The sequence below is a fragment of the Mesorhizobium comanense genome (genome assembly GCF_005503535.1).
Classification (GTDB): Bacteria; Pseudomonadota; Alphaproteobacteria; order Rhizobiales; family Rhizobiaceae; genus Mesorhizobium; species Mesorhizobium comanense.
In genome coordinates this window covers 334,821-437,195 of sequence record NZ_SCNN01000002.1, presented here as the reverse complement: position 1 = coordinate 437,195, position 102,375 = coordinate 334,821, and the positions used below count along the sequence as shown (strand labels likewise).

The 102,375-nt window shown below is 63.0% G+C and carries 108 protein-coding genes and 2 tRNA genes (1 of these 110 cut by a window edge); 49 read left to right on the top strand and 61 right to left on the bottom strand.

Going from position 1 to position 102,375, the window contains the following annotated elements:
- Window positions 1-2 precede the first annotated feature (2 nt).
- Complete coding sequence (locus FFS37_RS06555) at window positions 3-530, bottom strand: gamma carbonic anhydrase family protein (protein WP_137930117.1); 528 nt, start codon at window positions 528-530, stop codon at window positions 3-5.
- A gap of 19 nt (window positions 531-549) precedes the next feature.
- Window positions 550-891, bottom strand: a complete 342-nt coding sequence (locus tag FFS37_RS06550) for a DUF6949 family protein (protein ID WP_137930116.1) — start codon at window positions 889-891, stop codon at window positions 550-552.
- Between the two features lie 120 nt (window positions 892-1,011).
- On the opposite strand from FFS37_RS06550, the gene FFS37_RS06545 reads away from it, so the two are divergent.
- Window positions 1,012-1,743 carry a hypothetical protein gene (locus tag FFS37_RS06545; RefSeq protein ID WP_137930115.1) on the top strand — a complete coding sequence of 244 codons (732 nt, stop codon included), beginning with the start codon at window positions 1,012-1,014 and terminating at the stop codon, window positions 1,741-1,743.
- Window positions 1,744-1,787: 44 nt separating this feature from the next.
- On the opposite strand, the gene FFS37_RS06540 is transcribed toward FFS37_RS06545, so the two are convergent.
- Window positions 1,788-1,991 (bottom strand): DUF3126 family protein, encoded by a 204-nt coding sequence (locus FFS37_RS06540; RefSeq protein WP_137930114.1) that lies wholly within the window; start codon window positions 1,989-1,991, stop codon window positions 1,788-1,790.
- A 143-nt stretch (window positions 1,992-2,134) separates the two neighbouring features.
- Window positions 2,135-2,983: a serine O-acetyltransferase gene (cysE, locus tag FFS37_RS06535; protein ID WP_137930113.1), complete on the bottom strand. Its 849-nt coding sequence runs from the start codon at window positions 2,981-2,983 to the stop codon at window positions 2,135-2,137.
- Window positions 2,984-3,116: 133 nt separating this feature from the next.
- Here cysE and FFS37_RS06530 point away from each other — a divergent pair, with 133 nt between their 5' ends.
- Window positions 3,117-3,722, top strand: coding sequence for an HD domain-containing protein (locus FFS37_RS06530; RefSeq protein ID WP_137930112.1), 606 nt, complete (start codon window positions 3,117-3,119; stop codon window positions 3,720-3,722).
- A 16-nt stretch (window positions 3,723-3,738) separates the two neighbouring features.
- On the opposite strand, the gene FFS37_RS06525 is transcribed toward FFS37_RS06530, so the two are convergent.
- Window positions 3,739-4,650, bottom strand: a complete 912-nt coding sequence (locus FFS37_RS06525; protein ID WP_137930111.1) for a LysR family transcriptional regulator — start codon at window positions 4,648-4,650, stop codon at window positions 3,739-3,741.
- 110 nt (window positions 4,651-4,760) lie between these two features.
- On the opposite strand from FFS37_RS06525, the gene FFS37_RS06520 reads away from it, so the two are divergent.
- The 7 genes from FFS37_RS06520 (at window position 4,761) to speB (ending at window position 10,636) form a co-directional block, all read left to right on the top strand.
- Window positions 4,761-5,753 carry an ABC transporter substrate-binding protein gene (locus FFS37_RS06520; RefSeq protein ID WP_137930110.1) on the top strand — a complete coding sequence of 331 codons (993 nt, stop codon included), beginning with the start codon at window positions 4,761-4,763 and terminating at the stop codon, window positions 5,751-5,753.
- A 104-nt stretch (window positions 5,754-5,857) separates the two neighbouring features.
- Window positions 5,858-6,640 carry an ABC transporter permease gene (locus tag FFS37_RS06515; RefSeq protein ID WP_232375588.1) on the top strand — a complete coding sequence of 261 codons (783 nt, stop codon included), beginning with the start codon at window positions 5,858-5,860 and terminating at the stop codon, window positions 6,638-6,640.
- Window positions 6,641-6,651: 11 nt separating this feature from the next.
- Window positions 6,652-7,422: an ABC transporter ATP-binding protein gene (locus FFS37_RS06510; RefSeq protein WP_232375587.1), complete on the top strand. Its 771-nt coding sequence runs from the start codon at window positions 6,652-6,654 to the stop codon at window positions 7,420-7,422.
- A complete protein-coding gene (locus FFS37_RS06505; protein ID WP_137930108.1) occupies window positions 7,419-8,174 on the top strand; it encodes an SDR family NAD(P)-dependent oxidoreductase in 756 nt (251 codons plus the stop codon). The genes FFS37_RS06510 and FFS37_RS06505 overlap by 4 nt, the downstream gene beginning before the upstream one ends.
- Window positions 8,168-8,875, top strand: coding sequence for an SDR family NAD(P)-dependent oxidoreductase (locus FFS37_RS06500; RefSeq protein WP_137930107.1), 708 nt, complete (start codon window positions 8,168-8,170; stop codon window positions 8,873-8,875). The genes FFS37_RS06505 and FFS37_RS06500 overlap by 7 nt, the downstream gene beginning before the upstream one ends.
- A 12-nt stretch (window positions 8,876-8,887) precedes the next feature.
- Complete coding sequence (locus tag FFS37_RS06495; RefSeq protein WP_137930106.1) at window positions 8,888-9,658, top strand: creatininase; 771 nt, start codon at window positions 8,888-8,890, stop codon at window positions 9,656-9,658.
- A 12-nt stretch (window positions 9,659-9,670) separates the two neighbouring features.
- Window positions 9,671-10,636 carry an agmatinase gene (speB, locus tag FFS37_RS06490; protein WP_137930105.1) on the top strand — a complete coding sequence of 322 codons (966 nt, stop codon included), beginning with the start codon at window positions 9,671-9,673 and terminating at the stop codon, window positions 10,634-10,636.
- An 18-nt stretch (window positions 10,637-10,654) separates the two neighbouring features.
- On the opposite strand, the gene FFS37_RS06485 is transcribed toward speB, so the two are convergent.
- Genes FFS37_RS06485 through FFS37_RS06475 form a run of 3 tightly spaced genes read right to left on the bottom strand, consistent with a single transcriptional unit; the run spans window position 10,655 to window position 12,626 of the window.
- Window positions 10,655-11,422: an alpha/beta fold hydrolase gene (locus FFS37_RS06485; protein ID WP_171026188.1), complete on the bottom strand. Its 768-nt coding sequence runs from the start codon at window positions 11,420-11,422 to the stop codon at window positions 10,655-10,657.
- A gap of 20 nt (window positions 11,423-11,442) precedes the next feature.
- A complete protein-coding gene (locus FFS37_RS06480; protein ID WP_137930103.1) occupies window positions 11,443-12,006 on the bottom strand; it encodes a DUF192 domain-containing protein in 564 nt (187 codons plus the stop codon).
- A gap of 23 nt (window positions 12,007-12,029) precedes the next feature.
- On the bottom strand, window positions 12,030-12,626 hold the full coding sequence (locus tag FFS37_RS06475; RefSeq protein ID WP_137930140.1) for a cold-shock protein: 597 nt from the start codon (window positions 12,624-12,626) through the stop codon (window positions 12,030-12,032).
- Between the two features lie 218 nt (window positions 12,627-12,844).
- Here FFS37_RS06475 and FFS37_RS06470 point away from each other — a divergent pair, with 218 nt between their 5' ends.
- Together FFS37_RS06470 and FFS37_RS06465 are read left to right on the top strand one after the other, a co-directional pair.
- Window positions 12,845-13,285 carry a VOC family protein gene (locus tag FFS37_RS06470; protein WP_137930102.1) on the top strand — a complete coding sequence of 147 codons (441 nt, stop codon included), beginning with the start codon at window positions 12,845-12,847 and terminating at the stop codon, window positions 13,283-13,285.
- 134 nt (window positions 13,286-13,419) lie between these two features.
- On the top strand, window positions 13,420-13,713 hold the full coding sequence (locus tag FFS37_RS06465; protein WP_137930101.1) for a DUF2218 domain-containing protein: 294 nt from the start codon (window positions 13,420-13,422) through the stop codon (window positions 13,711-13,713).
- Between the two features lie 4 nt (window positions 13,714-13,717).
- On the opposite strand, the gene FFS37_RS06460 is transcribed toward FFS37_RS06465, so the two are convergent.
- Entirely contained in the window at window positions 13,718-14,272 is a 555-nt protein-coding gene (locus FFS37_RS06460; protein WP_137930100.1) for a DUF1697 domain-containing protein, read from the bottom strand.
- Window positions 14,269-15,525 (bottom strand): threonine ammonia-lyase IlvA, encoded by a 1,257-nt coding sequence (gene ilvA, locus FFS37_RS06455; RefSeq protein ID WP_137930099.1) that lies wholly within the window; start codon window positions 15,523-15,525, stop codon window positions 14,269-14,271. The genes FFS37_RS06460 and ilvA overlap by 4 nt, the downstream gene beginning before the upstream one ends.
- Before the next feature lie 396 nt (window positions 15,526-15,921).
- Between ilvA and FFS37_RS06450 the strand changes: the two genes are divergently transcribed.
- The 4 genes from FFS37_RS06450 (at window position 15,922) to FFS37_RS06435 (ending at window position 20,370) form a co-directional block, all read left to right on the top strand.
- Complete coding sequence (locus FFS37_RS06450) at window positions 15,922-16,995, top strand: alpha/beta hydrolase (protein ID WP_137930098.1); 1,074 nt, start codon at window positions 15,922-15,924, stop codon at window positions 16,993-16,995.
- Between the two features lie 140 nt (window positions 16,996-17,135).
- Window positions 17,136-18,296 (top strand): alpha/beta hydrolase, encoded by a 1,161-nt coding sequence (locus FFS37_RS06445; protein ID WP_137930097.1) that lies wholly within the window; start codon window positions 17,136-17,138, stop codon window positions 18,294-18,296.
- Between the two features lie 392 nt (window positions 18,297-18,688).
- Window positions 18,689-19,522, top strand: a complete 834-nt coding sequence (locus FFS37_RS06440; RefSeq protein WP_137930096.1) for an SGNH/GDSL hydrolase family protein — start codon at window positions 18,689-18,691, stop codon at window positions 19,520-19,522.
- Window positions 19,519-20,370, top strand: coding sequence for an SDR family oxidoreductase (locus FFS37_RS06435; RefSeq protein ID WP_137930095.1), 852 nt, complete (start codon window positions 19,519-19,521; stop codon window positions 20,368-20,370). The genes FFS37_RS06440 and FFS37_RS06435 overlap by 4 nt, the downstream gene beginning before the upstream one ends.
- Here FFS37_RS06435 and FFS37_RS06430 read toward each other — a convergent pair.
- From FFS37_RS06430 to FFS37_RS06415, 4 genes are all read right to left on the bottom strand, one after another.
- Window positions 20,364-20,993 (bottom strand): TetR/AcrR family transcriptional regulator, encoded by a 630-nt coding sequence (locus tag FFS37_RS06430; RefSeq protein WP_232375586.1) that lies wholly within the window; start codon window positions 20,991-20,993, stop codon window positions 20,364-20,366. The genes FFS37_RS06435 and FFS37_RS06430 overlap by 7 nt on opposite strands.
- Window positions 20,994-21,043: 50 nt before the next feature.
- The gene (ade, locus tag FFS37_RS06425) at window positions 21,044-22,861 is read right to left on the bottom strand and encodes an adenine deaminase (protein WP_137930093.1); all 1,818 of its coding nucleotides are present in this window, start codon (window positions 22,859-22,861) and stop codon (window positions 21,044-21,046) included.
- Between the two features lie 128 nt (window positions 22,862-22,989).
- Window positions 22,990-23,574 (bottom strand): GDYXXLXY domain-containing protein, encoded by a 585-nt coding sequence (locus FFS37_RS06420; RefSeq protein WP_137930092.1) that lies wholly within the window; start codon window positions 23,572-23,574, stop codon window positions 22,990-22,992.
- On the bottom strand, window positions 23,571-24,689 hold the full coding sequence (locus FFS37_RS06415) for a DUF2157 domain-containing protein (RefSeq protein WP_137930091.1): 1,119 nt from the start codon (window positions 24,687-24,689) through the stop codon (window positions 23,571-23,573). Before FFS37_RS06415 ends, FFS37_RS06420 begins: the two co-directional genes overlap by 4 nt.
- 235 nt (window positions 24,690-24,924) lie before the next feature.
- Here FFS37_RS06415 and FFS37_RS06410 point away from each other — a divergent pair, with 235 nt between their 5' ends.
- The 3 genes from FFS37_RS06410 to trmFO all read left to right on the top strand — a co-directional run bounded on the left by FFS37_RS06410 (window position 24,925) and on the right by trmFO (window position 27,239).
- Window positions 24,925-25,065: a DUF1127 domain-containing protein gene (locus FFS37_RS06410; RefSeq protein WP_013531315.1), complete on the top strand. Its 141-nt coding sequence runs from the start codon at window positions 24,925-24,927 to the stop codon at window positions 25,063-25,065.
- 49 nt (window positions 25,066-25,114) lie between these two features.
- Window positions 25,115-25,255, top strand: a complete 141-nt coding sequence (locus FFS37_RS06405) for a DUF1127 domain-containing protein (protein WP_019858543.1) — start codon at window positions 25,115-25,117, stop codon at window positions 25,253-25,255.
- A gap of 574 nt (window positions 25,256-25,829) precedes the next feature.
- On the top strand, window positions 25,830-27,239 hold the full coding sequence (gene trmFO / locus FFS37_RS06400) for a methylenetetrahydrofolate--tRNA-(uracil(54)-C(5))-methyltransferase (FADH(2)-oxidizing) TrmFO (protein WP_137930090.1): 1,410 nt from the start codon (window positions 25,830-25,832) through the stop codon (window positions 27,237-27,239).
- An 83-nt stretch (window positions 27,240-27,322) separates the two neighbouring features.
- On the opposite strand, the gene FFS37_RS06395 is transcribed toward trmFO, so the two are convergent.
- The 6 genes from FFS37_RS06395 to yajC all read right to left on the bottom strand — a co-directional run bounded on the left by FFS37_RS06395 (window position 27,323) and on the right by yajC (window position 32,997).
- Window positions 27,323-28,273 (bottom strand): sterol desaturase family protein, encoded by a 951-nt coding sequence (locus FFS37_RS06395; protein WP_171026187.1) that lies wholly within the window; start codon window positions 28,271-28,273, stop codon window positions 27,323-27,325.
- On the bottom strand, window positions 28,273-28,707 hold the full coding sequence (locus FFS37_RS06390) for a hypothetical protein (protein ID WP_137930088.1): 435 nt from the start codon (window positions 28,705-28,707) through the stop codon (window positions 28,273-28,275). The genes FFS37_RS06395 and FFS37_RS06390 overlap by 1 nt, the downstream gene beginning before the upstream one ends.
- Before the next feature lie 79 nt (window positions 28,708-28,786).
- Entirely contained in the window at window positions 28,787-29,635 is an 849-nt protein-coding gene (locus tag FFS37_RS06385; protein ID WP_137930087.1) for a phytoene/squalene synthase family protein, read from the bottom strand.
- 1 nt (window position 29,636) lies between these two features.
- Window positions 29,637-30,029, bottom strand: coding sequence for an Mth938-like domain-containing protein (locus tag FFS37_RS06380; protein WP_137930139.1), 393 nt, complete (start codon window positions 30,027-30,029; stop codon window positions 29,637-29,639).
- 28 nt (window positions 30,030-30,057) lie between these two features.
- Window positions 30,058-32,607 (bottom strand): protein translocase subunit SecDF, encoded by a 2,550-nt coding sequence (gene secDF, locus FFS37_RS06375; protein ID WP_137930086.1) that lies wholly within the window; start codon window positions 32,605-32,607, stop codon window positions 30,058-30,060.
- A gap of 51 nt (window positions 32,608-32,658) precedes the next feature.
- Window positions 32,659-32,997, bottom strand: coding sequence for a preprotein translocase subunit YajC (gene yajC, locus FFS37_RS06370; RefSeq protein ID WP_008876289.1), 339 nt, complete (start codon window positions 32,995-32,997; stop codon window positions 32,659-32,661).
- Between the two features lie 286 nt (window positions 32,998-33,283).
- Between yajC and FFS37_RS06365 the strand changes: the two genes are divergently transcribed.
- On the top strand, window positions 33,284-34,189 hold the full coding sequence (locus FFS37_RS06365) for an ATP-binding protein (protein ID WP_137930085.1): 906 nt from the start codon (window positions 33,284-33,286) through the stop codon (window positions 34,187-34,189).
- A 129-nt stretch (window positions 34,190-34,318) separates the two neighbouring features.
- On the opposite strand, the gene FFS37_RS06360 is transcribed toward FFS37_RS06365, so the two are convergent.
- A complete protein-coding gene (locus tag FFS37_RS06360) occupies window positions 34,319-35,830 on the bottom strand; it encodes a peptidoglycan DD-metalloendopeptidase family protein (RefSeq protein WP_137930084.1) in 1,512 nt (503 codons plus the stop codon).
- Window positions 35,831-36,132: 302 nt separating this feature from the next.
- On the opposite strand from FFS37_RS06360, the gene FFS37_RS06355 reads away from it, so the two are divergent.
- The gene (locus tag FFS37_RS06355) at window positions 36,133-36,849 is read left to right on the top strand and encodes an outer membrane protein (protein WP_137930083.1); all 717 of its coding nucleotides are present in this window, start codon (window positions 36,133-36,135) and stop codon (window positions 36,847-36,849) included.
- A gap of 38 nt (window positions 36,850-36,887) precedes the next feature.
- On the opposite strand, the gene FFS37_RS06350 is transcribed toward FFS37_RS06355, so the two are convergent.
- From FFS37_RS06350 to FFS37_RS06295, 12 genes are all read right to left on the bottom strand, one after another.
- The gene (locus tag FFS37_RS06350) at window positions 36,888-37,547 is read right to left on the bottom strand and encodes a protein-L-isoaspartate(D-aspartate) O-methyltransferase (protein WP_137930082.1); all 660 of its coding nucleotides are present in this window, start codon (window positions 37,545-37,547) and stop codon (window positions 36,888-36,890) included.
- Between the two features lie 13 nt (window positions 37,548-37,560).
- Entirely contained in the window at window positions 37,561-38,319 is a 759-nt protein-coding gene (gene surE, locus FFS37_RS06345; protein ID WP_137930081.1) for a 5'/3'-nucleotidase SurE, read from the bottom strand.
- Window positions 38,319-39,623, bottom strand: coding sequence for a serine--tRNA ligase (serS, locus tag FFS37_RS06340; RefSeq protein WP_137930080.1), 1,305 nt, complete (start codon window positions 39,621-39,623; stop codon window positions 38,319-38,321). Before serS ends, surE begins: the two co-directional genes overlap by 1 nt.
- Before the next feature lie 105 nt (window positions 39,624-39,728).
- Window positions 39,729-40,604, bottom strand: coding sequence for a twin-arginine translocase subunit TatC (gene tatC / locus FFS37_RS06335; protein ID WP_137930079.1), 876 nt, complete (start codon window positions 40,602-40,604; stop codon window positions 39,729-39,731).
- Window positions 40,601-41,335, bottom strand: a complete 735-nt coding sequence (tatB, locus tag FFS37_RS06330) for a Sec-independent protein translocase protein TatB (RefSeq protein ID WP_137930078.1) — start codon at window positions 41,333-41,335, stop codon at window positions 40,601-40,603. The genes tatC and tatB overlap by 4 nt, the downstream gene beginning before the upstream one ends.
- An 83-nt stretch (window positions 41,336-41,418) precedes the next feature.
- On the bottom strand, window positions 41,419-41,640 hold the full coding sequence (locus tag FFS37_RS06325) for a twin-arginine translocase TatA/TatE family subunit (RefSeq protein ID WP_010909892.1): 222 nt from the start codon (window positions 41,638-41,640) through the stop codon (window positions 41,419-41,421).
- A gap of 179 nt (window positions 41,641-41,819) precedes the next feature.
- A complete protein-coding gene (gene scpB, locus FFS37_RS06320) occupies window positions 41,820-42,587 on the bottom strand; it encodes an SMC-Scp complex subunit ScpB (protein WP_137930077.1) in 768 nt (255 codons plus the stop codon).
- A complete protein-coding gene (locus FFS37_RS06315) occupies window positions 42,587-43,387 on the bottom strand; it encodes a segregation and condensation protein A (protein ID WP_137930076.1) in 801 nt (266 codons plus the stop codon). Before FFS37_RS06315 ends, scpB begins: the two co-directional genes overlap by 1 nt.
- Before the next feature lie 62 nt (window positions 43,388-43,449).
- Window positions 43,450-44,469 (bottom strand): beta-N-acetylhexosaminidase, encoded by a 1,020-nt coding sequence (gene nagZ, locus FFS37_RS06310; protein ID WP_137930075.1) that lies wholly within the window; start codon window positions 44,467-44,469, stop codon window positions 43,450-43,452.
- A 177-nt stretch (window positions 44,470-44,646) separates the two neighbouring features.
- On the bottom strand, window positions 44,647-48,036 hold the full coding sequence (locus FFS37_RS06305) for an SPOR domain-containing protein (RefSeq protein WP_137930074.1): 3,390 nt from the start codon (window positions 48,034-48,036) through the stop codon (window positions 44,647-44,649).
- A gap of 103 nt (window positions 48,037-48,139) precedes the next feature.
- Window positions 48,140-49,897: an arginine--tRNA ligase gene (gene argS / locus FFS37_RS06300; protein WP_137930073.1), complete on the bottom strand. Its 1,758-nt coding sequence runs from the start codon at window positions 49,895-49,897 to the stop codon at window positions 48,140-48,142.
- Window positions 49,898-49,959: 62 nt separating this feature from the next.
- Complete coding sequence (locus FFS37_RS06295; RefSeq protein ID WP_137930072.1) at window positions 49,960-51,174, bottom strand: deoxyguanosinetriphosphate triphosphohydrolase; 1,215 nt, start codon at window positions 51,172-51,174, stop codon at window positions 49,960-49,962.
- A gap of 90 nt (window positions 51,175-51,264) precedes the next feature.
- Between FFS37_RS06295 and erpA the strand changes: the two genes are divergently transcribed.
- Genes erpA through xth form a run of 3 tightly spaced genes read left to right on the top strand, consistent with a single transcriptional unit; the run spans window position 51,265 to window position 52,815 of the window.
- Window positions 51,265-51,612, top strand: coding sequence for an iron-sulfur cluster insertion protein ErpA (erpA, locus tag FFS37_RS06290; RefSeq protein WP_137930071.1), 348 nt, complete (start codon window positions 51,265-51,267; stop codon window positions 51,610-51,612).
- Between the two features lie 8 nt (window positions 51,613-51,620).
- The gene (locus tag FFS37_RS06285; RefSeq protein ID WP_137930070.1) at window positions 51,621-52,013 is read left to right on the top strand and encodes a VOC family protein; all 393 of its coding nucleotides are present in this window, start codon (window positions 51,621-51,623) and stop codon (window positions 52,011-52,013) included.
- A gap of 7 nt (window positions 52,014-52,020) precedes the next feature.
- Window positions 52,021-52,815, top strand: a complete 795-nt coding sequence (gene xth / locus FFS37_RS06280) for an exodeoxyribonuclease III (RefSeq protein WP_137930069.1) — start codon at window positions 52,021-52,023, stop codon at window positions 52,813-52,815.
- A gap of 97 nt (window positions 52,816-52,912) precedes the next feature.
- Here the strand turns inward: xth and FFS37_RS06275 are convergent, their stop codons facing one another.
- The gene (locus tag FFS37_RS06275) at window positions 52,913-53,629 is read right to left on the bottom strand and encodes a hypothetical protein (RefSeq protein ID WP_171026170.1); all 717 of its coding nucleotides are present in this window, start codon (window positions 53,627-53,629) and stop codon (window positions 52,913-52,915) included.
- On the opposite strand from FFS37_RS06275, the gene FFS37_RS06270 reads away from it, so the two are divergent.
- On the top strand, window positions 53,565-53,882 hold the full coding sequence (locus tag FFS37_RS06270; RefSeq protein ID WP_171026186.1) for a hypothetical protein: 318 nt from the start codon (window positions 53,565-53,567) through the stop codon (window positions 53,880-53,882). The two genes, FFS37_RS06275 and FFS37_RS06270, sit on opposite strands and share 65 nt — an antisense overlap.
- Before the next feature lie 150 nt (window positions 53,883-54,032).
- Here FFS37_RS06270 and FFS37_RS06265 read toward each other — a convergent pair whose 3' ends face one another.
- From FFS37_RS06265 to FFS37_RS06225, 9 genes are all read right to left on the bottom strand, one after another.
- Window positions 54,033-54,866 carry a tetratricopeptide repeat protein gene (locus tag FFS37_RS06265; protein WP_137930066.1) on the bottom strand — a complete coding sequence of 278 codons (834 nt, stop codon included), beginning with the start codon at window positions 54,864-54,866 and terminating at the stop codon, window positions 54,033-54,035.
- Complete coding sequence (gene ilvD / locus FFS37_RS06260) at window positions 54,853-56,577, bottom strand: dihydroxy-acid dehydratase (protein ID WP_137930065.1); 1,725 nt, start codon at window positions 56,575-56,577, stop codon at window positions 54,853-54,855. The genes FFS37_RS06265 and ilvD overlap by 14 nt, the downstream gene beginning before the upstream one ends.
- Before the next feature lie 289 nt (window positions 56,578-56,866).
- Complete coding sequence (locus FFS37_RS06255; protein ID WP_137930064.1) at window positions 56,867-58,087, bottom strand: OmpP1/FadL family transporter; 1,221 nt, start codon at window positions 58,085-58,087, stop codon at window positions 56,867-56,869.
- A gap of 471 nt (window positions 58,088-58,558) precedes the next feature.
- Window positions 58,559-59,848 (bottom strand): outer membrane protein transport protein, encoded by a 1,290-nt coding sequence (locus FFS37_RS06250; RefSeq protein WP_137930063.1) that lies wholly within the window; start codon window positions 59,846-59,848, stop codon window positions 58,559-58,561.
- 359 nt (window positions 59,849-60,207) lie between these two features.
- Window positions 60,208-62,991: a valine--tRNA ligase gene (locus FFS37_RS06245; protein WP_137930062.1), complete on the bottom strand. Its 2,784-nt coding sequence runs from the start codon at window positions 62,989-62,991 to the stop codon at window positions 60,208-60,210.
- A 288-nt stretch (window positions 62,992-63,279) separates the two neighbouring features.
- Complete coding sequence (locus tag FFS37_RS06240; RefSeq protein ID WP_137930061.1) at window positions 63,280-64,116, bottom strand: PopZ family protein; 837 nt, start codon at window positions 64,114-64,116, stop codon at window positions 63,280-63,282.
- Window positions 64,117-64,320: 204 nt separating this feature from the next.
- Complete coding sequence (locus FFS37_RS06235; protein ID WP_137930060.1) at window positions 64,321-65,706, bottom strand: TolC family outer membrane protein; 1,386 nt, start codon at window positions 65,704-65,706, stop codon at window positions 64,321-64,323.
- 182 nt (window positions 65,707-65,888) lie between these two features.
- Complete coding sequence (locus FFS37_RS06230) at window positions 65,889-66,557, bottom strand: protein-L-isoaspartate O-methyltransferase family protein (RefSeq protein ID WP_137930059.1); 669 nt, start codon at window positions 66,555-66,557, stop codon at window positions 65,889-65,891.
- 85 nt (window positions 66,558-66,642) lie between these two features.
- A tRNA-Cys gene (locus tag FFS37_RS06225) sits at window positions 66,643-66,716 on the bottom strand.
- Window positions 66,717-66,939: 223 nt separating this feature from the next.
- Between FFS37_RS06225 and FFS37_RS35700 the strand changes: the two genes are divergently transcribed.
- Window positions 66,940-67,176 (top strand): hypothetical protein, encoded by a 237-nt coding sequence (locus FFS37_RS35700; protein WP_171026185.1) that lies wholly within the window; start codon window positions 66,940-66,942, stop codon window positions 67,174-67,176.
- 34 nt (window positions 67,177-67,210) lie between these two features.
- On the opposite strand, the gene FFS37_RS06220 is transcribed toward FFS37_RS35700, so the two are convergent.
- The gene (locus tag FFS37_RS06220) at window positions 67,211-67,471 is read right to left on the bottom strand and encodes a hypothetical protein (protein ID WP_137930058.1); all 261 of its coding nucleotides are present in this window, start codon (window positions 67,469-67,471) and stop codon (window positions 67,211-67,213) included.
- A gap of 221 nt (window positions 67,472-67,692) precedes the next feature.
- On the opposite strand from FFS37_RS06220, the gene FFS37_RS06215 reads away from it, so the two are divergent.
- The 4 genes from FFS37_RS06215 (at window position 67,693) to FFS37_RS06200 (ending at window position 69,503) form a co-directional block, all read left to right on the top strand.
- A tRNA-Asn gene (locus tag FFS37_RS06215) sits at window positions 67,693-67,767 on the top strand.
- A 111-nt stretch (window positions 67,768-67,878) separates the two neighbouring features.
- Window positions 67,879-68,490, top strand: a complete 612-nt coding sequence (locus FFS37_RS06210; RefSeq protein ID WP_232375584.1) for a manganese efflux pump — start codon at window positions 67,879-67,881, stop codon at window positions 68,488-68,490.
- 93 nt (window positions 68,491-68,583) lie between these two features.
- Window positions 68,584-68,949 (top strand): hypothetical protein, encoded by a 366-nt coding sequence (locus FFS37_RS06205; protein WP_137930056.1) that lies wholly within the window; start codon window positions 68,584-68,586, stop codon window positions 68,947-68,949.
- Window positions 68,950-69,071: 122 nt separating this feature from the next.
- Window positions 69,072-69,503 (top strand): cupin domain-containing protein, encoded by a 432-nt coding sequence (locus tag FFS37_RS06200; protein ID WP_137930055.1) that lies wholly within the window; start codon window positions 69,072-69,074, stop codon window positions 69,501-69,503.
- Window positions 69,504-69,559: 56 nt separating this feature from the next.
- On the opposite strand, the gene FFS37_RS06195 is transcribed toward FFS37_RS06200, so the two are convergent.
- The gene (locus FFS37_RS06195) at window positions 69,560-70,015 is read right to left on the bottom strand and encodes a carboxymuconolactone decarboxylase family protein (RefSeq protein ID WP_137930054.1); all 456 of its coding nucleotides are present in this window, start codon (window positions 70,013-70,015) and stop codon (window positions 69,560-69,562) included.
- A gap of 225 nt (window positions 70,016-70,240) precedes the next feature.
- On the opposite strand from FFS37_RS06195, the gene FFS37_RS06190 reads away from it, so the two are divergent.
- The gene (locus tag FFS37_RS06190) at window positions 70,241-71,038 is read left to right on the top strand and encodes a copper homeostasis protein CutC (protein ID WP_137930053.1); all 798 of its coding nucleotides are present in this window, start codon (window positions 70,241-70,243) and stop codon (window positions 71,036-71,038) included.
- Window positions 71,035-71,532, top strand: coding sequence for a GNAT family N-acetyltransferase (locus FFS37_RS06185; protein WP_137930052.1), 498 nt, complete (start codon window positions 71,035-71,037; stop codon window positions 71,530-71,532). Before FFS37_RS06190 ends, FFS37_RS06185 begins: the two co-directional genes overlap by 4 nt.
- 6 nt (window positions 71,533-71,538) lie before the next feature.
- Here FFS37_RS06185 and FFS37_RS36705 read toward each other — a convergent pair whose 3' ends face one another.
- The 6 genes from FFS37_RS36705 to FFS37_RS06155 all read right to left on the bottom strand — a co-directional run bounded on the left by FFS37_RS36705 (window position 71,539) and on the right by FFS37_RS06155 (window position 78,410).
- Complete coding sequence (locus tag FFS37_RS36705; protein WP_137930051.1) at window positions 71,539-71,655, bottom strand: MFS transporter small subunit; 117 nt, start codon at window positions 71,653-71,655, stop codon at window positions 71,539-71,541.
- An 11-nt stretch (window positions 71,656-71,666) separates the two neighbouring features.
- Entirely contained in the window at window positions 71,667-73,046 is a 1,380-nt protein-coding gene (locus FFS37_RS06175; protein WP_137930050.1) for an L-lactate MFS transporter, read from the bottom strand.
- A gap of 225 nt (window positions 73,047-73,271) precedes the next feature.
- Window positions 73,272-74,294: an acyltransferase family protein gene (locus FFS37_RS06170; protein WP_137930049.1), complete on the bottom strand. Its 1,023-nt coding sequence runs from the start codon at window positions 74,292-74,294 to the stop codon at window positions 73,272-73,274.
- 274 nt (window positions 74,295-74,568) lie between these two features.
- The gene (locus tag FFS37_RS06165; RefSeq protein ID WP_137930048.1) at window positions 74,569-75,366 is read right to left on the bottom strand and encodes an FAD binding domain-containing protein; all 798 of its coding nucleotides are present in this window, start codon (window positions 75,364-75,366) and stop codon (window positions 74,569-74,571) included.
- A gap of 101 nt (window positions 75,367-75,467) precedes the next feature.
- Window positions 75,468-77,816 (bottom strand): xanthine dehydrogenase family protein molybdopterin-binding subunit, encoded by a 2,349-nt coding sequence (locus FFS37_RS06160; protein WP_137930047.1) that lies wholly within the window; start codon window positions 77,814-77,816, stop codon window positions 75,468-75,470.
- 90 nt (window positions 77,817-77,906) lie between these two features.
- A complete protein-coding gene (locus FFS37_RS06155) occupies window positions 77,907-78,410 on the bottom strand; it encodes a (2Fe-2S)-binding protein (RefSeq protein WP_137930046.1) in 504 nt (167 codons plus the stop codon).
- A gap of 297 nt (window positions 78,411-78,707) precedes the next feature.
- On the opposite strand from FFS37_RS06155, the gene FFS37_RS06150 reads away from it, so the two are divergent.
- Genes FFS37_RS06150 through FFS37_RS06140 form a run of 3 tightly spaced genes read left to right on the top strand, consistent with a single transcriptional unit; the run spans window position 78,708 to window position 81,631 of the window.
- Window positions 78,708-79,844, top strand: coding sequence for an FIST signal transduction protein (locus tag FFS37_RS06150; protein WP_137930045.1), 1,137 nt, complete (start codon window positions 78,708-78,710; stop codon window positions 79,842-79,844).
- Between the two features lie 13 nt (window positions 79,845-79,857).
- On the top strand, window positions 79,858-81,198 hold the full coding sequence (locus tag FFS37_RS06145) for a hybrid sensor histidine kinase/response regulator (protein ID WP_137930044.1): 1,341 nt from the start codon (window positions 79,858-79,860) through the stop codon (window positions 81,196-81,198).
- Window positions 81,199-81,205: 7 nt separating this feature from the next.
- A complete protein-coding gene (locus FFS37_RS06140) occupies window positions 81,206-81,631 on the top strand; it encodes a hypothetical protein (protein ID WP_137930043.1) in 426 nt (141 codons plus the stop codon).
- Window positions 81,632-81,652: 21 nt separating this feature from the next.
- On the opposite strand, the gene FFS37_RS06135 is transcribed toward FFS37_RS06140, so the two are convergent.
- Window positions 81,653-82,336, bottom strand: coding sequence for a response regulator (locus FFS37_RS06135; protein WP_137930042.1), 684 nt, complete (start codon window positions 82,334-82,336; stop codon window positions 81,653-81,655).
- A gap of 207 nt (window positions 82,337-82,543) precedes the next feature.
- On the opposite strand from FFS37_RS06135, the gene FFS37_RS06130 reads away from it, so the two are divergent.
- A complete protein-coding gene (locus FFS37_RS06130; protein WP_137930041.1) occupies window positions 82,544-83,242 on the top strand; it encodes a fumarylacetoacetate hydrolase family protein in 699 nt (232 codons plus the stop codon).
- Between the two features lie 11 nt (window positions 83,243-83,253).
- On the top strand, window positions 83,254-83,904 hold the full coding sequence (gene maiA, locus FFS37_RS06125) for a maleylacetoacetate isomerase (protein WP_137930040.1): 651 nt from the start codon (window positions 83,254-83,256) through the stop codon (window positions 83,902-83,904).
- An 84-nt stretch (window positions 83,905-83,988) separates the two neighbouring features.
- On the opposite strand, the gene FFS37_RS06120 is transcribed toward maiA, so the two are convergent.
- Window positions 83,989-84,474, bottom strand: a complete 486-nt coding sequence (locus tag FFS37_RS06120; protein WP_137930039.1) for an SRPBCC family protein — start codon at window positions 84,472-84,474, stop codon at window positions 83,989-83,991.
- Window positions 84,475-84,595: 121 nt separating this feature from the next.
- Complete coding sequence (locus FFS37_RS06115) at window positions 84,596-84,844, bottom strand: ParB N-terminal domain-containing protein (RefSeq protein WP_137930038.1); 249 nt, start codon at window positions 84,842-84,844, stop codon at window positions 84,596-84,598.
- 190 nt (window positions 84,845-85,034) lie between these two features.
- Between FFS37_RS06115 and FFS37_RS06110 the strand changes: the two genes are divergently transcribed.
- The gene (locus FFS37_RS06110) at window positions 85,035-85,451 is read left to right on the top strand and encodes an acyl-CoA thioesterase (protein WP_137930037.1); all 417 of its coding nucleotides are present in this window, start codon (window positions 85,035-85,037) and stop codon (window positions 85,449-85,451) included.
- 15 nt (window positions 85,452-85,466) lie between these two features.
- Here the strand turns inward: FFS37_RS06110 and FFS37_RS06105 are convergent, their stop codons facing one another.
- Entirely contained in the window at window positions 85,467-86,426 is a 960-nt protein-coding gene (locus FFS37_RS06105) for a LysR family transcriptional regulator (RefSeq protein ID WP_137930036.1), read from the bottom strand.
- Between the two features lie 135 nt (window positions 86,427-86,561).
- Between FFS37_RS06105 and FFS37_RS06100 the strand changes: the two genes are divergently transcribed.
- The 9 genes from FFS37_RS06100 to FFS37_RS06055 all read left to right on the top strand — a co-directional run bounded on the left by FFS37_RS06100 (window position 86,562) and on the right by FFS37_RS06055 (window position 95,217).
- Window positions 86,562-87,344: an ABC transporter substrate-binding protein gene (locus tag FFS37_RS06100; protein WP_137930035.1), complete on the top strand. Its 783-nt coding sequence runs from the start codon at window positions 86,562-86,564 to the stop codon at window positions 87,342-87,344.
- Window positions 87,345-87,409: 65 nt separating this feature from the next.
- Entirely contained in the window at window positions 87,410-88,057 is a 648-nt protein-coding gene (locus tag FFS37_RS06095) for an amino acid ABC transporter permease (protein ID WP_137930034.1), read from the top strand.
- A 12-nt stretch (window positions 88,058-88,069) separates the two neighbouring features.
- A complete protein-coding gene (locus FFS37_RS06090) occupies window positions 88,070-88,729 on the top strand; it encodes an amino acid ABC transporter permease (protein WP_137930033.1) in 660 nt (219 codons plus the stop codon).
- Window positions 88,726-89,490: an amino acid ABC transporter ATP-binding protein gene (locus FFS37_RS06085; protein ID WP_137930032.1), complete on the top strand. Its 765-nt coding sequence runs from the start codon at window positions 88,726-88,728 to the stop codon at window positions 89,488-89,490. Before FFS37_RS06090 ends, FFS37_RS06085 begins: the two co-directional genes overlap by 4 nt.
- A gap of 8 nt (window positions 89,491-89,498) precedes the next feature.
- Window positions 89,499-91,139: a N,N-dimethylformamidase beta subunit family domain-containing protein gene (locus FFS37_RS06080; protein ID WP_137930031.1), complete on the top strand. Its 1,641-nt coding sequence runs from the start codon at window positions 89,499-89,501 to the stop codon at window positions 91,137-91,139.
- A gap of 1 nt (window position 91,140) precedes the next feature.
- Window positions 91,141-92,517 (top strand): aminotransferase family protein, encoded by a 1,377-nt coding sequence (locus FFS37_RS06075; protein ID WP_137930030.1) that lies wholly within the window; start codon window positions 91,141-91,143, stop codon window positions 92,515-92,517.
- Window positions 92,518-92,521: 4 nt separating this feature from the next.
- Window positions 92,522-93,451: a BKACE family enzyme gene (locus tag FFS37_RS06070; protein ID WP_137930029.1), complete on the top strand. Its 930-nt coding sequence runs from the start codon at window positions 92,522-92,524 to the stop codon at window positions 93,449-93,451.
- 228 nt (window positions 93,452-93,679) lie between these two features.
- On the top strand, window positions 93,680-94,192 hold the full coding sequence (locus tag FFS37_RS06060; RefSeq protein WP_137930027.1) for a GNAT family N-acetyltransferase: 513 nt from the start codon (window positions 93,680-93,682) through the stop codon (window positions 94,190-94,192).
- Window positions 94,189-95,217, top strand: coding sequence for a histone deacetylase family protein (locus tag FFS37_RS06055; RefSeq protein ID WP_137930026.1), 1,029 nt, complete (start codon window positions 94,189-94,191; stop codon window positions 95,215-95,217). Before FFS37_RS06060 ends, FFS37_RS06055 begins: the two co-directional genes overlap by 4 nt.
- 15 nt (window positions 95,218-95,232) lie before the next feature.
- Here FFS37_RS06055 and FFS37_RS06050 read toward each other — a convergent pair whose 3' ends face one another.
- The 3 genes from FFS37_RS06050 to FFS37_RS06040 all read right to left on the bottom strand — a co-directional run bounded on the left by FFS37_RS06050 (window position 95,233) and on the right by FFS37_RS06040 (window position 98,197).
- Window positions 95,233-96,501, bottom strand: a complete 1,269-nt coding sequence (locus FFS37_RS06050; RefSeq protein WP_171026195.1) for a cysteine desulfurase-like protein — start codon at window positions 96,499-96,501, stop codon at window positions 95,233-95,235.
- A 46-nt stretch (window positions 96,502-96,547) separates the two neighbouring features.
- A complete protein-coding gene (locus FFS37_RS06045; protein WP_137930025.1) occupies window positions 96,548-97,615 on the bottom strand; it encodes an aldo/keto reductase in 1,068 nt (355 codons plus the stop codon).
- A gap of 120 nt (window positions 97,616-97,735) precedes the next feature.
- On the bottom strand, window positions 97,736-98,197 hold the full coding sequence (locus tag FFS37_RS06040; protein ID WP_137930024.1) for a hypothetical protein: 462 nt from the start codon (window positions 98,195-98,197) through the stop codon (window positions 97,736-97,738).
- A 92-nt stretch (window positions 98,198-98,289) separates the two neighbouring features.
- Between FFS37_RS06040 and FFS37_RS06035 the strand changes: the two genes are divergently transcribed.
- Window positions 98,290-98,577 (top strand): hypothetical protein, encoded by a 288-nt coding sequence (locus FFS37_RS06035; protein WP_137930023.1) that lies wholly within the window; start codon window positions 98,290-98,292, stop codon window positions 98,575-98,577.
- Between the two features lie 2 nt (window positions 98,578-98,579).
- Window positions 98,580-98,744 carry a hypothetical protein gene (locus tag FFS37_RS06030; protein ID WP_081294723.1) on the top strand — a complete coding sequence of 55 codons (165 nt, stop codon included), beginning with the start codon at window positions 98,580-98,582 and terminating at the stop codon, window positions 98,742-98,744.
- Window positions 98,745-98,796: 52 nt separating this feature from the next.
- On the opposite strand, the gene FFS37_RS06025 is transcribed toward FFS37_RS06030, so the two are convergent.
- Window positions 98,797-99,303 carry a DUF1993 domain-containing protein gene (locus FFS37_RS06025; RefSeq protein WP_137930022.1) on the bottom strand — a complete coding sequence of 169 codons (507 nt, stop codon included), beginning with the start codon at window positions 99,301-99,303 and terminating at the stop codon, window positions 98,797-98,799.
- A 141-nt stretch (window positions 99,304-99,444) separates the two neighbouring features.
- Between FFS37_RS06025 and FFS37_RS06020 the strand changes: the two genes are divergently transcribed.
- A complete protein-coding gene (locus tag FFS37_RS06020) occupies window positions 99,445-100,494 on the top strand; it encodes a DUF1176 domain-containing protein (RefSeq protein WP_137930021.1) in 1,050 nt (349 codons plus the stop codon).
- A 16-nt stretch (window positions 100,495-100,510) separates the two neighbouring features.
- Here the strand turns inward: FFS37_RS06020 and FFS37_RS06015 are convergent, their stop codons facing one another.
- Both FFS37_RS06015 and FFS37_RS06010 read right to left on the bottom strand, forming a co-directional pair.
- Window positions 100,511-101,404: an alpha/beta hydrolase family protein gene (locus tag FFS37_RS06015; protein ID WP_171026183.1), complete on the bottom strand. Its 894-nt coding sequence runs from the start codon at window positions 101,402-101,404 to the stop codon at window positions 100,511-100,513.
- Window positions 101,405-101,436: 32 nt separating this feature from the next.
- Window positions 101,437-102,375 carry the 3' portion of an NTP transferase domain-containing protein gene (locus tag FFS37_RS06010; RefSeq protein WP_137930019.1) on the bottom strand. It continues 672 nt past the right edge of the window, so the window shows 939 of its 1,611 coding nt (coding positions 673-1,611); its start codon lies off the right edge, out of view; the stop codon is at window positions 101,437-101,439.

Sequence of the window (102,375 nt, the reverse complement as noted above, 5' to 3'; positions counted from 1 at the left end):
CCTCAAATCTTCTTCAGCGCCGCCTTGAAGCGCTTGCCGTTGGCGACATAGTGCGCGGCCGAGGCGCGCAGCCTTGCGGCCGCGGCCTCGTCCAGCGTCCTGATCACTTTCGCCGGCGAGCCGACGATCAGCGAATTGTCGGGGAATTCCTTGCCTTCGGTGACCAGCGCACCAGCGCCGACCAGAGAATTCCTGCCGATCCTGGCGCCATTGAGCACGATGGCGCCCATGCCGATGAGGCTGTTGTCACCGATGGTGCAGCCATGCAGCAAGGCGCGATGGCCGATCGTGCAGCCTTCACCGATGGTCAGCGGAAAGCCGGGGTCGGTGTGCATGACGGTATGTTCCTGCACATTGGTATCGGCGCCGATGACGACGGGCTCGTTGTCGCCGCGAATGACGACGCCGAACCAGAAGCCGGCATCGCGGCCGATCCTGACGTCGCCGATCAGCGTCGCGTCGGGCGCGATCCAGTTTGAACCCGCATCCTCGAAGCTGGGCTCCGTTCCATCGATCGCATAAAGCGGCATTGTCGGTCTCCGAATCGTCTCAGGCTGGAATGCCGGACCCTAGGAGACCGATCGACCATGAAGCAATGGCAAGCACGACAATGCCGAGCGCCAGCGCCCAGGCCATCGCCGTGCAGCCGCATGACAGCAGCGCCACTGTCGAAATACGGCGCTCATGCCGGGCATCGAGCGCATCGTTGACCAGCATGAAAAGTCCGGCACAGGCGGTGGCCGCCAGCGACCGCAGCACATGCGAGGCCGAAACATAAGGCTCGGCAAAGGCGACCTTGCGGCCCGACATCAGCTCCATCGTCGAGCCGGTCACACCGCAAACCGTCAGCCCGACGACAAAAGCAAACAGAAAGAGCTCCACACCGGCCACATTAACCCTCCATTTACCATGAAATCGCACAGTCGTTTCAGGAAGGCTGCAAGAGCCATGCCGGGTGATGTGTGCCGTAGAGGGACATCATCGCGATGACTGGCTGGGATGGGGACGGAGATGAAGCAGGCAGCGATTGCCGACGGCCCTGAACTCACCGTGGTCGATTCCATGCTGATGCGGCGGGTTTTCTATGCCTTCGCGGCGCTGGCCCTGCTGTCGATCGCAATCAGCCTCGGCGGCAAATGGTTCGGCCGCTCCATTGCAATGGCCGGATATTCCGACGACACAACGCTGCGCCAGGTGGTGATCGGCAAGAATGTCATTGCAGTGCCGGCCAATTTCATCCGTTTCCAACAGGCCCGGCGCGACGGCATTGCCTCTCGCCTCGATCTTTATCTGCGCTATCCCCAGATGGACGGCTACAGCGAAGCCGCGCGCGACGATTTCAACCATTCCGGATCGAACAGAAACATCATCTTCCTGTCCTTTGAACAGCAGATGATGTCGCGCGACATGAGCGGCCGCTTCGCGCCGATCTACAGCGCGCTGATCGTCCAGCCCGGCATTCCCGGACCGGGCGGCACGACGGTCTATGGTTTCGATGAGAAATCAGGCTATCTGAACGAGGTGCTGGTTGTCGGCAAGCGTCCCGGCAAGGACCCCTTCGTGGCCCGCTGCCTGAGCGGACAGAGCGCGGGTGAATCGCTGGCGCCCTGCGAGCGGGACATCCAGGTCGGCGACGACCTCAGCCTTACCTATCGCTTCCCGAAAGAATTCCTGGACAATTGGCCGGCGCTTGACGCGGCAATCACCGCCGAGGCGGGGCGAATCCTGAAGACCATGCATTGACTGAGGCCGGCCGCGTGGACGCAGCCTGACCCCGGATCGCGGGCTCAGCCCAGATCGATGTCGAGGATCGCCATCGAGAAATTGTAATCGCCGTCGTCCTCGTCCTTGAAGACGATGCCGAGGAATTCCTCGCCGACATAGACTTCGGCCGAATCTTCCTTGCGCGGCCGTGCCTTGACCACAAGCTTGGGGTTCTGGAAGACGCGCTTGAAATAGGCGTCCAGCTTTCTGATTTCGTCCGGCTTCAACGGTCTTCTCCGATTATCGGCTTGCTGATTTGAACGGCGCTTCTGGCACGTCGACAATGGCGATGTAAAGGCAAGCCGGCCGTATTGCACCGGAAGTGGCCGCACGAGCGGGCAATCCCCGCCGGGCCAGCCGGTGCGAAAAATCAGATATCGAAGCTGACCACGTGGTCCATCTTCTGCGATGGCAGAAGCTGGTCCATCTGGCGCGAAGGCTGGTCGCAGCCTGTCTCGCCGACGACACGGGCCGGTACGCCGGCAACCGTCTTGTTGTGCGGCACGGGTGACAGCACCACCGAGCCGGCAGCGATCTTGGAGCAATGACCGATCTCGATGTTGCCCAGGATCTTGGCGCCGGCGCCGATCAGCACGCCATGGCGAATCTTGGGATGACGGTCGCCGCCGGCCTTGCCGGTACCGCCCAGCGTGACACCGTGCAGGATCGACACGTCATCTTCGATGACCGCGGTCTCGCCGACGACGAGGCCGGTCGCGTGGTCGATGAAGATACCCTTGCCGATGCGCGCGGCCGGATTGATGTCGGTCTGGAAGACCGAGGACGAGCGGCTTTGCAGATAGAGTGCGAAGTCCTTGCGGCCCTGGTCCCACAGCCAATGCGCCAGCCGATGGGTCTGGATGGCATGAAAACCCTTGAAATAGAGAACCGGCATGATGAACCGGTCGCAGGCCGGATCGCGGTCATAATAGGCCTGGATGTCGACGCGCACGGTGGTCGGCCAATCCTTGTCGTCGGCCAGCATCGACTTGAAAGTCTGGCGGATCAGATCGGAACCGATATCCTGATGCGCAAGCCGTTCGGCGATCCGGTGGATGACGGCCTCTTCCAGGCTCTCCTGGTTGAGGATCGTCGAATAGAGGAACGCGGCCAGCAACGGGTCGCGATTGACCGCTTCCATCGCTTCGTCACGGATCGAACGCCAGATCGGATCGACCGGCTGCAACGCGCTGTGGCGGGAAATGCTGATGCTGTTCATCGACGTCTTGTCCTGCGTCCTGCCGGCTTGCCAGCTGTCTGGCCGCACATATAAGCCAGATCATAGCACGATTGAACTCAATTTTCCTTAGTGCTTTGTCAAATGGATTTGGTTCGCGGGAATTCAAGCAGCGATGGCAAACGAACCCTTGATCGACCAGCCCCTCATGACCGAGCTTTCAGCGCTCTACCGCGCCGAGGACCGCCATTACCACAACCTAGCGCATATCGAGGCAATGCTGGCGTTGGCTGGCGATTATCGCGCGTTGCTGCAGGATCCCGAAGCCGTGGAAGCCGCGATCTGGTTCCACGACGCCATCTATGACAGCAAGGCCAAGGACAATGAGCGGCAAAGCGCCGCCCTTGCCGAGAGACTGTTGGCCGGGCGAGCCGCAACCGATCGCCTGAGCCGCATCGGCATGATGATCCTGGCGACCGCCACGCACCAACTGCCGCAGCTCGACGGCGAAGCCGCCATGCGGGACGCCGGCCTGTTTCTCGACATGGATTTGTCGATCCTCGGAGCCGCACCGGATGCGTTCGATGCTTACGAGCGCGCGGTCCGCCGCGAGTATGGCTGGGTGGAGGAGCCGATGTGGCGCGCGGGCCGTGGCGCGGTTCTGAAGAGTTTCCTCGAGCGCCCCCGCATCTTCCACACGGAGGAATTCCGCCGGCGCTTCGAGCCGCAAGCCAGGCTCAACATCGCGCGCTCACTGGCCGCCTTGCAAGGGCCGGAGTAATCGATAGCTGCCTAGCCTAAGCGAAAGCCGTGGCGGGTTCCTGATCGAACAGCGCCGCGAGAAACGCCTGGACAAGCGAGCGCTGTGCGTCGGTCTTGCGATAGGCGACCCGATGGATCGAACTGAAGGCGTAGGCCCTCGGCTTGATCGCCCGCATATCGCCCGCCGCCACCCACGGATCGGCGAAATGACATGGCAGGAAGCCGATGAAATTGCCGGACAGGATCAGCATCAACTGCGCTTCCATATGCACGACCGACGCGCTCGCCCTGGGATGGCCGACCAGATAGAGATCGTCGAAATGCCGGTAGCTGCGTACCGAGAAGCGCGCCGCGTCGATCGCGCCCTGGTCAATCCTGGCGTCGGGGACCGAAAACAGCGGGTGCCGGCGTCCGCAATAGAGAAGATGCGGTTCGCCGCAATAATCCCGGTAGACGACGCCGGGCGCCTTCTGCGACAGCGGCCCGATGACGATGTCGCGGCCGCCATCGGCGACCTGCTGTTCCAGTTCGGACGGCGTACCGACCGAAAGGTCGATGAAAACTTCTGAATCCGGCCCCATGAAGCGGCCGAGCGCATGCTGGATGCCCAACTCGCTGCTGGTGAACACCCCATCCGATGTGCCGACCCGCAAGCGGCCGGACAGGCTACCGCTGGCCGCGTTGATACGGTGTCCGAAATCGTCGAGGTCGCGAAACAGTCTCTGCGCCGCATCGTAGGTCGCCTGCCCGACCTCGGTCAGCCGGAACTGCTTTCGTCCGCGGTGGCAGAGTTGGGCGCCGATGCGCTTTTCCAGTTCCGCCAGATGCGTGCTGAGCGTCGGCTGCGAAAGGTTCAGCGTCATCTGCGCGGCGGCGAAGCCGCCTGAATCGGCCAGCGCCACGAAAACGCGCAGCAGGCGGATATCGATATTGTCCAGCCGGCGCATGCCGTCCCCTCGCCGACACATCGATATTATTCGATGTATCGTTCTAAATAAACTCATTTACATCAATGTCTGAAATGGCGAGCCTGTGCAAAACAAATTGGGGAACAATCATGAAATCGTTACTCGCCTCCGCGCTGTCCGCGGCCCTCGTGCTTGCCAGTTCGCAGCTTGCCCTCAGCGCCGACCAGATCCGCATCCTTGCGCCGACATGGCTGGGTTTCGCACCGGTCCACATCGCCAGCGATCTCGGCTGCTTCACCGCCAAGGGGCTCGACGTCAGCATCAAGTTCGAGGACGACCTCACCAATGTGATGGCGGCCATGGCGCGCGGCGACATCGAGATGCAGATGCGCTCCGTCGGCGAATATCAGGGCCGCCCGCGCGACGCCTCCACGCCCGGCATCATCATCGGCACGATCGATGAATCCGTCGGCGGCGACGGCGTCATCACCGACGACAACATCAAGTCGGTCGCCGATCTCAAGGGCAAGGTCGTCGCGGCCGAGCCGAACATTCCCTCACGGCTGCTGCTGCAGATGGAACTCAAGCAGGCCGGCCTGTCGCTGAAGGACCTGCAGATCAAGGACATCGCCACAGCCGACACGGGCGCGGTTTTCGTCGATCCCTCCATTGCCGCGATCGCGACCTACGAGCCGTTCATGTCGCAGGCGCTGAAAGCTTCGACCCGTCCCGGCGCCCGCATGCTGATCTCGTCCAAGGACCATCGTGGCATCATCATCGATGCCATCATTGCCCGCAATGACGACTTCAAGGCCAACCCCGACAAATACGCCCGGTTCCTCGGCTGCATCTATGAGGCCGTGGACTTCATCAAGGCCGAGCCGGCGAAGTTCGCCGACATGGCCTCCAAGCATTTCGGCCTGACGCCGGCGGAAGTGACCGACATCGTCAACTCCAGCCTGTCCTACACGACGCTCGCCGAATCGCAGGCCTATATGGGCAAGCCGGGTGAAAAAGGCACGCTGCACGGCATCTTCGATACCGTGATGGAGCTCAACCTGGAGAATGGCGCCGCCGACAACAAGCTGGTGGCGGCCGACCAGATCGACAATTCGGCGATCAACAAGATCCCCGCGAAATAGCGCAGATGCTAGAGGGGCATGGCATGGCAACCCCGGCTGCCGTGCCATGCCAGTAACGTCAGCCGTCGGTCACCGAGCCTCCTTAGATCGTCAGGGATAGTCATTTGTTCAGCAGCCTGTTTGTTTTTCGCGGCCGTGCGTCGCCGATGGTGGAGTTCGCCGTCAGCGTCGCCGCGGCCGTGCTGGTCGTCGCCCTTTGGGAACTGGCGGCACGCGCGGGCATCATCGCGCCGCAATTCCTGCCCTCGCCGAGCCGCGTCGTCGTTGCCTTGTGGACCATGCTGACCGAGCAGAACCTGATCTGGCACGTCGCCGTCTCGACCGCCCGCGTCTGGATTGCCTTCCTGCTCGCCGCCATCATGGCGATCCCGATAGGCATCATGATGAGCAGCTACCGCATCGTCGGCGCAGCCCTGGAGCCGATAATCGACTTCATCCGCTACTTGCCGGTTCCCGCGCTCGTGCCGCTGTCCATCATCTGGTTCGGCGTCGGCGAGGAGACCAAGATCTTCCTGCTCTGGCTGGGTACGTTCTTCCAGCTTGTCCTGCTGGTTGCCGACGACATGCGGCGCGTGCCGCAGGAGTTCGTCGAGGTCGCCCGCACCGTCGGCGCCAATTCCAGACAGGTGATGACCGATGTCGCCCTTCGCTGGATGGGACCGACGCTGCTCGACAATCTCAGGATCACACTCGGCTGGTGCTGGACCTACCTGATCATCGCCGAGATCGTCGCCGCCGATTCCGGCATCGGCTACGTCATCTGGACGGCGCGACGCTTCGTCAAGACGCCGGAGGTCATGGCCGGCGTCGTCGTCATCGGGCTGATCGGCCTCGTCACCGACCAATTGCTTCGCCTGCTTCACCGCCGGCTGTTCCGGTATCTGTGAGGAGCATGGCAATGACCAATTACGTCCAATTCGTCGACACGGCGAAATCCTTCGGCCCCGTCAATGTCGTGCGCAAGACCAGCCTTGGCCTCGACCGCAATTCGCTGGTCGTCTTCCTCGGTCCATCGGGCTGCGGCAAGACCACCCTGATGCGCATGGTCGGCGGCCTCGACGAACCAAGTTCCGGCTCGATCCTGCTTGGCGGCGAGAAGGTCGTCAGGCCGGATCGCCGGCGCGGTATGGTTTTCCAGTCCTATTCGTCCTTTCCCTGGCTGACGGTGGAGAAGAACATCGCCTTCGGCATGCGCTACAGGAAGGACCTCGACGCCGCGCAGAAAGCGGAACGCATCGGCCACTATCTCGATCTCTTTGGCCTCGCCGACTTCGCCGGCTCCTATCCGAACCGCATTTCCGGCGGCATGCGCCAGCGCGTGGCCATCGCGCGCACACTGGCCGCCGGCTCGGATGTGCTGTTGATGGACGAGCCTTTCGGCGCGCTCGACGCGCTGACCCGCGAGCGCCTGCAGGTCGAACTCCGGCAGATCCAGATCCGCGAGGAGAAGACGGTCATCTTCGTCACCCATGACGTCGAGGAGGCTGTGTTCCTGGCCGACCGGATCATCCTGTTCTCACGCCGGCCGGCATCGGTCGTCGCCGATATCGACGTGGCGGCCGAGCTTGGTCCCGACCGGCCGCTGGAAATCCGCGAAACGCAGAAGTTCTTCGAACTGCGCAACAAGGTGCTGCACCTCATCCGCAATGAGACCGGAGTGGTCGTATGAACCTCTCCTTCTCCGGAAAGACCGTCGTGATCACCGGTGCCAGCCGCGGCATAGGGCTCGGCATTGCACGCGGTTTCGCTGAAGCCGGCGCCAGCCTTCACCTCATCGCCAACGACGCCGCCGTCCACGAACGGGCGCGGGAACTGGGCGCCACCGGCGCGCAGGCCGACATCGCGGATCGTGCGGGGGTCTCGGCGGCTCTCGATCCGGTCGCCCGCATCGACGTGCTCATCAACAATGCCGGCCTCGAACTGATGACGCCGATCACCGACGATGGCGACGAGAATGAAGCTGCTTTCAGGCGCATCGTCGAGATCAACGTCATCGGCACGGCACTCGTTACCGCGCGCGCCCTGCCGCGCATGCAGGCTGGCGCTTCGATCATCAACACCGCATCGATCTGGGGGCGCGTGGCGGAAGCCCGGTTCGGCGCCTATGTCGCCTCCAAGCACGCCATTATCGGCCTGACCAAGACCTGGGCCAAGGAACTCGGGCCAAGAGGCATCCGCGTCAACGCGGTCTGTCCCGGATGGGTCCGCACCGAGGCATCGATGCGCTCGCTCAGCCGAATGGCGCAAATGGATGAGATCAGCGAGGCGGTGCTGCTGGAAAACATCGTCGGCGCACAGGCCCTGCCCGGCCTGATGGAGCCAGCCGATATGGCCGGCACCTACCTGTTCCTGGCATCGGAGCTTGCCGCCAACATCACCGGGCAATCGCTCGGCACCGACAGGGGAGAAGTGCCTTGGTAGTCCCGCTGCATGGAAAACGCGCTCTTGTCACCGGCGCGGCGAGCGGCATCGGCCGCGCGACGGCGCTCGCCCTGCGCGAGGCCGGCGCCACGGTTCTCGGCCTCGACCTGAAGGCTTCCGAGGGTGACATCCCGATCCTTGCCTGCGACCTCGCCAAGGAGGCCGATATCGTTGCGGCTGTCAGGCAAGGGGTCGAGCGCATCGGCGGCTATGACATCCTCGTCAACAATGCCGGCATCCTGCAGGAAGCATCGCTCGAAGCCGTCTCGCTCGACCATGTCGACCGCATGTTCGCAGTCAATGTGCGCGGCGCGATCCTGGTGGCGCGCGAAGTCCTGCCGCATCTTCCCGATGGCGGCCGCATCATCAACATCGCCTCCGAGCTCGCCTATCTCGGCCGAGCCAACGCCTCGGTCTATTGCGCGACCAAGGCGGCGCTGCTCGGGCTGACCCGCTCCTGGGCGCGCGAGCTTGCGCCACGAATACTGGTCAACGCCGTGGCGCCAGGCCCGACCGATACACCGCTTCTCGGCTTCGAGGCCTTGAGCGACAGCCAGCGCGCGCTGGAAACCACCCATCCGTTGGGGCGGATCGGCCGGCCGGAAGAAATCGCCTCGGCGGTGGTCTTCCTGGCCGGCCGAGGCGCCACCTTCTTCACCGGACAATGCCTGGGCGCCAATGGTGGCGCGGCCATGGCTTGAGAAGAGATGATCATGAAAGACAGCGTTTTCCTCGCAGAACTGCCGTGGCCGGAAGCAGAGAGACGGATCGCCGCTGGCGCTCCGGTCTTCCTGCCGCTGGGCTCGACGGAACAGCATGGTCACCACATGGCCATGAACGTCGATGTGGTCATCCCGACCGCCATTGCCGAGACGGTGGCGCGCCAGGTCGGCGGCCTCGTTGCGCCAACCGTCGCCTATGGCAACCGTTCACAACCCCGCACAGGCGGCGGCCCGGCTTTTCCAGGCACGATCAACATCACGGCGCATACATTCTCGCTGATCGTGAAGGATGTGATCTGCGACCTCTACCGCCAGAAAGTTCGGCGCATCGTCGTCCTCAACGGCCACTACGAGAACATCGGCCCGGCAATCGAGGGCATCGAACTGGCGCTCGACGCCATTGGCCGCGACCGGGCGACCGACCTGACCATCCTGCGCATCGACCATTGGGAGACGGTGCGCGCCGAGACGCTGGCAAGAGTGTTTCCCGACGGCTATCCGGGCATCGAACTCGAGCATGCCAGCGTGATCGAGACTTCCATGATGCTGGCGCTGCGCCCGGAACTGGTCGACCTCGGCAAGGCGCTGCATGACGGCCCCGCGCAGTTCAAGCCCTATGACCGCTATCCCAGGCCAGCCGAGGAGGTGCCGCCTTCCGGGGTGCTGTCGCTGACCGAGGGCTCGTCGGCCGAGAAGGGCCGATGGCTGCTCGACGACTGCGAAACGCGGATAGCCGAAATCGTCAAACGCGAATTCCTCTGAGGTTCAGACATCATGAGCAGCAATTTCTTCCAGCCGATCGACGCCTCGGCCGTTCCCCGCTTTGCCGGGTTGTCGACCTTCATGCGGCTGCCGGCGGTGACGAGCGCCGAGGGGCTCGACATCGCGCTGGTCGGCATTCCCTGGGATGGCGGCACGACCAACCGCGCCGGCGCCCGGCACGGCCCACGCGAGATACGCAACCAGTCGAGCCTGATGCGCCGCGCCCACCACGTCTCGGGGATCGAACCGTTCAGCATCGCCAACGTCGCCGACGTCGGGGATCTCTCCGTCAACCCGATCAACCTGCTGGACGGGTTGAAGCGCATCGAGGACGGCATCGCTGCGATCGTGGCGGCGGGCGCCATTCCGCTCGCCGCCGGCGGCGATCATCTGACCACGCTGCCGGTGTTGCGCGCCGTGGCCAGGAACCGCCCGGTCGGCATGATCCATTTCGATGCCCATTCCGACACCAATGACAGCTATTTCGGCGACAACCCCTATACGCATGGCACGCCATTCCGCCGCGCCATCGAAGAGGGTCTGCTCGATCCCAGGCGGGTCGTCCAGATCGGCATCCGCGGCTCGATCTATGAGCCCGGCGAGCACGATTGGGCGGTCGCCCAGGGCATCCGCATCATCTACATGGAAGAGTTCGTCAGGCGCGGCGCGGGAAGCGTCATGGAGGAGGCGCGCGCCATTGCCGGGACGGGGCCGACCTACATCACCTTCGACATCGACTGCATCGACCCGTCAATGGCGCCGGGAACAGGCACGCCCGAGCTTGGCGGCTTCACGACCCGGGAGGCCCAGGAAATGGTGCGGCTGCTCGAGGGCGTGAATATTGTCGGCGCCGATGTCGTCGAAGTGGCGCCGCCCTTCGATCTCGGCGGCATGACGGCACTGGCGGGCGCAACGATTATGTTCGAGCTGCTCTGCGTGCTGGCGAGGTCGGTGCAAGAGGCGAGAGTAAGGAAATAAGCTCCAACCGGGGCGGAATCAGAGCGGATATTCGGCGTAAAATTCCAGCACGCGCTGCTTGAAGGTCTTGTCGCCGACCGCCAGCATATGGTCGCGGCCCTCGATATGAAACGCCCGGGCGTTGGGCATCAGGGCCGCTAGTTCGTCCGGCGAACCGCCAATGTCGTCGGTGGTGCCGACCGCGATCAGTGTCGGCTGGGCGATGCGGGCGATGTCTTCTTCGCTCAACAGTTCGCGCGAAGTCGCGATGCAGGCAGCAAGCGCGCGCCGGTCGCTGCGGGTCTGGTCGGCGAAGGCGCGGAACGAGCGGCCGCGCGGATGCGTGGTCGCGGCCGGATCCTCCGCGAGCAGGGCCGCCGCGATCGGGTCCCAATCGCCGACACCGTCGATCATGCCGATGCCGAGACCGCCGAAGACCAGCGTCGCCACCTTGTCGGGGTTGGACAGGGCCATAAACGCCGCGACGCGGGCACCCATCGAATAGCCCATGACATGGGCGCGCTCTATACCGAGATGATCGAGCAAGGCTGCTGCATCCGAAGCCATCTTGGCAGGCGTGTAGTCGGCCTCGTCGTAGCTCTTGGACGACGAGCCATGGCCGCGATTGTCGAAGGCGATGGCGCGATAGCCGGCCTCGTTGAGCGTCTTGAACCAGCCCGGCGACACCCAGTTGACGTAATGGCTCGAAGCGAAGCCGTGGATCATGAGCACGGGATCGCCCACACCCGACGATGGCTGGCGATCGAGGAAGGCAAGGTCGAACCCGTCATGGGAGAAAAATTGCATTGGCGGACGATCCCTGGCGCTCAGTCGGAATCGACGTTCGGGGAATCACCCTTGTCCGCTGGCGGCATGCCTGGCCCGGACGCGGTGCCGATCACGGGATGGCGCAGCAGGTCGCCGTCGGCGATGCCATCCCTGGCGGCCGTGCCGGCCTTGAGCTCGAGCACGAAGCGCACCGGCTCGCCAGGCGACAGGATCGCCTCGGACTGCGGCTCGCCTTGCTTGATCGCGCGAATCCTGCCGTCCTGGCCGACAAAGATGAGGTCCAGCGGCATTGGCGTGTTCTTCATCCAGAAATTGACGTCGCGCGTCTCTTCGAAGACGAACAGCATGCCATGATTGGCGGCCATGTCGTCGCGAAACATCAGGCCTGCCTCGCGCTCCGGTTCGGTGTCCGCGACTTCGATGGAAAAGGAGCGTTCGCCCTTTTTTGTCACCGCGACCAGCGGCGCGGGATCGACGGGCAGGATCATCGCCCGGCTGTCAGCCTCGCTTGGCACCTGGAAATAGAAGAAGGCGCTTGCGGCGACCATGACAGCGGCAACGGCGCACATCACGCCTGCCGTCAGCCAGTTTTTGTGAACCATGAGAAATCCTCGGCCGGGTCGCCCTAGTGCGAAACCGGCAAGGTGCCCATATCGGGGTGAATTTCGGCGGCCATAAGGCCTTTGTCACCGCGTCCGAAACGGACGAGCACGACCTGCCCCGGCCGGAGCTCGGTTATGCCGTAGCGGCGCAAGGTCTCCATGTGGACGAAAATGTCCTCGGTCCCCTCGCCGCGCGTCAGGAAACCGAAACCCTTGGTGCGATTGAACCACTTGACCAAAGCGCGCTCGAGCCCGCTCTCCGCGGTCACCGCGACATGGGTGCGCTGCTCCTGCATTTCAGCGGGATGGACCGCCGTGGTGACATCCATCGAGAGCACACGGAAGGCCTGCAGGCCGCGATCTCCGTGCTTGACGAGGCAGACCACGCGCGCCCCTTCCAGGGCTGTCTGGAAACCGTCGCGCCGAAGGCATGTCACATGGAGGAGGATATCGCCCGAGACACCGTCATCGGGCAGGATGAACCCGTAGCCCTTTGCCACATCGAACCACTTGATGGCGCCGGCAATTTCGGTCAGGTCGGCGGTATCGCCGCTGTCGTCGCGTTTCAAGGCGTCGCCAAGGGTTCCGGCCCGCCCCGTCAAAGAGGCCTTTTCCCCCATAAGAATGCCCCCTTTTTTCAAGAACACCGCAACTGATTCTTGACACCAGATTAACACCGCGGCTTCCGGTGTGTGCAAGACCTGCCGTGCCTTTTTTCACGGTTCATTGGGGGAATACCGGATTTGTTCTTTGCCGGCATTGCTTGCCGCCGCACGATTGCCCTTTGGCCGGGCCGACCCTATGGTGCGCCCAACCCCAACACGCCGAGGAAAATCCCATGCGCTATCTGCACACCATGGTTCGCGTCGCCGACGTCGATGTCTCACTCGATTTTTACTGCAACAAGCTCGGGCTGAAGGAAGTGCGCCGGCATGAAAGCGAGCAAGGTCGCTTCACGCTGATCTTCCTGGCCGCCTCCGAGGACGAACAGAGCGGCATCGCCGACAAGGCGCCGCTTGTCGAATTGACCTACAATTGGGATCCGGAGGACTACAAGGGCGGGCGCAATTTCGGCCACCTCGCCTACGAGGTCGACGACATCTACGCCACCTGCCAGCACCTGATGGATAATGGCGTCGTCATCAACCGGCCGCCGCGCGACGGAAACATGGCCTTCATCAGGTCGCCTGACGGCATCTCCATCGAACTCCTCCAGAAAGGCCCGGCAAAGGCCAAGGCCGAGCCCTGGGCTTCGATGGCCAACACCGGAAGCTGGTAAAGCTGCGACGCGCGGCTGCCGCCGCGCTGCTTTTGGCGTTCGCCGGAACAACGCCTATCTGTGCGCTGTCGCGCCGGCGTTCGCGTCGGTGCATTGTCATGCAAATGGGCGCATGCCCTACGGAGAATTCATTCATGCCATCCAGCCATGCCGACGTCGCCACCGAACACGCCAGCCGCTACCTCCAGCAATTGTGCAAGCATTGGGCGCATAAATTTCCGGTCGAGTTCGATCCGCATCATGGTGCCATCGACCTGTCGCTCGGCCGTACCGTCATGGACGCCGACGCAAGCGCGCTGCACATCACGGTGTCGACAGACGAAGCGGGATCGCTCGAACGCCTCGAAAGCGTCGTCGCCGATCACATCAAGCGCTTCGCCTTCCGCGAAGAACTGAGCTTCGACTGGAAGCCTGCGACGGCGGCCTAACCGATCAGGTCTTGCCTGCCTTACCGGCCATCTCCACCAGCGCCAGCACCGAGCGCCAGTTGCGAGCGGTGCCCGGTACCTTCAGAACGCGCGGGATGAGGTTGGCGAACACGGATTTGCCAAGCCCGTCCGGCGCGCTGAGATAGAGCACGTCGCCCTTGACCTCGAAGCGCTCGGGGCCGGTGCATTTTTCGGTCAGCCGCGCCACCTCATCGGCGGTTGGCTCCCGCTCCAGGGCGTAAGCATGGAGCTTGGTGTGGTCGGATGCCATTTCCGGATAGGGATTCTCGCGCACCAACCGCTCGAACCAGTCGGCATCGCGCACCATGATGCGCGAATGAAAACCCCATTTCTTCTCGAAGGCCGCTTCGATCTGTTTGGTCAGCGCGGCCGCGTCGCCCTTGCCGGCGCGGAAGACGGCGTTGCCGCTCTGCACATAGGTGGCGACGTCGGAAAAGCCGAGTTCCTCGAAGAACGACCGCAGTTCCGCCATCTTGACGATGCGGTTGCCGCCGACATTGATGCCCGAAAACAGGGCGATGAAGATTTTCCCGCTCATATGATGAACCCTGCCAATGTCTCGTTCTCGGTGATGTCCTGATACTGGACACCCTCGGCCTCGAAGTTGGCTTTCAGCAGGTCGAAGTTGCGACGGTCCTTGGTTTCGATGCCGATCAGGACCGAACCGAAATTGCGCGCCGACTTCTTCAGATACTCGAAGCGGGCGATGTCGTCGTCCGGGCCCAGCATTTCGAGGAAGTCGCGCAAAGCGCCCGGCCGCTGCGGGAAGCGGATGATGAAGTACTTCTTCAGGCCCTCGAAACGCAGCGCCCGTTCCTTGACATCGGGCAGCCGCTCGAAATCGAAATTGCCGCCTGAAACCACGCAGACAATGGTCTTGCCCCGGATCTCCTTCCTGGAAAAATCCTTCAGCGCATCGATCGCCAGCGCACCGGCCGGCTCGAGCACGACGCCTTCGACATTGAGCATCTCGATCATCGTCGCGCAGAGCCGGTTTTCCGGAATCAGCCGCACCGTGTCGGCGGCGAACTCCTTGAGGTACCGCAAGGGTTCGCGGCCGATCTCGGCCACCGCCGCGCCGTCGACGAAGTTGTCGACCTTGGCAAGCTTCAGCCGTTTTCCCGCAGCCAGACTGTCATGCAGGCTCGGCGCCCCGGCCGGCTCGCAAAAGACAAAACGTGCTTGCCTCCCCTGGTCGGCGAAATAGTGCGTCACTCCGGCGGCCAGGCCGCCGCCACCGACCGGCAGCATGACGATGTCGGGCGTGCGCGCGCCAGGCATCTGGTCCGCGATCTCATAGGCGACGGTCGCCTGGCCCTCGATGATGTCCTTGTGATCGAAAGGAGGCACCATATGGGCGCCGGAGCTTTCGGTGAATTCGAAGGCGGCACGGTAGCAATCGTCGAAAAAATCGCCGACCAGCCTGATCTCGACGAACTCGCCGCCGAACAGCCGGGTCTTGTCGATCTTCTGCTGCGGCGTGGTCACCGGCATGAACACCACGCCTTTCCTGCCGAAATGACGGCAGACGAAGGCAAAGCCCTGTGCATGGTTGCCGGCGGACGCGCAAACGAACATCTCGGCCTGGTTGCCCTCGGCAAGCGCCTTGCGGAAGAAATTGAAAGCCCCCCGGATCTTGTAGGAGCGCACCGGACTGAGATCCTCGCGCTTCAGCAGCACCCGGGCGCCGGTCTTCTTCGATAGATAGTCGTTTTCCTGCAGCGGCGTTTCCGGAAAAATCCGGCGGATCGCGGCAGCAGCGGTGGCGACGCGCGAGGAAAAACTGGTCATGGCAAGGTTCATCCCGGACCGCCCGCAGGCGAGTTGGATACACCCTATTGCATATCCGGCCCGGCAAAACCATTGTTCGAGAAGCTCGGCATCGACCGAGTTGAATTCCTGCTGTTTCTGCAACCGGTTGGATCAGTTTTCTCATATCCGTTGCAGTGACGCGTGGGACGTATCGAAGGCGGTGTACACGGCATCCGGCCAGAATCCTGGATACCCGCATTCCCCGACAACCCTACTGCTGCGCGCCTGTTTTGGCTTTCGCGCAACAGTGCGGCGCCAGCAGCCTGACGCATATCACATTTAGGCTGGACGCGACTTACTTCCGCCGCACTTGGCCTGCTGGGGAGATATCACGGAGGGTGGGATGGCCCTTTTGGGCATAGGTGGAATTTCGACGTGCATTTGAAGACAGTTTGCATTCTTGCGCTTGCCTTGCTGGTGGCAGGCTGCGGCGGCCGTAAAACCGAGGAACTGCTCGGCAGTGCGGTCATGGCCGTGCCGGTGACGGAAATCGCCGGCAACCATTCGATCTTCATTGCCACGACGCGCAAGGCTTCCAGCGATCCCAACAAGGTCTTCGACGGAGAGCGCTCCGCGACGCTCAACTACGCACGCGTCAACGTCACCGTTCCCGGCAGCCACAAGACGGGCCAGATCGAACGGCGCTCGCGCGGCAAGTCGGACGATCCAACGAAGTATTTCATGGCGTCGGAAGTCGTCGGGTACGACACCCAGCCGAAATTCGCCAGCGCGCTCAGCACCGACATCGCGGCGCGCGGCGGCCGCGTCATGGTTTTCGTGCACGGCTACAACACCGGCTTCGACGACGCTGTCTACCGCCTGACCCAGATCGTCCATGATTCCGGCTATCCAGGGACGCCGGTCCTGTTCTCCTGGGCCTCGGGCGCGAAGACGACGGACTACGTCTATGACAAGGAAAGTGCTGCAGCCGCCCGCGACCAGCTGGAGGTGACGCTCAGGATGCTTGCGCAGACAGGCGCCAGGCGCATCGACATCGTCGCCCACTCGATGGGAACCTGGGTGACGATGGAGACGCTGCGCCAGCTCGCCATCACCGGCGACCGCGATCTCGGCGGCAAGCTCGGCGACGTGGTTCTGGCATCGCCCGACATCGACGTCGATGTCTTCAAGAGCCAGATGCGCCGCTACGGCAAACCTGACAAGCCGTTCATCCTGCTGCTCTCGGATGACGATCGGGCGCTCAGGCTTTCCGGCCTGATCGCAGGCTCCCGGCCCCGCGTCGGCGATTACAGGGATGCGGCTGACCTCGCGTCCTATGGCGTGACGGTCATAGACCTGTCCAAGATGAAGGGCAGCGACAGCTTCAACCACACCAAATTCGCCGACAACCCGATGATGGTGAGGATGATTGGCCAGCGGCTGCGCGAGGATGACGGCTTTGCCAGCGACCGCGACGTGACCGACCGCATCAGGCTGCTTGGACAGTAGATGCCGCGCCACGGGGCACCGTGCCTGGTCACCATTGCCGAGGCGTTGGCCACTTTCAACTGGACCGCGCCGGCCTCTGCCTTTATCGGAATACCGAGCGACGTCATGCGTTTGACGTCCCCCTTGACGGGAGCCGCCGTGTGACCGTGCGTTTGAAGAGTGTCGTCGTCATTGCCGTCGCGTCGCTGGCCGCCGGCTGCGCCGCAAACAGGCACGATCTGCTCAACAAGACCACGGTCGCCGTCCCGGCATCCGACATCGCGGCCACGCACGAGATCTATGTCGCCACCACCCGGCAGAAGGCGACGAAAGACCCGCGGCAGGTATTCGACGGCGACCGCTCGCTGACCACCAGCTACGCGCGGGTCGATGTCACTGTTCCGAAGAGCCACCAGGTCGGCAACATCGAGCGCCCCAGGCGTTCCGGCGACAGCAACCCGGCCAAGGATTTCACGGCCAAGGACGTCGCCTATTACGAAGGCGCGCCGCAATTCGCCAAGGCGGTCGGCGCCGATATCGCCATGCGAGGCGACCGCGCGCTGGTTTTCGTGCATGGCTTCAACAATGGTTTCGACGACGGCATCTACCGGCTGACGCAGATCGCCCACGACACCAACTATCCGGGCACGCCGGTTCTGTTCTCCTGGGCATCGAGCGCCAAGACGACGGGCTACATCTACGACAAGGACAGCTCGACCGCCGCTCGCGACGACCTCGAGGCAACGCTCAGGATGCTCGCCAAGACGCGGGTCAAGAGCATCGACATCATCGCCCATTCGATGGGAACCTGGCTGACGATGGAGGCGCTGCGCCAACTCGCCATCACCGGCGATCGCGACCTTGGCGGCAAGCTGGGTTACGTCATCCTCGCCTCGCCTGACATCGACGTCGATGTCTTCAAGAAACAGATGATCCGTTACGGCAAGCCCGACAAGCCTTTCGCCGTGCTGCTTTCAGGCGATGACCGCGCGCTCAAATTGTCTTCGCTTATATCAGGCGACAAGCCGCGCGTCGGCGATTACGGCAACGCCGCCGACCTCGCCAGCTATGGCGTTTCCGTGGTCGACCTGACCAAGACCAAGGGCGGCGACGGAGGCCTCAACCACGCCAAATTCGCCGACAACCCGTTCCTGGTGCAATTGCTCGGCGACAGGCTGCGCACGCCGGCGGGCCTCGCGGCCGACGAGGACCCAGCACAGCTCAACAACATCGGCCAAGGCCTCGGGCAAGCCGTCGGCTCGGCCGCCGAAGTCATCATCACGACGCCGTTCAAGGTGCTGACCATCGCCACCGGCGGCTGAGCATCAACGCGTTCAAGAGCCGCTTCCGAGAACCGGAACGGAGCGTAACCTGGTTTCCTGTGAAGTATCCTGAATGGCTTTGTTTCTGGGCGAATGAAACGCTCGGAAAATATTCGCTTTGCAGGAACCTCGCTGGCTCGATTCCTTGCAAAATCGAATGGCGGCTTTGGACGCAACCCCTTCCTTCATCCGCCGGGATGGAGGACCCTCGGTGCCGGACGCGAAAGGCCTTCCCAGACGGTCCTTGAACCTGACGAGGGGTCTGGGCGTCAGAAAGATTTCAAAGAAATTACAACAACTTAATGAAGCGGCAAACGCGAGTAGCGACGCCCCCGGGCGGCGACTACCTTTTTCGGGTTCTGCAAAACGGATCCAACTGCGAGGTGCAACCCATGTCGGACGAGCAAGTGCGCTGGCTTTTGAAGGTCATTCAGCCCGAGGGGACCTTGGCCTCCCTTCCCCAAGGCGCCGGCCTAAGCCCGGAAGTTCATGCCGGGCTCCTCGGCCTGCCGGTTGATATCTACACGACCGAACTCGGCCGCATGAAAAACGAGGCCTCGGAAGCAGCCGTCGCGTTGCTTGCAGACCCAGCCGTGGCGTCGATGGTCGATCGCCTTCCCCTGCGGAAAGGGGCCAATATAGTGGCGTTCGGCGACAGCTTGACGTCCGATCCCCAATCCTGGGCGGTAATCCTCGGGGAAATGCTGGCGAGGCGCCGCGGTCCCGACGGGATTTCGTTGACCATCAGCGCGGTCGCGGGCGAGACGACCACGCACGGCCTCGTGAGGATCGCGAATGTCATCAGTTCGCGGCCCGACTGGATACTCTTCCTCTTCGGCACGAATGACGCACGCACGCAGGGACCGCGCCCCACGAAGACGCTCGTCCATCATGAGGAGACCGCGCGCAACATTGCCGAGTTGCGGGAACGCGTTTCCGGAGAGACCACCGCGAAGTGCGTTTGGATTGCCCCGCCTGCGGTCAATGAAGCGCAGGTGGCGGCCCACTGGGGCCTGGCCCGGTTCGGGGTTCGGTTCCGGAACGAAGACCTGGCACGGGTAGCCAATATCATCCGCCAGCGCGACGGGCCGGTTATCGACGCCTTCTCGACGCTGGGCAGCCCCCCTCATTCCGACCTGCTCATGGACGACGGTCTGCATTTCACTCTGACGGGCCAGAAGCGAATGGCACTCGAAGTGATCCGAGGCTGGAGCAATATCCAATGAAACATCTCATCGTCGGCGCTACGGGAAACATCGGCTCTCGGGTAACCCGGCGCCTCGTTGAATCTGGCGCACGCCCATCCGTTTTCGTGCGCAGCGCGAACAAGGCCAGAGCTCTTTTCGGCGACCACGTCGATATCCATGCCGGAGATTTCGACAAGCCAGGCTCCTCGCTAACCGCCACGCTTGCCGGGGTCGACAGTATATTCCTCCTGACTGATGGACCGGATCTTGAGCAGCGAGATCGTGCCGTCTCCTTCGCTGCCCGCCACGCAGGCGTACGACACGTCGTCAAGCTCTCTACCTTGGACGTGCGGAACGGGATCGGCACCGGTCCGTGGCACGCACGCGGCGAGGATGCCATTCGCGGAAGCGGGATGGCGTTCACGTTCATTCAGGCCGCCGGCTTCATGTCGAACGCGCTCGGTTGGTCGCAATCCATCCGCCACGCGGGCCTGCTGCGCTCGTCCACGGGTTCGGGCAAGATCGCATTCATCCATCCAGACGACATCGCTGCCGTCGCCGTGACCGCCCTGACCAGCCGCGACCACGACGGCCAGGCGCTGGTGATCACCGGCCCTGAGGCGCTGTCCTATGGGGAGATGGCGGCCACGATAGGCAGAGCCATCGGCAAGCCCGTCGGCTTCGAGCAAATATCCGACCGGCAGGCGTACACCGACACGATCGAATGGGCTGGGGAAGGCCCCTATGTCGATGCCCTTGTGGGCATCTGGCGCGCGGTGCGCGAGGGCCGGCTTGACACCGTGACGGACGGTGTACAACGGGTAACCGGGCGTGAACCGATCCCGTTCGCTCAGTGGGCCGCCGAGAACGCCGCGTCGTTTCAGTAGTGTTTCTGTGCAGTGCCCTGAAAAGAATTCACGTAGACCTGTACCGTACGGATCGCCTCGCTCCTGATGACATCACGCGACAGGGTGCGCACCTGATGGACCGCTCCATGCACGAGGGATTCCACCATGCGTGGAAGGACAAAAAGCATTCGCTCCGTCTCGTCGAGGCTGTATCGCTGCTGGTCGGCGCGTGACAGCACTCGCTCAAAAGTGTGATGCAGCGCGTTCTTGAAACCAAGAACGCCCTCCGGAACGGCGGACGAAACAATCTCGTGCAGTTCCGCAGCATCCACGTGCACATTCACGAGACCTTGGACGAGTTCGCGCGTGAATTCCTGCAGCGGCGCGGAGGCGTAGGCAGCCGTCGCCTGCCCGATGACCTGCCGCACGTCGTCGACGTGCCGGTCATGAAGGGCGGTAAAGATTGCGCGCTTGTCGGGGAAGTACTGATAGACTGACCCGATGCTGACGCCGGCCACTTCCGCGATGCGATTTGTGGTGATGGCCTGGGTTCCGTGGCGCTTCACCACGAGTTGGACCGCCTCAAGCACGCAGTCCACGGTCTGCCGCGAGCGTTGCTGCGTCGGCTCGCGCCGCGCAAAGGTTCTTCTGGCCGTGGTCATGCTCTGCCTCCCCGGATGTGGTTCGCAGGCCAACATCATCCGTATACCGACTAGACGAAAAGATCGACCTTCTGGAACGTCGTTACGTCGATCAGCCCGACATCGGAAATCCTGAGTTCGGGGATGACCACCAGCGCCAGCAGCGAGTGCTGCATGTAGGCGTTGTTCAGCGAACAGCCCATCTTGCGCATCGCCTCGGTGAGTTGCTCGGCCTTGGCGGCGACAATCTCGGCGCGCTCGTCCGACATCAGCCCGGCGATCGGCATTTCGACCAGCGCCAATTCCTTGCCCTTGGAATAGAGCACGACACCGCCGCCGACCTCGCCCAGCCGGTTGACCGCCAGAGCCATGTCCTGCTTGTTGGTGCCCACGCAGATGATGTGGTGGGCGTCATGCGCCACACTCGACGCCATCGCGCAGTCTTCCATATAGCCGAAGCCCGAGACGAAGGCATTGGTGACGCCGCCGGTGCCCCGGTGCCGCTCGACCAGCGCGATCTGGCAGATATCATTGCGGCGATCCATGGCGACCAGACCGTTCTCGACGGGGAGATCGGCTTCCAGGGCTCGTGTCGGCGCCTGGTTCTCGATGACGCCGATCACCCGCACCCGCACTTCGTTAGCGCCCTTGGGGGCCGTGACGTCGAAATCGCCGGCCTTCAAGGTCTTGCCGAGCTTGACGGTGTTCTTCGCCGTTTCGGGGTAGTCGTATGCCGGGATGTCGATCTCGAGCTTGCCGCGTTCGGCCACCTTCACACCGCGCGCATAAACCTCATCGATGGTCATCGCGGCGAGATCGGAAACGATCAGCAGGTCGCCAAGCCGTCCAGGCGCGATCGAGCCGATCTCGCGCTCCAGCCTGAAATGCTGCGCGGTGTTGATCGTCGCCATCTGGATCGCCGTCACCGGCTTCAGCCCTTGGCTGATGGCATGGCGGACCACGCGATCCATGTGGCCCTCGTGGACAAGCGTGCCGGAATGGCTGTCGTCGGTGCACAGGATGAAATTGCGTGAATCGATGCCGCCTTCCGTCACCGCCTTGATCTGTGAGGCAACATCGTACCAGGCCGAGCCCAGCCGCAGCATGGCCTTCATGCCCTGGCGCACACGGGCGACCGCATCCTCGGCGCGCGTGCCTTCGTGATCGTCCTCGGGCCCGCCGGCGACATAGCCGTGGAACGGCAGGCCGAGATCGCGCGAAGCGTAATGGCCACCGACCGTCTTGCCCGCCTTGACCGTCGCGGCGATTTCGCCCGACATCACAGGATCGTTGGCGGCGACACCTGGAAAGTTCATCACCTCGCCGAGCCCGATAATGTTTTCCCAACTCATGGCCTCGGCGACATCGGCGACCGTCAGTTCGGCGCCGGCATGTTCGAGCCCGGGTGCGGAAGGCACGCAGGACGGCATCTGCACATGCACGTTGATGGGCATCGCCACCGCTTCATCATGCATCAGGCGGACGCCGGGCAGGCCCAGCACATTGGCGATCTCATGTGGATCGATGAACATCGATGTCGTGCCGTGCGGGATGACGGCGCGGCAGAACTCCGTCACCGTCACCATGCCGCTCTCGACATGCATATGCGCGTCGCAGAGGCCGGGCACCAGGTAGCGTCCGCCGGCATCGACCACCTTGGTTCCCGAACCAATCGCATGGCTGGCATCAGGCCCGCAGTAAGCGAAACGTCCGCGCGCTATGGCGATGTCGGAGCCGGGGATGATCTCTCCAGAATGAACGTTCACCCAGCGGCCGTTGCGGATGACCAGATCGGCGGGCTTGCGGCCCATGGCGACATCGACCAGATGCGTCGCCACCTCCGTCCAGGGCCTGGGTTTGGTCGCACGCGCCGACGGCTTCTTTGCCATGAAGAGACTCCTGTTTGCGCGACTGTGCCAAGCCGGGCTTGTTTTGACCAGCACCGAAAAAGCGCAAGGACGGGCATCCGCAAACCGCCGACGGCCTGACCTCACGGCGGGCTGCATATCGAATGCTGTTAGTAAAGCGGTTCCTCGAACAGCGTCCTGTCGCCGTCCACCAGCGCCTTAATCTGGGCGGTGCCGTCGGCCGAAAGCGCAAGCTTGATGCCGAAGGGGCGCACCCGCATGTCGTTCTGGATCGCCATGCCCTCGCCCTCCGGCAGATAAAAGCGCTCGATGCCATAGTCCGGGGCGATCGTCGCTCCTTCCTCGCCAAGATCCCAACCCGCCGCGACGCGGCCCGCTATGTCGGCCTCGTCGGCAGCGGCCGGCGACGGCGCCTTGCCGAACCAGGCCGTGGTCGGGACCCAGTAACCATCGGCGCCCTTCTTCAGCCGGACAACGATCGAGGTGTCTTCGCTGGAGGATTTGCCGGCCGGGATGTTGGCGATCATCTTCACCGGTATGCGCGAAATGTCATAGCCGAGCACGATATAATCGCCGCGCAGCAGGTCGCGCGGATCGACAGGCTCGATCTTCAACAGGACTTCCTTGCCGCTGCGCAGGATTGCCGCCCGCCCGGCAATGATCCAGCTCAGGAACCCGATCTGGACGAGCGCCAGCACCAGCGCGGAAATGACAAGTCTCTTCCCACTCATCATGCGGTCGCTCCTCTAGAGGTCGGCCCTGTCATGCGCTTTTCGACGCGGATGATGAGGATCGCAAGGATGCCGAGCAGTACGGCGGCGGCAAGGAAGAAGCCGGCCGTATCGAGCATCGATTGCAAGGTCACCACATAGATCATCGCGAGTTCGAAGGCGAAACCAAGATAGGCCAGCCAGCGCAACCCCCGGCTGTCACGTCCCGCGAACACGATGGCCGCGACAATCCCGGCCAGCCCGACGACCGAGGCGATCGTAAAGCCGCTGTTGTAGGTGCTTTCGTCGGCCAGTTCGAACTGGATGATGGCCAGGCCGGTGAGGAAGCCGAGTAGTGCATGCAGGGGCAAGCGGCCGCCGAGCTGGACGATCCTGTCGACAGGTTCCGGCGCCAAGACGGAAATCGCGAAAAGCAGGGCGGAAGCAATGACCAGCGGGATCGCAACCGGCAGCGTTGCATGGTTCATGGCCAGCAGCACCAGGTAGAAGAGCAGCGACAGGATGATCAGGTGCCGCGCCGCCTGGCTTCGGGTCCAGAACGAGACGCCGAACAGGACTGCCGCCATGACGATGAAGACATGCGGGATTTCGCTGCGGTAGAAATAGTTGAACCCTTTCAGGAACAGCCAGGCATCGGCGATGCCCACCGAAGCGACGGTCAGCGGGTTTGATCTGAGCAAGACCGCCGCCAACGCCGTGCCGAGGCCCCATGTCACCAGCGCCGAAGCCTCGTCGCCCGAGAGATGATACATCTGGCCGATCAGCGCGATCGAACCGCCGAAGGCAGCAGCCGCCACGATCCACAAGGCTTCGCCGATCGCCGCATGGTCGCGCGTCTTCAGAACGGCGCCTCCGACATAACCGGCCAGGATGACGGCAAAGAGTGCCGCGACCCGCGCCAGCCGCGGGATCGCCTCCCAATTGGCGGCAACGAAGATCAGGATGGCGGCGCCGAACAGCAAGGCCGCCATCATCGCCAGGATCGAGCCGAAACTGAGCGACCGCCGTTCGTTGACCTCGACATCGCGCCGCAGCGCATCCGCCGTCGAAGCGTCGATCAGCCCGCTCTCCAGCCACCGCGCTATGTCAGACCTGACTTTTGTCGAATAGCCAGCCATGCCCCTTCCCTCCCTGCTGGGTCGGTTTTTCAACCGGCCCGGCCAAACCTTTGACGTCACGGCACTTTCTGATTCTGGCTTCTTTGTGTCAGGTCCGTGAAGGCGCGTTAATGTTGCATTGCACAATTTGCATTGCTGCCATGCAGCCATAGCGCTTTTAAATCGATATGGGTCCCCCTATTTATGGTTCGTACACAAACGGAATGATCCGCAAGAAAGACGAACGAGAACTACCATGAACCTGATCCGCAACTACCGCAACTGGCGCCGCTACCGGGACACCGTTTCCGAGCTGAGCCGCCTGAGCAACCGTGAACTGACCGACCTCGGCATCAGCCGCAGCGACATTCCCTACGTCGCTCGCAAGGCGGTCTAATTCTTCGGACCGCAAATGGTCCGAACCAGTTTCTGAAAAGAGTACGACAATGAACCTGATCCGCAACTACCGTAACTGGCGCGTTTATCGCGAGACGGTTACCGAGCTGGGTCGCCTTTCGAACCGCCAGCTGCATGATCTCGGTATCGTCCGCGACGAAATCAAGATTATCGCCCGCCGGGCGATCTAATCCAGGAATTTCGCTGGGATCGACCTCCTCCCCGAACCCGGCGAACACGGTCAGCCCTTATCCTCCTCCCAAGGGTTGACCACCCAAACGGCGCCCGCCGCACCTCCTCCCGCGGCGGGCGTTGTTTCCCCGGAGCGAACGAGTTTCGCACCAGAGGTTTCGCCCCTCTTTGCCAGGCGAAAAGAATTTCGTCCGAGCCGACCTCCTCCCCGGCGACGACGAATAGGCCCAACCTTCACCTCCTCCCGAGGGTTGGCCACCCAAACGGCGCCCGCCGCACCTCCTCCCGCGGCGGGCGCTGTTTCCCCGGAGCAAAACAAATTTGCTCCAAAGGGTTTCGCCCCTTTTCAAAACGCGAAAGAGATTTCGTCGGAGCCGACCTCCTCCCCGGCAATGACGAATACGGTCGGCCTTCACCTCCTCCCGAGGGCTGACCCCAAAAACGACACCCGCCGGACCTCCTCCCCCGGCGGGTGTTGTTGTTTCCAGGGCAGGCTTTCCCACCACCAAAGCGTTGCCCTTTGCCGCCGCGCGACAATTGCAATCGCCTCGCCAAGCGACTATTCCGGCGCTCATGAGCAAAAATCCTATCCATATCATCGGCGGCGGTCTCGCCGGGTCCGAAGCCGCCTGGCAGGCAGCGCAGGCCGGCGTTCCCGTCATCCTGCATGAAATGCGGCCCGTTCGCGGGACGGACGCCCACAAGACCGACGGCCTCGCCGAACTGGTCTGTTCCAATTCGTTCCGCTCCGACGACGCGCAGAACAATGCCGTTGGTCTTCTGCATGCCGAAATGCGGCTGGCCGGCTCGCTGATCATGAGCGCCGGCGACGCCAATCAGGTGCCGGCGGGCGGCGCATTGGCCGTCGACCGGGATGGCTTCTCCGACGCCGTGACGAGAAAACTCGAAGCGCACCCGCTGATCACGATCCAGCGCGAGGAAGTGCCGGGCCTGCCGCCGGCGGACTGGGACCAGGCAATCATCGCCACGGGACCGCTGACCGCGCCTTCGCTCGCCCAGTCGATCGCCGAAGCGACCGGCGCCGACGCGCTTGCTTTCTTCGACGCCATCGCGCCGATCATCCATTTCGACACGATCGACATGAATGTCTGCTGGTTCCAGTCACGCTACGACAAGGTCGGGCCTGGCGGCACCGGCAAGGACTACATCAACTGCCCCATGGACAAGGATCAGTACCTTGCTTTCGTACAGGCGCTGATCGACGGCCAGAAGACCGAATTCAAGCAATGGGAAGGCACGCCCTATTTCGACGGCTGCCTGCCGATCGAGGTGATGGCCGAGCGCGGCGTCGAGACGCTGCGCTACGGGCCGATGAAGCCGATGGGCCTGACCAACGCCCACAATCCCACCGTCAAGGCCTATGCCGTCGTCCAGCTGCGGCAGGACAACGCGCTGGGCACGCTCTACAACATGGTCGGCTTTCAGACCAAGTTGAAGCATGCCGAACAGGTTCGCATCTTCCGGACCATTCCGGGACTTGAGAACGCCGATTTCGCCCGGCTGGGCGGACTCCACAGAAACACCTATATCAATTCGCCGACGCTGCTCGACGGCTCGCTGCAGCTGAAGTCGCGGCCCGGCCTGCGCTTTGCCGGCCAGATCACCGGCTGCGAAGGTTACGTCGAAAGCGCCGCCATCGGCCTGCTCGCAGGACGCTTCGCGGCCGCCGAGCGGCTTGGCCAGGCGCCATCGCTTCCGCCGCTGACGACGGCCTTCGGCGCGCTCCTCAACCACATCACCGGCGGCCACATCGTCTCGGACGATGAGCCCGGCAAACGCTCCTTCCAGCCGATGAACGTCAATTTCGGCCTGTTTCCCCCGGTCGAGCCGCCGAAGACAGAAGGCAAGCGCCTGCGTGGCAAGGACAAGACGGTGGCCAAGCGGCACGCAATCACCTCGCGTGCGCTGGGCGATTGCCGGGAATGGCTGGGATTGCCGGCGCAGGCGGAAGCTGCCGAATAGCGAGGCTTCGATTTCTGCGGCGGTCGCGACTGGAAAAATTTGATGCGCGACGGCGATTTCACCGAACCATTCTGAGGCGATAGTTACTCCGCAGGCTCGGCACCCAGCATCGGTAGCCCTGGCTTGCCCGCCTCATTCGGGTTGCGGCGCACATACGCCGCCTTCAGCGTCTCCGACGTCTCGCGCGAGCCATCATGGCTCCAGCCCGGCGGCTTGATCAGGTAGTTCAGGCGCTCGCTCAATGTCAGCCTCGGCGCGAACGCGTCCCTGAACATGCCGATCCACTCGTGGAAGGCCACTTTCAGCGGATTGAAAGTGCCCAGATTCTTGACGATGCCGTAGCGCGGCTGGTCTTCTTCCAGTTCCGGGACAAAGGTGCCGAACATGCGGTCCCAGATGATCAGCGTACCGGCATAGTTGGCGTCGAGATAGCGCGGATTGGTGGCGTGGTGGACGCGATGGTGCGAGGGCGTGTTGAAGATGAATTCGAACCAGCCCCACATCTTGCCGATGGCCTCGGTGTGGATCCAGAACTGCCAGACGAGGTTGAAGCCGAACACGAAGGCAATCACCGCCGGATGGAAGCCAAGCAGCACCAGCGGCGCCTGCAGCACGAACATGAAGGTAAACAGCCCGGTCCAGCTTTGCCGGAGCGCCGTCGACAGATTGTAGTGCTGGCTGGAGTGATGGTTGACGTGCTCCGCCCACACCCAGCGCACCCGGTGCGCGATGCGGTGATAGACATAGTAGCGCAGGTCGTCGAGCAGGAAGGCGACGACGAAAACCCAGACCGACAGGCCGAGATTGAAGAATCGGAACTGCCACAGCCACAGCAGCGCCCAGTAGGACACCACGCCAAGCAGCAGCCCGGCCACGACATTGCCGGTGCCCATCATCAGGCTGGTCAGCGTGTCGCGCGTCTCAAACGAGCCCTTGGCGCGTCCCGTGCGTACCAGCCAGAGTTCTATCAGGATCGCCACGACGAAGAACGGGATCGCAAGCTGAGTGACTTGCGGGAAATTGTACTCGTCCATCACGCGGCCTTCCTGTTGGAATTCGGCAACCGAGGCTGAAGCACATCCAGGACGGACTTGGCGTCAGCAGCGTCCGCGAAAGTGAAGCGGCCGCCCTTCCAGGTGAAGTCGGCAAGCCGCAAGGTGATCGCATTGGCGTCGGCTGCGGCCAGCGCCACCACATCGTCCGGGGTGACGAGGCGGGTCAGGAAACAATCTCCGATCGCCTGAACGACGCCCAGACGCCCGTTCCCGAATTCCAGGAAGGCGCTCTGTCCATCCGATGTAAGCCGGACGGCCGTCGCCCGTTCGTCCGGATAGTCCTGCGCGAAACGATCGCGCGCCTGCTGCGCGTCGGCCAACCTTGCCTTGCGGCTGCCGCCGGTGAAATGGACAGCCGCGACCGACAGGGCGATGCCAAAAACGACGATCGCAACCAGCACGGGCAAGCTCATGATCGGGTCTCCTCCGGGCCAGCCTGTTGTCTTTGGCAACAGTTCCGGTCGGGGATGCTTAACATGATTGACGTTTACGTCAAAGTGCTGGCCAGCCGCTCATGGCGCGACGCAACGTCAACCAATGCCGGCGCAAGGCCGACAGCCGCGTCACGCCGTCGAGCGGCGAAGAGCGCGCACTTTCCATCTTGCCGAGATAGGCCCTCGACAGAGCCAGTGGCAGGTACGCCGGACGCAACGAGGCCGGCAACGCCGAAGCGCCTTTCTCGAAAACCGAAAGATGCTCCCGGGCCAGCGCGATCATCGCGTCGACAGCGCGCCGCGCAGCTGGGCTATCGCCGCTCGCGATGAACTCTTCGGGCGAGGATCCCGCCGCCGCCAACAGGTCGGCCGGGATGAAACATTGCCCTCGCCTGCGATGCAGCGGCAGCAGCAGCAAAAGGCCGGTAATCGCCTGCGCGCAGCCAGCCCGTCCGGAAAGTTCGGCGAATCGTGGCGCTTCGACGGGATCGAGAACCATGGCCGTGAGCTGGATGAGCGCGGCTGCCGTCTCGCCGCAATAGCCTTCCAGATCCGTGCGCGACGGCATGGGATCGTCATAGAGGTCGAAAATGCGGGCTTCGAGCATATTCTCGAAGGCCAGCTTCGGCAGTTTGAACGCCGAAATCGTCATGTTCAAGCTTTCCGCAATCGGATGGCCCGCCCCCGATTCGCCGCCGGCGGCAATCACGTCTCGCCACCATTGCAGCCGCACCTCGCCCGGCAAGGGTTCATGGATGCGGTCGCGAACGCCCGCCACCTCGGCATTGAAAGCGTAGAGCGAAAACAGGCCGTCGCGTTTGTCGGCCGGCGCGTAGAGCGCTGTGAGATAGCGGTCATGGTCGGCGGCGCGCACCGTCTCCGTGACGATCTGGCTGTTCCCGGACATGTCAGTCGACGGCGATAAGCGCCGCGGCTACGGCGCGATCTTCCGCCAGCAGCACGTTGTAGGTCCGCACCGCCGCACCTGTCGACATCGGATCGGACGCGATGCCGGCCTCTTTCAGGGCTGCCCGCAGCGCGGCCGGCAGCGGACGCAAATCCCTGCCCATGCCGACCAGCAGGATTTCGACCTTGTCGGCCTCGGCAAGCAGCTTGTCGAAATCGGCCACCGTCAGATCAAGCGGATCCGCCGGCTCCCAGCCATGAATGCCGGAGGGCAGGCAGAGCAGCGAACCGCGATGCGACATGTCCGCAAAGCGGAACCCGCCGTTGCCGTAGGCCTCGATCGGCGCACGGCCGGGAAAATGCGCCTCGCGAATGACGATGCCTTTGCCGGTCACCACTCCGTCACCCCTTCGGGGCCGCGCGTCAGGTCGCGACCGCCTTGCCGCCGCCGACCGGCTTCTCTTCATCGGCCGTGGCCTGCGGCCGCAGCTTGAATAGGATCAACAGCGGTGCCGCGATGAAGATCGACGAATAGGTGCCGAAGACGACGCCGAACAGCATGGCCATGGTGAAGGAACGGATGACTTCGCCGCCGAACAGCACCAGGGCCAAGAGCGCCAGGATCGTCGTCACCGAAGTAAGCGTCGTTCTGGACAGCGTCTCGTTGATGGCGTTGTTCAGAAGCTGCGGCAGCGGCATTCGCTTGTATTTTCGCAGATCCTCGCGGACGCGGTCATACACGACGATCGTGTCGTTCAGCGAATAGCCGATGATGGTCAGGATCGCCGCCAGCGACGATTGGTTGAATTCGAGCCCCGTGATGACGAAGAAGCCCAGCGTCATGACCACGTCGTGGACGGTCGCGACGATGGCGCCGACCGCGAACTGCCACTCGAAGCGGAACCAGACATAGATCAGGATGCCGACCAGCGCGATCAGCATGGCGATGGTGCCCTGCTTGGCGAGTTCGCCCGACACGGTCGGCCCGACCACTTCGACACGGCGGAAATCATACTGGTCCTGCAGTTCGCCGCGCACCTTGTCGATGACGGTCTGCTCGGCATTCTCGCCGGCGTCCTGCGCTCCGACACGGATCAGCACGTCGTTTGGCGCGCCGAACTGCTGTACCTGCACCTCGCCGATGTTGAGTTCCGTCAGCCTGCTGCGGATATCGCCGAGATTGGCGTCGCCGCTCTTGGACTGCACCTCGATCAAGGAGCCGCCCTTGAAGTCGATGCCGTAATTGATGTCGACGGTCATGAACAGTACGACCGACAGCACCGACAGGATGCTCGACAGTGCGAACGTCCAGCGCCTTATGCCCATGAACGGAATTTTCGTGCCGGGCGGAATGAACGTCACCGGCGCCCTCGGCAATTCCTTCGGGCGAGCGCGGCGCAGCCACATCGACACCAGCAGACGCGTGAAGGTGAAAGCGGTGAACACCGTGGTCAGGATGCCGATGGCGAAGGTGATGGCGAATCCCTTCACCGGCCCGGTTCCCAGGTAGAACAGCACCACGGTCGCGATCAGCGACGTGACGTTGGAGTCCACGATCGTCGCCAGCGCCTTGGTGAAGCCCGTATCAATCGCCTGGATCACCGATCGCCCGTTTCGTCGCTCCTCACGGATGCGTTCGTAGATCAGCACGTTGGAATCGACCGCCATGCCGATGGTGAGCACGATACCGGCGATGCCGGGCAAGGTCAGCGTCGCCCCAAGCAGGGACAGCAGCGCGACGATCATGGCCACATGCACCGCCAGCGCGATGTTGGCGAGGAAGCCGAGGAAGCCGTAAGCGACGAACATGAAGGCGACGACAAGGATCGAGCCGATGATGCCCGCGACCTTGCCCGCATGGATCGAATCCTGGCCTAGGCCTGGACCCACGGTGCGCTCCTCGATAACGGTCAGCGTCGCCGGCAAGGCGCCGGCACGCAGAAGCACGGCAAGATCATTGGCGCTCTGCGCGGTGAAATTTCCCGAGATCTGACCTGTGCCGCCAAGGATCGGCTCGCGGATCTGCGGCGCCGAAATCACCTGGTTGTCGAGGATGATGGCAAACAGCTTGCCGACATTCTGCGAGGTCGCCTGACCGAAGCGCGCCGCCCCCTTCGAATCGAAGCGGAACGAAACCACCGGCTCATTGTTCTGCGAATTATACGTCGCCTGCGCGTCGACGAGGTTTTCGCCCGACACGATGACGCGGTTTTCGATCAGGTAGGGAACCGGCGGATCGTCCTGCGAGTAGAGCACAGACGAGCCCGCCGGGGGACGGCCCTTGAGCGCGTCCTGGACCGGCATCGACTGATCGACCATCTGGAACGTCAGCTTCGCGGTCTGGCCGAGGATTTCCTTCAGCCGCTGCGGGTCCTGCAGGCCGGGGACCTGGACCAGGATGCGGTTGTCGCCCTGGCGCTGCACGATCGGCTCGGTCGTGCCGAGTTCGTTGACGCGGCGCTCCACCACTTCGATCGACTGCGCCAATGCGGTCGAGGTGCGGTATTTGATGCCGGCGTCCGTCACAGTGAATTTGAGCAGGCCCGGCTCGGAATCGTCCAGCGACATCTCCTGGATCGAGCCGCCGCTGAACAGTCCGGCCGCGACCGGATCGGTCAGCGGCTTCAAGGCCGTCTTGGCGGCATCGAGCTGGGCCGGGTCGGTGATGCGCACCTGCAAGGTGCGGCCGGTGCCGCCGAGACCGGTGTAGCCGATCTTGGCGTCGCGCAGCAGGGTGCGGATTTCATCGCGCGAAGTCTCCAGCCGATCCTTGATCAGATCGTTCTGGTTCATCTCGAGCAGGATGTGCGAACCGCCCTGCAGGTCGAGACCAAGCGTCATCTGCCGCTTCGGCACCCAGCTCGGAAGCTGGGCCAGCGTGCTTGCGGGGATGAGATTGGGCGCGGCGAGGATCACTGTGGCGGCCACGGCCAACCAGATCAGGATCATCTTCAAGCGCGAGAAATACAGCATATGGCGTCGTCCGTCAGAGCAGGTCCGCGGATCGCTCCGCCTGGAATTGGATTATTTCTTGGCGTTCTGGTTGGCCACCGGCTCGCCCTTGACGCGAACGTCGGCGATCGTCGAACGCAGCGCCGTCACCTTGGTGCCGCCGCCGAGATCGATCTCGAGTTCATTGTCGTCGATCACTTTCGTCACCTTGCCGACGAAGCCGCCGCCGGTGACGACCGTATCGCCACGGCGGACCGCCGCCAGCATCTCGCCGCGCTTCTTCAACTGCGTGCGCTGCGGGCGGATGATCAGAAAATACATGATCACGAAAATCAGGACAAACGGCAAAATGCTGATGAACATGTCGGGAGAAGCCCCAACGCCTTGAGCGTATGCCGGTGTCACGAACATCGAGGTACTCCTGAATTTAGAAAAACGGCCGCCAAACCGAGTGCTGGGTAATTTGGCGGCCCCGCGAAATTTGGCCGGAATATAGTCGGTAAAGTTGTCAATGCAACTGCGCCGCCCGGCAAATCGGCTGCTTTTCCGGCCTGCTCGCCCGTGTTAGAGCAGGATCGCAAAAAGCGCGAGCCGGTTTTGCGAAAAGATCACGCTCGAACAAAAGGTTGCAACCGGTTTCGAACCCGGCGGAATCGGCGCGCTGCCAACACTTCAGAACGCAGAGACAAAGACCGACATGACCGACAGTACGATCGATGCCCTCAACAAGAAACTTGATCGCCTGATCGAGGCCGTCAGCCGCCTTGCGCCGCCGCCAGTGCCTGAAACCGACCTGAACGTGGCCGATTGCTTCGTCTGGCAGGCTGATCCCGGCTATCTGGAACCGGTTCGCAAGGTCAATCGCGTCGATATCGGCCTGATCCGCGGTGTCGACCACGTCCGCGACATACTCGTCGACAACACCGAGCGGTTCGCCGTCGGCCACCCGGCCAACAACGTGCTGTTGTGGGGCGCGCGCGGCATGGGCAAATCGTCGCTGGTCAAGGCCGTGCATGCCGAAATCAATGCCAAGGCCAAATCAGAAAAGGCCAAATCACAAAAGGCCACCTCCGACCTGCCGCTCAAGCTGATCGAAATCCACCGCGAGGACATCGACACGCTGCCGAGGCTGATGGCCCTACTGAAGGCTGCCCCGTTCCGCTTCATCCTGTTTTGCGACGATCTGTCCTTCGATCATGACGACACATCCTACAAGTCGCTGAAGGCGGCGCTCGAAGGCGGCGTCGAGGGCCGCCCCGCCAACGTCATCTTCTACGCCACCTCGAACCGCCGTCATCTGCTGCCGCGCGACATGATCGACAATGAGCGCTCCACCGCCATCAATCCCTCGGAAGCGGTTGAGGAAAAGGTCTCGCTGTCCGACCGTTTTGGTCTCTGGCTCGGCTTCCACAAATGTTCGCAGGACGAATATCTCGACATGATCAATGGCTATGCCAGTCATCATGGGCTCGACATCGATCCTGAAAAGCTGCGCGCCGAAGCCCTGGAATGGGCGACGACACGCGGCAGCCGTTCCGGCCGCGTCGCCTGGCAGTTCACCCAGGACCTCGCCGGCCGGCTGGGCAAGCCGCTGAAGGATTGAGGAGCACCAACGCCGGCCTCTGAACACCGCGACGAGCTCAAACCACTGAAAAAGCCCGCTCCTTGCGGAACGGGCTGAGCCGGCGGGCCGGACTGGAGGTCAGACGGCCCGCATATCGCTTCTTTTCTTCTATTCGAGATAGGTCGACGGATCGACCGGGGCCGAATTCTTGCGCACCTCGAAGTGCAGCTTCGGTGAGTCCGTCGTGCCGCTCATGCCCGACAGCGCGATTTCCTGGCCGCGCTTGACCTTCTGGCCGCGCTGCACCTCGATCGAACTGGCATGGCCGTAGACGGTGACCAGGCCGTTCTCGTGGCGCACCAGCACGGTGTTGCCGAACTCCTTGAGCCCATCGCCGGCATAGATGACGACGCCGTTCTCGGCCGCCTTGATCGGTGTGCCCGTCGGCACGGCGATGTCGACGCCGTCCTTGCCGGATCCGAAGCCGGAAATCACCCGGCCGCGCACCGGCCAGCGCATCTTGCCGATGCCGGTTGCATCCGGCGCCACCGCGTCGTCGTCCTCGGCCTGCTGAATGACCTTGGTGTCCTTCTTCGGCGGCGTGTAGGAAGCGAGCGTTTCCGACGGCGTGGCCTTGGCGGCCGGCTGCGTGGTTGCCGTGGTCACCGGATCGATCTTCGCCGGCTTGGCGCTGGCGACGGCCACCGTGCCGCCCGCCGGCACCTTCAGCGTCTGGCCGATCTTCAAAATGCCGTCCTTCATGCCGTTCGCCTGCTTCAGCGCGACGACGCCGACACCGGTCTTGCGGGCGATCGAGGACATCGTGTCGCCCGACTGGACCGTATAGGTGCCGGGAGCGGCGTTTGCCTTGGCCACCTGCGCGGGCTTTGGCTCCTTGGGCTGGTTCGCGGCGGCCGACGCATCGACCTGAGCCGCGGACTTGCCTTCCTTCAATTTGGGCTGCTGCGGCAGGACGGCCACCTTGTCCGGCGCGGTCGCCGGCAGATCGCGCTTGCCGTCCTTCGCCGGCTTGGCATCGGCGACCTTGGGCTCGGCCTTGCTTGAGTAGGCATAGGCCGGGATGACCAGCTTCTGCCCGGTCTTCAGCCCCTTGGTGGCGCTCAGGCCATTGACCTTCATGATGACATCGGCCGGCACCTTGTAGTGCTGCGCCAGGCCATTGATCGTCTCGCCGTCCCTGACCACGATCTCCGTGGCATGTGGCGTACCGGCCACCCTGGCATCGGGCTGCGCTTCCTTGAAAGGCTTGGCAGCCGGCGCAACGGTGCCGGTCGTCGTGCTGTCGACACGTGGCGCGGGCCTGACCAGCGCCGGAGCCGAGGCCACCCGCACCGGATTGGCGGCAGGCGCCGGCTGAGCCTGGGCGGAAACCGGCGGCGGCAACGGCCGGCTCGAAACCGGATCGAGGCTGGAACGGCTTACCGACTGTGTGTGGCTTCCATCCAGCGGCGCGGCCGAGACATCGCCCGGATAGGGCTGAACCGCATCCTGCTTGTTGATGATGGCGCGCTGATTGTTCGTCGAGGAGGTGAAGACGTCATCGACGCTGTTGAACCGCGAAGCCTGGGAACTGCACCCCGCCGCCGCGCCCGCAATCATGAGAACAGCGCAGCCCCGCGCCAGATTGCGACCATTTGACTTCAAAACACTGAGTTGCATCGCACTAACCCGCACAAACTCTGCACCAACTGGACAGGATTAAAGCGCGTTAATCTTACTGGCCGGTTAACCCATTAGAATCCGACGCAAATTTTCTTAAAACATTCGAGGCCGCTACAGGACGGCGGCAGGCGCGCTTCAAGCGTGGCAAGGGCTACAGACATGAGGTCCCGCCCTATCAGAGGAGGTTTCGTGCCCGTCGGCTTCGCGTGAGGCACTCGAAATACCCCGACTGTTGCGCCGATGTAACATCTCTGCAGCATCGAGTTCAGATAGCCTAAAGGCAGCTTGGGAGGGCTCCGATGAAACGGTTTCTGGTTGCTTTGACGGCTGCCGCTGCCTTGGGCGCGGTCACGCAGGCGTCCGCCGCCGATCTTGTCACGGCCCCTATCGCCGCCAGCTATGACTGGAGCGGCTTCTACATCGGCGCCAATGGCGGCTGGGGGTCCAGCCACTCATGCTGGGACACATCGTTCTTTGGCCTGACGTTCAGCGAAGGCTGCCACAACGCCACTGGCGGAACAGCCGGCGGCCAGGTCGGCTATCGCTGGCAGCGCAGCGACTGGGTGTTCGGGCTGGAGGCGCAAGGCGACTGGGCTGATCTGAAGGGCTCCAACGAGTCCGAATTTTTCCCAGCCTTCACGAATCGTTCCCGCGTCGACTGGTATGGATTGTTGACGGCTCAGGTGGGGTACAGCTTCAGCGACGCCCTCGTTTACGCCAAGGGCGGCGCCGCCGTGACCGGCAACCATTTCGACGTCGTCAGCACACCGTCTCCCGATACGCTCGCCGGCGATGCGGGCGACCAGACCCGCTGGGGTGGTGTGCTGGGCGCAGGCATTGAATATGGCTTCGCCCCGAATTGGTCGCTTGCGGTCGAATACGACCATCTGTTCATGCCCGGCAAGGACGTCACTTTCACGCCCGTCGGGATCGGCGGCTTCGGCTTCGGCACCGACCATATCAGCCAGGATGTCGATCTGGTCGGCTTGCACCTGAACTATCGCTTTAGCGGTTAGGGAACCGCCCCGGCACCACCTGAACGCCGGCTTGGCGCCTATATCACCGCCGCCAGGCTGCGCAAGATAGGCTGCAGCCGCACGAGGCCTATATCCTCACGCTCAAAGCGGCTGCCGACCTTGGTCAGCTTGGCCAGCACCTGCTCGCCCTCCTCCGGGCCGATCGGCGCGATGACCACGCCGCCGCTCGACAATTGGTCGAGCAGGAAGCGCGGCAGGCTGTCGAAGGCCGCCCAGGCGACGATGCGGTCGAACGGTCCTTCATTCGGCAGTCCGGCCGAACCATCCGCCTGCCGCACGATGATATTGCCGATGCCCAACGCCTCAAACCGCTGCCTGGCCTGTTCAACGAGCGTCTTGTAGCGGTCTATGGTGACGACCCGCGCCGCCAGCCGCGACATCACCGCCGCCGTGTAGCCGGAGCCGGCGCCGATCTCGAGCACGCGGTTTCCCGCCTCGATGGCAAGGGCCGCGATGACCGCCGCCTGCATGTCGGCGCCTTCGATCGCCTCGCCGCATTCGATCGGCAGCATGCGGTCGGACCAGGCGATCGGGTGAAACTGCGGCGCCAGGAAACCCCGCCTCGGCGTCGCCTCGAAAGCCGCGATCAGCGCCTTCGGCACGGTTCCCCTGCCGCGCAGGCGCAGCAGGAAAGCGGCAAATCCTTCGCGGTCATCGATGGGGAAACCCTGGTTCATGCCAAAACCTTATTTATGACAACGCCTTGCTCAGTTGGTCACGAATCTCATGCGCGGTGAGGTCGAGTTGCAGCGGCGTTACCGACACCAGGCGGTTGCGCAGCGCATGGAGGTCGGTGCCCTGTTTGCCTTCCACCGGCTCGCGGCCGAAGCGCAGCCAGTAGTAAGGCAGGCCGCGCCCGTCGCGGCGCTCGTCGACCCACAGGCTGTGCACCAGCTTGCCCTGCGTGGTGACGACAGTGCCGACGACTTCCTCGGGCAGGCAGTTGGGAAAATTGACGTTGAGCAGCACGCCTTCCGGCAGCGGCGTCGCGACGAGTTTCTTCAGCAGCGCCGGCGCCAGCACCTCGGTGGTTTCATAGGGAACGACGCGGTCCTCGCCGACATAGGAGTAGCCCTGGCTGAGCGCGATCGACTTGATGCCGAGCAACGTGCCTTCCATGGCACCGGCGACCGTTCCCGAATAGGTCACATCGTCGGCGATGTTGGCTCCGGAATTGATCCCGGACAGGATCAGGTCAGGCGCGGCGGGCAGAATCTTCTTCACCCCCATGATGACACAGTCGGTCGGCGTGCCGCGTACGGCAAAATGCTTCTCGCCGATCTTCCTTAGCCGCAGCGGCTCCGAGATCGACAGCGAATGCGCGTAGCCGGACTGGTCCTGCTCGGGCGCCACCACCCAGACATCGTCGGAGAGCGTGCGGGCGACGCGCTCGAGCGACGCCAGCCCCTCGGCATGAATGCCGTCGTCATTGGTCAGAAGAATGCGCATTATTTCGATTCGATCTTTTCCAGACCGCCCATGTAAGGCCGCAGCACTTCAGGAATCGTTACGCTGCCATCCTCATTCTGGTAGTTTTCGATGACAGCTATGAGAGCGCGGCCGACGGCGGTGCCAGAACCGTTGAGCGTATGGACGAAGCGGTTGCCCTTGCCGTCCTTGTCCTTGTAGCGGGCATCCATGCGGCGCGCCTGGAAATCGCCGCAGACAGAGCAGGACGAGATTTCGCGATAGGCGTTCTGGCCGGGCAGCCAGACCTCGATGTCGTAGGTCTTGCGCGCACCGAAACCCATGTCTCCGGTGCACAGCACCATGGTTCGGAACGGCAATTCCAGGCGCTTCAGCACCTCCTCGGCGCATTGCGTCATGCGCTCATGCTCGGCGAGCGAAGACTCCTGGTCGGTGATCGACACCAGCTCAACCTTGTAGAACTGATGCTGGCGCAGCATGCCGCGCGTGTCGCGCCCCGCTGAGCCGGCCTCGGAGCGAAAACACGGTGTCAGCGCGGTGAAACGAAGCGGCAGCTTTTCATGCGCTGATATCTCCTCACGCACCAGATTGGTCAGCGGCACTTCGGCAGTCGGGATCAGGCCAAGCCTGCCCTCCCCGTGCGGCGTGAAGAACAGATCCTCCTCGAACTTCGGCAGCTGGTTGGTGCCGAAAAGCACCTCGTCGCGTACCATCAGCGGCGGGATCACCTCCTCATAGCCGTGCTCGGTCGTGTGCAGGTCGAGCATGAACTGGCCGATGGCTCGTTCCATCCGCGCCAGCCCGCTCCTCAGCACGGTGAAGCGCGAGCCCGACAGCTTTGCCGCGCGCTCGAAATCCATCATGCCGAGCGCTTCGCCGATCTCGAAATGCTCCTTCACCCAGTTCGGTCGCGTCGGCACCTTGCCGACAATGTGCCTGACGACGTTGTCGTGCTCGTCCTTGCCGACCGGCACGTCGTCGAGCGGCACATTGGGCAGCACCGCCAGCGCGTCGCTCAGCGCCTTGTCGAGCTCGCGCTCGCGCGCCTCGCCGTTCTGGATGAAGATCTTGATGTCGCCGACTTCGGCCTTGAGCTTTTCGGCCAGTGCCGCATCGCCCGAACGCATGGCGTTGCCGATCTCCTTGGAGGCGGCGTTGCGGCGCTCCTGCTTGGTCTGGAGCTCGGTGACGTGTTCGCGCCGCGCCTCGTCCCTGGCGATCAGTCCATCGACCGTGGACCGCGCCTCGTCAGCCGACCACGAGCGCTTGACCAGCGCCTCGACAAGGGCCTTCGGGTTGTCGCGAATCCATTTGATGTCAAGCATGGTCCATCCGTCCTCAAACTGGGTTTGAGGGGCGTAAACCGCATCCTTGATCGATGCAAGACGGGGCTGGGCGGCGGTTGTCGTTTTCCGCCGCTGCCGACGGCCTTACGAAGCCGCCGGCGCTGGAGGCTCGTCCGGCGCCTTGTCGGCGACGGTCTCACCGGCTTCCTGCTTCTCGCGCGCCAGACGCTCGCGCTCCTGGCTGCGCTCGATCCACCGCGCGGCCCAGATGGCGACCTCGTAGAGCAGGATAGTCGGGATGGCGAGACCGATCTGGCTCATCGGGTCTGGCGGGGTCAGCACGGCCGCGACGACGAAGGCGATGACGATCGCCCATTTGCGCTTCTCGGCCAGCGCCTTGGACGACAGCATGCCGACGCGCGTCATCAGGCTTGTCACCACCGGCAGCTGGAACACGAGGCCGAAAGAGAAGATCAGCGTCATGATCAGGCTGAGATATTCCGACACTTTCGGCAGCAGCGAAATCTGCACCTGCTCGTCCGTGCCCGCCTGCTGCATGGCTAGGAAGAACCACATCACCATTGGCGTGAAGAAGAAATAGACCAGCGATGCGCCCATCAGGAACAGGATCGGCGACGCGATCAGGAACGGCAGGAAGGCGTTGCGCTCGTTCTTGTAGAGGCCCGGCGCGATGAACTTGTAGATCTGGGTGGCGATCAGCGGAAACGCGATGACCATGCCGCCGAACATGGCGAGCTTGACCTGCGTGAAGAAGAATTCCTGAGGCGCGGTGTAGATGAGCTCGACCTTGTGCGGATCGAGGCCCGCCCATTTGGTCGCCCATTTGAACGGGATGACGAGCAGGTTGAACAGCTTCTTGGCAAAGAAGAAGCACACCAGGAATGCGACGAAGAAGCCGCCGAGCGACCATATCAGCCGGCGGCGCAGCTCGATGAGATGCTCGATCAGCGGCGCCGACGACTTCTCGATCTCGTCTCGTTCCTTATCCGTTGCGCTCACTTGGCGGCTCCCGCCGTCTTCTTGGCCGCCGGCTTCCTGGCCGCGGCAGGTTTCGGTTCGGCTTTTGCGGCCGACTTGGCGGCGGTCTTGACCACGGCGGGCTTTGCCGGCGCGGCGGTCTTCGCCGAAGCCTTGGTGACGGGGGGCGCCTTGGCTGCAACGGCCTTGCCGGTCGAGCCCTTGGCCGCAGCCTTTGCAGCGGGGGCTGCCTTCACCGGCGCGGCCTTGGTGGCCCGCTTCGCCCCGGTCGCCCGCGGCGCTGCGACAGGCGCCGGCACGACAACCGATTCATCGGTCATGGCCGGGAAGGCAGGCGTTGGCGGCGAGGCCTCCGGTGCACCAGGCATGATCGTCGCGCCATTCTTCAACGGCTCAGCCGGCTGCGGCGTCGAGGCCGCCGGTGCCGTCGGATCGGCGGCCGGTTTCGGCTTCATCGCCGCGTCGACGCCGGCACGCACATCGGCCGCCGCCTGCTCGAACGGATTGAGCTGCTTCTTGATCTCGGACATGGGGCTCAGGCCCCGCAACTCGTCGACGGACTTCTTGACGTCGTCGAGCTCGGCTTCCTTCAGCGCCTCGTTGAACTGCTTCTGGAAGTCGGCTGCCATAGCACGCAGCTTGGCCGTCGTGCGGCCGAAGGTGCGCAGCATATTGGGCAAATCCTTGGGACCGACGACCACGATCATAACGATCGCAATCACCAGCATTTCGGTCCAGCCGACTTCAAACATGGCTATTCGTTCCGACTAGTGCATGCCGCCCCGAAAAATGCGGAGCGCTCCGGACCGACATGCACGAAGCAATTGTTTTCGGCTCAGCTCTTGCTGGCCTTTTCCTTCACTGCCGAAACGGTCTCGTCGGCACGATGTTCGACGGTGCGCTTGTCGTCGGCAACGTCGTCGTCGGCCATGCCCTTCTTGAAGCTCTTGATGCCCTTGGCCATGTCGCCCATCAGCTCGGGAATCTTGCCGCGGCCGAACACCAGAAGCACGATGACCAGTACGATCATCCAGTGCCAAATCGAAAATGAACCCATAGCAAATCTCTCTCGAATGTTTTCCCTGGCGATGATCTATGCGTTTTCGCGTTGGGATTCAAACACAACCGCGACAGAGTTTATGAAAGGCTGCCGGATGTCACGCATTTTCAGCGATGCGGCCCGCTACCAAACGGCGCATGTAAAGGCGCAAAGCAGCTTTTGATAGACGAGCGCGGTCAATCTTCCGTGACGCGCGGCGTCAACAGGCCGAGCTCCTCGAGGTCGATGTCCGTCAGCGGATCCTCGTCCTCGGTCAAGGCGTCGGGATCGGCCGGCGGTTGCGGAATCGAGAAATTCGACGGCATGCGGCCCGAAAGCAGACCGGCACCCTTCAGTTCCTCCATGCCCGGAAGATCGCGAATTTCCTCCAACGCGAAATGATCGAGGAAGGTCTCGGTCGTGCCATAAGTAACGGGACGGCCGGGCGTCTTGCGGCGGCCGCGCATACGCACCCATTCCGTCTCGAGCAGCGTGTCGAGCGTGCCCTTTGAAGTCTCGACGCCCCGGATGTCCTCGATCTCGGCGCGCGTCACCGGCTGGTGATAGGCAATGATTGCCAGAACCTCCAGCGCAGCGCGCGACAGCTTGCGCTGCTGCACCGTGTCGCGGCTCATCAGAAAGGCCAGGTCGCCTGCGGTGCGGAACGCCCAGGCATCGCCGACCCGCACCAGGTTGACGCCGCGCCGCGCATAGATTTCCTGCAACTCCGCCATGGCGAGCGAAACGTTGATGCCGTCCGGCAGACGCGCCGCCAGTTGTTTCTCGCTGACGGGCTCCGCGCTGGCGAACACAATCGCCTCGGCCATGCGCATGGCCTCCGCCAGATGCAGGCGCTCGGCAGGATTCTGTGCCGCGTTCTGCACGGAAGCCTCATCGATCCCGCCCGCTTCCGGCTCGTCCTCGAGCTTGAAGGGAATAACAGAAGCGTTGGCGCGTTCGCTCATCATGCCACCTCGGCTGCCTTGATTGTCGGTGCCCGGTGGTCGCGCAGGTAAATCGGCGCGAACACCTCGTCCTGCCTTACATCCATCTTGCGCTCGCGCACCAGTTCCAGCGTGGCGGCGAACGAACTGGCGATCGCGGTGCGCCGTTCTTCCGGGCTGGCCAGGTAGTCGATCAGGAAACTGTCGAGCGAGGTCCAGTCGCGCAACGACCCCATCAGCCGGGTCAGGATGTCGCGCGCGTCCTTGAGCGACCAGACGCCGCGCCGGGCGATCGTCACATTGGTGATGGCCTGCTTCTGGCGTTGCTGGGCATAGGCGGTCAAGAGATCGTAGAGCGATGCCGAATAGGTATTGCGCTTCTCGATGATGACCATCTCCGGCATGCCACGCGCGAAGACATCGCGGCCGAGCCGGTTGCGGTTGACCAGCCGTGCGGCCGCGTCGCGCATGGCTTCGAGCCGCTTCAGCCTGAATTGCAGCACGGCCGCGAGTTCCTCGCCGCTTTCGCCTTCTTCGCCCGGCTGCTTGGGGATCAGAAGCTTGGATTTCAGGAACGCCAGCCAGGCCGCCATGACGAGATAGTCGGCCGCCAGTTCCAGCCGCAACGCCCTCGCCGTCTCGATGAAGGCCAGATACTGCTCGGCAAGCGCCAAGATGGAAATACGCGCCAAGTCAACCTTCTGGTTGCGCGCCAGATGCAGCAGGAGATCGAGCGGACCTTCGAAACCGGCCACGTCGACAACAAGCGACGGATCGCCGGTCAGCCGTGACTCATCGTTCTCGGCCCACAGGCGGTCCATCGGTGCGGCCTTCGCAGCCTTGCTTTCCAATGTTTCCGCCACAGCCCCGTCACTTCCCTTCGTCAGGCCACCGCATCGAAATAGGTGGCGAATTCGGCGCGTATCTCGGTTTCTTCGACCGCGTCCTGCTTCTGTATATAGGTCATCGCCCGCTTGGCGCGCTCCAGCGACTTGCCCTCAAGCCCCTTGGTCCGCGATGCAATGCCCGACATCTCCTCGAAAACGCCATTGCAGTGAAGGACCAGATCGCAGCCCGCCGCAAGGATCGCGGCCGCCTTTGTCGGGAAATCCCCAGAAAGTGCCTTCATCGAGGTGTCATCGCTCATCAGCAAGCCGTCAAAGCCGATCTCGCGGCGGATGATCTCGTCGATGACCTTGCCGGAGGTGGTCGCCGGGTTCTTGGGATCGATGGCGCTGTAGACGACATGCGCCGTCATCGCCATCGGCAGATGGCTGAGTTCCCGGAACGGGGCAAAATCATGCCGCTGCAGGTCGCTCAGCGAGGCGTTGACGACAGGCAGTTCGAAATGGGTGTCGGCAAAAGCCCTGCCATGGCCCGGTATGTGCTTCATGACCGGCAATACGCCGCCCGACATCAGGCCTTCAGCGGCGGCCCGGCCGAGTTCGATCACCGGCCGCGGGTCCTTGCCGTAGGCGCGCGCGCCGATGACATCGCTGGCGCCATCTATCGGCACGTCGAGCACCGGCAGGCAATCGGCGGTGATGCCGTAGCGCAGGAGATCGAAGGCGTGCAGGCGCGCCATCAGCCAGGCGGCACGGGCACCGGCGTCATGATCGTCGCGCCACAGAGCGCCGAGTGCGCCGCCCGCGGGATAGTTCGGCGCCAGCGGCGGCCGCAGGCGTTGCACCCTTCCGCCTTCCTGGTCGACGAACACCAAGGCGTCCGGGCGGCCGATGCAATCGCGCATCTGCGCGACCAGGTCCCGGATCTGCTCGGTCTCGCTGATGTTGCGCGCAAACAGGATAAAGGCCCACGGGCATTCATCGCGATAGAAGCTGATTTCTTCGCGGGTGAGCGATTTCCCGGCACAGCCGAGGATCATGGATTTTGATTCGGTCATCTCAGGAGTCTAGGGCTTCGCGCGTTCAAAGGGAATCATCACCGTCTGCCGACAGCAACCGCGACATATGCTTCCACATGAAAAAGCCGGGCATATGAAAAATCGACACACGAATACAGTTAAACGAAAACCGGCGCGGTCTTGGGCCGCGCCGGTTCAGAACGGTTGTATCGATGCCTAGCGCGACACGAAGCAATTGCCGCCGGCAGCCTTGTAGCTGGTGCAGAGGTTGATGGCATCGTTGCGCGACTGGGCCGTGACACGGACACGGTAGAACGTGCCCTTGCCGGCGATTTCGGCCTTGACGATGTTTGCCGTGCGGCCGGCAAGCACGCTGCCGTAGCGGCGCTGCAGATCCTGGTAAGTCGACTGGGCGCTTTCCACCGTCGGCTGCGAAGCAACCTGCATCGACCACGAACCGCCACCCGTGGCGGTCGAGGCCGGATCGATCGAAGCGACCTGATCAGGCTTGACCTCGCCGACGACATCGACCGGCTGGTCTGACGGACGCTGCGGCGCCACCGGAACCTTGGACGGCGTGTTGGCCGACTGCGCCTTGGCTTCGGCCTTGGCCGGCTTGGCGGCGGGCTTCAGCGCCGGCTCATCCTGCGCGGCGGCAGGAGCCACGGTGCCTGTCTGGTCGGTGTCGGCCTGGGCCGAGGGCGCCACGTGCTGTGGCGCCGGATCGGTCGGCTCGGCCGAAGCGATCTGCGGTGCGGCCGGCGCCGGATCCTCGCGCGCCACCAGCGAGCCGTCGGACTTGACCACCATGGTCCTGACCTTGCGCGGCGCGACGGCAACGACATCGGCACCGTTGCCCTTGTCTGTATCCTGCAGCACCTGCGCGATGCGGTCCTCGGACTTGGGCGCCGGCGCCGAGGTGTCGGCGGGAGCCGCGCCAGCAGTCGAAACATCGCCACCGCCATCCGCGCCGGCGGCAGCACCCTGGTCGGCGGAAAGGTCGGCGGCGCGGGCCGGATCCTTCGCCTGCACGTCCACGGGAACTTCCGTGCTGGTCACGAGCTTCTGCTGGACCGGCTCGGCGGGCTTCGCGCCCTTGATCACCGCGTCATAGACCTTGTTGTCCTGGTTCGGCACCACGGCGCCGCCGGGATTTTCCGGCTTGACCTTGATCGGCGAATTGTCGGCCTTGACGATGACAGGCGCCTCGCCGCTGCCCTTGCCGCCGAAAGACAGCGCAAAGGCGCCGAGACCGCCGGCAACCGCCACGGCGCCGACGATGGCGGCGATGAACAGACCGCGCCGGCCCGAGGGCCTTGCTGCTTCGCGCTCGCCGAGCCCCGGGACGGACATCGCCTCATCGAGTTCGGGATCGTAGTCCAGTTCGTCGACGGCGAAATCGTCCGCCTGCGAGACCGGCTGGCCGCCGGGCAAGTTGTCGACGTCGAAACCGTCGGCGGCATCGGCATAGGCCGTGGAAGCCGCGCGTGCCGGCATCTCGGCCGGCCGTGCCGCATAGGTGCGGGCTTCCGGTTGATAGGTGGGCCTGGGCTCCTGGTATCCCGAATGTGAGGCCGCATAGGCCGGATTGGCAGCGCCATATCCCGGATTGGCTTCGCCATATCCCGGATTTGCCGCGCCGTAGTTTGCGTTGAAGCCGGCGCTGTAGGCGTCATCCGCATAGGACGCGCTGCTCGCGGGAGCAGGCGCAGCGGCGGGCGCGACCTCCACGGAATTCATTTCCGTAAGCAGGCTTGCGAACTCGGCGTCGAGTTCATCATAGCCGGGCGCGGCCCGCTCATCTTCCTCGAAGTGCAGTTCCGGAATGTCGAGATCGTCCGCCACCGCCACCACGCGCTCCGGCACGTCGACCGTCTCGACATCGGGCATTTCTTCATAGCGCGAGGACTGCCGCGACTGCGGTACCGATGCCGGCGCCGCATAGGGAGCGACCGCCATCGGCTCAGCCGGACGGTATGGAGGCACCACGGCCACTTCAGGTACAGCAACAGCCCTGGCCGCCATCGAGGCAGCGGGCTGGGCGGTGAATGCGGCCTGCTGGGGAACCGGCGTCACCCGGCTCCAGGAGCGGGCCGGTTCCTCCGGAGGCGAGCGCTCCGCCAGCCAGTCGAGCGAATCGGCCTGATCCCGTCGGGAGGCCGGCTCGTCACGCGGATCGAGGCTCTTGGCCAGGGCGGCATCGAAGGCGTCGTTGTCGAAATCGACATCGACGTGATCGACGCCATCCGAGCCGAAATCCTGACCCTGAAGTTCATCGAGCAGCATGGTGTCGAGGTCGGCATCGGCAGCGTTGTGGCTATCGGCGGAATGCGAGCCCTCGGGCACCTGCTCGTCCAGACCCCAGTCGAGATCGCCAACAAGATCGGCAGGTTCTTCCGCGGCCTTCACCGGAGCGGCGACGGGCGGCAGAACGGGAGTTGCAACCGACTGCGCCACGGGGGCTTCCTTGACCGACGGCGCCGTGCGCGCGGTCATGGCGCCCAGAAGCGCGTTCAATTCATCCTCAAGGCTGCGCTCGTCCGCTACAGGCGCTGGAGCGACGGAAACCGCCGGCGCGACGGCAGCAACGGACGCGACAACGGCGGCAGGGGGCGCCGGCCAAGCGGGAACGGCCGCCACCTCGGCGACCGGCTCATGGAGCGTCTCGGCGAACGCGTCGTCGAAGTCCAGATCGAAAGCGTGATCGGACACCGCTTCCGGGTTTGAGTCATGGCTCCGGGTGTCCAAGGCAGCGGCCATTTCGCTCGCCTGCGCCTCATCAAAGGCCATCGGGTCATGCGCCGGAGTGTCGAAATCGACATCAGCCATGGCATGATCGAACTCACCCGCAAAATCCTCTTCGGAAATCGCCTGGGTCTCGTTCGTGACAGCCGCCACCGGCTCCGGATAATCGACCACGGCCACAGCATGACGCTGATCGTCGGAATGGCCGTCCAGCGTCAACTCGTCTTCGAGCGACAGCGCGACAGCGTCATCGAATTCATGATCGGAGACCGGCTCGACGGCCGCCGGCACCTCCGCGGCGGCGTGCCGGCTCTCAGGGACCTCGATGTGGAAGTCCCGATCGAGCGAGGCGGCGAGATCGTCGCCCATCGACTGGTCGTCCTCGAAGGGCAAGACGCCCTCGAGCGAACCAGCGACAGCATTGTCGAAATCGGCGTCGAAATCGGATGCGGGCGACGAAGCGGCCACGACGGGCTGCGCATGGCCGGCATCAGCCGAATGGTGGTCGGCGCCCGTGAAGTCCAGGTGGAAATCATCGTCGAGCGACAAGGCAAGATCATCGTCGGCCGAATGGCTGGCCACCGTTTCGAACGCCGGCTCACGGGTTTCGGCGATTGGGGCTTCGACAGCCGGAGCAGCAACGCTGACGTCGGCGTCGAACTCGCCCATCAACTCCTTTTCGAGATCGATGTCGAAATCGCTCTCTTCAACGGACGGGTTGGCAACAGCGGCTTTCGACTGGGCCGGCGCCTTGACCGGCTGGCGCGGGTCGAATCCCATGATCCTGGTCAGCTCCGCGAACGGATCATCGTCGGCGATGTCGTTGTTGTCGGCTACTCTCAGCTGGGTTCTGTCTGCCATTATTGTTCCCGAACTCGCACTCAGTCGGACGCCATTGACGTCGCGCAGGGTTGGCCCTTACCAGCGCAATGTGGGCAAAAGGTGACAGGTGTTTTAGTCAAACCTAACGCATTTCGGTGGGCGCGGCGGCTCCGATCAGCGTCAGGCCGGACGTCAGAACATCCGAAACAGCCTGCACCAGCCCTAGTCTGGCATGCGTCAATTGTCGGTCGTTAACCTTAACAAAACGTAAGTCCGGATTATCCGTGCCCCGGTTCCAGTGTCCGTGGAAACTGGAAGCCAGATCATAGAGATAAAATGCCAGCCGATGCGGCTCCAGCGCAAGAGCGGCCGACTCGATCAGGCGTGGATACTCCGCGAGCTTGCGGATCAGTCCGATCTCGCCCTCATCGGTCAGCGAAGCCGCCGCCTTCGCCAGGCTGCTGCGATCGAAATTCGCCTCGCCAAGTTGCTCGCTTGCCTGCCGGAACACCGAATGGCAGCGCGCCGAGGCGTACTGCACGTAGAACACCGGATTGTCCTTGGACTGCTCGGTAACCTTGGCGAAGTCGAAATCGAGCGGGGCGTCGCTCTTGCGGTAGAGCATCATGAAACGCACAGGGTCGCGGCCGACCTCTTCCACGACTTCCCGCAACGTGACGAAGTCGCCGGACCGCTTCGACATGCGCACCGGTTCGCCGTCACGGAACAGCTTGACCAGATTGCACAGGAGCACCGTGAGCTTGACATCGTCGCCGGCAACGGCGCGAGCCAGAGCTTCCAGCCGCTTGACGTAGCCGCCATGGTCGGCGCCTAGCACATAGATCAGGTCGACGAAGCCGCGATCGACCTTGTCCTTCAGATACGCCACATCGGCTGCGAAATAGGTGAAAGATCCGTCCGATTTGACCAGTGCCCGGTCCATGTCGTCGCCGACCGCCGTCGAGCGGAACAGCGTCTGCTCGCGGTCTTCCCAATCGTCCGGCTTCTCGCCCTTGGGCGGCGGCAGCTTGCCCTTGTAGATATGGCCCTTGAGCGTCAGGTCGTTGATCGCCGAGCGGATTTTCCGCGCACCATCGGCATGCAGAGTCCGCTCCGAGAAGAACACGTCGTGATGCACGTTGAGCAGCGCCAGATCTTCACGGATCATCACCATCATCGCATCGATGGTCCTGTCCTTGACGATTGCCAGCGCCTCGTCATCGGGCATCTGCAGCAGGGAGCGGCCGAACTCCTTGACCAGCGCGTGACCGACCGGAACGAGATAATCACCGGGGTAAAGCCCGGCCGGAATCTCGCCGATATCCTCGCCAAGCGCCTCGCGGTAGCGCAACAGCGCCGAGCGCCCGAGCACGTCGATCTGCGAGCCCGCATCGTTGATGACATATTCCTTGGTCACGTCGTAACCGGCGAACGCCATCAGGTTGGCCAGCGCATCGCCCACGACCGCGCCACGGCAATGGCCGACATGCATCGGTCCCGTCGGGTTGGCCGAGACATATTCGACATTGGTTTTCCGCCCGGCCCCGATCGTCGAGCGGCCATAGTTGCGCCCCTCGCCCAGAAGCGCCGACAGATGCGCCTGCCAGAAACCGTCCTGGAGCCTGAGATTCACGAAGCCAGGGCCGGCGACCTCGGTTGCGGCGACGTCCTTGTCCTCCCGCAGCGCCTGGGCCAGTTTCTCGGCCAGCACGCGCGGGTTCTGGCCGGTGGGCTTGGCCAGCACCATCGCCGCGTTGGTCGCGAGATCGCCATGGCTGGCGTCGCGTGGCGGCTCGACGGCAATGCGCGACAGGTCGGGCGAAACGCCGTCCTTGTCTTTCAGATCGAGCGCTTCGACAGCCTTTGTGACCCGCGCGGTGAAATCGGCGAAGATGTTCATGGGTATTGCTCTGGCGGCTTTATGACGAATCCGGCTCGTTGGCCGGCAAAATCGAGCCCGCCCTAGCTCAAATCCGGCGTGCGGTCAAACAAACGCCTGTGTTCCTTCAGCGCGTAAGTGTCGGTCATGCCGGCCAGGAAGTCGGCAACGCTGCGTGCCTTGATGCGGTCGTCGGCCCGGTCCAGCCCCTCGCGCCAGCCATCCGGCATGGCGCGCGGATCGGCGAAATAGACGTCGAACAGGTCCCTGACGATCTGGTCGGCGCCGGCCCGCACCCGCATCACCTCCTGGTGGCGATAGAGGTGCTTGTAGAGGAATGCCTTCAGCTCCTTCTCGGCCGCGGCCATCTCGGCGGAAAAGGCCACCATCGTTTCGCCCGCCGCCCTCACCGCGTCGGCGCTTTGCGGCCCAGCACGCTCCAGATTGGCGGACGCGCTGACGATGACATCCTCGACCATGGCAGTGATCTGCCGCCGCATCAGTTCGTGGCCGGTGCGCACGTCATCGAGCCGCGGGTAGCGTTCGCGCACCCCCCTCAGGATCGCCCCGGGCAGCGATACTTCCTCCAGCATGTCAAGCGTCAACAGCCCAGCCCGCAGGCCGTCGTCGATGTCATGCGTGTTATAGGCGATGTCGTCGGCGATGGCGGCGCACTGAGCCTCGATGCCGGCGAACTTGTCCAGTTCGAGGTCCTGCAGCTGCGAGTAGTCGCGAATCGCCTGCGGCACCGGTCCCTTCAGGCCGTTGCCAGCGCTGTCGGTCAACGGGCCATTGTGCTTGACCAGCCCCTCCAGCGTCTCCCAGCTGAGATTGAGGCCGTCGAATTCGGCGTAGCGCGCCTCCAGCCTCGTCACGATGCGCAGCGACTGCGCGTTGTGGTCGAACCCGCCCCACGCCGTCATCTTCTCGTTCAGCGCGTCCTCGCCGGTGTGACCAAAGGGCGTGTGGCCGAAATCATGCACGAGCGCCACCGCCTCGGCGAGATCCTCGTCGCCGCGCAGTGCCCGCGCCAGAGCCCGCGCGATCTGCGCCACTTCGATCGAATGGGTGAGACGGGTGCGATAATGGTCGCCTTCATGGGCGATGAAGACCTGCGTCTTGTGCTTGAGCCGCCGGAACGCCGTCGAATGAATGATGCGGTCACGATCGCGCTGGAACGGCGTGCGGGTCGGGCTCTCGACCTCGTCGAACAGCCGGCCGCGCGAGCGCGCCGGATCCGTGGCATAGGGCGCGCGCGGCCGGTAGCCGAATCCGATGTCGCCCAACTCATTGGTCATGGCCGATGCTGCCGCAGTTGACTTGGTCCTGTTGACTTGGCCCCTCGCGCTTCATACCTATCATGTGAAACCGAAAGCAAGGTGACGCCCATGGGCGCGGATGCCAAGACCGCCATGAAAGTCGAAATGACCGAGTCCGCCGCCAAGCGGATCGCGAAAATCGTTTCGGGCGAGGCCGGCAAGACGGCGCTGCGCGTTTCCGTCGAAGGCGGCGGCTGCTCTGGCTTTTCCTACAAATTCGATCTGGTCGATGCGCGCAACGACGACGACATCGCCATCGAGAAGGATGGCGCGACCGTCCTGATCGACGATTTGTCGCTTGTCTATATGGGCGGTTCGGTGATCGACTTCGTCGACGATCTGATGGGCCAGTCCTTTCAGATTCGCAATCCGAACGCCGTCGCCTCCTGCGGCTGCGGCACCAGTTTTTCCATCTAACGCCTGCCATGCCTGCCATCGGCGCGGTCCGTCAGGTCGCGCTGTCGGCCGGCCGGGACCTCGATTCAACGCTCGCCTTCTGGCGTGACGTGCTCGGCATGGGCGTTCATGCCCGCTATGACCCGCCCGGCATCGCTTTCATCATGGCCGGCGGCATCAGGCTGTTTTTCACGGACGGCATACCGGCAGGAACCGTGTATCTCGATATTTCGGGATTGGAAGACTTCCATGCCCAGGCAAAGGCCGCTGGTGTCCCCTTCACGGCGCCGCCCGCCCTCGTGCATCGCGACACCGAAGGCACGTTCGGCCCGGCAGGGGAAAGCGAATGGATGGCCTTCCTAAAAGACCCGGCAGGCAATACGGTCGGGCTCGTCGAACGTCTCGCGCCGGAAGAACATTGAGGCCGCCATGAAAATCGTCACCTGGAACATCAACGGCGTGCGTGCCCGCATCGGCAACCTGACCCATTGGCTGACGGAGAGCGCACCCGACATCGTCTGCCTGCAGGAGATCAAGACCGTCGACGAGCAGTTCCCACGCGCCGAGATCGAATCGCTCGGCTATAATGTGGAAACCCATGGCCAGAAGGGTTTCAACGGCGTGGCGCTGCTGTCGAAACTGCCCTTCGACGAAGTCAACAGAGGCCTGCCCGGCGACGATGCCGACGAGCAGGCGCGTTTCATCGAAGGCGTGTTCTCCACCGACAAGGGTGCACTGCGCGTCGCATCGCTCTATCTGCCGAATGGCAACCCGATCGATGACGACAAGAAATTTCCCTACAAGCTGTCCTGGATGGCGCGGCTGGAACGCTGGGCCGAAGAGCGCCTCAGGCTGGAAGAGGCCCTGGTGCTGGCCGGCGACTACAACGTGATTCCCGAGCCGATCGACGCCAGGTTCCCGGAAAACTGGCTGGGCGACGCGCTGTTCCAGCCGCAGACGCGGCAGGCGTTCCGCCGGCTGCTCAACCTGGGCTTCACCGAGGCGGTGCGCGCCGTCACCGATGCACCCGACACCTATACCTTCTGGGATTACCAGGCCGGCGCCTGGCAGAAGAACAACGGCATCCGCATCGACCATCTGCTGCTGTCGCCGGAAGCCGCCAACCGGTTCTCCTCGGCGTCGATCGAAAAGCATGTCCGTGCCTGGGAGAAACCCTCAGATCACGTTCCGGTGGCGATCGACCTGGCGCTGCACCCGGCCTGAAGCGCGTCGCGTCGAAAACGGATTTCATTAGCAGCGCTTCAGATCTTTGTATCCATGCATGTCGTCACCCTAAAATCGTGGCGACATGCATGACCGCCTATGCGGCCTGCCAGGCTTTCAGCACGTGCACGTCTTGCGGCTCCGCCGCGGGCCAGAGCTGCACCAGGTAGCGGTCCTCTCCTTCGAGACCGTTCTCGCTCAGCGTGTCGAGACCGGACAAGTTGATCCGGACGCCTACAAAGCCCGCTTTCACGGCAAGCCGGGGCGCCGTGGCCTCGGAATCGGTCAAGCCGGCCAGCACGAGCCGGCCCGTGGGGCAGGCGAAAGCCGCCTCGACCACGTGCTGAAACGCATCGAGATCGGGCACGGGGCGTTCGTGATGCCATTCGACGGAGACCGGCACCATCATGTTGCGGGCCGTGTGAATGATGACCGAATGCGATCCGGCCATGAGATGCCGCGCGATGCCCTCATCCGTGTAATCGTCGGGAAGGTCGGGATGGGCTTCGTCGCGCAGATATATCTGGAAGTAATCCGCGAAGAGATCGCCTTGGTAGAGAATCTGGAACATGAAACCTTCCACGCATTGCTGGGTCGCAGTATCGCTCGCTCCGCCAGCCTTGTCGCCGGCTTCCACGCGCTCGCCATTTCGAAAGACGGGCTGCATCTTGCGGCCAGCTCGATCAACATTCTGCTTGTCCGTAGCGGACCTTGTATCGCCACAATCGGGCGCATGATGGAAAATCATCATGGCGGCCGGGGTTCCCATGACCACGAAATCTCTACTTTTTCCGATCGGCGTGGCCATCGCCATGGCCGCTCCCGCCGCGGCTTTGGCCGACCAGGAATGCCTGGCCAACGGAAAATCCTATCAGGTCGGCCAGGTCGCCTGCCTGACGGTAGCCGACCAGAGCCACCTCGCCCGCTGCGACATGGTGCTCAACAACACATCCTGGACAAAGGTCGGCGACAAGTGCCCCGGCAATACGATGGCGCCGCATCTGCAGATGACGCCGATCTCGACGCCCGCCCCAAGCATGGTGCCGACCGAGCCGACCGAGAACTGATTTTCCGATTGGCCGATCTACCCGCGAGGTGTCCGGAACGGCAACGGGGCATGCGGGAAAGCGCGCGTTGGTCAGATCCGCGGATGCCGCGAAACCTTCACCAGTTTGAAGCGGGCGATGACAGCCGGAAGACCCAGCCTTCCCGCCACGCTACTGATCCGCGTTGTTGCCCTTGGTCAGGATATCATCCGCCAGCGAGATCGCGGTGCGGCGGTCGGCTTCGCCGGCGGCGGCGAAGGCCTCTTCCTGCATGCCGCGAATCCAGGGTTGGTCGGCCGGTGAGGCACGTTCGAGCGCAGCGGTCATCATCGCCAGGCCGCGCACGATCTTGCCGCTCTGGAACAGCAGATGGCCAAGCGTCGCCTGCGCGCCGGCATGGCCCTTTTCGGCCGCGAGCTGGAACCAGCGCCCGGCCTGCTTGACGCTGGCCTTCACGCCGCCCTCGCCCTTGAGGAACATCTGTCCCATCTCGAACTGGGCGTTCGGGTTGCGGTAGTTGGCGGCGGCGCGCATGTAGTATTCCTGCGCCGCCACCTCGTTCTCGGTAACCGGGCTGCCGGGAATGCCGGTGCGCAGATAATCGCCGAGCGCCACCAGCGCGTCTGAGACATAGCTTTCCTCGGGCGAGCCGGGCTCCACGTCCTGATCGACGATCTCGGAGAAGAACTTGAACGCCTCATAGTCGTCCCGCGCCACCCCGTCGCCCTCGGCATACATGCGGGCAAGCTTCCAGGTCGCGCCGATCTGGCCGTTTTCGGCGGCGTATTTGTAGGCCTCGGCGGCCTGTTCCTTGTGGCCGCTCTTGTAGGCGGAGAAGCCGAACTGGAACACTGCCCAGGGACTCGACTGCGGCTTCACGCCGCCGGTCTTGTCGTCGAACACCTTGTCGTCGAAGGCCATGGCCTGGCCCACGGCGCCAAAGATCGCGACAGCGACCAGTGCCGACAGGACAGATGACCTCTTCAACAACTCAGATGTCCGCATAACAGTGTGTTTCTTTCGCACCGCCCGGATGGGTGACCGCGCCGTCGCGGGCGGACCCAACCGTCTGTGCATATTTCCAAATCGCGCCCGACTGATAGTCGGTCTTGCGCGCCTTCCATGTCTTGGCCCTTGCCGCCAGTTCCGCCTCGCTCAACGCCACGTCGATGGTGCCGTTCACGGCGTCGATCGAGATCACGTCGCCATCCCTGACAAGGCCGATCGGACCACCCACCGCCGCCTCCGGCCCGACATGGCCGATGCAGAAGCCGCGCGTCGCGCCCGAGAAGCGGCCGTCGGTGATCAGTGCCACCTTGCCGCCCATGCCCTGGCCGTAAAGGGCCGCTGTCGTCGACAGCATCTCGCGCATGCCCGGGCCGCCGCGCGGGCCTTCATAGCGGATGACGAGAACCTCGCCTTCCCGGTAGGCGCGGTTCGTCACCGCCTCGAAACATTCTTCTTCCGAATCGAAGCAGCGTGCCGGACCGGAGAACTTCAGTTCCGCCATGCCCGCGACCTTCACGATCGCGCCTTCGGGGGCAAGGTTTCCCTTCAAGCCCACGACACCGCCGGTTTGGGTAATTGGTCTGTTGGCCGGGCGGACCACATCCTGATGCTCATTCCAGGAAACATGCTCCATGTTTTCGGCCAAAGTACGGCCAGTCACCGTCAGGCAATCGCCATGCAGATAACCGTGGTCGAGCAAGGTCTTCATCAAGAGCGGAATGCCGCCGGCTTCGAACATGTCCTTGGCGACATATTTGCCGCCCGGCTTGAGGTCGGCGATATAAGGCGTCTTCTCGAAAATGCGGGCAACGTCGAACAGGTCGAACTTGATGCCCGCCTCGTGCGCGATCGCCGGCAGGTGGAGCGCCGCGTTGGTCGAGCCGCCGGTGGCCGAGACCACGGTCGCTGCATTTTCCAGCGCCTTCAGTGTGACGATGTCGCGTGGCCGGATGTTTTTGGCGATCAGCTCCATCACCTTTTCGCCCGAGGCGAAATTGAAACGGTCGCGCATCTCGTAAGGCGCCGGCGCGCCGCAGGAATAGGGCAGCGCCAGGCCGATCGCCTCGGCGACAGTCGCCATCGTGTTGGCGGTGAACTGGGCGCCACAGGAACCGGCGGACGGACAGGCCGCCTGCTCGATTTCGAGCAGTTCGGAATCACCGATCGTGCCGACCGAGTGCTGGCCGACCGCCTCGAACACGTCCTGCACGGTAATCTGGCGGCCGCGATAGCTGCCGGGCAGGATCGATCCGCCATAGATGAAGATCGACGGCACGTTGAGGCGCACCATGGCCATCATCATGCCGGGCAAGGACTTGTCGCAGCCGGCGAGGCCGACCAGCGCGTCGTAGCAATGGCCGCGCATGGTGAGCTCGACCGAATCGGCGATGACCTCGCGCGACACCAGCGACGACTTCATGCCCTGGTGGCCCATGGCGATGCCGTCGGTGACGGTGATGGTGCAGAATTCGCGCGGCGTGCCGTTGGCGGCGGCAACCCCCTTCTTGACCACTTGGGCCTGGCGCATCAGCGAGATGTTGCAGGGCGCAGCTTCGTTCCAGCAGGAGGCCACACCGACCAGCGGCTGTGCGATCTCCGCGGCCGACAGGCCCATGGCATAGAGATAAGAGCGGTGCGGCGCGCGCGCCGGCCCGACAGTCACATAGCGGCTAGGGAGCTTAGCCTTTGAAATGACCTTGGCGTCCATTCTCTTCCTTGCCGCGGGCGGCGCGGCCTGTCCCATCGCCGAGCCTTTTGGCGCGTGTCCCGAGACGATTTCGAGGTGCGCCGGGTTTATGGCGGGAAATGGGCAATTTCCTTGGCCTGACTTTTAGCGCAGGGGTTGTTCAGAAAGTGTTGCCGAAACGTCACAATTGCATGAGGCGACCGCAGTGCGGCTAATATGCAACGCCGCTTGGATGCTCGAGGCACGGGTAATTTCCGAGTAACAAAAAAGGCCGAGCAATGCTCGGCCTTTTTGTAAAACTTTCAATGGATTAGAACTTGATCTTGACGCCACCGGAGATCGCCGTGACCAGATCGTTACCGAAGTCGTAGCTGACTTCTGTGCCGGCGGTATAGCCATTCGCGTCGGTCAGCGTACCGGAGTGGCCGCTGGTCAGAACACCAATGGCACCAGCCAGGCGCAGTTCGATGTTGGGCGTCGGCGTGTAGGCAACGCCGCCGCCAAGCGTCCAGGTATCGGTCTGATCGCCATAGCCATGCGAGGTGCCACGATCCCATGAAATCTGGGCCGCGCCGCTCCACTGCTCGTTGAACTGGTGGCCAATGCCGCCGGTAATCGTCCAGCCGTCGCGGTACATCAGGTCGAGCGAGGTCAACCTGACTGGAAATGGGGAGACCGTCGTACACCCGAGAGCCTTGGTCTCCGGCGAGCAGACCGGAAGACTTTGCAGCACGCTCCAGTTCACCCACTTCACCGAACCAAAGGCAAGCCAGCCGGGAGAGATGCCCGATTGCAATTTCAACTCTAACGAATCCGGCATGGACTGCGCGGGGGTGTATATGTCGCTCACGCTGCCGCCGGTATTCAGCGTGCCCGCGATGTTGTCGAGTTTCACCTGCGAATTGTAGACAAGGCTGGCGCGCAGCGCGATATCGGGGATTTCGTAGGCAATGCCGGCGCGCCAGCCCCAGCCGCTGCCGCGTAGATCCACACGGCCGATCGTCGTGCCCAAGCCGGGGTCCGCATAGCTCTCCTTGAAGCCATAGACCTCCTGATAGAAAACACCGCCGATGAAGCGCAACTGACCTTTGCCGGCATCCATCTTGTAGGAGCAGGTTCCGGCATAGTTGTTGCTTTTGATCTGGGTGTTGATGTTGGAGTAGGAGCCGTTCCAGATGCCGGGATTGGAACTAGCGCCCCAGGGCTGCGAGTAGTCGAACATGCAGTCGACCCCCTTCACCACCTCCGCCTTCACGCCGACATAAGGCACCCAGTAGCCCTCGGTGTTACGGGCGGTGCTCTTGCCCGTCAGGCCGCCGCCCGATGTGTCCACCGCGTTCTTGAGGTCGCGTTGCGGCATGACATAGGTCGCCCCCACGTCCGAGGCGAACGGCGCAGGGTCAAACAGGAGATCGATGTCATAACCGCCCCGCTCCAAACCACCGGCGTAGGCCGCATTCGTCGCGGTCCCGATCAAAGCCAGGGAAAAGCATCCTGCCCCCAGCAGTGCCTTCAAACGCGGGTAGTTCATGAGTCTCCTCCCCAAAGAAACGAGTACAACCCAAGCAAGAGCCAATTCGCATGGGTTACGCAACAACGTTTTCAAGAGGCGTACATGTACATATTTTACGGATGAGTTCCGCCTGGCGACACTTGGCGGCACCGGCATGCCGAAAACCGCCGTTTTTGCGTGCGGCTCGCCGGGGAAAACAGGAAAATGCTGCCGGGCCTTCACAAAAAGCGGCAATCTGCGGGTCAAACGGCCCGATGTCACATTATGGCAACAATCGGCCACAAACTTCCGTTTACGTCAACGGCAATATCTGCGCACGAGCTAATATGCGAACGAGGCGCTTGTATCTTCAAGCTGTGGGATGAGCGGGTATCTCGCAAAAAAGGCCGAGCACCGCCCGGCCTTCAAACTGCTCACAAACCCTGCCCTTTTGAACCCAGAAGGTCGCTTTCAAGAGCTCATTTCATCGGCCGGTTTCCGACCGCGGGCTTACCACTTGATCGCGTAACCCAGGTTTACGGCCACCGCATAGCCTGCCTTCACTGCCTGATTGCCAGACACTCCCGGGATTTCAGCATATTGGGTCTCGGCTGCGGAGGTCAGATAGGTTAGCCCGACGCCACCCCGCAACTCGCCGCCAATGCCGTCCTTGTATGAGCCACCAACGCCCAGCGTATAGGTGTCGCTGGTGAGATCCCAACCCGTTCCAACACCCTGATCCCACGTCAGGCTCACGAGACCGGACAGCCGGTCCGTGAAGGCATGCCCTACGCCGCCCGTGATGGTCCAGCCATCCTTCCAATTATACGTGTCGACCGTGTTGGTAATGGGCGAATTTACGATGAGTGCTTTCTGAACACTCCAATCCGTCCACTTGGCCGAACCGAAAGCCAGCCAGCCGGGCGCGATGCCAGACTGAAGTTTCATTTCGACACTCTGCGGCAGATTGCCTGTACCGGTGGCGGGCGCCGTGGTTTCCAAGCCATTGGCCGCGGCAATATTGGCCTGCGTTAGCGCCGCTGTTGCTTGCTGGGCCAGCGCGGCGCCGAGCACGGGATCATTGTTTCCGTACGCAGCAATGGCAGCCGCCTGGAGTTGCTTAGCCTGCGCTCCCAGCAAAGCCGCTGTCGGCACCGTGAGGCTACCGTCTGCGCCATAGCTGGTTCCAGACCGGTACATCAGCTGGGCGCGGAAAGCTATCTCCGGAATATCGTACGCCACTCCGAGGCGATATCCAAAGTCCCGTCCGGACAAGTCCAGGTTCGCATTCGGCAATGCAATATTGTTCGGCGGAAGGACGCCAAGCGCGTTTATGCGATTGTAGTCGAGATTTTCGACGAAGCCGCCACCCAACAGCCAAACATTACCGCGTCCAAGATTGAACCTGACGCCGCAGGTCAACGCCTTTTCGTTTGTCGTAAAGTCCTCGGCAAGTTTGCCGCTGAGCTTAGGAAAATCGTAGGTCGTCGAACCGCCATTGTTGTCGACCATCGTCCCCGCGCAGCGGAAATTGTCGGTCAGGTTGAACTTCATCGCGAAGGACGGAATAACATAGGCGTCGGTGTATTCTGTCCCTACGAGAGCTGGATTTGGATTCTTTGTGAATTCACGATGCGGCGAAACATACGTCACGCTGGTACGCATGTTGAAATTGCCGTCTTCGAAAAGAATGTCGGTGTCGGCCGTGCCACGCGAAAAACCGCCGGCGTGCGCCGAGCCCATCAAAGCCAGCGAAAAGCACCCTGCCCCCAGCAGCGCTTTCAGACGCAAATTGTCCATGGATGTCCTCCCCGAGTAATCAGTGCATCAAGCTAGAACCAATTCAGGTTAACGGTGCAACAACGAATTCATGGGGCGTACATGTACATGTTCGCCAAACGTATTTTCGACAAAATACGGGACGCGCCTGATAGGCGGAAAATGGCTTGCCGAGCGGGCATCGGCTGCAAAAATGTAGAAAAATCGGCCCAAATGGCTCAAAAACAGCCGGTTTTGGCGCCCCTTGGCCCCATTGTTACATTATGGCAACAATGGGGCTAAAAGTTTCCGTTTACGTCAACATTAACGCAGCGGAATGCCTCTTTCGGAGGCACGTGACGCATGGGAAATCCGCTCCCACGCGCAGGCGAATCCACCCTTCAACCGGCGTCGCGGACCCTGGTCAGCGCGACGGAAAGCTTGTCCTGCGCATCGCGGTATTCGGCGAGCTTTTCGCGCTCGGCCTCGACGATCTCGGCCGGGGCGCTGGCGACGAACCGTTCATTGGACAGCTTCTTGTGCAGGCGCGCGATTTCCTCGGTCACCTTGGCCAGTTCCTTCTGCAGCCGCGCCGCCTCGGCGGTTAGATCGATCAGGCTTCCAAGCGGCAGACAGATGGTCGCCTCGTTGAGCACGATCTGCGCCGCCCCTTTGGGCGCGGCATCGGCCAAAGAGATGTCACCGATGCGCGCCAGCCGCTTGATGGCGGACTCTTCGCGGACCAGCCGCTCGCGGGTCACCTCATTGGCGCCAACCACGACCAGCGGCGCAATCGCCGCCGGAGGCACGTTCATTTCCGAGCGCACCGAACGGATGCCGGAGACGAGATCCACCAGCCAATTGATGTCGGCTGCCGCCTGCGTGTCCTCGAAATCGGGCGCCGGCCATGCGGCGTGACACAGCAGCGAACCGCGCTCCTTGCCCTCGCCCGCTGTCTGCGCCCAAAGTTCTTCCGTCATGAACGGCATCATCGGATGCAGGAGCTTGTAGATCTCGTCGAGCACGAAAGCCACGCAGGCCCGGCTTTCGGCCTTGGCGGCCTCGTCGGAGCCCATGAACACCGGCTTCAAGAGTTCCAGATACCAGTCGCAGAACAGGTTCCAGACGAAGCGGTAGGCGGCCCCCGCCGCTTCGTTGAAGCGGTACGAGGTGATGCCGTCGGTGATCTCGCGCGAAGCGCGCGTCAGCTCCGTCAGGATCCAGCGGTTGACCGCCAGCTTGGCGTCGTTCAGCCAGAAGTCGTCATTGCGCGCGACCTCGTTCATCTCGGCGAAACGCGTCGCGTTCCAGAGCTTGGTGCCGAAATTGCGGTAGCCCGCGATGCGGGCAGGATCGAGCTTCACGTCGCGCCCCTGCGCCGCCATCACGGCCAGTGTGAAGCGCAGCGCGTCGGCTCCGTATTCGTCGATGAGATCGAGCGGGTCGATGACGTTGCCCTTGGACTTCGACATCTTGGCGCCGTTCTTGTCGCGCACCAGAGCGTGCACATAGACGGTGTGGAACGGCTCCTCGTCCATGAAGTGCAGGCCCATCATCATCATGCGGGCAACCCAGAAGAAGATGATGTCGAAGCCGGTCACCAGCACGTCGGTCTGGTAGTAGGTTTTCAGCTCCGGCGTCTGATCGGGCCAGCCCAGCGTTGAGAACGGCCAGAGGGCAGAGGAGAACCAGGTGTCGAGCACATCCTCGTCCCTGGTCAGGATTTCGCCCGGCTTGAAGTTCTCCAGCTTGTCCTCGACCCAGGCCTTCCACGGCCCTTCGAGCGCCAGATAGTATTCGATCGCCGCGCCCAGTGCCTCTTCCTCGGTCTTCTCGACGAAGACGCGGCCGTCAGGCCCGTACCAGGCCGGAATCTGATGCCCCCACCACAGCTGGCGCGAAATGCACCAGGGCTGGATGTTCTCCATCCAGTCGAAATAGGTCTTCTCCCAGTTCTTCGGCACGAAGTTGGTGCGGCCTTCACGCACCGAAGCAATTGCGGGCTTGGCGAGTTCGGCGGCATTGGCATACCATTGCTCGGTCAGGAAGGGCTCGATCGGCACGCCACCGCGATCGCCATGCGGAACGGCGTGGCGATGCGGTTCGATCTTGTCGAGGAAGCCGCCGGCCTCCATCAGTTCGACGATTTTCTTGCGCGCGACGAAACGGTCGAGGCCGTCGAGTTCGTCCCAGACCGCCTGGCGCTCTGGCGTCACTTCGAGCCCGGCCAGGAAATCCTCATTGTCCCTGAGCTTGACGGCGGCCTCGACGGTCAGGATGTTGATCGCCGGCAGCTTGTGGCGCTTGCCGACCTCGAAGTCGTTGAAATCGTGCGCAGGCGTAATCTTGACCGCGCCCGAGCCCTTTTCGGGATCGGAATACTCGTCCGCCACGACAGGGATTTTCCTGCCGACGATCGGCAGCACGACATTCTTGCCGACCAGATGCCGGTACCGCTCGTCGTCCGGGTGCACCGCGACGGCCGTGTCGCCCAGCATCGTCTCGGGGCGTGTCGTCGCCACGGTGATGAAGGTCTTCGGATTTTCCGGATCGAAGGTCTCGCCCTCGATCGGATAGCGAAAATGCCAGAGATTGCCGTTGACCTCCTGCGGCTCGACCTCGAGGTCGGAGATTGCCGTCAAGAGCTTCGGATCCCAGTTCACAAGGCGCTTGTCCTTGTAGATCAGGCCTTCCTTGTAGAGCGTGACGAACACTTCGAGCACGGCCTTGGACAGGCCCTCGTCCATGGTGAAGCGTTCCCTGCTCCAGTCGGCCGAGGCGCCGAGCCGCTTCAGCTGGTTGAAGATGGCGCCGCCGGATTCGGCCTTCCACTCCCACACTTTCTCGATGAACTGCTCGCGCGTCAGATCGCGGCGGTGGATCTGCCTTTCCATGAGCTGGCGCTCGACCACCATCTGCGTGGCGATGCCGGCATGGTCCATGCCGGGCTGCCACAGCACGTTCTTGCCGCGCATGCGCTCGAAGCGCACCAGAATGTCCTGTAGCGTGTTGTTGAGCGCGTGGCCCATATGCAGCGAGCCGGTGACATTGGGCGGCGGGATGACGATGGTGAAGGCCTCGGCCCCTTCCTCGGCCCCGGCGCCGGCGCGAAACGCGTCGGCCTCCTCCCACACCTTGGCGATCTTCGGCTCGACGGTTTTTGCGTCGTAGGTCTTTTCAAGCATGGGAAAATGGTCCGCGCTGTCGGGATTTTTGCTGGTTTGCTGTAAACCGGAAGGCCTTGGCCAAGTCAACCGCAGGGGCTGCCCGCACCATCACAAGCAGATAGGCGCGGCCTTGCTCATTTCAACGGAAGGACGTGGAAAGGCCGCTCCCGGACTGGGCGTAAGATCCGGCCCCGGGCGTTCGATGGCAGGCCATGAGCGCTGCGCAGCAGCCAGATCCGGAAACGGCGCTCAAAAACGACAGCGCCGCCCGAAGGCGGCGCGCTCAAGTTCGTCAGTTCGACTTAATCACTGCGCACCGCGTGCCACGCGCTCGATTTCCTCGCGCACCAGCCGTTCGACCAGCGTCGGCAGATTGTTGTCCAGCCAGTCCTGCAGCATCGGCCGCAGCATTTCCTCGGCCATCTCGTCGAATGTCTTCTTGCCGCGGCTGGCCACGGCGTCGGACAGTTCGCCAAAAGCCGCCGCGACTTGCCGGCCCGTATGCTCGGAAACGATCGCGGGACGGGCCGCCAGTGTTTCGGCTGCCGCGGCGCGCGCCTCGGCGGCGTCGCCTTGAGCGCCGATTGAAAACGTCCGCTCGAAGACGGGCTCCGCCACCGGGTCGCTCGGCCGCGCCTCTGGCTCGGCAACCGGCTTGCGGATGCTCCTGTCCGGTATCGCCTTGGCCTGCTCCCCTACCGCCGCTATTTCGCGCCGCCAGTCGGCAATGATCGCATCGCTCGTCGCTCCGGTTTCCGGAGCCGCAGGGGAGCTGACCTTTGCGCTCACCGGCTCGGCGGCAATCCGGGCACTGACCTCGGCAAGCGTCAGCGACGCCTTGACCGGGGCAGGTTCGGGACGCGGCGACGCGTCCAGGCGCGCGATCATCGGCTCGGGTGACGACACCACGGCCTCGGCAAGCGCTGCCGGCTTCCTGACTTCGGGGGCGGCATGCAGATCGGCGCGAAACGCATCGACATCGGCGGTTGGAGCCTCGCCCGAGGCCGGCTCCAGATCCTGCGATAAGGAATCGGCCTCGATGGGCTGCTTGCGGCCGTTGTCGCTGTCTTCGATGATCCTCCGTATGGAAGCCAGGATCTCTTCCATGGAAGGTTCGCGCTGCGCGCTGCTTGCCGTTGCCATTGTCACATCCGCCGCCCTTGTGACCTCAGTGGGTTTCCGCTCCGGCGAAAGCCGGATTCGAATCATGGCGACAGCGTAACCGACGGATCGCCGCACGAGAATCCCCAATCTGGGGACATGTGGGATTTCAACAGATTAGAGCATGAAACCAAAACGGGACCGGCTTTTCGAACCGGTCCCGCGAAGTCACAATCCCAACGTCGCTTAGCGGCCGTCCGGCGTGCGCAGCCCGATCCACTTGTCCTTGACGGCGTTGTAGTGTTCCTCGGGCTTGTACTTGGTCACCTGCAAGTCGAGCCGGTCGACCGACAGCCGGCCGACCGCCGACAGGATGGCATAGCTCGCCACGACCACATCGTGTTCGGAGTTGGCGTAGTTGATCTTGGCGGTGATCACGGTGGCCTGTGCGTTGAGCACGTCCAGCGTCGTGCGCTGGCCGACATTGCGCTCCTCGATGACGCCGTTCAGCGCCAGTTGCGCGGCGTCGATCACCTGCTTGTTGGCGGAGACACTCTGCTGCGCGGCGGTGTATTGCGACCATGCCGTGGCGACGGCCTGACGCACCTGGTCGCGGCTGACATCGACCTGGATGCGGGCCTGGCCGAGCGATTCCTTGTTCTGACGCACGACAGCCGAGGTCCTGCCGCCCGAATAGATCGGAATGGTCAGCGTCGCGCCGATATTGGCCGAGGTGGAGTTGCCGTTGGAGCCGGAAACATCGGGAATGGCGTTGCGGTAGTTTTCCGAAATGCCGGCCGACGCCGAAAGCTGCGGCAGCAACGCGCCCTCGGACGACTTCACCGAAAACGCCGCCGCGTCGACGAGATGCTGGGTGGCCAGAATGGCCGGGTGTTCCCTCGAACCGATCTCGATCGCCGCCGTGAGGCTGGACGGCAGCAACCTGCCCAGTGGCGAGGCAGGCTTCAGCTTGCCCGGCTCGTCGCCGACCACCTGGTGATAGGTCGCCGCGCTTGCCAGTGCCTGCGCGCGGGCCGCACTCAGGGACGCCACGGCGGAAGCGCGCGATGCGTCGGCCTGCGCGACGTCGGTGCGTGTGCCCTCGCCAACCTCGAAACGTGAGCGCGCGGCGCGCGCCTGCTCGGTCAGGAACTGCAGGTTCTGCTCGGTCAGCACCGCGATCTGCCTGTCGCGAATCACGTCCATATAGGCCGTGGCCGCGCTGAACAGCGTGTTTTCCTCGGTGTTGCGCAGGCTCTCGACCGATGCCTTGACCTGGGATTCGGCCGCCGCCACGTTGTTTTTCGTCTGGAACCCGTCGAACAGCGACTGGTTGATCTGAATGCCGTAGCTTCCGCTCGTCAGCTTCGAGTTGCCGCCGCCATTCGCCTGGCGTGTGTTGGTGTAGTCGATCGAGGCCGACCCGGTGACGGTGGGCCGCCAGCCGGACTTGGCGATGGCAACGCTCTCATCGGTGACACGCACGCCGGCGCGCGACGCATTGAGCGAGGAATTGTACTGATAGGCCTTGGCAAGCGCGCCGGAGATGGTTTCCGCGGAGGCGGTCAGCGGAGAAAGCGCGGTCGCGCAGACGAGGACAGCGGCAAGAACACTCTTGGATACAGACGGCACGGTATATCCCTCATTCGTTTTCCATGGGAACCACGCCGCGCCGGCTTCTCCTTCGAGAGCAGCCGGAGTGGCGTGTTTCATGTTCCCTGTCGCTCGATCCCAAAGTGCCCCCAGTCCAGGACCGCGACGATCGTTCAAATGCAAGCGACCATGACAAAGCCTCTGCTGCAAGGCCAAATCATTCAGAATTCGAAAGCATGCTCACGTTCAAATCCGGGTAGTGGCTTAATTGCCGCATTAAATGCCCGTCTCCCGGTTACAACCCCCCCGGCCTTAAAAAATAGCCGCGCAACGCCGGAATTGCCCTGCCCTTCGACTGCTACGAGGCGGCCGCCTTCGGCGAGCTGGTCGAGCAGAGCCGACGGCACTTTGGCGACGCTACCGCCGACGAAGATGACGTCGTAGGGCGCCTTGGCTGCATGGCCTTGCGCCAGAGCGCCCTCAACCACGGTCACATTGCCGCAGCCCAGTGCCGAAAGTGCCTGCGACGCGGATTGCGCCAGCGCCGAATCGCTCTCCAGCGCCACGACCGACTTGGCCAGACGTGACAGGATAGCGGACACGTAGCCGGTACCGCAGCCGACATCGAGCGCCGAATCGGCCGGGCTGATCTCGGCCAGTTGCAAAAGCTTGGCCATCGGCGAGGCTTCCATGAGGTAGCGTGCGCCGGCCGAACCGTCCGCGATGCGGATATCCTCATCGATATAGGCAAGGTCGCGCTGGCGATCGCCGACGAAAACCTCGCGCGGCACGGCAAGCATGGCTTCCAGCAGCGGCGCGCTGGTCACGTCGGTGGTGCGGACCTGACCGTCCACCATCTTGACGCGAAGTTCGGAAAAATCTGCGCTCATGTTCCAAGCCTCGCTTGCCGCGACATCATCGCGGTCCATTGGACAGGAACCTTACTCCGGCGCTGGCGCGCGGGAGCCCGGGGATTGGAGGCCTCGCCCGGAATCGAACCGGGGTGCAAGGATTTGCAGTCCTCTGCGTAACCACTCCGCCACGAGGCCTCGTTGCTCCCGGCGTTCCACCCGGTTCCAATAGGTTGCGCCGAAAATGCCGTCAAGCGGCCAGCGCGCATTCCCAGCGGTTTCCTCAGCATGAATCCGGCACCCCGAGCCGAGTGCCGCCGCCATGAAATCGCGACATGCATTAGCCGGTCGTTAAGCATGGCCGAAGATCGCAAGAAACTCCGCAGCCTTGCCGCCGTTGGAAAACCAGGAGGAGTGCGCCATGCGGCCCGCAAACCTGGACGACGCAGCCAATGCCAGAGAAGACTTCTTGCGACCGGGATGCGAGGAGTTGCTCCGCTACGCCATCGACTGCCTGACCATCAAAGGTACCGCCGAGCTTTCGCCGCGCGACCGCGCGCGCCTTGCTTCGGCCGCCGCCGTTCTCGAGGAGATCAGCCAAGACCTGGAAACAGGCGCCGGCAAACCGGATTTGCGTCCGACTCGCACAAAGGCCTGATCCGCCGGCCGGATCCGGTATACATCACGCGCATTCAATCCGGTCGGCGCCTGCGCTCCCACCAGACGACGAATCGGCGGCGGTGGCGGCGCACCATGGCGAATTCATAGGAAAGCACCAGCAATCCGAGCGGCACCATCCAGAAACCGAGAATCGGCAGGAACCCCAGAATACCGCCAATCGTCAGAAGCACGCCGATCGCGACCCTGAGGCCGCGCGACCGCGGCATGCTGAACTCTCGCCCAAAGACCGAGATCTTCCTTGCCGGTGCCCTGCTTTCGTCCGCTGCCGCCATCGCCATTGATTGCCCGTCTGGTTGCTCGACAATGCCTGTTTACGAAAGACGCGACCGCCATTTCGGTTCCGCGCCAGCCGCCAAGACGGCTAATATGAGAAGCGACCTTGCCGATTGCGAGAAAGGCCTTCACGAAAAAGTCTCGGAAAAATGCGAAATGCTTCTTTGCAAAGCGGAAAAGGGTTTGCTATAGGCAGCGCCACTTGCTGAAGAGCCACTGTTCCCCGGTAGCTCAGTGGTAGAGCAACCGGCTGTTAACCGGTTGGTCGCTGGTTCGAATCCGGCCCGGGGAGCCAATTTGTGAGCCAGACGCATCGTTTCATTGGATTTTCCCGGGATTTGCACAGCGGCCCGCCGCTTGCTCGCATCGTCCCTGGCCCCGCCAGCCGCCTGAAAGTCGCCTGAACGTGAATACGTACTTCATCATCGGACTGGCGATCGCATCCAACATCGACAACCTGGCCGTCGGGATGTCCTACGGGGTGCGCGGCGTTCGAATCGGATTGTTCGCCAACCTGATCATCACCGCGATCTGTTTTGCGTTCAGCGAGATCGGCATGATCTCCGGCGCGTGGATCGGCGGCATTCTTCCCGGCAACCTGCCCGACTACGTGGCCGCCGGGCTTTTGTTGGCCATAGGAGTGCGGGTGCTGTTCCTGGCGCTGCCTGCGGCAGGCGACGAGGCCGCTTCGCCAGAGGACGGGCATCCCCTGGCAAGCTGGTTCTCGCGCGCCCTTGCCGTAAAGGGTGACAGGGTCGGACCTTTCGAGGCGGCGATCCTGGGCGTTGCGCTGTCCGCGAACGCGCTTGCGAACTCGGTCAGCGCTGGGCTTTTGAACATGTCCCCGACTGTCGTCGCCTGCTCCATATCGATTGGCAGTTTTCTCACGATCGTCGTTGGAGTGGCGCTGGGCCGCCATGCGGCGCGAATCAGGCTGGGCCGCATGGACATCGGCCGCCTGGGCACACTGGCAAGCGGAGCCATCCTGGTCGTACTCGCGATCCGGCAGGTTTGGTAAGCCGGCGGTCGATGCTATCCTGATGGTCTAGGCAAGGCGCCCCGATCCCTTCGCGGCGCTGGGCGATTTGTGCGCGGCAAACGGGAGAAAAGCATGATCATCCGCTTCTGGCGTGCAGTCGCCGGCTCCACCGAGGTGATGGATGCCTATGCAGACCACCTGCGGCGAACGACCTTTGTGGAGATGGCCGACCTTCCCGGGCACCTCGGCGCCACGCTGGCGCGCAAGGTCAGGGGTAGCGACAACGAACTCGTCGTGATGAGTTTTTGGGAAGATATGGATTCGACAGCCCATTTCATCAAAGGCGGCTTCGACGATGCCGTCGTCAAACCGAGCACCCAGAAGCTGCTCAAGTCCTTCGACCTGAAGGTCGAGTATTTCGAAACCCTGGTCTCCACAGGCGTCCTTGGCGGCTACGATCGCGCCGCATCGCCGGACGGACAAGCTTCGAACCAGTAGCGTCCACGGCACCGGCACGGCATGGGATGAAGATTCTGGCCATGCGTTCGCGCTTTTCCCGCGAGTCGTCCTTGCACCGGGATAGCGCCTGCGCGATCTTGCCCGCCGCTCTGGAGGAAATCATGCGAAACATCCTGGCATCCACGCTGTTGCTCGCCGCTGCCCTTTGCGCGAATCCGGCTTTCGCGCTCGACAGCAGCGGCACGCCTGTCGTGGTCACGCCACTTGCCTCGAAGACGACAACCGCTTCCGGCCAGCCGATCATCCTGCCGCAGAAGAACGTCCAGGTGCTGGTGTCCACCTATGACATCGCGCCCGGCGCGACCTTGCCTGTCCACCGGCACCCCTTCCCGCGTTATGCCTACGTCCAGGCCGGAACGCTGAAGGTCACCAATGTCGAGACGGGCAACAGCAACACCTACAAGACCGGCGATTTCATCATCGAAATGATCGGCCAATGGCATCAGGCCACCAATATAGGCGACGGCCCGGTGAAACTGCTGGTTATCGACCAGGTCGAGGAAGGGGCCAAGAATACGGAGTTGCGCCAGTAGCAGCTCCGATTTCGCGGCCGATATCGGGCCGCCCATATCGCGCTCTTGCCGGGGCCTCAGCCCCAGGCACCGACCATCTGGCGCGTCGTGGCGTTCAGGCGGTTGAAGGCGTTGATCAGCGCGATCTGGACCACCAGGGCGGCAAGCGCCTTCTCGTCATAGTGCCGGGCGGCTTCGTTCCAGACATCGTCGGGCACGGCATCGGAGCGGTCGGCCAGCCTGGTGCCCGCTTCCGCAAGCGCCAGGGCGGCCCGTTCAGCCTCGTTGAAGTACGGCGTCTCGCGCCATGCCGCCAGCGCGAAGATACGTTCGTCCTTCTCGCCGGCCTTCTTCAACTCGCGCGCATGCATATCGACGCAGACCGCGCAGTTGTTGATCTGGCTGGCGCGCAGATGGATGAGCTTGCGGGTAACATAGGGCACGTCGGCCGCCTCGGTCGACTTGTCCAGCGCCAGCAATGCCTGCAGGGAGCCCGGAATGAGCATGACGGGATTTTTGATTCTGGCTTGCATGATGTTCTCCTTGCAGCGTGTTTCGACAGGACGTGTTTCATCGAGCCCGGAGGCTGCGCGTCCGGGTTTCCGGGTGATCGGTTTTTCGGCTGCCGCCACGTCCTAACCAATAACTCGTTGGCTATGGGTTATTCATAACTTTACGGTTATAAGACTGTCAAGCGGGGAAATGTAGGCTGGTCCAAACGGCGGCCTGCTGTTCGCGCTTTCCTGGCAATCGGCCCGATGGTAGGGCTTGCCGGGAAACCAGAACCGGATCGCGCCTTGACCTCCAAAACGCACCCACCGCTCATCGAAATCTGTGTCGAGGGCATCGATGGCCTCCTGGCCGCCCAGGCGGCCGGCGCCGACAGGGTCGAACTGTGCGCCAGCCTCATTGAGGGCGGGACTACGCCCAGCCTCGGCACGGTGCGCGCGGCGATCGATCAGGCACGCGTGCCGTTCCACGTCATGGTGCGGCCGCGCGGCGGCGATTTTCTCTACAGCGAGCCGGAATACCGCTCGATGCTGGCCGACATCAATGCGTTGCGCGAACTGGGCGTGCCGGGCGTGGTGTTCGGTTGCCTGACCGCCGACGGCGCGATCGACGAGGAACGGATGAGCGAACTGACCAACGCCGCCGGCCCGTTGAACGTCACCTGTCATCGCGCTTTCGACATGACGCGCAACGCCGAAGAAGCGCTGGAGGCCCTGATCCGCTGCAAGGTCGGCCGCGTGCTGACCAGCGGCCAGCGCGACACCGCGATCGAAGGCATGCCATTGCTGGCGGATCTGGTGCGGCAGGCGGGCGGCCGCATCATCATCCTGGGCTGCGGCGGGCTCGATCTCGGCAACATCGCCGAGGTGCGCCGGCGGACCGGACTGGCCGAAATGCATTTCGCCGCATTGAAGGACGTGCCGAGCGGCATGCGCTACCGCAATCCCAAGGTCGGCATGGGCGGCTCCGATCTCGACCGCGAATACCGCAACACCTTGACCGACGAGGATCTGGTGGCGGCCACCATCAAGGCGGCAAAGGCATGAACACGGCCCCTGCCCCGATCAGCCAGGTAGCGGCCGAAGACGAGGCGGCAATTCTCGCGCTCAACAACGAGCACGCCGCCGAACTGTCCTGGCTGGAGCCGGAGCGGCTGTCCTTCCTGCTCGGCCAGGCATTTTATGCCCGCCGCATCGGCGACCTCGAGGCCTTCATCATGACCTTCGACCAGGATGCCGGCTACGACAGTCCCAATTTCCTCTGGTTTCGCGAACGCTACGAGCGTTTCGTCTATGTCGACCGTGTCGTCGTGGCGGCCTACGCGCGTGGCCGCGGCCATGCCCGCCGGCTTTATGAGGATCTATTCGAGACTGTCACCAGGGCCGGCCACACGCTGGTCACCTGCGAGGTCAATCTTGATCCGCCCAATCCGGCCTCGGATGCCTTCCATGCCGCACTCGGCTTCGCCGAAGTGGGTGACGCTGTCATCCACGGTGGCAAGAAGGCGGTGCGGTACTACGCCAGGCAGATCATCGCCTGAAGGCCGCTACCGAAACAGTGCCGCCGCGCTCATCAAGGTCATCCAGAAGCCCCATACCAGCGGGATGCCGACCAGCAGCCAGGCCAGCGTCAGTTTGATCTGATTGCTGTTGTCTTGCAACATGATCCCTCTCCTTACGCGGCCGCCGGTTCGGTCTTCATGTGGAACCTTGCATCGACCGGCCGCATCATGAGGTTGAGCAGGAAGCCGACAACGAGCAGGCCGGCCATGATGTACATGGTGACCGTATACGCATCGGCCTTCGCCACCCCGCTGTCGATCTGGTATTGCCTGATGTAGTTGACCAGAACCGGCCCGAGCACACCTGCCACCGACCATGCCGTCAGAAGGCGACCATGGATGGCGCCGACATAGCGCACGCCGAAGATATCGCGCAGATAGGCGGGGATGGTGGCGAAGCCGCCGCCATAAATGCTGAGAATGACGCCGTAGAACAGCACGAACAGGAACACGCTGCCCGACTGCCCGGTCCAAGGTACGGCCGCATAGAGGACAACGCCGAGCGCGAAGAAGATCGCATAGGTGGCCTTGCGGCCGATGTAATCGCTGGTCGATGCCCAAAAGAAACGACCAAGCATGTTGAAAATCGACAGCAGGCCGACGAAGCCGGCTGCCGCCGCCGCTGAAATACGGCCCGGGAACATCTCCTGGCTCATCGCCGACGCCTGGCCAAGCACGCCGATGCCGGCCGTCACGTTGAGGCAAAGCACCCCCCACAGCAACCAGAACTGCGGCGTCTTCAACGCATCGTCGAGGTGGACGTTGGACGTCGTCACCATCGCGCTCTGTGTTGCCGGCGGTGTCCAGCCCACGGGTCGCCAGCCTTCCGGCGGCACCCTGACGATAACAGCGCCCACCAACATGAAGATAAAATAGACAATGCCGAGCACGACGAAGGTTTCGGCGACACCGACATGCGCCGGCGTCGAAAACAGCTTCATCAGATAGACCGAAAGCGGCGAGGCAATGAAGGCACCGCCGCCAAAACCCATGATCGCCATGCCGGTCGCCATGCCCGGCCGGTCGGGAAACCAGGTGATCAGCGTCTTGACCGGTGAAATATAGCCAAGGCCGAGACCAATGCCGCCCAGCACGCCATAGCCGAGATAGATGATCCATAACTGGTGCAATTGAACGCCGAGCGCCGAGACGATGAAGCCGCCGCCGAAGCAGCAGGCGGACGCGACCATGGCCTTGCGCGGCCCGACACGGTCCAGCCAGCCGCCGCCGAATGCCGCCGCTATGCCCAGAAACAGGATTGCAATCGAGAATATCCAGCCGAGTTCGGTTAGCCTCCAGTCCTCGGGCGCCGAATCGGTGATGCCGAGCAGCTTCGACATCGGCAGGTTGAAGACGCTGAACGCATAGGCCTGGCCGATGCAAAGGTGGATGCAGAGCGCGGCCGGCGGCACCATCCACCTGCTGAAACCCGGTTCGGCGATCGTATGTGAGCGGTCAAGCCAACCGGCAGCCGCTTCCCCAGTCGTAGCCATGTCATCCTCCCAGATGTTCCTCCGTGAACAACCTAGGCGAGCAACCGGGTGAGGCAACAAAAAATGCCTGCCATAAGACGAACGTCTAAGGAGAGCGGCTCCGCAGAGAAAATCAGGTGCCTATGCCATCATAAAATATATTGAGTGTACTTAATTGGTATTTTTTTGATTTTCGCAGGGCTGAACGATGATCTTTCAACATCTGACGCAAGGGAAGGAAGTTCGCTACCAGTTGCGATTGAGCCATTCGCGCGCCGGCCGCTCGATCATGTAGTAGCTGCACAGCGCGCAGGCGAAGGCCGCGGCCAGCATCGGCCACGGGTTGCTGTCTTGCTCATAGACGAATTTGTAGAAGGGCTGCTGCCACAGATAGAGCGAGTAGGACCACAGGCCGAGGGTCGCCATCGGCCAGGACGACAGCAGATCGGGAAAAATACGGGTGCTGAAATCGAGCGCGTTGACGGCAATCGCCAGCAACGGCACCGCGACCAGATAGTGGATCGGGGTGGGGACCGGGTCCATGAACAGGACAACCGCGCTGGCCGCCGCGGCCAAGGCGACATAGGGGCCTTCCAAGAAGTCCGGCAGCTTGCCGTCGGCCTTGAGCAGGCAGATGGCGGCAGAGAGCAGGATCGAGGCGATGTGCACGTCGGTGCGCCAGTAGGTGGCCTCATAGTCCATATGCAGGAACCAGTAGGAAACCGCGCCGTTCGCCATGGCCAACAGCGCCAGGACCAGCAGCAGCGGGATGACACGGCTGCGGCTGGCAACGACCGCGCTGATTGCCGCGAGGATTATGTAGGCATGCTCCTCGACACAGAGCGACCAGATATGGTCCAGCGCGCCGGCCCGGTTCACGAAAATTCCGGCATAGTTGTAGGTGAAGGTCAGCGCCGTGAGGGCGGCCTTCCATTTGAAGGCGATGAACGTGCCTGACAGCGCGATCATGGTGGCGACGACAAAGACCAGCAGCGCCGGATAGATGCGCGAGAAGCGGCGCTTGAAGAATTTCTTCAGGGGGTAGCGTTCGACGAACAGGATCTCGCCCATCAGCCGGCCGCTGAGCACGAAGAAGAACTCGACGCCCAGCACGCCCAGATTGATGCCCGGGACCGGGAAAAAATGCCCGATCAGCACCAGGGCGATCGAAAGGCCGCGCCAACCATCGAGATAGGCCAGTCTCGTTCTGGCGGATCGCTGGGCGCCGGTTCGGGACGGAACCAGATGGGTCGCGGAAATTTCGGACATGCCGATCCCTTCGCATTGGTCATGCGAAAGGCCACGGCGGTACGCATCCGAACCCGGTTCGCATTCCCGCCCCTCAGCATACTGCAGTGCAATATAAATTTGTGCAAGTGCGAGATGGCCGCCGGCACAGTCGCTGGGTGAGTAGAGGCCCTAATTGCTTGGGGCAACCAGCGTGTTCCCGGCCTTGGCTCCTCCCCGGGACCGCCTGGTTACAGCGGCCAGGTACGAAAAAGGGGCCACAACGGCCCCTTCTCCCCGTCGGAAACTGGCGGCGTCAGGCGTTGGCTGCCGCCACCGCGCGTCTGGCCATCACCGCGATCAGATTGGCACGGTAGTCGGCGGACGCGTGGATGTCGCTCATCAGGCCCTTGGCCGGCACCTTGACGCCATCGAGTGCGGCCGCGGCGAAATTCTTCGCCAGCGCGGCCTCGATCTCCTTCGACCGGAACACGCCATCCTCGCCGGCTCCGGTGACGGCAACACTGACCCCGTCCTTGCCCTTGGTCACGAACACGCCGACAATCGCGTAGCGCGACGCCGGATTGCGGAATTTTTCGTATGCTGCTTTCGACGGCGCCGTGAAGGTCACCGCGGTGATGATCTCGCCTTCCTTCAAGGCTGTCTCGAACAGCCCCTTGAAGAACTTGTCCGCCGGGATGCCGCGCTTGTTGGTGACCATGGTGGCACCCAATGCCAGCAGCGCCGCGGGATAATCCGCCGCCGGATCGTTGTTGGCGATCGAGCCCCCGATCGTTCCCTTGTGACGCACGGCCGGATCGCCGATCAGCGATGCCAGGTGGGCAAGGGCTGGACAGACCTTTCGCAGTTTCTCGTCGCTGGCGACGTCATAATGGGTGGTGGCGGCGCCGATCGTGACCGTCTTGCCCGACACCTTGATGCCTTGCAGGTCCTTGATGCGCGACAGGTCGACGAGGTCGGATGGAGCCGCCAACCTGGTCTTCATGGCGGGGATCAGGGTCATGCCGCCGGAGAGCAGCTTGGCGTCGCCGCTCTTCACGAGCTTGGCGGCATCGCCGACGGAGGTGGCGCGGTGATAGTTGACGGAATACATGGGATCCTCCCCTGAGTGGTCAGGCAATAGTGAGTAGGCAGTAGTGAGTAGTCAGAAAGGAGTGGCCGCGGCCGACTCACTGTTCACTACTCACTACTCACTCATTTCTTCGTCGCGCGGATCGCGGCCCACACGGTGGATGGCGATGCCGGCATGGCGATATCTGGAATACCGATGGCGTCGGTGATGGCGTTGATCACCGCCGGTGGTGACCCGATGGCGCCGGCCTCGCCGCAGCCCTTGATGCCCAGCGGATTGCTCGGACAGGGCGTGTTCGAGGTCGAGACCTTGAACGACGGCAGGTCGCCCGCGCGCGGCATGGTGTAGTCCATGTAGCTCGCTGTCAGCAATTGTCCGCCGGCGTCGTAATGCGCGCCTTCCAGCAGCGCCTGGCCGATGCCCTGGGCGATGCCGCCATGCACCTGGCCTTCGACGATCATCGGATTGATGATGTTGCCGAAATCGTCCGCCGCCACGAATTGGACGATCTCGGTGGTGCCGGTCTCCGGATCGATCTCGACCTCGCAGATGTAGCAACCTGCCGGGAAAGTGAAGTTCGCCGGATCGTAGAACGCCGTCTCCTTCAATCCCGGCTCCATGCCCGCCGGCAGGTTGTGCGCGGTATAGGCGGCAAGCGCCACCTGGAACCACGGCACGTTCTTGTCGGTGCCGGCGACTTTCAGCGCGCCGTTTTCGATGACGATGTCGCCCTCGTCCGCTTCCAGCAGATGCGCGGCGATTTTCTTGGCCTTGGCCTCGACCTTGTCGAGCGCCTTGGCGACCGCCGACATGCCGACGGCGCCCGAGCGCGAGCCGTAAGTGCCCATGCCCATCTGCACCTTGTCGGTGTCGCCATGGACGATCGAAACCGAATCGATCGGCACCCCCAAACGCTGGTTGACCAGCTGCGCGAAGGTCGTCTCGTGACCCTGGCCATGGCTGTGCGAGCCGGTGAGCACCTCGATCGTGCCCACGGCATTGACGCGCACTTCGGCCGATTCCCAGAGGCCGACGCCGGCGCCCAGCGAACCGACCGCCGCCGATGGGGCGATGCCGCACGCCTCGATGTAGCAGCTCATGCCGATGCCGCGCAGCTTGCCCTTCCTCGCCGCATCCGCCTTGCGCCTGGCAAAGCCGGCATAGTCCGCGCTCTTCATGGCCGCATCGAGCGAGGCGCCATAATCGCCGGCATCATAGTTCATGATGACGGGTGTCTGATGAGGGAACGATGTGATGAAGTTCTTGCGCCGCAACTCGGCCGGCGACACGCCAAGTTCGCGCGCCGCCGCCTCCATCGTCCGCTCCAACAGATAGGTGGCTTCAGGCCGCCCTGCCCCGCGATAGGCATCGACGGGCGCCGTATTGGTGTAGACGGTGCGCACATTGGCGTGGATGGCCGCAATGTTGTACTGGCCCGACAGCAGTGTCGCGTAGAGATAGGTCGGCACACAGGACGAGAACAGCGACATGTAGGCGCCGAGATTGGCGATGGTGTCGACCTTCAGCCCGGTGATCCTGTTGTCCTTGTCGAAAGCCATTTCCACCATCGAGACGTGGTCGCGGCCATGGGCGTCCGAAAGGAAGCTCTCCGTCCGGTCGGCGACCCATTTGACCGGCACGCCGGTCTTCTTGGAGGCCCACAGGCAGACGATCTCCTCGGGATAGATGTAGATCTTGGAGCCGAAGCCGCCGCCGACGTCAGGCGCGATGACGCGCAGCTTGTTTTCCGGCGCGACATTGTAGAAAGCGCTCATCACCAGCCGCGCGACATGCGGGTTCTGCGATGTCGTCCAGCAGGTGAAGTGGTCTTCGGCCTTGTCGTAGTGACCGAGCGCCGCACGCGGCTCCATGGCGTTCGGCACCAGCCGGTTGTTGACGATCTTCATGCGGGTCACATGCGCGGCCGCCTTGATGGCGGCATCGGTTGCCCTGGCGTCGCCGATCTCCCAGTCGAAGATGAGATTGTCCTCGGCCTCGGCGTGGATTTGCGGCGCGCCCTTCTCTAGCGCCTTGGTGGCATCGACCACCGCCTTCAGTTCCTTGTAGGTGATCTCGACCGCTTCCGCCGCGTCGCGCGCCTGCCCCTTGGTCTCCGCCACCACCACCACCACGGCATCGCCGACATAGCGAACCTTGTCCACGGCCAGGGGCGACCATGCGCCCATCTTCATAGGCGAGCCGTCCTTGGAGTGGATCATCCAGCCGCAGATCAGATTGCCGATTCCGTCCGCCTTGAGCTCCTTGCCGGTCAGCACGCCGATGACGCCGGGCATGGCCTGAGCTTTCTTGACGTCGATCTTCTTGATTTGCGCGTGCGCGTGCGGGCTGCGCACGAACACCGCGTGCTTCATGCCCGGCACCACCATGTCGTCGACATAGCGGCCTGCGCCGGTGATGAACCTTTTGTCTTCCTTGCGCGCGACCCGTGCGCCAACACCTTCAATGCCCATAAGAAATTCCTCCCGAGATAGTGAGTAGGAAGTAGTGAGTAGCGAAGATCGCCGCCGGTTCGGACCGGCTACTGACTACTCACTCTTCGCTCACGCAGCCTGCTTCGCTTTGCCCTTGGTGGCCCCCTTCGACATCGTCTTGGATGCGGCAAGGATCGCCTTCACGATGTTGTGGTAGCCGGTGCAGCGGCAGATGTTGCCGTCCAGTTCGGCCCGCACGGTGGCCTCGTCGAGGCCTTCGGGATGGCGGCTGATCATGTCGGTCGCCGTCATGATCATGCCTGGCGTGCAGAAACCGCATTGCAGGCCGTGGTGTTCCTTGAATGCCGCCTGCACGGGATGCAGGTCCGGGCCACTGGCGAGACCTTCGATTGTTGTCACGGTCGATCCGGACGCCTGGGCGGCGAGCATCGAACAGGACTTGACCGCCCTGCCGTCGACATGGACCACGCAGGCCCCGCACTGCGACGTGTCGCAGCCGACATGGGTGCCGGTCAGTCCCAGATTCTCCCGCAGGAAATGAACCAGAAGCGTTCGGTCCTCGACGGCGCCACTGACCCGCCTGCCGTTCACAACAAACGAAACGTCCGACATGAATCCTCCCTGGGTATCAACCTTGGTCATCACGCTGCCGACGCGCCGCTGGCACTTCGGCCATGCGTTATTCCTACACCGCACAACGCTCAAAAAACAGCGCGGCGCAAAGCCGGATCATTGTACTTTCGGTCATGGCCAGCGCGCGAAAACGCGTTCCCGCGGCCCCATTGCCAAAATGCGGATTGGCGGCAACAATACCGTCCGACGCTGGCGCGCCCGACGTGCACAAGAATGCGTCGGAGGAAATGCGGGAGAACGCCGCTGACCAGTTCACGGACGCGCTACGCATGCGGCTTGTCGGCGCTGACCACGGACGAGCCCGACCCGGATGTCTTCGCCCGCGCGGTGGCCGCCGAGGCCGCCGCGATAAATGCCGGTTTTGCCCTGCTGTTCTTTTCGCAGAGCCTCGTCGAGGCCGACGCCCTGTCGCGGGCACTCTGTTCCCATGCGCCCGCACTCCACCATGCCGGCTGCTCGACGGCGGGCGAGATCACGCCGCAGGGGCTCGAGGAAGGCCATATGCTGGCGATGCTGCTTCCCTCGGCGTCTTTCACCGCGGTCACCACCATGGTCGACAATTTGTCGTCGTCGGGCATGGACAGGATCACCGGCGAGGTTGAGGCCTTGCGCCGCACACTGCACGGCCGCGTCGGCGCCGGGCAGGCCAGAAACACCTTCGCGCTCTGCTTCATCGACGGGCTGTCCTACGCCGAGGAGGCGGTGAGTTCGGCCATCCACTGGGGTCTGGACGACATCCCCTTGCTCGGAGGATCGGCTGGCGACGACCTGAAATTCGAGACGACGCGGCTGATCTCCAATGGCAAGGTCACTTCCGACAGCGCCATCATCGTGCTGATATCAACCGAAATTCCCTTCCACGTCTTCAAGACCGACAATTTCGTTCCCACCGACGAGAAGCTGGTGGTGACGGCGTCCGACCCCGATCATCGCATCGTGCGGGAATTCAACGCCACCAATGCGGCGCAAGAGTACGCCGCCTCGGTCGGCATCGTGCCACAAATGCTGACCCCGCTGAGCTTCGCCTCGCACCCCGTCGTGGTGAAGGTGGGCGGGGAATATTACTGCCGGTCGATCCAGAGGATGCATGCCGATGGCTCGCTGTCCTTCTTCTGCGCCATCGACGACGGCGTGGTGCTGTCGATCGCCCAGCCCAAGGACATGGTGGAATCGACGCGCGCGGCCTTGCGCGAGGTCGAGGAAAGGCTTGGCGGGATCGACCTCATCCTCGGCTTCGACTGCGTCCTGCGCCGGCTCGATGCCCGTAACCGCCAGGTCTTCCGCGACATTTCGGAACTGTACCGGGTCAACAATGTCGTCGGCTTCGGCACCTATGGCGAGCAATACCGCTCCATGCACCTGAACCAGACGTTCACCGGCATCGCTTTCGGCGATCGCCAAGCGGCCGAATAGGCGGCGAAACCAGATGCCCCTCCGCGACATAAACGACCTCGACAAACTGAAGAAGATCAACGCCGCCCTGGTCAGTCGCGTCGAGCGGTCGATGGATCAGCAAGGCAACGCATTCTCCTTGTTCCAGACCGCGATCTCGCTGGAAAACCGCGTGCGCAACCGCACCGAGGAATTGCATGCGACCCTGCGCCGGCTCGAACAGTCCAACATCGATCTCAGCGCCGCCAAGGAAAACGCCGAGCTGGCGAACCTGTCCAAGACAAGGTTCCTCGCCGCGGCCAGCCATGACGTGCTGCAGCCGTTGAACGCCGCGCACCTCTCCGTCTCGGCGCTTGCCGAGGTGCAGACCAGCGACGAGGGCAGGAAGCTGGTGCGTCAGGTCGAGCGCTCGCTGGAAACCATGGAAGACCTGCTGCGCACCTTGCTCGACATTTCCAAGCTCGATGCCGGCGTGGTGCAGCCCGACATCGGCGACGTCAGCCTGGAGGCGCTGTTCTCGTCGCTGCGCTCGGATTTCCTGCCCGTCGCGGAAATGAAGCAGCTGTCGCTCAAGTTCCGGCCGGTCAATGCCGTGGTGCGCTCGGACCGCACGCTGCTGCGCCGCATCCTGCAGAACATCCTCTCCAATGCGCTGGGCTATACCCGCTCGGGCGGCGTGCTCGTAGGCACGCGCCATCGCGGCGACACGATCCGCATCGATGTCGCCGACACCGGCTGCGGCATTCCCGAGGATCAGCGCGAGGCGGTGTTCGAGGAGTTCCATCGCGGCACTTCGCCGGCGAATGCCGAACTCGACGGCGGGGGCCTTGGCCTCGGCCTCGCCATCGTGCGGCGTATGGCCGGCGCGCTCGGCCACCCCGTGACGTTCTCATCCAAGGTCGGCCGGGGCACCATCTTCCACATCGACGTTCCTGTCGGCATCGGCGCGCCGGCCGACGCCATCGCCAGCGCCGCCAGCCTGGAGCGTCCACGCGGCTACGGCCTGTTCGGCACCAAGGTCCTGCTGGTCGAGAACGACGCGGACGTGCTGGAGGCCATGACTTTCCTGCTCGAACGCTGGCAATGCCTGGTGCGGACCGCCACTTCCACCGACGACGCGCTGGACATGCTTGGCGATACCGACTGGGTGCCCGACATCGTCATCGCCGATCAGCATCTCGACGGAGGCGATCTCGGCACCGCGACGATAGCCGAGGTCCGCGACTATCTCGGCCGCGCCGTGCCGGCGCTGATCGTCACCGCCGACAGTTCCGAAGCCGTCGCCAAGGCGGCGCGCGCCGGCGGCATCGAACTGATGCGCAAACCGCTGAAACCGGCGCAGCTGCGGGCGCTGCTGGCGCATCTGCTGGCTTAGAGCAACAATGCGCCTTCTTGATTTTCTCGGAAAACCGGCAGCTTGCCTTTTGACGTCGGACCCATTTAGACGCTGGAATTTTCAACGATCAGTTGACGATGACCTTCCAGAAAAAACAATAAACTATGAGGCCAGCCGGCAAGGGTTTTCATTCACATGCGACAGTGATGAAGCGATAACGACTATATTTGTAGAAGCGGACGATATCGACAAATCGCTGATTGATATTCCCTTTTCGACGAAACGCTGGGCACTGCAAAGCATGCTTGGCATACCTTCAAAGAGCGGAAAGCCCCATAGCCATCCTATTTTAGGTGAATACGGCGCTTGGGATCGATATGACCAAGAGCGTCATTCGATACACATCGAGTATGAGCCTCACTTGGACAGGATAAGGCGAGTGACGCTTATGCGAGCCGACGCAGTGCCGTGAGAGCATGCGCCTGGGAAAACCTCAAAATCCCGCCTGATCACGAAACAGCTCCGCGCTGTCCAGCTTCGACACCTCGATCACCGCTTGCGTTCGGCTGTAGACGTTGAGCTTGCGCAGGATCTCGGAGACATGCGCCTTGACCGTAGTCTCGCCGACCTGCAGTTCATAGGCGATCTGCTTGTTGAGCAGGCCCTGGCGCAGCATCTGCAGGACGCGCAGCTGCTGCGGCGTCAGCGTCGAAAGCCGTTGCACCATGTCGGCGCGGTCGCTGCTGTCGGCATCACGCGGCTGCCCCTCATAGGTTTCCGGCACGTAGATCGCCCCGTCCATCACCGAACGTATGGCATTGGCAAGGTCGCTCTTGCGCGCCGATTTCGGGATGAAGCCGGCCGCGCCGTAGGACAGGGCCTCCGAAATGATCTTCGGCTCCTCATAGCCCGACACGATCACCACCGGCAGGCGCGGATAGCGGGTCCTGAGCTGCAACAAGCCCTCGAAACCATGCACGTCGGGCATGCTGAGATCGAGCAGCGCGAGGTCGAACGGCTTGGCGCCCGCCAGCAGGTTGACCGCCTCGGTGATCGAACGCGCCTCCACCGTATCGACCTCGGGATAGGCCATCTGCACGGCACTGTGCAGCGCCTCGCGAAACAGCGGATGATCGTCGATGATCAGAAAGCGGGCACGATCCGTGGCTGGCGTCATGGCGTTCGTTCGAACCCCTGTTCTTCGATTTGCTTGGGACAGCGTAGTCCCGCGCCCGTCACCGGATTATTGCCAAATAGTCTACCGCCGCCATCCGGATTCCTTATAGGGCTTTTTGCAATCCTCCGCTGCACGAAATGCGACGCCTTGCTCGCTGCGCGAAATGGGTCGAAGGTGCCCCGGTTTGAAATCAGTTCAGGGCTTGCAATGACCGCCTTCGTCTTTCCCGTCACACCGACGCCGTCTGTCGCCATCAAAGGGTCGGCCGACCGCTTTGCGATACGCCGCATCTTCTGCGTAGGCCGCAACTATGCCGCGCACGCCCGCGAGTTCGGCAATGACGAGCGCGATCCCCCGTTCTTCTTCACCAAGCCCGCCGACGCGGTAGTCGACAGTGGTACCGCGATTCCCTACCCGCCTCTGACGGCCAATTTGCATCACGAGATCGAACTGGTGGCAGCGATCGGCAAGGCTGGCTTCCGCATCCCGCGCGAGCGGGCGCTGGACCATGTCTGGGGGTATGGCGTCGGCATCGACCTCACCCGCCGCGATCTCCAGGACGAGGCCAAGAAAGCGGCACGGCCCTGGGACTGGTCAAAAGCCTTCGACCGTTCCGCGCCGTGCGGGCCGCTTGTGCCGGCACGAAAGTCAGGCCATCCGGCGAAGGGCCGCATCTGGCTCGCCGTCGACGGCAAGGTCCGGCAGGATGCAGATCTCGCTGAACTGATCTGGCCGATCGCGGACATCGTTTCGATTTGCAGCGAAGGCGTCGAGTTGCAAGCTGGCGACCTGATCTTCACCGGCACGCCCGCCGGTGTCGGCGCGGTCAAGCCGGGCGAGACGATGACCGGCGGCGTCGACGGCATCGGCACGATCGAGATAACCATCGGTCAGCCGCAGTCGTGAACGACAGAGCCATGAGCGATATCGTCCTGCACAATTACTATCGTTCATCCACCTCATACCGGGTGCGGATCGCACTGGAGATGAAGGGGCTGAGCTATACCTACGTGCCGCATCATCTGCGCCATGGCGAGCATCTGGAGGCGGCCTATCTCGCGGTCAATCCTCAAGGGTTGGTGCCGGCGCTGGTGCTGGATGAAGGCACGCTGTTGACCCAGTCGCTGGCGATCATCGAATACCTCGACGAAACACTGGCCCAACCGCCGCTGCTGCCGAAAGACGCACTCGGCCGGGCGCGCGTGAGAATGCTGGCGCAGATGATCGCCTGTGACATCCATCCGGTAAACAATCTGCGCGTGCTGACGTCGCTGCGCACTCTGTTCGGCGCCGGCGACGAGGACATCGCCAACTGGTTCCGCCACTGGGTAAATGAAGGTTTTCAGCCGCTTGAAAAGATCCTGGCTTCGTCGCCGCAGACAGGAACATTCTGCCATGGCGACCTGCCGGGCCTGGCCGATATCTGCCTGGCCGCGCAGGTCACCAGCAACGCCCGCTTCGGCGTCGACCTGACGCCCTACCCGACGATCACCCGCATCAATGCCGCCTGCCTGGCGCTGCCGGCTTTCCAGAAGGCGGCACCCCAGAACCAGATCGATGCCGAATAGGGCTCGGCGAGAAATGGTCGACGGATATCCGGTTTCGCCGACCACCTCGTACCGAGTCTCCGCCCTGGTCTGACCCAGCCGCCATCAAAGCGTCATGGCGAGTTCCTCAAGTTGATCGGCGCACTGGCTCCAGCCCTGGTGAAAGCCCATCTTCTCGTGCTGCTCGCGATCGGCCACGCTCCAATGCCGGACCCGGACCGTGTAGCGGGTCTTGTCCTGGCCCTCATCCTCGAAGGTCAGAACCGCCGTCATGAACGGTTTTTCCGACGGCTCCCAAGCCTTGGTGTAGGCGTCGGTGAAAACGATCTTTTCGCCGGGAACGACGTCGAGGAACACGCCGTGATTGGGAAATTCATTGCCGTCCGGACCAGCCATGACGACAAAACTCGAGCCGCCGGTGTGCACATCCATTTCGGCGCGCGGCGTGGTCCAGGGCTTTGGCGCGAACCATTGCGTCAAAAGCCTGGTGTCGGCCCAGCAGCGGTAAACGTTCTGGCGCGGCGCATCGATGATGCGGGCAATGACCAGTTCGCGGTCGTTGGCCGGGGTGATGTCGAGCTTGGTGGTCATGGTGGTCTCCTCGGTGTTGGCTTGATCTCCGTCTCAAAGACGAGCCAACACAGGGTTGCCCGACAATACCGATGAAAAAATCTTGGACTGCCGGACCGCAAGAAGCTGGCAGGCGTCCGCGTCAGTGGCGCTTGGCCTGCACCAGATAGGCGTCGATTTCCGACTCGCCGAGCCATTTTGCCGCTTCCAGCCGGTGCAGCCCTTCGACCAGGACATGACGCTTGCCGTCATGGCGGACCTGGATCGGCGTCTTCATGCCGTTTTCCAGTATGTCCTCGGCGAGATGCCGGACGGTTTCTGGATGCAGCGTCTTCCTGCGCGCGGTGGGCACGTAGATATCGTCGACCTTGACCTTCTGGACCCTGAGCATGCGAAACCCCGTGGCGGCAAACCGCGCCATTTCCAGAGATAGATGGTTTGCTCGAGATGGCCAAGGGCGCGGGCGGCGAATGGGAGCGCGCCCGCCTCGACGGAAATCCCGGGGCTGCTCGCCCGTTTGCCTGCCGGAGCATGTTTCGATATGGCCCTTGCCATCTTCAACGAGCCTGCGGGACCAATCGATGAGCAAAGCCCTCGTGACTTTTGTCGGCGTGACCCATCCCTGGATGTGCGATGTCATGGGGCACATGAATGTGCGCCACTACGCGGCGATGTTCGATGATGCGAGTTTCCATATCCTCGGCCATATCGCCGGACAGGAGACCAGTTCGGGATCGCAGATAGGATGGGCCGACGTGCGCACCGAGATCGACTATCGCCATGAAACGAAGGCGGGGTCGCTGCTAACCATCCGTTCGCACGTCGTGAAGGTCGGCCGTACCTCCATCACCTTCGAACAGGTGATGTCCGGATCGCTCGACGGCATCATCCATGCATCGAGCCGCACCACCAGCGTGCGCTTCGACCTTGCCGCGCGGAAGTCGGTGCCACTGGACGAACCGATGCGCGGCCGTGCGGCGAGCCTCCTGGTCGAATAGGCCCGTGCCGGCTGGTCAGGCGTCGTAGATGCGCTCGTCGAGCGGCGTTTCGGCGATCAGCGCCTGCAGCCCCGACAGAAGTGCCTTCTCGGCCCGGTTCATCGCCTTGTCGGGATTGGTCAACAGGAAGATATCGATCGCCGGCGGGGCATCATAGGGCGGCAGCCGCCACAATATGCCGTCCGTCACATCGCGCCGCGCGACATGCAGCGGCAGCGGACCGATACCGAGTCCGGCAACGATCATGCGCCGTACTTCCTCGAGACTTGATGAGACGCCGAGGACGTCGGCATTCAATCTGGCTTCGCTGCGCAGCAGGGCAACCGGCCGCAACGCGTCCGAAATATGATCGGTCTGGAAGGATACCGAAGGCTCGCCGCGCAGGTCCGCAAGGTCCAGGCCGGTCTTGCCGTAAAGCCTGTGCCGCGGACCGCAGAAGAAGCCGAAGAATTCACGATAGACCATGGTGTAATCCAGCGCGGGATCGCGCTGGCTGACCAGGCAGATGCCGAAGGAGGCGCGGCGCTCCCTCACCTGCTTGGCCACTTCGGTACTTGCCGCGACCGAGATGGTGATGCTGGCGCGCGGATAGTCGCGATGAAATTCCGCCAATGCACGATCGAACAGCGGCGAGACGACATGGCTGGCGGTGGCGATCATGACATGGCCGGTGACATCGTCGCTGATGCCGCGCATCAGCAGCGGCAGTTGCGATATGGAGCCGAACACCTCGACGCTCTGCTCGTAGATCAGCCGACCGACCTCGGTCAGTTCGAAGCGCGTGGCGTCGCGCTCGACCAGGCGACGGCCGACGCGGTCCTCCAGCCGTCGCAAGGCGTTGCTGACACTGGGCTGCTTGAGGTTGAGGCGCTCGGCAGCGCGGGTGATGCTCTTGACCTCGGCGATGACGACGAATGTCCGCAGAAGGTTCCAGTCGAGGTCCCAGACCAGACGTTCGGGGCGAGGCAAAGCCATTCCTGAAATCTATGCTCCCTATTTCCATTATCTATTTGCGCAATGCTTCGGCAAACGCAATCATCGGCGTCAGGAGAGCGCCCCAAAGCCTCCCAAAAACAAGCCTTCCCGCTTCATCCAGAGGACAGACGTCATATGAACAGGATACTCTCCGGCATTGCCGTGGCGGCGCTGCTGCTCGCATCGACTTTCCACACGGCTACGGCCCGGGCCGACGATCTCGAAAAGATCAAGGCAGCCGGCGAGCTGAAGATTTCGATGAGCGGACAGTATCCGCCCTTCAACTTCGTCAATGACCAGAACGAAGTCGTCGGCTTCGACGCCGATATCGGCAAGGCGATCGCCGAGCGCATCGGCGTCAAGGGCACCATTATCACCACCGCCTGGGACGGCATCATCGCCGGGCTGCTCGCGAACAAATACGATACCGTGGTCGGCTCGATGACGATCACACCGGAGCGCGAGAAGGTGGTCGATTTCGTCGGTCCCTATTATCACGCCGGGCGCGCGGTTTTCGTGAGCCAGGATTCCAAGGTGCAAAGCCTCGACGACCTCAAGGGCAAGACCCTTGGCGTGACGCTCGGCGAGACGCACGAGAAATGGGCCCGCCAGCAGGGCGGCTGGGATGTCCGCACCTACAAGGGCCTGCCGGAACTCTTGCTGGAGCTGAAGGCCGGCCGCGTCGACGCCATCGTCGTCGACAACATTCCAGTCATGGTCGCCGTCAAGGAAACCGGTGAGAAGGTGCGCAAGCTCGACACACCCAACATCGAAGGCGGCAGCGTCGCCATCGGCATCGCCATCCGCAAGGACAATCCCGAGCTCAAGGCCGCCATGCAGAAGGCGCTGGACGACATGATGGCCGATGGAAGCTACGAGAAGATCTCCAAGCAGTGGGTCGGCAGCGACATTCGCTGATCTCATCCGGCCTCGGGCGGCCGGATCCGCCTGAGGCGATGCGCTGTTGTTGATTGGCCGATCCCATGGATTTCTCCTTGATGCAGCGCGTCTTCCCGTTCTTCGTGGAAGCCGCGCTGGTGACGCTGGAACTGACCGCACTGGCCCTGATCCTGGGGCTGGTCGCGGCGGCATTCGCGGCGGCAGCCAAAATGTCGAGACCGGCGATCCTGCGGGCTATCGGCACGGTCTATGTCAGCCTGTTTCGCGGCACGCCGTGCCTGATCCAGCTGTTCGTGCTCTATTTCGGCGGCCCGCAGGTCGGCATCAATCTGGAGCCGTTCGCGGCTGGCGTCATCGGCCTTGGCCTCAACATCGGAGCCTATATGGCGGAATCGATCCGGGGCGCGGTGATGGCGGTCGACCGGGGCCAGACCGAGGCTGCGCGCACCATCGGCTTCAGCCGCTTCCAGACCTTGCGCAAGGTCGTACTGCCGCAGGCGGCGCGATTGATGATCCGCCCACTCGGCGTCAACACCGTCGCGTTATTGAAGGGCTCGGCGCTGGTGTCGACTATCTCGGTCGTTGAGCTGACCTACACCGCCCAGCGCTTCATCGGCTCTACCTACAAGCCGTTCGAGATCTTCGGCGTTGCAGCACTTCTCTACATGATCATGGTCTACGCCGTCGCCCGCATCGTCGACCTGCTCGACAAACGCTTTGCCATCGCCTGACAGGAGAGCACGATGCAAGGTCTCGATTTCAGCGTTGTCGTTCCCTACTGGGACCTTCTTCTCACGGGCGCCTGGTGGACCGCGGTTCTGACGGTTTCAGCGGGCATCCTCAGCTTCGTCTTCGGCATCCTGTTCGCCGTTGCCGTCCTCTATGCCCCGGCGATCCTGGCCTATCCGGTGCGCGCCTTCATGTGGGTGTTCATGGGCACGCCACTGCTGCTGCAGTTGTTCCTCATCTATTTCGGCCTGGTTCAGGTTGGCATCGACATACCCGCCCTGGCCGCCGGCATCATCGGACTTGGCCTGCACTTCGCCGTCTACAATGCCGATGTCATCCGCGCCGGCATCGTGGCGGTCGATACCGGCCAGAGCGAGGGCGCGCGCAGCATCGGCTTCGGCAAGTGGCAGGCGTTGCATTACGTCGTGATACCGCAGGCCATCCGCAACACCGCGCCGCCGATCGGCGGCAACCTCATTGCGCTGCTGAAGGAATCGTCCATCGTGTCCGTCATCGGCATCGCCGAACTGGTCCATTCGGCACAGCTGGCGATCAGCGAGACCTTCCGACCGTTCGAGTTCTACATCACGGCCGCCGCGCTCTATTACATCCTGAACCTGATCCTGGAGGCCGCCCTGCATCGGTTTGAACGGCATGTGGAGGTCTCCCGATGAGCGCACGGCAGCCAATGGTCGAGGTTCGCGGCGCGCGCAAATCCTTCGGTGCGGTCGAAGTGCTCAGAGGTATCGACCTGTCGGTCGAGCGGGGACAGATCGTGGCCATCATCGGCCCGAGTGGCTCGGGCAAGAGCACGCTGCTGCGCTCGATCAACCACCTCGAAACGCTGAATGGCGGCGAGGTCTGGCTCGATGGGGTGCAGGTCAACCAGAACCTTCACGGACAGGCCTTCGAGCGGCACATCAACAAGGTGCGCCAGCAGATGGGCATGGTGTTCCAGCACTTCAACCTATTCCCGCATTTGACCGTGCTGGAGAACATCACCATGGGACCGGTGATCCTCAAAGGCATGCCGAAGACCGACGCCAAGGCGCTCGCGCACAGCCTGCTCTCGAAGGTCGGGCTGGCCGAAAAGATCGACGCCTATCCGTCGCGGCTTTCAGGCGGCCAGAAACAGCGCGTCGCGATCGCCCGCGCGCTGGCCATGCAGCCCAAGGTGATGCTGTTCGACGAGGCAACCTCGGCGCTCGACCCCGAGCTGGTCGACGAAGTCAACACTGTGATGAAACAGCTTGCCGCCGAGCATATGACCATGCTCATCGTAACGCATGAAATGCGCTTTGCCGGCGAGGTGGCCGACCGGGTGCTGTTCATGGATGGCGGCGTCGTGGTCGAGGAAGGCCCGCCGGCCGAAATCTTTCGCACGCCACAGAAGGAACGCACCCGCACCTTCCTCAAGAAATACCTGTCCGCCTGAGTATGATGATGACCAGATTGCCCACCGAATTCCCCGATTTCGGACTGACAGCGGAGCAGCGCCGCCACGCGGTGCGCGGCCATTACTATGAGTGGCCGGGCATGGATGGCGAACGCGGTGAGATCTGGTGCTACTCGGATCGCTTTTCCTATCGCGCCGGCGAGACCGTGACGCTGCATGTCAGTTCGACGGCGCCGTCCTTCAGCATGACGATCTTTCGCGATGGCGGCAGCGAGACGAAAGTGTTCGAGACGTCGGGCATCGCCTCGCGCTGGCAGGACAGTCCGGACCAATGCTCGGCAGAAGGTTGCGGCTGGGAAGCCTCATTCGACTTCCGCATCGGCGGCGACTGGCCGTCCGGAGCCTACCGGATAACGCTGACGGCCGACGGACGCGACGGCAAGCCGATCCAGAGTCATCACATCTTCATCGTCTCTCCCCAGCCAGGCAAGAAGCCCGGCCGCGTGCTGCAGGTCGCGGCCACGGGCACCTGGCTCGCCTACAATACCTGGGGCGGCTCCAACCACTATCAGGGCATCACCGGGCCGGATCGCAACCTCTATTCGCCGGTCGTGTCGACGCAGCGTCCCTGGTGTCGCGGCTTCGCCGTGCTGCCCAAGGACGCGCCGCGCGTGCCGCTGGAGGTAGCGGTGCCGCCAAAAACCGTGCCGCGTTACCCCCATATGGAATGGGCGCTCGCCACCGGCCATTCCAAGAAGTACGCGTCCTCGGGCTGGGCAAGCTATGACAGCCATATGTTCCGCTTCGCCGAACGGGCCGGCTACACCATCGACCTCGCCAGCCAGCACGATCTGCACTTCTCGCCCGAGATTCTGGACGGCTACGACTGCGCGGTCTTTGTCGGCCATGACGAATACTGGACCTGGGAAATGCGCGACGCCGTCGACCTCTATGTCGAGCGCGGCGGTCACGCGGCACGCTTTGCCGGCAATTTCATGTGGCAGACGCGTCTGGAGGACGAAGGCCGCCGGCAGGTCTGCTACAAATATCGCGCCCGCGCAGAAGACCCGATCTATCGCGACGGCGACGTGACGCGCGCCACCAATTCCTGGGAAGCGCCCGAGATCGGCCGGCCGGGCGCCGAGACTTTCGGGCTCAATGCCACCCGCGGCCTTTACGCGGGCTGGGGTGGCTGCGCGCCACGCGGCGTCCGCGGCTTTCCCGTCTATCGGCCCGAACATTGGGCCTTTGCCGGCACGGGCATCTATTATGGCGACCTGCTCGGCGCCGACAGTCACGTCTATGGCTACGAGGTCGACGGGCTCGACTTCGAAACACGGGATGGCCTGCCCTACCCGACCGCGACCAGCGGCGCGCCGGATGGCCTGCAGGTTCTCGCTGTCGGCATGGCAAGCCAGGTCGAGGAAAGCGCCGACATTCCCATCGAGGACCAGTTCCTGACCGATGAGGACGGCCGCTTCAGCGCCGAAACGCTGTTTGGCGACCGCAGCGACGCCAGTCTCGAAAAAGTCAAACGCAGCAACGGCATGATCGTCAATTTTCCCCGTGGCAAGGGCGAGGTGTTCCACGCCGGAAGCTGCGAATGGGTGGCCGGCCTGCTGCGGCAAGACCCGATGGTCGAACGCGTCACCCGAAATGTTCTTGATCGTTATCTCGGAAAGTCCTGACATGTCGAAAGCACAAAACGCCGCCGAGACCCGGCGCGACTCGCATCTCTTCTACTTGTCCAGCCTGCGCCGGCCGCTCATCGACCGCGCCGAAGGCATCTATATGTGGACGCAGGACGGCCGCCGCTTCATCGACGGTTCGAGCGGACCGATGGTCGCCAATATCGGCCATTCCAACCGCAATGTGCTGGACGCCATGAAGCGGCAGATGGATCGCGCCACCTTCGCCTACCGGCTGCATTTCGAGAACGAACCCGCGGAAGAACTTGCGCGGGAACTGGCCGGCAAGCTGCCGGAAGGCATGGACCGCGTCTTCTTCGTGTCCGGCGGCTCGGAAGCGACGGAATCCTGCATCAAGCTGGCTCGCCAATGGGCCGTGGCAACCGGACAGGCATCCCGCTGGAAGGTGATCACCCGCTTCCCCTCCTACCATGGCGGCACGCTTGGCTCGCTCTCGATCACGGGCGACGACGCGCTGGCCGAGACTTTCGAGCCGATGATGCGGGTGATGCCGACCGTGCCGGCACCCAGCGCATGGCGCGACCGGGACAACCTTTCGATGGAGCAGCGCGGTATCCGCTACGCGGACATGCTGGAAGAAAAGATCCTCGCCGAGGGACCGGACAGCGTCGTGGCCTTCATCATGGAGCCGATCGGCGGCGCCGCTACCGCCGCGCTCGTGGCGCCGGAAAGCTATTATGCGCGGGTGCGCGAGATCTGCGACCGCTACGGCATCCTGCTCATCCACGATGAAGTGATGAGCGGTGCCGGCCGCACCGGCAAATTCCTGGGCGGCGACCACTGGAACTGCAAGCCCGACATCGTCGCGCTGTCGAAGGGCCTGGGCTCCGGCTATGCGCCGCTCGGCGCGCTCGCAGCGCCAATGCGCCTGGTGCAGCCGCTGCTCGCCTCGGGCGGCTTCCAGCACGGTCACACCTACGCCGGCAACCCGCTGGCCTGTGCCGCCGGGCTGGCGGTGCTGGGCGAAATGGACCGGCTCGACCTGATCACCAATGCGGCAGCCATGGGCGACGTGCTGATGGACGGGTTGAAAGGGTTGGCGAAGCGTTTTCCATTCATCGCCGATGTGCGCGGCAAAGGCCTGCTGACAGGCGCCGAGATGGTCGCCGATCCCGAAACGCTCAAGCCTATCGACCAGAACAGGAAAGCAACGCAACGCCTGCTCGACCTTGCCTATGAGCGCGGGCTGATCATCTATGGCCGCAAGGTCAAGGGTGGCGTTGACGGCGACAATTTCATGGTTGCGCCACCGATGATCGTCACGGCCGAGCAGGTCGGCGAGATCGTCTCCATCATAGGCGACTCGCTGGAAGTGCTGGCTGGCGAACTCGACCTGCCGGTCGAAGGCCGGGGGTAAGGCAATGGCGCCGCGCAAAGTTATCATCACCTGCGCCGTCACCGGCTCGGTCCATACACCGTCGATGTCGCCCTATCTTCCGGTGACGCCGGACCAGATTGCAGCGGACGCGATCGCGGCGGCGGAAGCCGGCGCCTCGATCCTGCATCTTCACGCCCGCGACCCCAAGGACGGCCGGCCGACCGCCGATCCCGATGTGTTCATGCAGTTTCTGCCGCGCATCAAGCAGGCAACCGACGCGGTCATCAACATCACGACCGGCGGCTCCTCGCTGATGACGCTGGACCAGCGGCTGGCGGCTCCCTTGCGGGCGCAACCCGAAATGTGTTCGCTCAACATGGGCTCGATGAATTTCGCGCTGTTTCCAATGCTCGACAAGCCGCGCGAATGGCAGCACGAATGGGAACCCAAGCTGCTCGAAGCGACACGCGACACCATCTTCAAGAACACGTTCGCCGACATGGAAGGCGTGCTGGAGAGGCTGGGCAAGGGCTGCGGCACGCGCTTCGAGTTCGAGTGCTACGATGTCGGCCATCTCTACTCCCTGGCGCATTTCCGTGATCGGGGCCTGGTGTCCGGCCCGCTCTTCATCCAGTTCGTGCTGGGGATACTGGGCGGCATCGGCGCCGATCCGGACAATCTCATCCACATGAAGCGCATCGCCGACAAGCTGTTCGGCGACAGCTACCAGTTCTCGGTCCTGGCCGCGGGGCGCAACCAGATGCCGCTGATCTCGATCGCGGCGGCGATGGGCGGCAATGTCCGCGTCGGGCTCGAGGACAGTCTCTATGACGGCCGCCAGCTGGCGAAATCCAACGCCGACCAGGTGCGCCGCATCCGTGGCATTCTCGAAGGGCTGTCGCTGGAGGTTGCCACGCCGGCGGAAGCGCGCGACATGCTGGCGCTCAAGGGCGGCGACCGGGTGGCGTTTTGAGATCGACTACGTTTTGAAAGCTAGACACTCGGAGATGATTGCGATCCTGCCCACCCCCCTCTGGCCTGCCGGCCATCTCCCCCGCAAGGGGGGAGATCGGATGTCGCCTTGGGTTTCGCCAATCACAAGCGTTGCAGAATGGGCGGCAAGAGCGAAGCCGCCGATCTCCCCCCTTGCGGGGGAGATGTCCGGCAGGACAAAGGGGGGTGCCTTGGCATCACACCTGTCATGAGCAACCCATCCGAAGTCCTCCTCCGTCCCGGCACGATCGACGACGCCGACGCCATCCACGCCGCGCTGCTCAAGCTTGGCGCGCATATCGGCGCGCATCAGGAGATTGTTTCGACCGCCGACGATCTGCGCCGCTACGGCTTCGGCGATAAGCCCGCTTTCTCGACCCTGATCGCCGAGATCGACGGCGAATTCGCCGGGCTTTGCCTGTCTTTTCCGATCTTCTCGACCTGGATGGGAAGGCCCGGCGTCTATGTGCAAGACCTTTATGTCGAGGATCGCTTCCGCGGCCGCAAGATCGGCGAGCGCCTGTTGCGGCGGGTCGCGGCCGAGTGCCGCAAGAATGGCGGCGTCTATCTCAGGCTCTCCGTCGACACCGACAATGAGGGCGCCAAGGTCTTCTATGAACGGCTGGGCATCGCCTGGTCGAGTTACGAACAGACGCAGAAGATCATCGGCGATGCCTTTTTTGCCTTCGCCGATGCGCCGGACAATGGGGAGCAGGAATGAAAGCCTTCTACGCGCAGGAACAGAAGCGCCACGACCCCAAGGCCTTTCTTTCCAGCGGCGCCCCGCAACCCAATCCGGAAAAACCGGAGCGCGCCGAAAGATTGTTAGCCGGCGCAAAATCTGCAGGTTGCGTGATCGAACGACCCGGGAATCATGGACTTGGGCCCGTTTCGGCGGTCCATACGCCTGAATATCTCGACTTCCTCGAGCATATTTTTGCGCGCTGGCAGCGTATCGAAGGTGCCTCCGCCGAGGTGATCCCCAATATTCATCCGATCGCGCGCGCCGGCTCCTATCCAGCCTCCGCCGTTGGCCAGGCTGGTTATCACATGGCCGATACGGCCTGCCCGATCTCCCAGGAGACATGGCAAAGCGCCCTGTGGAGCGCCTGGAGCGCGGTCGAGGCGGCGGAAACGGTGATATCAGGCGCACCGGCAGCCTATGCGCTGTGCCGGCCGCCCGGACACCACGCCTTCGCCGACGTCGCCGGCGGCTTCTGCTTCATCAACAATTCGGCGGTCGCCGCGCAAGTCCTGCGCAAGCAGGCGGCGCGCGTGGCGATCCTCGATGTCGACCTGCATCACGGCAACGGCACGCAAGGCATTTTCTACGCGCGCCCCGATGTGCTCACCGTGTCGCTGCATGCCGACCCCGTGCGCTTCTACCCGTTCTTCTGGGGGCATGCGGACGAGCGCGGCGAAGGTCCGGGGCTGGGCTACAATTTCAATCTGCCGCTGCCGCGCAAATCCGCCGACGCGGCGTTTCTGGAGGCACTTGGCGTTGCATTCCAGCGCATCCGCGCCTTCTCGCCGGATGCGCTGGTCGTCGCGCTCGGGCTCGACGCGTTCGAGGGCGATCCGTTCGGCGGGCTTTCTGTGACGACGCCGGGTTTTTCACGCATCGGCGAGGCCATCGCTGGGCTGGGTCTGCCTACGGTCATCGTCCAGGAAGGCGGTTATCTCTGCGACGAGCTCGGCGACAACCTTGCCGCGTTCCTTACCGGTTTCGGCGGCAAGGCGCGGTAGGCGACCGGTCCGAATTCAGCTCCGTTGCTGCCTGAGCATGGCGATGACACGATGCACGCTCTCCAGCGTCTCGTCGATCTCGGCCGAGGTGTTGTAGTGCGCGATGCCGATGCGCACAACGCCCTGCTCGGCGGGAATGCCGAGCTGATGCACGATCTCCCAGGCGTAGTTGTGCCCCGACCACAGGAAGATGTTTTCGGCGTTCATCTGCCGCACGATCGTCTCCGGCACAATGCCGTCTACAGTGAAAGAGACCGTCGGCACGCGATCGCCAAGCCGCTTGGGATCGGTGATGCCGCGAATCGTGAGGCCTGAAATATCCGACAAGCCGTCGATCAGCCGTTGCGCCAACAGGTTTTCGTAGGCGATCGCGACTTCGAACGCCTTGGCGATCTTCTGTCTGCGTGAGCCGCCCTGCCCTTGTGCCTCGCCAAGGCCGGCAAAATAGTCGACCGCCGCCGTCAGACCGGCCATGAGTTCGATCTGCGGCGTGCCGAGTTCGAAGCGCTCCGGCAGGCCATTGGAGGAACAGCGGCATTTGTACGGCTCAAGGCCGTCGATGACGCCGCGCCTTCCCCACAGGATGCCCATATGCGGGCCGAAGAATTTGTAGGCCGAACAGACCAGGAAATCGCAGCCGATGTCCTGCACGTCGATCAGGCCATGCGGGGCGAACTGCACGGCATCGACATAGACCAGCGCGCCGGCCTGTTTAGCCATGGCAGTCAATGACTTGACCCGATTGATGGAGCCCGTCAGGTTGCTGGCGTAGTTCAACGCGACCAGCCGCGTCCTGTCGGAAAGCAGGCTGGCCAGCGTCGCCTCCTCGACCTGCCAGCTCTTTTCATCGAACGGCAGCCAGCGCACGGTGAGGCCGAGATCCTCGGCCAGTTGCAGCCAGGGCGAGACATTACCCTCATGGTCCATTCGGGTGACGATGATCTCGTCGCCGGGCTTCATCGTGCGGCCGAGCGTGCGTGACATATCATAGGTCAGCGTCGTCATGTTGGCGCCGATGATGATTTCCTCAGGGCTGGCCGCTCCGAGGAAATCGGCAATCGCCGCATGCGCGTCGTCAACGACGGCCTGAGCGGCGAGCGTCGTTGCGAAGTATCCCCCCAGATTGGCATTGGTGCTCAGCAGGCATCGCGCCACCGCATCGGCGACCGCCTGAGGCACCTGCGTGCCGGCGGGATTGTCGAGATAGACGCGACGGCGACCATTGTCGGTGAGCGAAAGCGCGGGGAACTTTCCCCGCACGGCCTCGATCGGAAAATCCACCATCATCTCCACCCCTTTGTTATTCCCAATGATTCCGCGGCCGAACCTGTCAGGGACAGGGATTGCCGATCCGTTGATGTATGGCGTCGACCGCCTTCTGCATCTCTTCGGTCCAGACGACGTCCACCGAGGACAGCGCCATGTCGAGTTGCGCGACCGACGTCGCACCGATGATGTTCGACGTCACGAACGGGCGGCTGGACACATAAGCGTTGGCAAACAATGCTGGCTCCAGCCCAAACGAGCGCGCCAGTTCATTATATTCGAGCAGCGCTTGCGCGGCATTCGGCGTCTCATAGCGCTGCCCGCGGTTGAAAAGCTGCGAGCGCGATCCTTGCGGGCGCGCGCCATGGTCGTATTTGCCCGAGAGATAGCCCTGTGCCAGCGGCGAATAGGCGAGCAAAGACACCTGCTCGCGTTCGCACACCTCGGCGAGGTTTACCTCGAAGGTGCGGTTGACGAGGTTGTAGGCGTTCTGGATTGAAGCAACGCGGGGCCCGATCCCTTTATCGGCTTCCGCAAGGTAACGCATCGTACCCCAGGAACTCTCGTTCGAGAGGCCGAAATGGCGGATCTTGCCGACTTTCACCAACTCTTCGAACACGGCAAGCGTCTCGGCGATCGGCGTCTCGCCAGCCGGTGCGCCGACGGAATCGGCGCGACGCGCCACGGCGCCGACACGCGTCGGATTGGCGCCCCAGGGAATGTCCCGTTCCGGCCAGTGGATCTGGTAGAGGTCGAGATAGTCGGTGCCAAGCTTGGCCAACGACTTGTCGATGGCGTCGAAAATGTCGGCGCGCACGAGTTGCGAGGGCCTGTTGCCACGAAACCAGGCATTGGCGGTGCGGCCGACGACCTTGGAGGCAAGGATCACCTTGTCGCGGTTGCCCTTGGCCCTCATCCAGCTGCCGATGATCTTTTCGGTCCTCCCTTGCGTCTCCGCCTTGGGCGGGATCGGATAGAGTTCGGCCGTGTCGATGAAATTGACGCCACGCGCGAAGGCGAGGTCCATCTGGGCGTGACCTTCCGCTTCCGTGTTCTGCTGCCCCCATGTCATCGAACCCAGGCAAATCTGGGTGACAAGAAGATCGGTCCGACCGAGACGGCGTTTGTGCATGGAATTCTGCTCCGGAGAGAAAGCGTGCGCGGCTGCGCGGGAGGGAGGCGGCACTCTACAGGAAAGCGGAGTTGCTCTCCAAGTCTCGGCAGCCCGACTTTTGCGTGAATTGCGCTGGTTTCAGCGACGCGTGCCGGCCACCGCACGGCGCTTGGCGTCGTCGATCAGCATGTTGGCGACCTGCATGCGGATCATGGCGCGTTGGCGCAGGTGCGGAGCGACGCGGTCAGGGTGGTTGGCAAAGGCAAAGCTGCGGCGCATCCGGCTGAAATCCGCCATGGCTTTGGGCTGATCCAATCCCAGTTCGAGCGCAATCGATTCAGGATCGATGGGCGGCAGTCTTTCCTCGGACTTCGGCTCTTCGCCGGCCAGGGCCAGCCTCGCATGGTCGAGCAAGGCCGCGAATTCGCTCGCCAGGTCCGCACCCGCCTCACGGTATTCGCTTGCCGATACCTTAATGCGGCCGGAATGGAGTTCATCGGCAACCGAGAGATAGTCGAAGGGAATCGACGGAGGCGCGCCACGCCCGTCACCCTCGACGCCGTCGTCCTTGTCGGAAGCGACGAAAAGGTCGTCGAGCAACGACGCGAAATCGCGCTTGGCGCTGGTAGCGATGTCAGCCTCCCCCTTGCCCGACTGTCAAGTTTCCAAAGCATAGAACCGGCTCGTTAAAAATGCATGCCATTGATCTCGAGGAATCGAGCATTCGAGCGCGTTGCAGCTTGCCGCAAACAAAAAGCCGGACTGCACTTTCATGCAGTCCGGAAATTCGCCAGGAGTGGCGAGGAAAACTGGCCAGTGCCAGCATCGAAGCCTACGGCGGAGGCGGCGAAAAAGTTTCACCGCCCCGAAAAAAATTTTATGAAAAATCATCCGGACATGGCAGGCATGCAAATGCTGCACTGCACAATTGTCACGATTCACCTATATTCGAGGCCGTGGAGGACCAATCAGGAGCCTGAAGATGGGTTTCTTCACTGAAATGTTCGCCCGGCCGCGCCCGCAGGAACATCTGAGATATCGCGCGGCGCTGGCGCTGCTTCATTCGATGAGCAATGCCGATCGTGCCGACATCGGCATCAAGCCCGCCGATTTTCCCCGTATCGCCCGCGAAATGTCCATCCGCTGAATCCAGTCCTTCGGGATGTCCCGGCTCAATCCGGGACATCCCGAAGCTCGATTTAGCGCGATCCCAGGAAGGTCGCCTTACCCAGCGGCACGCCATTGTGGCGAAGGATGTCGTAGGCGGTGGTGAGATGGAAGTAGAAATTGGGCATGGCCAGATGCAGCAGATACTGCATGCCGCCCAACGTGGTTTCCCGGCCTCCCAGCTTCAATTCGATCACCCGCTCGTCGGAACCGTCGATGTCGGCGGCCGAAAAGGTCCCCAGATGCGCGACCGTCTTGGCTATGCGCGCCTCGAGATCGGCAAAGCTTGCTTCATTGTCCTCGTATTTCGGCACTTCGCGGCCGGCCAGGCGCGAGGGCGCGCCCTTGGCGTGGTCGGTGGCGATCTGCACCTGCCTGGTCAGGGCGAACATGTCGGGGGCCAGCCGCGCGGTCAAAAACACCTGCGGGTCGATCTTGCGGTCAAGCGCGTTCTGTTCGGCTGCCGCCAGAACATTGGAAAGGGCTTTCAGCCTGGCTGAAAACACGGGCACGGATGCCTCATACATCGATATTGTCACGTCAGATCTCCCGTTCGGCAGAAATGCCGATGGCCAGGACGTAGCGCCCTCAAACACGATTCTTCAAGCGCCGCGGTCGCCGCGTCACCACCCCGCCGCAATCGCCGTGGTAGAATCTGCGTTATCGAGCGGAGATTCCCGATGAGACGCGCCCTTCTTGCAGCGACTGCCCTTCTCTCCCTTGCCACGACGCCTCTGGTTGCTTTCGCCGCCGGCGATACGCCCGAGGCGCCTTATGTCGACGATCGGTCCAGCGCGGAAGCGGTCGTCAACTCGCTCTACAGCGCCATCAACCGGCACGAATTCGCGCGAGCGTGGGGCTATTACGGCGATACAAAGCCGGCAAAGGACTTCGATACGTTCGTCAAGGGCTATGACGGCACCGACAAGGTCGAGGTCAAGACCGGGGCAGTATCGGACGAGGGTGCGGCAGGCAGCATCTACTACAGCGTTCCGGTCGCTATCCAGGCAACCGACAAGAAGGGTGAGGCGAAGGTGTTCGCCGGCTGCTACACGCTGCGCCAGGTGAATGCCCAGATCCAGGAGCCGCCGTTCCAGCCGATCTTCATCGACAAGGGGGCGTTGAAACCCTCGACCGCCGATTTCGGGGAAGCGGTGCCGCCGAGTTGCGGCGATGGCCCACCGCCGCCCAAGAAGGACACAGCCCTCGAGCAGGCCAAGAAGGCCTTTCTGGCGACCTATGGCGACCAGTGCGACAAGGATATGCTGGCCCGTGAGCCGGAGGTCTTTTCGATCAAGTACAAGGACAAGGATGCGCAGCCCGGCGATCCCGACAAGGAAACCCGGCTGTTCCAATTCGCCTGCTCGGCCGCCGCCTATAACGAGAGTTCGGTCTACTACATGACCGATGCGCTGTCGGTCGTGCAGCAATTGCAGTTCACCGAGCCCGAAATGGACATCCGCTACGTGAACAACGACAGCGAGGGCAAGGTCGAATCCATGCACATCGTGGGCTTCCGGACGACCGGCTGGGCAACAAACTCCAGCTACGACGAGACCGCCCACACGATCACCACATTCGACAAGTGGCGTGGCGTCGGCGATGCATCGTCATCCGGCACCTATCTGTTCCGCAATGGCGATTTCTCGCTGGTCCAGTACGATGTCGATGCGTCCTATGACGGCGAGCAAAACCCGCAGACCGTTGTCGACTACAACACCGCTCCCTGAGCCGCCTCGCGACGGGTCAGGGGGTCTTCGACAGCATCCAGTTCAGCGTCCCGCGCCAGTCGACCATGCGGATCGGCGTGCCGTGCGTTCCGGTCTCGAAGCGGACGAAGCGGGTCGGATAGGTCTTCGACTTGGCCGTGATGGAACGAAAGAAGGCTTCCTGGTTCGCCACGGGAAAGACCACGTCGTGGCTGCCCTGGCCGAAGAAGACCGGCACCCGGCGCTTGAAGGCGGGACTTGTAAAAAAACTCTGGTCCCAGAGCGAACCGAGCAGCAGCAGGCCATTGATGCGGCCGCCGGTATCCTTGCGCCCGGCGAGTTTCCAGCACAGGGCGCCGCCCATCGAGCCGCAGGCGACGAAGATTTTCGCACCAGGTGACTGCTCGGCATAGTGGTCGATCAGGGCCGCGACCTGTGCGGCGCCCTTGTCGCCGAAATCGGTAAAGTCGGGAGAAAGATAGAGGCCGCCATTGGCGGCCATAAGGTTCTTGATCCGGTTGAAATTACCGCCGAACGTAAAGTCGTCTATGCCTTGCTTGCGGCTGCCGCCCTGCCCGTGCAGGTAGAGCACGATGATGGCGGCGCCTTGCGCCTTGCCGACGGCGATATGCCTGACGTCACCAGCGTCGGTCTTGAGCAGCAGGTCCTGCTGGACCTTGCGGACGGCGGTGTCGGTATATTGCGCATGAACGCGCTTTTCCGGCACCTCGTCGCGCTGGTTGATATCGCGCATCTCGTGGTAGTCGATAACGGTGTAGGCGCCGTTGCCGTCGGATGACAACGCGGCCGGATAGGCGAAAAGATCGTCCTTGAAGGGCTTCAGTTCAAGCGCGTTGGCGTGATCTGCGGCGCCCAAAACAAACGCTGCGGCCAAGAGAGCGTGAAACGGAAAAAGGAAGCGAAAAGCCATGCCGCAGGCATGCGTTTTTCGACCTCGGTTTGTCAATCCTGCAGCACGCCGCCCGCGCCTTCAAGCGCCTCGCGGGTGTCGACATCGACTAACGCGCCCTCGCCGATCTCGACATCGATGACCTCGAGCCCCTCGGCCTCGATCAGATGGCGCGCTCCGGTATCACCCTCGAGACGGCCAATCGCCGTGAACAGCGAGCGTGGCAAGAGCACCGGATTGCCGCGCTTGCCCTCATGCGAGGCACGAACCACCGAATTGCCTCCAGCCGCCCGGAACGCATCGATCATCCGGTCGAGGTCGGCAGGCGAAATGCCCGGCATGTCTCCAAGAACGATCATCGCACCGGCAATGTCTTGCGGCAGATAGGCGATACCGGCCTTGAGCGAGCTTGACAGGCCCTCGGCGAAATCCGGATTGTCGGCGAAGGTCACATCGAGGCCGGACAAGGCGCCGCGCACCCGCTCGCGCTGATGGCCGGTGACCACGATCGTGCCCGAAGCCTTCGAGGCGAGAGTGCGCTCGACGGTGCGTCGCACCAAAGCCTGTCCATCGAACAGCGCCATGAGTTTGTTCGGTCCGCCCATGCGGCTCGACCGGCCAGCCGCCAGAAGGACAATCCCGACCTTGAGCCGGGTTTTGGCCGGCAGCGGCTCGCGCGGCTGCGGGCGGGTCGGTATCTCCATCAACAGGCCGCCCACTCCCATCCCGGCAATGTCTCGCGCGGTGACGTCGAGGCCGGCAATCAAACGGTCGAGCACCCAGTCGAAGCCGTTCTCCCGGGGACTGCGGGCACAGCCGGGCGCACCGATGATGCGCTTGCCGCCGAGCGCGCCCAGCACCAGCAGGTTGCCGGGGTCGACCGGCATGCCGGCGCGGGTGACGGTTCCGCCCGCCTTTTCGATCGCCGCCGGAACGACATCGGCGAAATCGCTCATGGCCGAGGCGCCGAAGATCACCACCATGTCGTTGTC

What these genes read in the sequence shown, in the direction of transcription:
- FFS37_RS06555 (WP_137930117.1), bottom strand. Translation starts at nt 530, where the DNA reads ATGCCGCTTTATGCGATCGATGGAACGGAGCCCAGCTTCGAGGATGCG.
- FFS37_RS06545 (WP_137930115.1), top strand. Translation starts at nt 1,012, where the DNA reads ATGAAGCAGGCAGCGATTGCCGACGGCCCTGAACTCACCGTGGTCGAT.
- cysE (WP_137930113.1), bottom strand. Translation starts at nt 2,983, where the DNA reads ATGAACAGCATCAGCATTTCCCGCCACAGCGCGTTGCAGCCGGTCGAT.
- FFS37_RS06530 (WP_137930112.1), top strand. Translation starts at nt 3,117, where the DNA reads ATGGCAAACGAACCCTTGATCGACCAGCCCCTCATGACCGAGCTTTCA.
- FFS37_RS06525 (WP_137930111.1), bottom strand. Translation starts at nt 4,650, where the DNA reads ATGCGCCGGCTGGACAATATCGATATCCGCCTGCTGCGCGTTTTCGTG.
- FFS37_RS06520 (WP_137930110.1), top strand. Translation starts at nt 4,761, where the DNA reads ATGAAATCGTTACTCGCCTCCGCGCTGTCCGCGGCCCTCGTGCTTGCC.
- FFS37_RS06510 (WP_232375587.1), top strand. Translation starts at nt 6,652, where the DNA reads ATGACCAATTACGTCCAATTCGTCGACACGGCGAAATCCTTCGGCCCC.
- FFS37_RS06505 (WP_137930108.1), top strand. Translation starts at nt 7,419, where the DNA reads ATGAACCTCTCCTTCTCCGGAAAGACCGTCGTGATCACCGGTGCCAGC.
- FFS37_RS06495 (WP_137930106.1), top strand. Translation starts at nt 8,888, where the DNA reads ATGAAAGACAGCGTTTTCCTCGCAGAACTGCCGTGGCCGGAAGCAGAG.
- speB (WP_137930105.1), top strand. Translation starts at nt 9,671, where the DNA reads ATGAGCAGCAATTTCTTCCAGCCGATCGACGCCTCGGCCGTTCCCCGC.
- FFS37_RS06485 (WP_171026188.1), bottom strand. Translation starts at nt 11,422, where the DNA reads ATGCAATTTTTCTCCCATGACGGGTTCGACCTTGCCTTCCTCGATCGC.
- FFS37_RS06480 (WP_137930103.1), bottom strand. Translation starts at nt 12,006, where the DNA reads ATGGTTCACAAAAACTGGCTGACGGCAGGCGTGATGTGCGCCGTTGCC.
- FFS37_RS06475 (WP_137930140.1), bottom strand. Translation starts at nt 12,626, where the DNA reads ATGGGGGAAAAGGCCTCTTTGACGGGGCGGGCCGGAACCCTTGGCGAC.
- FFS37_RS06470 (WP_137930102.1), top strand. Translation starts at nt 12,845, where the DNA reads ATGCGCTATCTGCACACCATGGTTCGCGTCGCCGACGTCGATGTCTCA.
- FFS37_RS06465 (WP_137930101.1), top strand. Translation starts at nt 13,420, where the DNA reads ATGCCATCCAGCCATGCCGACGTCGCCACCGAACACGCCAGCCGCTAC.
- FFS37_RS06460 (WP_137930100.1), bottom strand. Translation starts at nt 14,272, where the DNA reads ATGAGCGGGAAAATCTTCATCGCCCTGTTTTCGGGCATCAATGTCGGC.
- ilvA (WP_137930099.1), bottom strand. Translation starts at nt 15,525, where the DNA reads ATGACCAGTTTTTCCTCGCGCGTCGCCACCGCTGCTGCCGCGATCCGC.
- FFS37_RS06440 (WP_137930096.1), top strand. Translation starts at nt 18,689, where the DNA reads ATGTCGGACGAGCAAGTGCGCTGGCTTTTGAAGGTCATTCAGCCCGAG.
- FFS37_RS06435 (WP_137930095.1), top strand. Translation starts at nt 19,519, where the DNA reads ATGAAACATCTCATCGTCGGCGCTACGGGAAACATCGGCTCTCGGGTA.
- FFS37_RS06430 (WP_232375586.1), bottom strand. Translation starts at nt 20,993, where the DNA reads ATGACCACGGCCAGAAGAACCTTTGCGCGGCGCGAGCCGACGCAGCAA.
- ade (WP_137930093.1), bottom strand. Translation starts at nt 22,861, where the DNA reads ATGGCAAAGAAGCCGTCGGCGCGTGCGACCAAACCCAGGCCCTGGACG.
- FFS37_RS06420 (WP_137930092.1), bottom strand. Translation starts at nt 23,574, where the DNA reads ATGATGAGTGGGAAGAGACTTGTCATTTCCGCGCTGGTGCTGGCGCTC.
- FFS37_RS06415 (WP_137930091.1), bottom strand. Translation starts at nt 24,689, where the DNA reads ATGGCTGGCTATTCGACAAAAGTCAGGTCTGACATAGCGCGGTGGCTG.
- FFS37_RS06410 (WP_013531315.1), top strand. Translation starts at nt 24,925, where the DNA reads ATGAACCTGATCCGCAACTACCGCAACTGGCGCCGCTACCGGGACACC.
- FFS37_RS06405 (WP_019858543.1), top strand. Translation starts at nt 25,115, where the DNA reads ATGAACCTGATCCGCAACTACCGTAACTGGCGCGTTTATCGCGAGACG.
- trmFO (WP_137930090.1), top strand. Translation starts at nt 25,830, where the DNA reads ATGAGCAAAAATCCTATCCATATCATCGGCGGCGGTCTCGCCGGGTCC.
- FFS37_RS06395 (WP_171026187.1), bottom strand. Translation starts at nt 28,273, where the DNA reads ATGGACGAGTACAATTTCCCGCAAGTCACTCAGCTTGCGATCCCGTTC.
- FFS37_RS06390 (WP_137930088.1), bottom strand. Translation starts at nt 28,707, where the DNA reads ATGAGCTTGCCCGTGCTGGTTGCGATCGTCGTTTTTGGCATCGCCCTG.
- FFS37_RS06385 (WP_137930087.1), bottom strand. Translation starts at nt 29,635, where the DNA reads ATGTCCGGGAACAGCCAGATCGTCACGGAGACGGTGCGCGCCGCCGAC.
- secDF (WP_137930086.1), bottom strand. Translation starts at nt 32,607, where the DNA reads ATGCTGTATTTCTCGCGCTTGAAGATGATCCTGATCTGGTTGGCCGTG.
- yajC (WP_008876289.1), bottom strand. Translation starts at nt 32,997, where the DNA reads ATGTTCGTGACACCGGCATACGCTCAAGGCGTTGGGGCTTCTCCCGAC.
- FFS37_RS06365 (WP_137930085.1), top strand. Translation starts at nt 33,284, where the DNA reads ATGACCGACAGTACGATCGATGCCCTCAACAAGAAACTTGATCGCCTG.
- FFS37_RS06360 (WP_137930084.1), bottom strand. Translation starts at nt 35,830, where the DNA reads ATGCAACTCAGTGTTTTGAAGTCAAATGGTCGCAATCTGGCGCGGGGC.
- FFS37_RS06355 (WP_137930083.1), top strand. Translation starts at nt 36,133, where the DNA reads ATGAAACGGTTTCTGGTTGCTTTGACGGCTGCCGCTGCCTTGGGCGCG.
- FFS37_RS06350 (WP_137930082.1), bottom strand. Translation starts at nt 37,547, where the DNA reads ATGAACCAGGGTTTCCCCATCGATGACCGCGAAGGATTTGCCGCTTTC.
- surE (WP_137930081.1), bottom strand. Translation starts at nt 38,319, where the DNA reads ATGCGCATTCTTCTGACCAATGACGACGGCATTCATGCCGAGGGGCTG.
- serS (WP_137930080.1), bottom strand. Translation starts at nt 39,623, where the DNA reads ATGCTTGACATCAAATGGATTCGCGACAACCCGAAGGCCCTTGTCGAG.
- tatB (WP_137930078.1), bottom strand. Translation starts at nt 41,335, where the DNA reads ATGTTTGAAGTCGGCTGGACCGAAATGCTGGTGATTGCGATCGTTATG.
- FFS37_RS06325 (WP_010909892.1), bottom strand. Translation starts at nt 41,640, where the DNA reads ATGGGTTCATTTTCGATTTGGCACTGGATGATCGTACTGGTCATCGTG.
- scpB (WP_137930077.1), bottom strand. Translation starts at nt 42,587, where the DNA reads ATGAGCGAACGCGCCAACGCTTCTGTTATTCCCTTCAAGCTCGAGGAC.
- FFS37_RS06315 (WP_137930076.1), bottom strand. Translation starts at nt 43,387, where the DNA reads ATGGACCGCCTGTGGGCCGAGAACGATGAGTCACGGCTGACCGGCGAT.
- nagZ (WP_137930075.1), bottom strand. Translation starts at nt 44,469, where the DNA reads ATGACCGAATCAAAATCCATGATCCTCGGCTGTGCCGGGAAATCGCTC.
- FFS37_RS06305 (WP_137930074.1), bottom strand. Translation starts at nt 48,036, where the DNA reads ATGGCAGACAGAACCCAGCTGAGAGTAGCCGACAACAACGACATCGCC.
- argS (WP_137930073.1), bottom strand. Translation starts at nt 49,897, where the DNA reads ATGAACATCTTCGCCGATTTCACCGCGCGGGTCACAAAGGCTGTCGAA.
- FFS37_RS06295 (WP_137930072.1), bottom strand. Translation starts at nt 51,174, where the DNA reads ATGACCAATGAGTTGGGCGACATCGGATTCGGCTACCGGCCGCGCGCG.
- erpA (WP_137930071.1), top strand. Translation starts at nt 51,265, where the DNA reads ATGGGCGCGGATGCCAAGACCGCCATGAAAGTCGAAATGACCGAGTCC.
- FFS37_RS06285 (WP_137930070.1), top strand. Translation starts at nt 51,621, where the DNA reads ATGCCTGCCATCGGCGCGGTCCGTCAGGTCGCGCTGTCGGCCGGCCGG.
- xth (WP_137930069.1), top strand. Translation starts at nt 52,021, where the DNA reads ATGAAAATCGTCACCTGGAACATCAACGGCGTGCGTGCCCGCATCGGC.
- FFS37_RS06270 (WP_171026186.1), top strand. Translation starts at nt 53,565, where the DNA reads ATGGCGGCCGGGGTTCCCATGACCACGAAATCTCTACTTTTTCCGATC.
- FFS37_RS06275 (WP_171026170.1), bottom strand. Translation starts at nt 53,629, where the DNA reads ATGGCGATGGCCACGCCGATCGGAAAAAGTAGAGATTTCGTGGTCATG.
- FFS37_RS06265 (WP_137930066.1), bottom strand. Translation starts at nt 54,866, where the DNA reads ATGCGGACATCTGAGTTGTTGAAGAGGTCATCTGTCCTGTCGGCACTG.
- ilvD (WP_137930065.1), bottom strand. Translation starts at nt 56,577, where the DNA reads ATGGACGCCAAGGTCATTTCAAAGGCTAAGCTCCCTAGCCGCTATGTG.
- FFS37_RS06255 (WP_137930064.1), bottom strand. Translation starts at nt 58,087, where the DNA reads ATGAACTACCCGCGTTTGAAGGCACTGCTGGGGGCAGGATGCTTTTCC.
- FFS37_RS06250 (WP_137930063.1), bottom strand. Translation starts at nt 59,848, where the DNA reads ATGGACAATTTGCGTCTGAAAGCGCTGCTGGGGGCAGGGTGCTTTTCG.
- FFS37_RS06245 (WP_137930062.1), bottom strand. Translation starts at nt 62,991, where the DNA reads ATGCTTGAAAAGACCTACGACGCAAAAACCGTCGAGCCGAAGATCGCC.
- FFS37_RS06240 (WP_137930061.1), bottom strand. Translation starts at nt 64,116, where the DNA reads ATGGCAACGGCAAGCAGCGCGCAGCGCGAACCTTCCATGGAAGAGATC.
- FFS37_RS06230 (WP_137930059.1), bottom strand. Translation starts at nt 66,557, where the DNA reads ATGAGCGCAGATTTTTCCGAACTTCGCGTCAAGATGGTGGACGGTCAG.
- FFS37_RS35700 (WP_171026185.1), top strand. Translation starts at nt 66,940, where the DNA reads ATGCGGCCCGCAAACCTGGACGACGCAGCCAATGCCAGAGAAGACTTC.
- FFS37_RS06220 (WP_137930058.1), bottom strand. Translation starts at nt 67,471, where the DNA reads ATGGCGGCAGCGGACGAAAGCAGGGCACCGGCAAGGAAGATCTCGGTC.
- FFS37_RS06205 (WP_137930056.1), top strand. Translation starts at nt 68,584, where the DNA reads ATGATCATCCGCTTCTGGCGTGCAGTCGCCGGCTCCACCGAGGTGATG.
- FFS37_RS06200 (WP_137930055.1), top strand. Translation starts at nt 69,072, where the DNA reads ATGCGAAACATCCTGGCATCCACGCTGTTGCTCGCCGCTGCCCTTTGC.
- FFS37_RS06195 (WP_137930054.1), bottom strand. Translation starts at nt 70,015, where the DNA reads ATGCAAGCCAGAATCAAAAATCCCGTCATGCTCATTCCGGGCTCCCTG.
- FFS37_RS06190 (WP_137930053.1), top strand. Translation starts at nt 70,241, where the DNA reads ATGGTAGGGCTTGCCGGGAAACCAGAACCGGATCGCGCCTTGACCTCC.
- FFS37_RS06185 (WP_137930052.1), top strand. Translation starts at nt 71,035, where the DNA reads ATGAACACGGCCCCTGCCCCGATCAGCCAGGTAGCGGCCGAAGACGAG.
- FFS37_RS36705 (WP_137930051.1), bottom strand. Translation starts at nt 71,655, where the DNA reads ATGTTGCAAGACAACAGCAATCAGATCAAACTGACGCTGGCCTGGCTG.
- FFS37_RS06175 (WP_137930050.1), bottom strand. Translation starts at nt 73,046, where the DNA reads ATGGCTACGACTGGGGAAGCGGCTGCCGGTTGGCTTGACCGCTCACAT.
- FFS37_RS06170 (WP_137930049.1), bottom strand. Translation starts at nt 74,294, where the DNA reads ATGTCCGAAATTTCCGCGACCCATCTGGTTCCGTCCCGAACCGGCGCC.
- FFS37_RS06165 (WP_137930048.1), bottom strand. Translation starts at nt 75,366, where the DNA reads ATGTATTCCGTCAACTATCACCGCGCCACCTCCGTCGGCGATGCCGCC.
- FFS37_RS06160 (WP_137930047.1), bottom strand. Translation starts at nt 77,816, where the DNA reads ATGGGCATTGAAGGTGTTGGCGCACGGGTCGCGCGCAAGGAAGACAAA.
- FFS37_RS06155 (WP_137930046.1), bottom strand. Translation starts at nt 78,410, where the DNA reads ATGTCGGACGTTTCGTTTGTTGTGAACGGCAGGCGGGTCAGTGGCGCC.
- FFS37_RS06145 (WP_137930044.1), top strand. Translation starts at nt 79,858, where the DNA reads ATGCCCCTCCGCGACATAAACGACCTCGACAAACTGAAGAAGATCAAC.
- FFS37_RS06140 (WP_137930043.1), top strand. Translation starts at nt 81,206, where the DNA reads ATGCGCCTTCTTGATTTTCTCGGAAAACCGGCAGCTTGCCTTTTGACG.
- FFS37_RS06135 (WP_137930042.1), bottom strand. Translation starts at nt 82,336, where the DNA reads ATGACGCCAGCCACGGATCGTGCCCGCTTTCTGATCATCGACGATCAT.
- FFS37_RS06130 (WP_137930041.1), top strand. Translation starts at nt 82,544, where the DNA reads ATGACCGCCTTCGTCTTTCCCGTCACACCGACGCCGTCTGTCGCCATC.
- maiA (WP_137930040.1), top strand. Translation starts at nt 83,254, where the DNA reads ATGAGCGATATCGTCCTGCACAATTACTATCGTTCATCCACCTCATAC.
- FFS37_RS06120 (WP_137930039.1), bottom strand. Translation starts at nt 84,474, where the DNA reads ATGACCACCAAGCTCGACATCACCCCGGCCAACGACCGCGAACTGGTC.
- FFS37_RS06115 (WP_137930038.1), bottom strand. Translation starts at nt 84,844, where the DNA reads ATGCTCAGGGTCCAGAAGGTCAAGGTCGACGATATCTACGTGCCCACC.
- FFS37_RS06110 (WP_137930037.1), top strand. Translation starts at nt 85,035, where the DNA reads ATGAGCAAAGCCCTCGTGACTTTTGTCGGCGTGACCCATCCCTGGATG.
- FFS37_RS06105 (WP_137930036.1), bottom strand. Translation starts at nt 86,426, where the DNA reads ATGGCTTTGCCTCGCCCCGAACGTCTGGTCTGGGACCTCGACTGGAAC.
- FFS37_RS06100 (WP_137930035.1), top strand. Translation starts at nt 86,562, where the DNA reads ATGAACAGGATACTCTCCGGCATTGCCGTGGCGGCGCTGCTGCTCGCA.
- FFS37_RS06095 (WP_137930034.1), top strand. Translation starts at nt 87,410, where the DNA reads ATGGATTTCTCCTTGATGCAGCGCGTCTTCCCGTTCTTCGTGGAAGCC.
- FFS37_RS06090 (WP_137930033.1), top strand. Translation starts at nt 88,070, where the DNA reads ATGCAAGGTCTCGATTTCAGCGTTGTCGTTCCCTACTGGGACCTTCTT.
- FFS37_RS06085 (WP_137930032.1), top strand. Translation starts at nt 88,726, where the DNA reads ATGAGCGCACGGCAGCCAATGGTCGAGGTTCGCGGCGCGCGCAAATCC.
- FFS37_RS06080 (WP_137930031.1), top strand. Translation starts at nt 89,499, where the DNA reads ATGACCAGATTGCCCACCGAATTCCCCGATTTCGGACTGACAGCGGAG.
- FFS37_RS06075 (WP_137930030.1), top strand. Translation starts at nt 91,141, where the DNA reads ATGTCGAAAGCACAAAACGCCGCCGAGACCCGGCGCGACTCGCATCTC.
- FFS37_RS06070 (WP_137930029.1), top strand. Translation starts at nt 92,522, where the DNA reads ATGGCGCCGCGCAAAGTTATCATCACCTGCGCCGTCACCGGCTCGGTC.
- FFS37_RS06060 (WP_137930027.1), top strand. Translation starts at nt 93,680, where the DNA reads ATGAGCAACCCATCCGAAGTCCTCCTCCGTCCCGGCACGATCGACGAC.
- FFS37_RS06055 (WP_137930026.1), top strand. Translation starts at nt 94,189, where the DNA reads ATGAAAGCCTTCTACGCGCAGGAACAGAAGCGCCACGACCCCAAGGCC.
- FFS37_RS06050 (WP_171026195.1), bottom strand. Translation starts at nt 96,501, where the DNA reads ATGGTGGATTTTCCGATCGAGGCCGTGCGGGGAAAGTTCCCCGCGCTT.
- FFS37_RS06045 (WP_137930025.1), bottom strand. Translation starts at nt 97,615, where the DNA reads ATGCACAAACGCCGTCTCGGTCGGACCGATCTTCTTGTCACCCAGATT.
- FFS37_RS06035 (WP_137930023.1), top strand. Translation starts at nt 98,290, where the DNA reads ATGCATGCCATTGATCTCGAGGAATCGAGCATTCGAGCGCGTTGCAGC.
- FFS37_RS06030 (WP_081294723.1), top strand. Translation starts at nt 98,580, where the DNA reads ATGGGTTTCTTCACTGAAATGTTCGCCCGGCCGCGCCCGCAGGAACAT.
- FFS37_RS06020 (WP_137930021.1), top strand. Translation starts at nt 99,445, where the DNA reads ATGAGACGCGCCCTTCTTGCAGCGACTGCCCTTCTCTCCCTTGCCACG.
- FFS37_RS06015 (WP_171026183.1), bottom strand. Translation starts at nt 101,404, where the DNA reads ATGGCTTTTCGCTTCCTTTTTCCGTTTCACGCTCTCTTGGCCGCAGCG.